The 97,166-nt window shown below is 37.0% G+C and carries 72 protein-coding genes, 2 tRNA genes, 2 pseudogenes, 1 riboswitch and 2 other annotated features; of the genes and pseudogenes, 37 read left to right on the top strand and 39 right to left on the bottom strand.

Translation table 11 applies throughout. The features are described from left to right. Window positions 1-565: 565 nt before the first annotated feature. The 3 genes from manA to KRR19_RS09590 form a co-directional block, all read right to left on the bottom strand. Window positions 566-1,501 carry a mannose-6-phosphate isomerase, class I gene (gene manA, locus KRR19_RS09600; RefSeq protein ID WP_105978258.1) on the bottom strand — a complete coding sequence of 312 codons (936 nt, stop codon included), beginning with the start codon at window positions 1,499-1,501 and terminating at the stop codon, window positions 566-568. A 13-nt stretch (window positions 1,502-1,514) separates the two neighbouring features. After that, window positions 1,515-3,488, bottom strand: a complete 1,974-nt coding sequence (locus KRR19_RS09595) for a PTS fructose transporter subunit IIABC (RefSeq protein ID WP_002480244.1) — start codon at window positions 3,486-3,488, stop codon at window positions 1,515-1,517. A gap of 78 nt (window positions 3,489-3,566) precedes the next feature. After that, window positions 3,567-5,432: a BglG family transcription antiterminator gene (locus KRR19_RS09590; RefSeq protein ID WP_216733604.1), complete on the bottom strand. Its 1,866-nt coding sequence runs from the start codon at window positions 5,430-5,432 to the stop codon at window positions 3,567-3,569. Window positions 5,433-5,607: 175 nt separating this feature from the next. On the opposite strand from KRR19_RS09590, the gene KRR19_RS09585 reads away from it, so the two are divergent. The 3 genes from KRR19_RS09585 (at window position 5,608) to adhP (ending at window position 8,170) form a co-directional block, all read left to right on the top strand. Next, window positions 5,608-6,117: a YagU family protein gene (locus KRR19_RS09585; protein ID WP_002480246.1), complete on the top strand. Its 510-nt coding sequence runs from the start codon at window positions 5,608-5,610 to the stop codon at window positions 6,115-6,117. 142 nt (window positions 6,118-6,259) lie between these two features. Next, window positions 6,260-7,054: a D-alanyl-D-alanine carboxypeptidase family protein gene (locus KRR19_RS09580; protein ID WP_002480247.1), complete on the top strand. Its 795-nt coding sequence runs from the start codon at window positions 6,260-6,262 to the stop codon at window positions 7,052-7,054. A gap of 105 nt (window positions 7,055-7,159) precedes the next feature. Next, window positions 7,160-8,170 (top strand): alcohol dehydrogenase AdhP, encoded by a 1,011-nt coding sequence (gene adhP / locus KRR19_RS09575; protein WP_002480248.1) that lies wholly within the window; start codon window positions 7,160-7,162, stop codon window positions 8,168-8,170. A 136-nt stretch (window positions 8,171-8,306) separates the two neighbouring features. On the opposite strand, the gene KRR19_RS09570 is transcribed toward adhP, so the two are convergent. Together KRR19_RS09570 and KRR19_RS09565 are read right to left on the bottom strand one after the other, a co-directional pair. After that, window positions 8,307-8,828 (bottom strand): DUF805 domain-containing protein, encoded by a 522-nt coding sequence (locus tag KRR19_RS09570; RefSeq protein ID WP_002480249.1) that lies wholly within the window; start codon window positions 8,826-8,828, stop codon window positions 8,307-8,309. 192 nt (window positions 8,829-9,020) lie between these two features. Further along, window positions 9,021-11,858, bottom strand: coding sequence for a YhgE/Pip domain-containing protein (locus tag KRR19_RS09565; RefSeq protein ID WP_070724619.1), 2,838 nt, complete (start codon window positions 11,856-11,858; stop codon window positions 9,021-9,023). A gap of 218 nt (window positions 11,859-12,076) precedes the next feature. Here KRR19_RS09565 and KRR19_RS09560 point away from each other — a divergent pair, with 218 nt between their 5' ends. Then, the gene (locus KRR19_RS09560; RefSeq protein WP_002480251.1) at window positions 12,077-14,278 is read left to right on the top strand and encodes an amidase domain-containing protein; all 2,202 of its coding nucleotides are present in this window, start codon (window positions 12,077-12,079) and stop codon (window positions 14,276-14,278) included. Between the two features lie 79 nt (window positions 14,279-14,357). Here KRR19_RS09560 and KRR19_RS09555 read toward each other — a convergent pair whose 3' ends face one another. Then, window positions 14,358-16,313, bottom strand: a complete 1,956-nt coding sequence (locus KRR19_RS09555; RefSeq protein ID WP_002480252.1) for an LPXTG cell wall anchor domain-containing protein — start codon at window positions 16,311-16,313, stop codon at window positions 14,358-14,360. 143 nt (window positions 16,314-16,456) lie between these two features. Continuing rightward, on the bottom strand, window positions 16,457-17,233 hold the full coding sequence (locus KRR19_RS09550) for an HNH endonuclease (protein ID WP_002480253.1): 777 nt from the start codon (window positions 17,231-17,233) through the stop codon (window positions 16,457-16,459). A 180-nt stretch (window positions 17,234-17,413) separates the two neighbouring features. Between KRR19_RS09550 and KRR19_RS09545 the strand changes: the two genes are divergently transcribed. Next, entirely contained in the window at window positions 17,414-18,151 is a 738-nt protein-coding gene (locus KRR19_RS09545) for an NAD-dependent protein deacylase (RefSeq protein WP_002480254.1), read from the top strand. Between the two features lie 116 nt (window positions 18,152-18,267). Here KRR19_RS09545 and KRR19_RS09540 read toward each other — a convergent pair whose 3' ends face one another. Continuing rightward, window positions 18,268-18,948 carry a type 1 glutamine amidotransferase domain-containing protein gene (locus KRR19_RS09540; RefSeq protein ID WP_002480255.1) on the bottom strand — a complete coding sequence of 227 codons (681 nt, stop codon included), beginning with the start codon at window positions 18,946-18,948 and terminating at the stop codon, window positions 18,268-18,270. A 344-nt stretch (window positions 18,949-19,292) separates the two neighbouring features. Here KRR19_RS09540 and KRR19_RS09535 point away from each other — a divergent pair, with 344 nt between their 5' ends. Both KRR19_RS09535 and KRR19_RS09530 read left to right on the top strand, forming a co-directional pair. Continuing rightward, window positions 19,293-20,246, top strand: a complete 954-nt coding sequence (locus KRR19_RS09535; RefSeq protein ID WP_002480256.1) for an LLM class oxidoreductase — start codon at window positions 19,293-19,295, stop codon at window positions 20,244-20,246. A 4-nt stretch (window positions 20,247-20,250) separates the two neighbouring features. Further along, complete coding sequence (locus KRR19_RS09530; protein ID WP_002480257.1) at window positions 20,251-20,490, top strand: DUF896 domain-containing protein; 240 nt, start codon at window positions 20,251-20,253, stop codon at window positions 20,488-20,490. 86 nt (window positions 20,491-20,576) lie between these two features. On the opposite strand, the gene KRR19_RS09525 is transcribed toward KRR19_RS09530, so the two are convergent. Continuing rightward, complete coding sequence (locus KRR19_RS09525) at window positions 20,577-21,158, bottom strand: histidine phosphatase family protein (RefSeq protein WP_002480258.1); 582 nt, start codon at window positions 21,156-21,158, stop codon at window positions 20,577-20,579. 295 nt (window positions 21,159-21,453) lie between these two features. On the opposite strand from KRR19_RS09525, the gene KRR19_RS09520 reads away from it, so the two are divergent. From KRR19_RS09520 to KRR19_RS12245, 7 genes are all read left to right on the top strand, one after another. Next, window positions 21,454-22,410, top strand: a complete 957-nt coding sequence (locus tag KRR19_RS09520) for an NAD(P)-dependent oxidoreductase (RefSeq protein ID WP_002480259.1) — start codon at window positions 21,454-21,456, stop codon at window positions 22,408-22,410. A 12-nt stretch (window positions 22,411-22,422) separates the two neighbouring features. Beyond that, the gene (locus tag KRR19_RS09515) at window positions 22,423-22,782 is read left to right on the top strand and encodes a cupin domain-containing protein (protein ID WP_002480260.1); all 360 of its coding nucleotides are present in this window, start codon (window positions 22,423-22,425) and stop codon (window positions 22,780-22,782) included. A 187-nt stretch (window positions 22,783-22,969) separates the two neighbouring features. Further along, window positions 22,970-23,593 (top strand): LysE family translocator, encoded by a 624-nt coding sequence (locus KRR19_RS09510; RefSeq protein ID WP_002480261.1) that lies wholly within the window; start codon window positions 22,970-22,972, stop codon window positions 23,591-23,593. Window positions 23,594-23,825: 232 nt separating this feature from the next. Beyond that, on the top strand, window positions 23,826-24,350 hold the full coding sequence (locus KRR19_RS09505) for a VOC family protein (protein ID WP_002480262.1): 525 nt from the start codon (window positions 23,826-23,828) through the stop codon (window positions 24,348-24,350). A gap of 124 nt (window positions 24,351-24,474) precedes the next feature. Beyond that, window positions 24,475-25,215, top strand: a complete 741-nt coding sequence (locus KRR19_RS09500; protein WP_070684455.1) for an SDR family NAD(P)-dependent oxidoreductase — start codon at window positions 24,475-24,477, stop codon at window positions 25,213-25,215. A gap of 206 nt (window positions 25,216-25,421) precedes the next feature. Continuing rightward, window positions 25,422-26,663 (top strand): quaternary amine ABC transporter ATP-binding protein, encoded by a 1,242-nt coding sequence (locus KRR19_RS09495; protein ID WP_002480264.1) that lies wholly within the window; start codon window positions 25,422-25,424, stop codon window positions 26,661-26,663. Next, on the top strand, window positions 26,656-28,377 hold the full coding sequence (locus tag KRR19_RS12245; protein WP_002480265.1) for an ABC transporter permease/substrate binding protein: 1,722 nt from the start codon (window positions 26,656-26,658) through the stop codon (window positions 28,375-28,377). The genes KRR19_RS09495 and KRR19_RS12245 overlap by 8 nt, the downstream gene beginning before the upstream one ends. A 369-nt stretch (window positions 28,378-28,746) precedes the next feature. On the opposite strand, the gene KRR19_RS09480 is transcribed toward KRR19_RS12245, so the two are convergent. Then, window positions 28,747-29,961, bottom strand: coding sequence for a PDDEXK-like family protein (locus KRR19_RS09480; RefSeq protein ID WP_002480266.1), 1,215 nt, complete (start codon window positions 29,959-29,961; stop codon window positions 28,747-28,749). A 334-nt stretch (window positions 29,962-30,295) separates the two neighbouring features. On the opposite strand from KRR19_RS09480, the gene KRR19_RS09475 reads away from it, so the two are divergent. The 3 genes from KRR19_RS09475 to KRR19_RS09465 all read left to right on the top strand — a co-directional run bounded on the left by KRR19_RS09475 (window position 30,296) and on the right by KRR19_RS09465 (window position 33,611). After that, complete coding sequence (locus tag KRR19_RS09475) at window positions 30,296-30,847, top strand: hypothetical protein (protein ID WP_002480267.1); 552 nt, start codon at window positions 30,296-30,298, stop codon at window positions 30,845-30,847. 24 nt (window positions 30,848-30,871) lie between these two features. Then, window positions 30,872-31,444, top strand: coding sequence for a hypothetical protein (locus KRR19_RS12240; protein WP_002480268.1), 573 nt, complete (start codon window positions 30,872-30,874; stop codon window positions 31,442-31,444). Window positions 31,445-31,610: 166 nt separating this feature from the next. Further along, window positions 31,611-33,611, top strand: a complete 2,001-nt coding sequence (locus KRR19_RS09465; protein ID WP_002480269.1) for a CocE/NonD family hydrolase — start codon at window positions 31,611-31,613, stop codon at window positions 33,609-33,611. A gap of 81 nt (window positions 33,612-33,692) precedes the next feature. Here KRR19_RS09465 and KRR19_RS09460 read toward each other — a convergent pair whose 3' ends face one another. The 12 genes and pseudogenes from KRR19_RS09460 to KRR19_RS09405 all read right to left on the bottom strand — a co-directional run bounded on the left by KRR19_RS09460 (window position 33,693) and on the right by KRR19_RS09405 (window position 46,177). Further along, window positions 33,693-34,886, bottom strand: coding sequence for an FAD/NAD(P)-binding oxidoreductase (locus tag KRR19_RS09460; RefSeq protein ID WP_070684456.1), 1,194 nt, complete (start codon window positions 34,884-34,886; stop codon window positions 33,693-33,695). Between the two features lie 359 nt (window positions 34,887-35,245). Then, entirely contained in the window at window positions 35,246-36,922 is a 1,677-nt protein-coding gene (locus KRR19_RS09455; protein ID WP_002480271.1) for a trypsin-like serine peptidase, read from the bottom strand. 319 nt (window positions 36,923-37,241) lie between these two features. Next, window positions 37,242-37,517: pseudogene (locus KRR19_RS09450) on the bottom strand (MMPL family transporter); the annotation flags it as partial. A 74-nt stretch (window positions 37,518-37,591) separates the two neighbouring features. Beyond that, window positions 37,592-38,743, bottom strand: a complete 1,152-nt coding sequence (locus KRR19_RS09445) for an AlbA family DNA-binding domain-containing protein (RefSeq protein ID WP_242543446.1) — start codon at window positions 38,741-38,743, stop codon at window positions 37,592-37,594. Between the two features lie 226 nt (window positions 38,744-38,969). Next, on the bottom strand, window positions 38,970-39,449 hold the full coding sequence (rlmH, locus tag KRR19_RS09440; RefSeq protein ID WP_002480274.1) for a 23S rRNA (pseudouridine(1915)-N(3))-methyltransferase RlmH: 480 nt from the start codon (window positions 39,447-39,449) through the stop codon (window positions 38,970-38,972). A 458-nt stretch (window positions 39,450-39,907) separates the two neighbouring features. After that, window positions 39,908-40,708 carry an MBL fold metallo-hydrolase gene (locus KRR19_RS09435; protein WP_031262349.1) on the bottom strand — a complete coding sequence of 267 codons (801 nt, stop codon included), beginning with the start codon at window positions 40,706-40,708 and terminating at the stop codon, window positions 39,908-39,910. Window positions 40,709-41,003: 295 nt separating this feature from the next. Continuing rightward, window positions 41,004-41,792, bottom strand: coding sequence for a two-component system regulatory protein YycI (locus tag KRR19_RS09430; protein WP_216733603.1), 789 nt, complete (start codon window positions 41,790-41,792; stop codon window positions 41,004-41,006). Further along, on the bottom strand, window positions 41,789-43,123 hold the full coding sequence (locus KRR19_RS09425; RefSeq protein WP_002480277.1) for a YycH family regulatory protein: 1,335 nt from the start codon (window positions 43,121-43,123) through the stop codon (window positions 41,789-41,791). Before KRR19_RS09425 ends, KRR19_RS09430 begins: the two co-directional genes overlap by 4 nt. Further along, window positions 43,113-44,942, bottom strand: a complete 1,830-nt coding sequence (gene walK, locus KRR19_RS09420) for a cell wall metabolism sensor histidine kinase WalK (protein WP_216733602.1) — start codon at window positions 44,940-44,942, stop codon at window positions 43,113-43,115. Before walK ends, KRR19_RS09425 begins: the two co-directional genes overlap by 11 nt. Window positions 44,943-44,953: 11 nt before the next feature. Beyond that, window positions 44,954-45,652, bottom strand: a complete 699-nt coding sequence (yycF, locus tag KRR19_RS09415; protein WP_002480279.1) for a response regulator YycF — start codon at window positions 45,650-45,652, stop codon at window positions 44,954-44,956. Window positions 45,653-46,025: 373 nt separating this feature from the next. Continuing rightward, window positions 46,026-46,098, bottom strand: a tRNA-Asp gene (locus KRR19_RS09410). Window positions 46,099-46,102: 4 nt separating this feature from the next. After that, window positions 46,103-46,177: transfer RNA gene (locus KRR19_RS09405), tRNA-Glu, on the bottom strand. A gap of 107 nt (window positions 46,178-46,284) precedes the next feature. On the opposite strand from KRR19_RS09405, the gene KRR19_RS09400 reads away from it, so the two are divergent. Beyond that, window positions 46,285-47,178, top strand: coding sequence for a YitT family protein (locus KRR19_RS09400; RefSeq protein WP_002480280.1), 894 nt, complete (start codon window positions 46,285-46,287; stop codon window positions 47,176-47,178). Between the two features lie 111 nt (window positions 47,179-47,289). Here KRR19_RS09400 and KRR19_RS09395 read toward each other — a convergent pair whose 3' ends face one another. From KRR19_RS09395 to KRR19_RS09375, 5 genes are all read right to left on the bottom strand, one after another. Further along, window positions 47,290-48,576, bottom strand: coding sequence for an adenylosuccinate synthase (locus tag KRR19_RS09395; RefSeq protein WP_002480281.1), 1,287 nt, complete (start codon window positions 48,574-48,576; stop codon window positions 47,290-47,292). A gap of 381 nt (window positions 48,577-48,957) precedes the next feature. Then, window positions 48,958-50,355: a replicative DNA helicase gene (dnaB, locus tag KRR19_RS09390; RefSeq protein WP_002480282.1), complete on the bottom strand. Its 1,398-nt coding sequence runs from the start codon at window positions 50,353-50,355 to the stop codon at window positions 48,958-48,960. A gap of 31 nt (window positions 50,356-50,386) precedes the next feature. Continuing rightward, window positions 50,387-50,836, bottom strand: a complete 450-nt coding sequence (gene rplI, locus KRR19_RS09385) for a 50S ribosomal protein L9 (protein ID WP_002480283.1) — start codon at window positions 50,834-50,836, stop codon at window positions 50,387-50,389. Next, window positions 50,833-52,800: a DHH family phosphoesterase gene (locus KRR19_RS09380; RefSeq protein ID WP_002480284.1), complete on the bottom strand. Its 1,968-nt coding sequence runs from the start codon at window positions 52,798-52,800 to the stop codon at window positions 50,833-50,835. Before KRR19_RS09380 ends, rplI begins: the two co-directional genes overlap by 4 nt. Window positions 52,801-52,814: 14 nt before the next feature. Beyond that, on the bottom strand, window positions 52,815-53,741 hold the full coding sequence (locus tag KRR19_RS09375; protein ID WP_172954256.1) for a DUF2232 domain-containing protein: 927 nt from the start codon (window positions 53,739-53,741) through the stop codon (window positions 52,815-52,817). A 216-nt stretch (window positions 53,742-53,957) separates the two neighbouring features. Here KRR19_RS09375 and KRR19_RS09370 point away from each other — a divergent pair, with 216 nt between their 5' ends. Beyond that, entirely contained in the window at window positions 53,958-54,149 is a 192-nt protein-coding gene (locus KRR19_RS09370; RefSeq protein WP_002480286.1) for a hypothetical protein, read from the top strand. A gap of 137 nt (window positions 54,150-54,286) precedes the next feature. Further along, window positions 54,287-54,517: a hypothetical protein gene (locus tag KRR19_RS09365; protein ID WP_002480287.1), complete on the top strand. Its 231-nt coding sequence runs from the start codon at window positions 54,287-54,289 to the stop codon at window positions 54,515-54,517. Between the two features lie 278 nt (window positions 54,518-54,795). Here KRR19_RS09365 and serS read toward each other — a convergent pair whose 3' ends face one another. Next, window positions 54,796-56,082 carry a serine--tRNA ligase gene (gene serS / locus KRR19_RS09360; RefSeq protein WP_216733601.1) on the bottom strand — a complete coding sequence of 429 codons (1,287 nt, stop codon included), beginning with the start codon at window positions 56,080-56,082 and terminating at the stop codon, window positions 54,796-54,798. 100 nt (window positions 56,083-56,182) lie between these two features. Then, window positions 56,183-56,392: a binding site (T-box leader), on the bottom strand. An 84-nt stretch (window positions 56,393-56,476) separates the two neighbouring features. Beyond that, entirely contained in the window at window positions 56,477-57,991 is a 1,515-nt protein-coding gene (hutH, locus tag KRR19_RS09355) for a histidine ammonia-lyase (RefSeq protein WP_002480289.1), read from the bottom strand. Window positions 57,992-58,426: 435 nt separating this feature from the next. Between hutH and KRR19_RS09350 the strand changes: the two genes are divergently transcribed. Beyond that, window positions 58,427-59,251, top strand: coding sequence for an NAD(P)H-hydrate dehydratase (locus KRR19_RS09350; RefSeq protein ID WP_023014869.1), 825 nt, complete (start codon window positions 58,427-58,429; stop codon window positions 59,249-59,251). An 85-nt stretch (window positions 59,252-59,336) separates the two neighbouring features. Here KRR19_RS09350 and gyrA read toward each other — a convergent pair whose 3' ends face one another. The 6 genes from gyrA to dnaA form a co-directional block, all read right to left on the bottom strand. Further along, entirely contained in the window at window positions 59,337-62,021 is a 2,685-nt protein-coding gene (gene gyrA, locus KRR19_RS09345) for a DNA gyrase subunit A (protein WP_002480291.1), read from the bottom strand. Between the two features lie 61 nt (window positions 62,022-62,082). After that, window positions 62,083-64,011, bottom strand: a complete 1,929-nt coding sequence (gyrB, locus tag KRR19_RS09340) for a DNA topoisomerase (ATP-hydrolyzing) subunit B (RefSeq protein WP_031262353.1) — start codon at window positions 64,009-64,011, stop codon at window positions 62,083-62,085. A gap of 12 nt (window positions 64,012-64,023) precedes the next feature. Next, entirely contained in the window at window positions 64,024-65,136 is a 1,113-nt protein-coding gene (gene recF, locus KRR19_RS09335) for a DNA replication/repair protein RecF (protein ID WP_002480293.1), read from the bottom strand. Then, window positions 65,133-65,342, bottom strand: a complete 210-nt coding sequence (gene yaaA, locus KRR19_RS09330; RefSeq protein ID WP_199790672.1) for a S4 domain-containing protein YaaA — start codon at window positions 65,340-65,342, stop codon at window positions 65,133-65,135. The genes recF and yaaA overlap by 4 nt, the downstream gene beginning before the upstream one ends. A 368-nt stretch (window positions 65,343-65,710) precedes the next feature. After that, complete coding sequence (gene dnaN, locus KRR19_RS09325; protein WP_002480295.1) at window positions 65,711-66,847, bottom strand: DNA polymerase III subunit beta; 1,137 nt, start codon at window positions 66,845-66,847, stop codon at window positions 65,711-65,713. Window positions 66,848-67,104: 257 nt separating this feature from the next. After that, window positions 67,105-68,469 (bottom strand): chromosomal replication initiator protein DnaA, encoded by a 1,365-nt coding sequence (dnaA, locus tag KRR19_RS09320; RefSeq protein ID WP_002480296.1) that lies wholly within the window; start codon window positions 68,467-68,469, stop codon window positions 67,105-67,107. 644 nt (window positions 68,470-69,113) lie between these two features. Between dnaA and rpmH the strand changes: the two genes are divergently transcribed. The 9 genes from rpmH (at window position 69,114) to KRR19_RS09275 (ending at window position 78,480) form a co-directional block, all read left to right on the top strand. Then, window positions 69,114-69,251: a 50S ribosomal protein L34 gene (gene rpmH / locus KRR19_RS09315; protein WP_000240855.1), complete on the top strand. Its 138-nt coding sequence runs from the start codon at window positions 69,114-69,116 to the stop codon at window positions 69,249-69,251. Window positions 69,252-69,393: 142 nt separating this feature from the next. After that, window positions 69,394-69,747: a ribonuclease P protein component gene (rnpA, locus tag KRR19_RS09310; RefSeq protein ID WP_023014874.1), complete on the top strand. Its 354-nt coding sequence runs from the start codon at window positions 69,394-69,396 to the stop codon at window positions 69,745-69,747. Between the two features lie 133 nt (window positions 69,748-69,880). Then, on the top strand, window positions 69,881-71,260 hold the full coding sequence (gene mnmE / locus KRR19_RS09305; protein ID WP_096754688.1) for a tRNA uridine-5-carboxymethylaminomethyl(34) synthesis GTPase MnmE: 1,380 nt from the start codon (window positions 69,881-69,883) through the stop codon (window positions 71,258-71,260). A gap of 15 nt (window positions 71,261-71,275) precedes the next feature. Further along, window positions 71,276-73,150 carry a tRNA uridine-5-carboxymethylaminomethyl(34) synthesis enzyme MnmG gene (gene mnmG / locus KRR19_RS09300; protein ID WP_002480299.1) on the top strand — a complete coding sequence of 625 codons (1,875 nt, stop codon included), beginning with the start codon at window positions 71,276-71,278 and terminating at the stop codon, window positions 73,148-73,150. Then, window positions 73,151-73,873 carry a 16S rRNA (guanine(527)-N(7))-methyltransferase RsmG gene (gene rsmG / locus KRR19_RS09295; RefSeq protein WP_002480300.1) on the top strand — a complete coding sequence of 241 codons (723 nt, stop codon included), beginning with the start codon at window positions 73,151-73,153 and terminating at the stop codon, window positions 73,871-73,873. A 46-nt stretch (window positions 73,874-73,919) separates the two neighbouring features. Then, a complete protein-coding gene (gene noc, locus KRR19_RS09290; RefSeq protein WP_002480301.1) occupies window positions 73,920-74,762 on the top strand; it encodes a nucleoid occlusion protein in 843 nt (280 codons plus the stop codon). A gap of 123 nt (window positions 74,763-74,885) precedes the next feature. Beyond that, window positions 74,886-75,881 (top strand): hypothetical protein, encoded by a 996-nt coding sequence (locus KRR19_RS09285; protein ID WP_002480302.1) that lies wholly within the window; start codon window positions 74,886-74,888, stop codon window positions 75,879-75,881. Window positions 75,882-76,119: 238 nt separating this feature from the next. Continuing rightward, on the top strand, window positions 76,120-77,028 hold the full coding sequence (locus KRR19_RS09280) for a hypothetical protein (protein ID WP_002480303.1): 909 nt from the start codon (window positions 76,120-76,122) through the stop codon (window positions 77,026-77,028). A 97-nt stretch (window positions 77,029-77,125) separates the two neighbouring features. Continuing rightward, window positions 77,126-77,237: riboswitch (SAM riboswitch) on the top strand. An 82-nt stretch (window positions 77,238-77,319) separates the two neighbouring features. Then, window positions 77,320-78,480, top strand: coding sequence for an aminotransferase class I/II-fold pyridoxal phosphate-dependent enzyme (locus tag KRR19_RS09275; protein ID WP_002480304.1), 1,161 nt, complete (start codon window positions 77,320-77,322; stop codon window positions 78,478-78,480). A 594-nt stretch (window positions 78,481-79,074) separates the two neighbouring features. Here the strand turns inward: KRR19_RS09275 and KRR19_RS09270 are convergent. From KRR19_RS09270 to KRR19_RS09255, 4 genes and pseudogenes are all read right to left on the bottom strand, one after another. Further along, complete coding sequence (locus KRR19_RS09270; protein ID WP_037556254.1) at window positions 79,075-79,824, bottom strand: cyclase family protein; 750 nt, start codon at window positions 79,822-79,824, stop codon at window positions 79,075-79,077. Between the two features lie 102 nt (window positions 79,825-79,926). After that, window positions 79,927-82,170, bottom strand: a complete 2,244-nt coding sequence (metE, locus tag KRR19_RS09265; protein WP_207021274.1) for a 5-methyltetrahydropteroyltriglutamate--homocysteine S-methyltransferase — start codon at window positions 82,168-82,170, stop codon at window positions 79,927-79,929. Then, window positions 82,167-84,008 carry a bifunctional homocysteine S-methyltransferase/methylenetetrahydrofolate reductase gene (locus KRR19_RS09260; RefSeq protein ID WP_002480307.1) on the bottom strand — a complete coding sequence of 614 codons (1,842 nt, stop codon included), beginning with the start codon at window positions 84,006-84,008 and terminating at the stop codon, window positions 82,167-82,169. The genes metE and KRR19_RS09260 overlap by 4 nt, the downstream gene beginning before the upstream one ends. Further along, window positions 83,962-85,045: pseudogene (locus tag KRR19_RS09255) on the bottom strand (trans-sulfuration enzyme family protein). The gene KRR19_RS09260 and the pseudogene KRR19_RS09255 overlap by 47 nt, the downstream one beginning before the upstream one ends. Before the next feature lie 119 nt (window positions 85,046-85,164). Continuing rightward, window positions 85,165-85,510 (bottom strand) — a binding site (T-box leader). A 333-nt stretch (window positions 85,511-85,843) separates the two neighbouring features. Here KRR19_RS09255 and KRR19_RS09250 point away from each other — a divergent pair. The 7 genes from KRR19_RS09250 to KRR19_RS09220 form a co-directional block, all read left to right on the top strand. Next, window positions 85,844-86,656 (top strand): ParB/RepB/Spo0J family partition protein, encoded by an 813-nt coding sequence (locus KRR19_RS09250; RefSeq protein WP_002480309.1) that lies wholly within the window; start codon window positions 85,844-85,846, stop codon window positions 86,654-86,656. Window positions 86,657-86,739: 83 nt separating this feature from the next. After that, on the top strand, window positions 86,740-87,606 hold the full coding sequence (locus KRR19_RS09245) for a mechanosensitive ion channel family protein (protein WP_031262363.1): 867 nt from the start codon (window positions 86,740-86,742) through the stop codon (window positions 87,604-87,606). Window positions 87,607-87,635: 29 nt separating this feature from the next. Further along, window positions 87,636-87,848 carry a DUF951 domain-containing protein gene (locus tag KRR19_RS09240; protein ID WP_002480311.1) on the top strand — a complete coding sequence of 71 codons (213 nt, stop codon included), beginning with the start codon at window positions 87,636-87,638 and terminating at the stop codon, window positions 87,846-87,848. Further along, window positions 87,848-88,945 (top strand): redox-regulated ATPase YchF, encoded by a 1,098-nt coding sequence (ychF, locus tag KRR19_RS09235; RefSeq protein ID WP_002480312.1) that lies wholly within the window; start codon window positions 87,848-87,850, stop codon window positions 88,943-88,945. The genes KRR19_RS09240 and ychF overlap by 1 nt, the downstream gene beginning before the upstream one ends. Before the next feature lie 320 nt (window positions 88,946-89,265). Next, window positions 89,266-91,158, top strand: a complete 1,893-nt coding sequence (locus KRR19_RS09230) for an LPXTG cell wall anchor domain-containing protein (RefSeq protein ID WP_002480313.1) — start codon at window positions 89,266-89,268, stop codon at window positions 91,156-91,158. Between the two features lie 111 nt (window positions 91,159-91,269). Beyond that, the gene (locus KRR19_RS09225) at window positions 91,270-91,605 is read left to right on the top strand and encodes an SdpI family protein (RefSeq protein ID WP_002480314.1); all 336 of its coding nucleotides are present in this window, start codon (window positions 91,270-91,272) and stop codon (window positions 91,603-91,605) included. Window positions 91,606-92,022: 417 nt separating this feature from the next. Then, the coding region (locus tag KRR19_RS09220) for an Ig-like domain-containing protein (RefSeq protein ID WP_216733600.1) at window positions 92,023-97,166 on the top strand (5,144 nt) is incomplete at its 3' end.

Below are 97,166 nucleotides of genomic sequence, written 5' to 3'. Positions count from 1 at the left end.
TATTTAGCATACTATCACCTCATTATCTTATTACTATCATTATACAAGAAATGGGGAAAAGGTTATTATGTAAAATGTTAAAAAATAAAAAATGCCGACAAGTCCGTAGGACTTTGTCGACAGTCTGGAGCTAAGTAAGCTGTCACTTACTTAGCTTTTAATAAAGGCTCACAATGGATCTTGTGAAACTCTAACGAACCTAAATGGTTAGTTAACTTCTGTACTTAATTGTCCGTTAGTACAGAAGTTATTTTTTCCATCTTATTGATAGCTCCTTTTAGCAAAAAAGTCACTAAAACGACGGAACATACATTTTCAAAATTCAAATGAATTTCTATTAGCGTAATATCCATACTATCACCTCCCCGATAACTCCATTTAAGGCTCGAGGCGGCTTCACATGCTTCTCTCTATTTCATGCTAGGTTCTTTACCCTTGGATATCATGCCATATTTATCTATAAATTACTTTTATAATTTTTAAATGTAATATTTTTTCTCGCAAAGTAAAAAAAGAGCTAAAACAGCCAAAACTGTCTCAACTCTTCATTAGTTCATACAAATATTTATGAATGACTTACTATAATACTCATATCACCTTTGAATGTGATATCTAAATCTTCTGAAGTTATGACAAAATGTGTACCTTTGTCTATAGTGTTTGATTGGCCATCTACAATTACTTCTCCGCTTCCTTCAATCACAGAGATCAAACAATACTCATACGGCTTTTTGAAAATCAATTCACCCTGAATATCCCATTTCTCTACAGTGAAGAATTCATTTGATACAAATTGTGTAAATGCTTGCCCATCGCGTGTTTCGTGAATTGGTTTTGTATTAGGATTTGTTTGGTTTACATCGATGACTGCCTTACTTTGTTCAAGATGTAATTCACGTGTATTACCATGCTTATCTTTACGGTCATAGTCATAAATACGATACGTTGTATCCGATGATTGTTGTGTTTCTAAAATTAATATCCCTGCGCCAATCGCATGAACAGTACCTGCTGGTACATAATAGAAATCACCAGGTTTTACTTTTTCTTTATGGAATAAACCTTCGAATTCTTTATTATCTATCATACGCTCTAAATCTTCTTGATTATCTACATTAACACCATATATAATTTCTGCATCTTCTTTAGCGTCTAAAATATACCAGCACTCAGTCTTACCATAGCCGCCTTCATGTGCTTTCGCGTATACATCATCTGGATGAACTTGAACAGATAATTTATCATTCGCATCTAAAATTTTTGTTAAAAGTGGAAACTCGTCTTTTTGGTCATTTCCAAACAATGCTCTATCTTCATTCCACACTTGTTCTAACGTTTTACCTTGATGCTCACCATTCTCAATCACATTTGAGCCGTGTGGCAGGGCTGAAATTGCCCAACATTCACCTGTTAAATCATTTGGGATGTCGTAATTAAATTGTTTTAATGCTGTGCCTCCCCAAATACGTTCTTGAAATACTGGTTTTAGAAATAATACCATACGTTATCATCCTTTATATTGCTTTTAGTATGTCGTAAATTGTCTCTTTGTCTTCTGCAGTGATTAATTTTTCACGTGTTTCATCGTCCATAAGAGTCTTAGATAATCGTTGTAATAATTTTAGATGTGTATCATTACTGTTGTTAGGTACGACAATTAAGAACACGATCTTAGGTAATGAGCCATCTAAACTTTCCCACTCAATACCGTTTTTATTTTGTAATACTGCAACTACAGGTTGTTTGACTGCATCTGATTTCGCATGTGGGATGGCTACGTTCATACCGATAGCTGTCGTAGATTCAGATTCACGTTTTAATACAGAGGATTTTACTTGAGCAAAGTCTTCAACATAGTTTTGGTTTTTTAGTTCTGTGATGAGTCGATCAATCACATCATCACGTTTCATTTCACTGTTAGTTAATTCGATTAGGCTTTTATGGAAAACAGTACCTTCTTTTGTTTCTTGTGTTTCGTTTGTATTTGTGTCTGCGTATACCGGTTCTGTTTGTGTTTGAGTTATATTTGTTTGCGGATCTTGTTTATCAGAAAGTTCTGTTGTTACACCTTCTCCTTCAAGTACAGCAGTCGGTGCATTTTTCTTGAATAATAAAACTGTTGCTGTAGTGATTAAACTACCGACAATAACTGCAATGAAGAACCACAACACGTGCTCAATGCCACCCAATACTGCAACAATAGGACCGCCGTGAGCTACTCTGTCTCCTACGCCACCTAAAGCTGCGATAGCTGCTGCCACCATAGCCCCAATCATATTTGCTGGAATGATACGAAGCGGATCTTGTGCAGCGAATGGAATCGCGCCTTCAGTAATACCGAATAGCCCCATTGTGAATGACGCTTTACCCATCTCTTGTTCTGAGTTATTAAATTTACGTTTTTGAATAAATGTCGCTAACCCTAAACCTATTGGAGGCGTACATACCGCAACCGCTACCATACCCATTACTGCATAGTTACCTTCAGCAATTAATGCTGAACCGAATAAGAATGCTACTTTGTTGACTGGACCACCCATATCAAATGCAATCATGGCACCAATAATGAGTGCGAGAACAACAATGTTCGCGCCTTGCATACCTTTTAACCAACCAGTTAATGCTGTAAATACGCCTGAAATTGGCGCACCAATAACAAAGACAAATATTAATCCAACTACTAATGAAGCTAAAATTGGAATAATGATAATCGGCATAATTGGTGCCATAGCTTTAGGCACTTTAACGTTTTTAATCCATTTCGCAACATAACCAGCGATAAAACCAGCAACGATACCGCCTAGGAATCCTGCACCAGCTTCACTGCCATAGAAACTTCCGTCTGCTGCAATAGCACCGCCAATCATACCTGGTACGAGCCCTGGCTTATCAGCAATACTATAAGCGATATAACCTGCTAGTATTGGTACCATAAAGCTAAATGACAATGCTCCGATTTTCTCTATAGATTTCCAAAATGAATCATCTGGAATGACTAAACCTTTAGCTGAAGGTTCACCGCCAAGCGTTAAGGCAATGGCAATCAATAATCCACCAACGACGATGAAAGGCACCATAAAGGACACACCATTCATCAAGTGTTGGTAAATCATTTGTACGCCGCTCTTCTTCTCTTCTTCTTCATAACTGTCATCTTCTGAAGCACCTTCATGATGATAAATACGTGCATCTTTATCAATAATACGTTGTATTAATTCTTTTGGATGATGTATACCTTCTCTGACATTTTCGTTAATTAAACGTTTACCGTTAAAACGTGATAAGTCTACTTGTCTATCTGCCGCAATAATAATACCGTCTGCTTCTTTAATTTCTTTTGCTGTTAATACATTTTCTGCACCTACGCCGCCTTGTGTCTCAACTTTGATATCTACACCCATCTCTTTAGCTGCTTGCTCTAATTTTTCTTGAGCCATATATGTGTGTGCGATACCATTCGGACAAGACGTAATCGCTAATATTTTCATGTGAATCACGCTCCTTAGTTAAAGTGTAAGCGCTAACACCAAGACATAAAAAAAGATAATTACCGTTACTAGTGGCAATTATCCTTTAATCATTTTCATTAGTTTAGTTTTAAATGATTGTGCTTCAAGATATATAAGCTCATCTATAGCTTTTTCATCCAGTTGTGCGATAGTTTGAATTATACGTTTTGTAAGTTGAATATCTTGTTTAGTCGTTGCTAAGAAGAAAGCTAATTTAACTTGGTGCTCTTTCCAATAGAAACCTTTAGTGCTTTTAAAAACAATGACATGAGACTTTAATACTTTCTCAGGGTTGCCATGCGGTATAGCAACTTGATTTCCTATATAGGTTGAAGACATTCTCTCACGTTCTAAAGCACTTTCGATATACCCTTCTAATACAGCATGATTATTACTCAGTATGTCTTGCGCTTTTTCAAATATAGAAGCAGTATTAAATGCTTTTTCACTTTCTGTTTCAACTATAAAGTTCACACCTGAAAACTCATCTGACTTCATAGCTGGTTTTAACTTTTTGGCCATAAATGTTTCTAATTGATGCTTATCATCATCGCTTAAAAGCGGTGACACCTGAAGTAACTCTACATCTTCTGTAAGTTGATCAATAATAATATCATGAGTTGTGATTAGCATATCAATTCCTGTGAAATCATAATGATCGATATCTTCCAATCTAATCGTATCTTTAACTTTAATATGATTACTTAACTTCGAAACTTTTGTAGCAAGTAATTGAGAGATACCAATTCCATAATAACAGGCAATCACCACATTTAAATGATGTTGTTCATTACGATCAATTGAAGATTGAAAATGTATTGTCAGAAAGGCAATCTCATCCTCAGTTAATTCTACACCCGCTTCTTCTGTCATTTGTTGCCCAATATCATAAAGTACGTTAAAAATGAACGGATATAGTGCTTTAATTTCTTTAGTCAGTGGATTGTTAAGGTAAACTTCTTTCATAATTCTTAAATATGTCCGTCCAAAATGGGAATAGAGGTTCTCTTTTAGCACTTGGTCTTGCGTAAAGTGTACGCCTACTCTTTCTTCCATACGTTCAATCATTCGGTTAATATAGCTTTCTATAAATAGTTGTTGCACGCCTAAGTCAAACTTATTAAAGTGATAGCTAATAAAAAATGAGAACAGTTTAGTCACTTGTAAATTTAAAGTGTAGCCTAACTTAAGGTTTATTTCTTCAATAACCTTATTTGAAATTAATAATGCTTCTTCATTTAACCCCCCGTTAATATTCTCTGTAAAGCTTCTCTTCATAATTAAAATCAAATGAATCAATAACTGTTCAACTTGAATATCTGAAGTTTTAATGTCAAAGTCATTGAGATTACGTTTTATAATTTGTGTGATTGTATCTACATGCGCTCTAGGCAACTCGTCTAATATAAGTGACTCTACACGATGATTACGCGTAGAAAGCTGATTTAAATGAAGTGTGGCATTGTTTAGGTTAGTCTGACTTCCTACTACTTCTATACCTTTGCGGGGCTTAACATTGATAGCTACATCAAACTTTTCACACCAGGCATGAATACGTCCAATATAATCAAGTATTTCTTTCTTAGTCAGATGATACGTTTTTTCTAATTGATGTAATGTTAATTGAGTATCATTCATCAATAGTTGATAACCTAAAGTTACTAGTATTTTATGGTCTTTATCAGTATATTCTTCGAGTCGTTTTTCAACTTCTTTAATAGTATATTGCTTAGTGCTGATTTGATAACCTCTTGATTTTACACTTACTATTAAATCTTTCATAAAGTTTGTATTCACTGCTTTAATATCATTTCTCGTGGTACGATTCGATACATTCAAGAAAGTGGCTATGTCGTCAGACGTAAGATACTGTTCTGCATTATTAATAAAAAGTTGTATTAATTTAATCTGTCTTTCAATCATAGAAACCACCTCCTATTTATTATATTTAGTTTAAAGCACTTTAATAAAAATTCCTATCTTTTATATTAAGCACAATTTCTTATCCTGCTAATTGATCTTCAACTTTCTTGAATTTGTTATATTATACACAACCTTAACATGCTAATATAAGATTATTGTTAAGGAGGAGAATTTTATGCATCAAGAAAAAACAAGTTCTACATTTCAATTTATCTACACTGCGGTCATTGCAGGATTATTATCAGGAATTGTCAAATTAGGTTGGGAAGTCATGTTTCCACCTCGTACTCCAGAAAGAAATGCTACTAACCCACCTCAACAGTTATTGCAACAATTTGGATTTTCGCAAGATTTTACACACCAAACCTATCAATTTTCAGAACAAATGTTACCGTGGGTCAGCTTTATCGTTCACTATAGTTTCTCTATTGTGATTGCAATAATTTATATTTATTTAGCTAAAAAACATCCAATTGTTTATGCAGGTTATGGCGCTCTATTCGGCGTCTTTATATGGGTAGCTTTCCATTTATTGATTATGCCTGTTATTCAAACTGTTCCAGCACCTTGGGATCAACCATTTGACGAACATCTATCTGAATTATTTGGTCATGTAGTATGGATGATGACAATTGAATTAGTAAGACGTTATGCAATCTACAAAGATAAGACCTTAAAATCATAATATCATTTAACTTACGACTGTCCTTATTTTGACTAAATATCACTTGTAACAAATTTTCTACAGCTTTTATATACACAACTAATTCTCCTTTGATTGATATACAATAGTAATATATTGATAATTACAACAAAGGAGCATCAGTGTGGAAAAGCCAAAGACAATTCAAATGTTTGTTGAGAAGATGAATGAAAAAGCAGCTAGTATTGGTATGTCTCGTTCTATGTTTAAAAATCCTACGGGTTTAACGGAAAAGTATCAACTATCAACGAGTTATGATCTGTCATTGTTAACACTACATGCGAGTGCGAATGTGGATATTGTGAGAATTTGGAAGAAGAAGCATTATTCATTCTGGGTTAAGGGTCCTAATGCAAGACGTATGGATCTCACAACAAGAGTAGATAATGAAAAACTGAATCAATATTACGATATTTTAGGCGGCAAAACTGGAACTGTGGGCTTTATAAAAAACCTATGTCTTTTAATCTATGATGGTGAGACTGTCTATATCGTAACCTTGCTTAAAGCGAGAGGTAATCGATTCCATCAAGCTAAGTTACTTATTGATTATCTTTTAAATAAAGGTTCTCTAGATGGTGTAGATACAACAGCTTATACAGTTTTAAAATACCCATCATGTAATCCTTATTTATTCACACGTTTCAAACCAGAAATTCTTATTTCTAAAAACGGTAATGCGCGCAATAATCCCGCAAGTCTAACTAAGCTATTGACGTTGTTGACCGCTTTAGATTATCCACTGGATTTAAATAAAAATTTAACTGTTAAGGCTGAAGATATGGCTGAAGATAACCTCAACGACATTAGAGAAGGAGATATTATCAGCTTAGATGATGCCTTACATTTAATATTACTGAGATCTTCAAATATTATGGCTAACATGCTTAGTAGATATGTCTCAGAACATTATCTTTAATGTTTAAATACTTATATAAAAGTTACTAAATTAGCCTTATTTACGATAACCTTATTGCTCTCAATATTAATATAATAGTATTGATTAAGTAAGGAGGTTTTCTAAATGAAAGCAATTGTAGTAGGTAAAGATCATCAACCCCAAGTTACTGAGAGAACATTACGCCCTTTGAAATACGGTGAAGCATTATTAGACATGGAATGTTGTGGTGTGTGTCATACAGACTTACATGTTGCCCATGCTGATTTCGGCGATGTGACTGGCACTATTTTAGGTCATGAAGGTATTGGTATTGTAAAAGAAGTCGCTGAAGGTGTTACAAGCTTAAAAGTAGGAGATCGTGCAAGTGTGGCATGGTTCTTTGAAGGATGCGGCCACTGTGAATATTGTACTACAGGTCGTGAAACACTATGTCGTGAAGTTAAAAACGCTGGTTATTCTGTAGATGGCGGTATGGCACAAGAATGTATCGTTACTGCAGACTATTCTGTTAAAGTTCCAGATGGTTTATCATCAGAAGCTGCCAGCAGTATCACATGTGCAGGTGTCACAACATACAAAGCGATTAAAGAATCAGGCGTACGCGCTGGTGAATGGCTTGTTTTATTCGGTTTAGGTGGACTTGGAAACCTAGCTTTACAATATGCGAAAAAAGTATTTAACGCTAAAGTTATCGCAGTCGATATCAATGACAGTCAACTTGAATTTGCGAAACAATACGATGCAGATGTCACTTTAAACCCTAAAGAAGTGGATGTCGCAAAATACATTCAAGAACATGTAGACGGTGCACATGCGGCAGTTGTTACAGCGGTTGCTAAACAAGCCTTCAACGCAGCTGTTGAATCTGTACGTGCTGGCGGTACTGTAGTCGCAGTCGGCTTACCAACAGAATCAATGGACTTATCAATTCCACGTTTGGTATTAGACGGTATTCGTGTTGTAGGTTCACTCGTAGGTACACGTGAAGACTTAAAAGAAGCTTTCCAATTTGGTGCTGAAGGTCTAGTCGTACCAAAAACACAATTACGTCCAATGGAAGATGTTCAAGATATCTTCAAAGAAATGGAAGAAGGTAAAATCAACGGCCGTATGGTTATTGATTTACGCCATTAATCATAATCTTAAAACACAACTAATTTAAATAACACTTGATTAAAAATAGATAGAAGCTCTGAAGGAAATCTAATTACTGATATCCTTCAGAGCTTCTTAGTTTTTGTTCAATAAATATATTCAAATTAATCGTTTGTTATTCAACTTCTGCATCTTGCGCTAATGGGTTGTTTGAAACAGCTTTACTACTGCCGCCATCACCGTAATTATTCGGTGCTTTGTCCCCTGGCAGTACCAATAAGTAGATGATATAAAGTGTAACTAAACCAGCAACCACAATACCGAAGACACCTGCGAATGCTGTGGCACCTAGTACCCAACCTTCGCTCGCATTCGCTGCCAAGACAACGCCAAAGAAGAAAACAAGTGTTCCAACTGAAGCGATAAAACCGCTGATATATGAAATAATCGCAAATAACATTGTACGGTTTGTATCGTGTAAACGTCTAACCATCACAGTGAAAGATGGGATGATAATCGCAATGCCAAAGATACTACTTAATAAACCTCCTGAAAGTGCCCCTAACACAGTTGAAATTAAAAAGTTAATCCAAAATGGATGCCAATAATCCGCTCGATCTGAACGTCCCTTCACATCTAAAAAGCGAATCCAAAATTGTTTATAGCTTTCAATAATTTGATTCGATTGATTCTCCATCGTATGCCTCCCCTTTATTTGTTAGGGTCATTATACCCACAACCAATTGAATATCTCAAATTAATTTTAAGTAAATAATTTGTTAATTCATATAAAGTGTTGCGTTCTTTAAGATAAACAAAAGTATAAAAAGAGACCTGAAATCAAAGCTGACTTCAAGTCTCCTATTTACTGTGTGTATGTTGTTTTATCTTATTCTAAGACATCACTTTCTTCTGCTTTCTCTGACACTTTTCTCATAATCGGATCTGTGATTGGTTTAAAGATAATACCGATAATAAAGAATGCGATGCCGAAAATCAGAAGAATCACTAGTTTTTTGGTTAAAATTTCAGGCACAAAGCCACCGACCGCTTCTCTCATCACATCAATCGCATACGCAAACGGCAAGTATGGATGAATCGCTTGGAAGAAATGCGGTGTGACCTCAATTGGGAACGTACCGCCCCCACCTGCGATTTGTAGGACTAACAAGATAATCGCTAAGGCTTTACCAGGGTTTCCAAGTAATGATACCAGTGTATAAACAATCGTCACAAAGACGAGTGAAATAATCACAGATAACCCGATAAACCATGCGACATGTTCAACTTGGGCTTTCAAAATCACAATATCTCCAATAGAGACAATCAACGATTGAAGAATACCGATAATATAAAACAGACCAAGTTTTCCTAAGTAAGTTTCTCTAGTAGTAATACCCGGCAAGTCCGCAACATGCTTATTATCTGTCGTCAATAAGCTCACCATCAATAACGCACCAACCCAAATAGACAATGCTGTGTAGAATGGTGTACTTGCTGAACCGTAGTCTTTGACTGGGAAGATATCTTTTTCATGAATCTTAATCGGATTCGCAATGACATCTGCTTGCTTCTTCAAGTCATTTTTCAGTAAATCCACTAACTTATCTACTGCGTCATCATCTTCCACTTCATCAAAGAGCTTATTAGCTTTCGCTAAATCTTTCTCAAGATCCGGCAAGTCGTTTCTGATAAATTCAGCTAACTTATGCAAATCTTCTTTCGCTTGTGGTTGATTTTCATCTAACAATTGCACAATACGGTCATAACGATCAAACAGTGTCGGCAGATTCGCATTAACAGTTGCGGTAGTGTCCGCAAGTTGTTGTTCTAGACCAGGCAAGTCATTTCTCACGAATGATGCAGCACGTTCCACACCTTGCTTAAACTGCGGATAATAACGTTGTGCAGTCGCTACCGCATTTAAGTAACGTTGTTCTAATTGCGGTAAGACACTTTGGATTGTCTCAATACGATCACCTGCGACATTTAAAATAGATTGGCCTTCATCAATCACTTGTTGAATCGTATTCAGCTTAGATTGAACGGTAGAAAGTTTTGCTTCTCCTGTATTCAAGACAGCCATAATGTCTTGTGACACATTGATTAAGCGTTGATTCAAGTCTGATTTAATATAGTTTCTTAAATCACTTAATGCATCATTAACATTCGGAATTTCTTTTAATAATTTTACTGCTTCAGCTTTACCAGAACTACCTTGTTTCAAGGCATCTCTCAATTGATTTTGGAGCTTAATCACATGATTGACTCTGTTATTTGCTGCTTCTAGGGTTTGAATTTCTTTAGATAAGTCAACATGTTCACGATTTTCTAGTTCAGACAAGATATCAATCAGTTGTTGGTTGGTCTTGCTTGTCACTTGCAGACGTTCAATCAAGTTATCTAACGTACTTTCAAATTCTTGAGGTTTGTCAGACGCTAAAATACCATAAGTTACTTCTTCTAGCGCTGCTAAATCTTGTTGGCTCGCTTCTGATTGTTGTTCTGTTTGTTGAGAAAGTGATAAGAGTGCTTTTGATAATGAAGACTCCATCGCATTCGCATCATTTGGATTAATCGTATCCGTGTTATTTGAATCCTCACCATTAGTACTCATTTGTGAAGTACGTATTCCAGAGAAACGTCCATTATTTGTTGTACTTTGCGGTGCAGTTTGTGCTCTTTCGTTTAATTCATTTTGCACATTTTGATCGACTTCTTGTGCATTATCAATCACTTGTTGGTAACTGCCTACACGTTGTTTTACCGCTGATAAGTAACCTTGTGCTTCATTTAAACCTTGTTTGCCAGCTGTAACACCATTACTAGCAATGTCTACACCACGATTAATACGTGGGAAAGCTTGCGGTACATCATTTGAAGCAACATCTAAGGCACGCTCTATATTCGGTAAATATTCATTTAACGCTAAGATTAACTTTGCACGTTCATTCAATGCTGGAATGGCTGAATTCACTGCGTTTAATTTATCCTGCGCGTCTAAGATATCTCCTTTATATTGATTTAAACCTCGGAATTTATCTGCGTATTCATCTAATTGATCTTGGTTTTGGTCAAGATACAGAATCTTTTTCGCAAATTCATTAATTTTCGGTACTGAATCATTCGCAGTCTTCACTGCTTTTTGAATTTTATTAATCGTTGGTATTTCTTCCTCAAGTTTCACACCTAAACGATTGGCTTCATCTAACAATGCTTTTGTCACTGTTTCATTAAACTGTTCATTCGCTTTTTGAACAATTGCACTCGTTCCTGCATCTGTCATTTTCGGCGCAATCGCGTTTAATTTCTGGTTCACTTTGTATTCAACGTTCGCTTGTTGCGGGTCTTTTCTCAGTGTGCCAGTAATTTCATGTGTAAACTTGTCTGGTATGTACATTGCGGCGTAATATTTACCCATTTTCAAATCATGGTCTGCTTTTTTCCGACTGACAAACTCCCAGTCAAAGTGGTCATCTTTTTTCAAGTTATCGACAATAGTGTCCCCGACATTGATTTGTTTGCCTCGGACTTTATCGCCATTATCTTCATTGACAACTGCGATTTTAATATTTTTGGTATTACCGTAAGGATCCCAAGTCGCATCTAAGTTGAACCATGCGTAAAAGGACGGCAATATCGCTATTCCGCCTAAAATCACTAAAACGGACGGGTGCTTGATAATTTTCTTTAAATCCATCAGGAACAGCTGTATCGCGTTCTTCATTTGTACACCTCTAAAATTTTTATATCTATTTTGGTTTCACATTAATTTCAAATTACTGTTTGTTTCTCTTGAATAAATTGATATAATGGCCTCATTAGTAGGGTCACTCTTTAAAAGTTAACAACTATCAACAACTAGTCATAATACTGCTTTTAGTGTACCAAGTCAAACATCCATTTGTACACAGTAAACTAATATATTTTAAGAGAGGTATTTCCATGAAGAAACAAAAACTATTGGTCTGTATGCTTTCTACTTCATTGTTAGTTCCATCCTTCCCTTTAAGTGATGTACAAGCAGAAACAACAGATAAAGTCACGGCACCTTCACAGTCTGATGCATCATCTTCAGACCGTGCCTCAAACACTAAACAGGACACACAAGAAAATCAAAAAGAAACATCTAAACCACATAAAGCATCCAAAACGCAATCATCTGATTCAGACACATCTCTAAAATCAGATGAGAAAGATGACGTTGAGTCAGAGTCTGAAACAAATACACAATCAAAAGATACATCTTCAACACCTTCAGATAACACAACACGAAATGAGGTTGAATCAGATTATGACGCACATACATTAGACTTCTTCAAATCTACACCGAAGCGAGATTCATCTAGCCGCTTCGAAAGCCTATTCAACCGTCTCTTCCCAAGTTATTCAAACCGTTCTGAAACTACGGATACCAATCAAGAGACAAGCGACTCTAATGCTAGCAATGAACAAGCTTTAGACAATAAAAATGAAACCTATTATCAAGGTCAGCCACAAACAAAAACACCGCCTGAAGAAACACCAATTGAAACAGACAAACAATCAGAAGACAGTACAACTACATCAAACGAAACAACACCTAAAGAAGATACACCTTCTAACCAAGAACAGTCATCTGACACATCTTCAAATACAACACCTGAAACTTCTCAAGATGACCAAGATATCTTTAATAAACTAGATGAAGCCAGCAACAATGTCACAAACAATAATCAAGAAGAAACTGAACAACCAACAGAAAACAAAGACTCAGCACAACCAAAACAAGCTGATGACGCTAATCAAACGACACAACCTAAAGAAACAGAAACAAATTCAAACAATGAAGATACAGCTGATAATCAAAACACAGCTGATTCAACACAAACAGAATCTAAAGAGGATACAAATGACACATCTTCTAAGGCAGATGACCGTGTCTTAGAATCTATTTTGGATCAATACAGTGAAGACGCGAAACAAAATAAAGCAGATTATGACGCACAAAAACAAAATGACAACAATTCAAATCAATCATCTGAAGATGCATCTAAACAAAAATCGAATCAGAACGACACAAGCAATGCTTCTAACCCACAATTACCTTCAAAAGCACAATTGGAAAATAAGAAAAAACCAGCACAATCTTTTGAAGATGGTCTAAACCGTTCAGATATCAGAACAACTGCGACATTTGAATTATTACCAAATCTCTCAAGCGATAACAGTGAATCTGGTGACATCGCAGTAACTGAAAATAAAGACACACGAGACTTTATTAAAACGATTGCGAAAGATGCCCATGACGTCGGCCAAGATGAAGATATCTATGCCTCTGTGATGATTGCGCAAGCAATTTTAGAATCTGATTCAGGCAACAGTACATTAGCGCGTGCACCGCATTATAACTTGTTCGGAATTAAAGGGGCTTATAAAGGGCATTCCGCAAACTTCAATACATTAGAAGACAGTGGAAGCAGTATGTATCAAATTTCAGCCGCCTTCCGCAGTTACCCAAGTGAAAAAGAATCGCTTGAAGATTATGCAGACTTAATCAAAAACGGCATCGACGGCAATCCAACAATTTATCAACCGACTTGGAAAAGTGAAGCAGCCACGTATCGTGATGCGACAAGACATTTATCACGTACGTATGCGACAGATACACGCTACGCAGATAAATTAAATAGTTTGATCAAGCATTATGATTTAACGCGCTTTGATAAGAAAACAATGCCAGACCTTGCAGACTATCAACCAAGCGATGAAGATCATGAAGGCGACTTCAAACCGTTTGCGGAAACTACAGACAATATGCCTTATCCACACGGTCAATGTACATGGTATGTCTATAATCGTATGCCGCAATTCAACAAAACAATCAGCGGTGATTTAGGTGACGCACGTAATTGGAATAACCGTGCAGAACGTAAAGGTTACCACGTCTCTTCTACACCTAAAGCACATACTGCAGTAGTCTTTGAGGCTGGCCAACAAGGTGCAGACAGTATCTATGGTCATGTTGCTTTCGTAGAAAAAGTAAACAGTGATGGTTCGATTGTGATTTCTGAATCTAACGTTCAAGGTTTAGGTGTGATTTCGTATAGAACAATCGACGCAGAGGATGCTTCAGAATTAAGTTATATTGAAGGACAAGATAAATAATACAAAAGTAACGCTCCATTCAAAGGACCAAAAACTGGTTTTGAATGGAGCGTATTTGTTTTAACTCGATTATAATTGATTAAGATTGTTTCGCTTTACGACGTTTCACAAACCATGTAAGACCGCCGCCAATGATAATTAACGCAACACCTAATGGTAAAGCAGATTTCTTCGCTATTTCACCTGTGGCTGGTAAATCAAAGTTACCTTCGTCATCAAATAGCCCACTTAAGAAATCATCAGATGAACTGCCTAATGATAGCGCGCGACCTTGTGATGGATTCGGAATATCAGGAATACCATCTAATACGCTGCCACCATTCGCTAACTTGTCTAATAGACTCGGTCCACCGAATAAACCAGATTTACCACCTAGTAAGCCTTTATCTAGTAGACTACCGTTAGACTTACCTAGCAAGCTTGGCGTGTCTTTTAACGGATCAAAGATATGACGGATATCTGATTTTAATCGCGTGATATCACGGTCCGCTTGAAGTAAATCGTTAAGCGGTTGATCAAGTCCCGATTTGAGGACACTTAACAATTCAGCTTTCGCATCGTCTTTTTTCGCAATCACATTCGCCAATGCACGTGCTTTCGCATCATTGAATTTTGTGGCTAAAATCGTTTCAATCGCTTGGCGTTTATTATGTGCTTGGTCAATCACGTTGCCGATAATCTCATCCGCTGAAACATCTGAACCGTAGCGTTGTTTTAATAGTTGAACGAGTTCAGCACTATCTGGACGTTTCGCCATAATTTGACGTGCCATATCTCTCGCTTCATTCTTATCAAATTTCGTCGATAACAGTGTTTGAATTAATGCTTCTTTATCATCCGCTTTATCAAACATAGATTGAAGCAAGCTGTCACTTGTGAATGAACCGAGTCCGTCTAATTGACTCAACACTTGGCTCGCAATTTGCGCATCTGTTTTACCTTTTGTATCAATGCGGTCAATAAGTTGTTGTGCACTTTGTTCATCTACAGTGCTGCCGATAATATCTTTAACAGCTTGTTTTTTGTCAGACGCTGATTTTAAATGATCTGAGATAATCGCATCTTGTTGTTTCAGACTGCTTTTTGTTTTCTCAATTTCATTTTTTAACTGCTGTGCTTTATCTTGTGAAATTTCGCTGCGTTCAGCTAATCTATTTTCTAACGTTTGCAGATTCGCTTCTTTATTTTGGACATATTGGTCTAAATCTTGTTTCGTTGTTTCTCGTGCAGTCGTCACACGGTCAATATCTTGTCTAAGCGTACTCAATGCTTGTGAAGCTTGTGTATTCTCTTCGTTCGCTTTAGTTTCCTCATTGTCAGAACGGTCCGCTTCACCATCATTTAGTTTCCCGTTATCAACTTTATGAGAAAGTGCTTCTAAATCTGAGATAAATGCATCAATACTTTGATTGGCTTTTTCCTGATTTAATTGCGCATCTGCCACTTGTGATGAAGGGTTTGAATCACTTGATTGTGCTTGTTGTGAAGCTTGGTTTAAATCTTCACGCACCTTTTCTAATCGATCTGACACAGCAGTATCTTCCGTTCCTTGAGTAGTATTAGGTTCAGGTTGTGCCTCAGAACGATTTGCGTCTTCTTTTAATAGTGAAGCTGATTGTTCATCATTTTGAGTAGATGTATTGGATTGTGTTTTATTGTCTTTCTCTAAATCAGAAGTTGCTTTCTCTTCTTTAAGTTGTGCTTCTTTCTCTTTCACATCTTTTAAGATTGCGTCTATTTGTGATACACGCTCAGCCTTATTGATATCTGTTTTGAATTTAGTTTTGTCACTGTCATTCATTGTTTTAATACGATCGATTTCTTTTTTTGCTGCTTCTATACGCGACTTGAGTGTTGTAGTATTAGAATTTTTTGTAGCTTTGACATCTGTCTGATCTTCCGCAACCACAGTAGGTGCAGACGTTAAGTTATAACTTAATAATGTCGTACTTAACAATACAACAGCACTTGAAAACTTAAATGAATGGCTTAATTTATTTTTATGATTTAAATCAGGGTATCTCTCTTTTTTCATTCACTTCACCTTTCCTCATCACTATACAGTTATTATTATATTAGTTTACACCTATCATTCAAAGAGGAAACTATCAATTGATTTATTTAATCAAATCTACATAGTTAGGAATCAACAACAGAAATAACCCTGCATTATATAATCTATCTAGCTTTGTTGATTAATTGTTTCAATTCATCGATTTCTAAAGGGCTATCTTTCTTTCTATGAATCATTCTATGACAATTTGGACATAGTGGTACTAAATCGGTTTGTGGATTAACATTAACTTCTTTTCTACTGATATACATCGGTTTAATATGATGCACTTCAATAAATCCTTTACCCAATTCTCCATAGTAGTCTTCAAAGTTAAACCCGCATACTTTACATGTCGTACCATGAATTTCTATAGCTTTTCTTCTTAGAGCTTGATCCCTCTCAAATCTAGTACCATAGCTTTCTATGAGTTTACCTTCCTTATACAAGAAATTTTCTAATTCATTTTCTTCAGAAATAACATTTTGTCCATCATCAAAACTATCTAAAATAAATTCTAGCAATTCATCCTTTAAGGATCTCGGTCCTTGAACATTTCCTTTTAATCCATAACCTTGAAGTTCTTTCAATGTTATAGGAGTTTGTATTTTACTTTTTAATAATTTTAATTCCATGTAATTTCCATAATTGACATAGTTTTCAGTATGAATCATAAACTCTTTATCTTCCATGGACTCAGTTGATTTATTTACATTATTAATCACACACATATACATAATCCCTGAATATGGTTTGCTTACGTATATAAATACTTTATCTCCTGGTCGTGCTGACTTCATATTGTTACTTTGTTTCCAATCTACAACCTCTAACTTATTAAATGCACCAATTACATCATATGATTTTACATTACACGGTATAATCCAATATTTATTGCTCATATCGCACCTCCATTTTTTATTTTTTGTTATTATAATTTTCCCATCCTTACATCATACTAATTATATAAATTTGAACTTTACCCTTTTCTATCTAACTTGCTTAAACATCCCCTTAATCTTAGAATTAATATGAGTAGATCAATACACGAGATGTATTGAATAATTAATGGAGTGATCAGTGTGAATGCTAAAATTGAGCAATTAAAAGAGATTATTGACAGTTCGAATAAAATCGTCTTTTTCACAGGTGCAGGTATTTCTGTTGCGAGCGGTATTCCAGATTTCCGTTCTGTCGGCGGTTTATATGAAGCTGTCGCAGAAAAAGGTTTATCTCCGGAATATTTATTAAGTCATGACTACTTACAAGATAATCCTGTAGGCTTTATGGACTTCTGTCATGAGTATTTATTATTTGCGGATAAAAAACCGAATAATGTGCATGAATGGATTGCACAGTTAGAAAAAGAAAATCGTTCACTCGGTGTTATCACACAAAATATTGATGGTTTGCATTCAGATGCAGGCAGTGAAAATGTAGATGAGCTACACGGTACTTTAAACCGCTTCTACAGCATCAACAACCCTAACGATGAGTATTCAAAACCTTACGTCATCGACCATCATTTACGTAACAGTGAACAAGACGGCAGTCCAATCAGACCAGATATCGTCTTATATGGCGAAATGTTAGACCAAATGACAATTATGAGCGCCATCAGCAAAATCAAACAAGCCGATACACTCGTTGTCTTAGGTTCATCACTCGTTGTACAACCTGCCTCTGGTTTAATCTCAAACTTTGAAGGTGAAAATCTTGTCATCATTAATAAAGATGTGACACCTTATGACAGTGACGCAGATTTAGTCATTCATGATGATATGAAACATGTCATCAACGAACTCAATAAAATAGATTAATCCAAAGTGGTTAATCTCATAGTATTAAGCAACCCTCTGAGCATAAACTTCATACTCAGAGGGTTTTGTTTATCTTAATTTAGACGTCCTTAATAACGGACAGTCTTCATTCATTTTTATTTTCCTAAAGCTTTCAGCGTATCTAACGCAACTTGTTGGGCTGATTGAGGGTTTTGACCTGTGATTAATCGACCGTCTGAGACTACAAAGTTTGACCAGTCGTCACCTTTCTCATAGCTTGCGCCTTTATCAATTAAGGCATCTTCTAATAAATAAGGTAAGTTATCTGTAACACCCATTTGTGATTCTTCACTGTTAGAGAAGCCTGCGACTTTCTTACCTTTAATTAAGTTTTGGCCATTATCTTTAATGTTTAATAAACCTGCTGGACCATGACAAACAGCTGTGACATAGCCATCGTTAGAATAAATTTTCTCAGCTAATTCAATGAGACCTTTATCTTTTTCAAAGTCCCATACAACACCATGGCCGCCTGCGTAATAAATCACTTCATAATCATCTGGATTTACTTCTTCTGGTTTCAATGATTCATTTAACTGTGTCATGAATTGATGATCTGTATAATACTTCCAATCTACATCAGACATAAAGTCTTCTTGTAAACTTGCGGGATCAATGGGCACAAAGCCACCTTTAGGACTTACATAATCAATTTCATAACCTGCTTTATAGAACTCGTCCGCAAAGTGTACAACTTCTCCAAGCCAAGCACCTGTTGGACGTGGTAAATCTGGATATTTTGATGTGTTTGTGACTGCTATTAGAATTTTTTTCATTACGCTTCACCTCTCTCTATTTATTCACTGATTTGGAATTGATTAATCATAGCTCACAATTAAAATGTTCACTGCTGATCAGTTTTAACAATGTTGATATTCAGAAATTTAATTTCGTTCACATCGTCATAATTGTTAAAAAACCCCTTAAAAGTTGCACGCTTTATTTTTGTTTTTTATTTTAAAACCGCGTCAAATCAACGTTTTTGACCTTTTTTGACTAAATCGATAAACCGCGTGAGCATAAGGTTTGTGTTAGTTGTGTATACGTTGTAGAATAATTGTAGACAACTTGGTTAGAAGAACTAAAGTTTGTCAGATTAATCAAGTTAGGAGGGATAGACGTGACAACAATCGAACAACACAATGGTTTCAAGCGGACGTTTCAAAAGGGTCATTTAACCTTAGGTTTAAGCATTCCTTTTGATAACTCTGAAAAAATCGCATTGTCGTTTGATCAACAAGCAGAATTAGCGCAGTATGCTGAAGAACTTGGATTTACAAGCCTATTTGTGCGAGATAACCCATTATATAGTCCACACTTAGGTCCAGTAACGACAAACTACGATCCGTTTGTATTTTTAACTTACCTCAGTGCTAAAACGAATAAAATTGCTCTCGGAACAGCTAGTATTGTTGCGACATTACGTCATCCAATTCACGTTGCTAAAGCAGCCGCTACTCTTGACTTGGTGTCAAACGAGAGATTTTTAATGGGACTGGCAACTGGAGACCGTTCTTTCGAGTTTCCAGCTTTCAAAGTCGAGGAGAAGAATTTGCATAATCATTTCAGAGATGCTGTTTCTTCTTTGAATGCACTGTGGCAAGACCACTCTCCAAACATTTCAAACTCAATCTTTGAGCTATATGAGGATTCTGGTCTGCAAGTTTTACCAAAACATCACCATATCCCGATTTTTGCGACGGGAAATGCGAAACAAGATTTAGACTGGATTAAAGAAAATATGGATGGTTGGATGTTTTATCCACAAGAATTCCAAATGCAGAAAGCTTTACTACAAGCTTGGCATGATAATGATGTATTCAAACCATTCATGCATCCACTCGCATTAGATTTATCAAAAGATCCAAATGAAAAAATCAAACCCATTAAGGGTGGCTATAGATTAGGCAGAAATACTTTAATCAATGTATTAAAAGCATATGAACGTATCGGTACAAACCATATCATGTTGAAATTAGTCACACATGAAAGAACGTACCAAGATATTATGAAAGAATTGGGAGATTATGTGATTCCACATTTCCCACCAAACGAAATCAAGGAGGAACAATAATAATATGAAAATTTTAGATAGAATTAATGAACTTGCTAATAAAGAAAAAGAAATGGTATTGAGCACTTCAGAAAAACAAGAACAACATGAATTAAGACAAGAATACCTTAAAATGATTCGTGGCCAAGTTGTGAGCACATTCTCAACATTGAAAGTTGTAGATCCACTTGGCGAAGACGTAACACCAGATAAAATTTATGAATTACGCGAAGAAATGGGTACTTTAGACTTAAAACCTGAATAAAAATTTTAAAATAGATGAATAGCAAACCTAAAATAGTAAAGGGTTGGACACTTCTGATGGAGTCGTCCAACCCTTTTTTCTTTGGATTAAGCAGGATGAATTGCTTCTATAAATGTAAAAGTTTCATCCTCATATTCAAATTTTAAAATACAACAATTCGTTATCTTTATTTGTTTTACCGCTTCTATCGGCAAACAATAATGCGCAAATAAGAATAAGATATCACCATGACTCGCTGCTACTACATTACGATGCGTCGTCTCTTTTAATACGCGATGTAATGTCTTCACAGTACGTGTTTGAACTTCTTCCATCGTTTCTCCGCCATAAGCCGCAAAGAATGAACCAAAATCAACTACGCCATTTTGATGTGGCGGATTCAATAATTCCGGCTCTCCTTCAAACAATCCATAATTCCATTCTTTAATCCCTTTTAATCTTGTATAGGTTTCATTTGGAAATAAAATTTCTAACGTGTCAGAGGCACGTTCTTGTGTAGAAGAGAATAATTCATAATCTGTCAGGTTTAATTGATCGAAATACAGCTTCGCTTGTGCAGCTTGTTGTTTCCCTAGTTCTGTTAACGGTGAATCTGAAGCACCTTGAATCTGATGTTTCTTATTAAATAACGTTTGTCCGTGTCTGATTAAATACAAAGTCTTTTTCATGTTGTCTGCTCCTCATTTTAGTCATTTCATGATCAGTATGTCTTTGTTTGTACTAAAAATGATTGATGTTCCCTTTCATCATATCGAATCTATGACATAGTGAGTGCTATACTTTTTTACGATTTTGATACATCTTTTAGTGGTTTCATCTGATTATGTAGCACTTTTGTTCATTTCGCACAAAATAGAGGTGTGAGTTTAGCACTTTATGCACTTCTAATATTCTGATTCCATGATAAGCTATAGATAAAGATTGTGAAAGTTTTCACAAAGTAATTAAAAGGAGCGATTGAATATGACAAAAGTATTAGTAGCAGGTGCGATTCCAGAGGCGGGATTAAATCAACTTAAAGAACATTTTGAAGTAGATATGTACACTGGGGACAAATTAATCACTGAAGATGAATTGATTGAACGTATTAAAGATGCCGAAGGCTTAATCAGTTTATTATCTACAAATGTAAGTGAAAAAGTTATTGAAGCTGCACCGAACTTAAAAATTATCGCAAACTATGGTGCGGGGTTCAACAACATTGATATTCAAGCAGCTAGAGCACGTGGTATCGATGTTACTAATACCCCGATTGCTTCAACTAACGCAACAGCTGACCTGACAATGGGTATTTTATTAGCGGTAGCACGCCGCATCCCTGAAGGCGATCAGTTATGCCGCACAAAAGGCTTCAACGGCTGGTCTCCACTCTTCTTCCGCGGACGTGAAGTCTCAGGCAAAACTATCGGTATCATCGGACTAGGTGAAATCGGTTCAGCAGTTGCTCGCCGCGCAAAAGGTTTCGATATGGATATTCTTTATTCTGGTCCATCTCGACATGAAGAGAAAGAACAAGAACTTGGTGCACGCTATGTATCACAAGATGAACTGTTGAAAGAAGCTGACTTCGTCGCAATCAACTGTTCTTATAACGAAAGCATGCGTCACATGATTGATTATAACGAAATTAAAAAAATGAAACCAACAGCGTACTTGATTAACGCATCTAGAGGTCCAATCGTATATGAAGCTGAATTAGTTAAAGCTTTACAAGATGGTTTAATCGAAGGTGCCGCATTAGACGTCTTCGAATTCGAACCAGAAATTACTGAAGAACTAAAATCTATGGATAACGTGGTCATTACACCACATATCGGAAATGCGACATTTGAAGCACGTGATATGATGGCTGAAATTGCCGCAGGTAACGTTGTCAAAGCGCTCACAGGTGACACACCGGATTATATTGTAAATAAATAGGAGTGATAATCAATGGTCGACACACACCAACGCTTTTTTAACATGAAAGATCTACCACGCTTCTCTGAGGAAGCAGCACAAAAGACAGTCTTTTATCAATCTGAACATTCAGCTGGTGCCGTTTGGTGCATGAAACCAGGTCAATCTCTACAATGTCATACCCACCAAAACGCAGATGATGTATGGATTGTGACACAAGGCGAAGGCACATTCTATACAAACGGCGGTCAGGAAAGAACTATCAAAGCGGGCGACATCATTGTATCATTACCTGGCGAAGCACATGGTATGACGAATACAGGAGACGAAGACTTTATCATGCTTGGTTTCGCAACACCGATGCCATTAGACTTTATTCCATACGAACACTAAGTAAACCAACCAAAACTACTATCTTAAAATAAACCATAACCTAACCCAACTTGAGATGAATGATATTACTACCCATAATGTCATTCATCTTTTTTTATGTTCTGACACGATTTTAAATTTCCGGTCTCATAGCGTGATAAGTCATGCTAAGATAGAGGCATTACAATTTTAAAGGGAGTGCTCGATTATGGATTCATTGATCAGTTTCATTTTAATTTCATTGCTGATTATCGTTATTCCTGGCCCTGATTTCTTCATCGTGGCTACGAATACAATGAAAGGCAGTACTAGAAATGGCGTAATGGCTGCATTAGGTATTTCTTCTGCACATGTCGTCTACTCTGCGATTGCTGCACTTGGTTTAATCTTTATCTTAACGAGCTCATATTATGCGTTCATCACGATTAAGTTTCTTGGTGCCGTTTATATTGCTTACTTAGGTTTGAAAACTATCTTAAACGCACGTAAGGCAAGCCATATTACTACATCATCAACTTACCCTATCAGACACATCAGTTTGTTTAAATCGTTTAGACAAGGATTTATGAGCACGATTTTAAACCCTAAAGCGATTCTCTTTTACATATCTATCTTGCCGCAGTTTGTGACTAAAAGCGAAGGTTCATTAAAAATTATCGCCCTATCGGCACTCTTTATCGCACTGGTCTTTATTTGGTTTTTCATATGCAGTTTCTTATTCACACATATCAAGAAACTCTTCAATCAACCTACTTTCAAAATGGTATTTGACTATATCGTCGGTGTCATCTTAATCGGACTGGCAATCAGTATTTTAAAATTTGAACGTTAATTTACACGCAGGTTATTTAAAATGACCTGCGTTTTATGATTTGAAAAGCTTTATAAATCATTAATCACTATAAATATTTATGATTATGTTAATATGGATGATGAACGTCAACTAATAATTTTGCAAACATACTTTTACTGTCATTTATATATTTATTGAATACTTTAAGCATAATAGACACAAGTCAGGTAATACTACAAATAGAGAGATAGATTAAGAAAGAAGTGATTAAATGGCGATTACAAGAGGGATTAATCATATCGGGTTAACTGTGCCGGATATTGAAGCGGCAACACGGTTTTTCAAAGAAGCTTTAGACGGTAAGGTGGCTTACGATAGTCAAACAGAAATGGATCAACCTCGTGGCGGTAATGATGTAGAACGTTTCTTAGACCTTGAGTCAGGCGCTAAAATCATTAAAAAGCGTATGATGGTTTTCGGTAATGGCCCGAATATTGAAATGTTTGAGTTTGTCCATGCGCATCAACAAGCACCCGCTGCGCTTCAAGATATTGGGTTTACGCATCTTTCTTTTTATGTCGACGATTTTGAAGAAGCACTCGAGCGTATGGTAGAAGCAGGTGGCGAACCTGTTTCTGAACCGCATGAGAATACACGCTATGAAGATTCTGTCGGAAACGAAACTATTTATATTAAAGCACCATGGGGCAGCTTAATCGAGCTTCAAACCATCCCAAACGGTTACTATTATCCTGAAGATAGTGAAGCTGAAGTCTTTATTCCTAAAGAAGATTAAATTATGAAATTAAGATATCTGAATCGTGACACATAGAATATATCAGCTAAGCTGTTTTGATGATATTAAGTCGGTCATATCTTAAGATAGATATACTGTATATTTTAAAGAAAGGTGATTTACTTTGGGTAAATTAGATAATAAAGTCGCAATTATTACTGGGGGGTCTTCAGGTATTGGAGAAGCGGTCGCAAAACGATTCGCAGCTGAAGGCGCTAAAGTTGTGATTGTGAATCGTCATAAAGAGAAAGGCGAAAAAGTGCTCAAAGCGATTGAAGACAATGGCGGCACAGGTCTAGCGTTAGGCGTAGACGTAACGTCTAAAGATTCGGTGGAAGAAGCGGTTAAAACAATCAAAGATCACTTCGGCACAATTGATATCTTATACAATGGTGCTGGTGTTCATGATGGTTATAAAGATGCTTTAGAAACAGACGAAGACACATTTGATTTGTTAATGGGTGTAAACGTGAAAGGTGCTTACCTCTTCACACACGCTGTATTACCTACATTCTTAGACAATAATAGCGGTGTCATCATCAATGTAGGTTCACAAGGTTCATCTATGGCAGGTGTCGGCGGCAGTACGTATGTCACTACAAAACACGCAATTGCCGGTTTCACTAAACAACTAGCCTATGACTTCGGTCACAAAGGTATCCGCGCAAATCTCTTATCACCAGGATTTATCGAAACTCCTATGACAGAGGGTGTTGATGAACAACGTACGAAAGAGATTCCAGCTCAACGTGCAGGTAAACCAGAAGACCTCGCATCAGCTGCAGTCTTCCTTGCTTCTGATGAAGCAGCTTATGTCCAAGGCGCTGAACTTAATGTAGATGGCGGTTGGACTGTAGGAAGATAAAATAATGAATTAAGAAAATAAGCTTTAAAAGCACTGTATAACTGATTTAATCAGCCTTATACAGTGCTTTCTTACTATATAAGCAAAAAAATGCAAGTATATTATTGTTTATTTTTATTTATTTGTACCACTAAGAAAGTTGTTTCATCTAATTAATATGATAACATTAAATAAGAAAATGATTTTTAAAATGGAGGAGATTAACTTTGAGCAGAGTTCGTGTAAGGAACTTGACCAAAGTCTTTGGCAGAAATAGCCAAAAGGCACTTAAAATGGTTAAAAACGGAGATTCCAAGCAAGAAATTTTGGAAAAAACAGGAGCGACCGTTGGTGTATACGATGCAAGCTTTGATGTAGAGGACGGAGAAATATTTGTGATTATGGGACTCTCCGGTAGTGGTAAGTCTACATTAGTCCGCTTGATTAATCGTTTGATTGAACCTACTTCAGGAAGCGTGTACATAAATGAAGATGATGTATCAAAGATGTCTAAAAATGAGTTGCGCGAAGTACGTCGAACTAAAGTTAATATGGTTTTCCAAAATTTTGGTTTATTCCCAAAACGTACTGTATTAGAAAATGCAGAATATGGATTAGAAATACGTGGTGTAGAAAAAGAAGCACGCCGTAAACAAGCTGAAAAAGCTCTAGAAGATACTGGATTACTTTCATTTAAAGATCAATATCCTAATCAACTTTCTGGCGGAATGCAGCAACGTGTAGGTCTAGCACGCGCACTCGCAAATGATTCTGAAATTTTATTAATGGATGAAGCCTTCTCAGCACTTGATCCTCTTATCCGTCGAGATATGCAAAATGATTTACTCGAACTACAACGAAAAGTAAAGAAAATTATTATCTTTATTACCCATGATTTGAATGAAGCTTTACGCATTGGTGACCGTATTGCTTTAATGCGCGATGGAAAAATTATGCAAATTGGTACGGGCGAAGAAATTTTAACGAATCCTGCTAATGATTTCGTTAAAGAATTTACGGAAGATGTTGACCGTTCTAAAGTACTGACTGCAGAAAATATTATGGAACCACCACTTACGATTAATGTCGAAACAGAAGGCCCTAACGTAGCCTTGCAACGTATGCGTCAAGAAGAAGTCAGCATGCTGCTAGCCATTGATCGTAACCGTAAACTAAAAGGTAGTATCTCTGCTGAAAGTGCATTAGAAGCCAGAGAGAAAGGTCTATCTTTAAAGGATGTTACGAATGATAACGTTCAAAAAATTAATAAAGACATGTTCGTTAGCGATATTTTCAATATTATTTATAACTCCCCTGCACCGCTTGCAGTAGTAAGTAAAGAGAATGAACGTGTGATTGGTGTCGTGGTCAGAGGTAGTGTTATTGGGGCAATGAGCACTAAAAATATCACTGTGGGAACAGATACTTCTTCTGATTCTGAGAAAGAAGAGGTGAATGCAGATGCTTAACTTTTCAATGAAACAATTACCTTTTGCAGAATGGATTGACGCTATCGTAGATTGGCTGACTGATCATCTGTCAGGTTTATTTACAGTATTAAGGATTGCTGGAGAAGCAGTGATGAACTTCATGACTATGATTCTAACAGCTATTCCTCCTTTTGTTATGATGGCTATCTTAGTCATCGCAGCTTTCTTTGTATTCAAACGTAAGTGGGGCTTTGCCGCATTCACTTTAGTCGGCTTACTGTTTATTTATAACCAAGATATGTGGACCGATTTAATGAACACAATCACTTTGGTCATTATTTCCAGTTTAGTCGCTGTTATTATCGGAGTACCTTTAGGTATCCTGATGTCTAAAAGTGATACAGTAGAAAAAATTATCAAACCTATATTAGACCTTATGCAGACAATGCCTGGGTTTGTATACCTCATCCCTGCTGTCGCATTCTTTGGTATCGGTATGGTACCAGGGGTTTTCGCATCTGTTATCTTCGCATTGCCACCAACGGTCAGAATGACGAACTTAGGGATTCGTTCTATCTCTACAGAGTTAGTGGAAACATCTAATTCATTCGGTTCTACTGCTTGGCAAAGATTATTTAAACTTGATTTACCTATGGCAAAAGAAAACATATTCGCAGGTATTAACCAAACGATTATGTTAACACTTTCTATGGTAGTTATTGCTTCTATGATTGGGACACCTGGACTTGGGCAAGGTGTTTTAGCTGCTGTACAACGTTCAGAAGTCGGTAACGGTTTTGTGTTCGGTATTGGAATTGTAGTCCTTGCTATTATTATCGACCGCTTCACTCAAGCTTTAAATCGTCCTAAAAACACTAGAATGAGTAACAAGAAAAAATGGATTATCACAGGCATTATTGCACTTATTGCTTTAATTGTTATTTTGCTTTCTATTTTCTTCTCACCAACTAAATCTTCAAACAAAGGTACAATCACGTTAGCTTATGCGCAACAAGATGATCAAATTGTTTCAACAAACGTGATGAAACAAGTGCTAGAAGAAGAAGGTTACACAGTTAATACAACATCTTTAGATATCCCTGTGGTTTGGGAAGCTGTAGCTAAAGGAGAAGCGGATGCTATGACTGGACCATGGCTTCCTGTCACACATGAAGCACAATATAAAGAATTCAAAGACGATTTAGATGACTTAGGGCCACATATTGACGGTAAAGCTAAGCTTGGACTTGTCGTTCCTTCATACATGGATGTAGACTCTATAGAAGATTTAGACAATCAAGCTAAGAAAAAAATAACAGGTATAGAACCAGGTGCCGGGATTGTTAAGGCCACAGACAAAACAATCAAATCATACCCTAACTTAAAAGGTTGGGAACAAGTCATCTCTTCTACAGGTGCAATGAACGCACAATTAAAACGAGCTGTTCAAAATAAAGATGAAATCGTGATTACAGGTTGGAGTCCATACTGGATTTTCCAACGTTACGACTTAAAATATCTAGATGATCCAAAAGGAACTATGGGTAGAGCTGAAAGCATCCATACGATGACACGTAAAGGATTAAAAAAAGATATGCCAGAAGCCTATAAAATCCTAGACAATTTCAAATGGGATGTAAAAGATATGGAATCTATTATGTTAGAAATTGAAGATGGTAAAGATCCAGAAAAAGCAACAAGCGAATGGATTGAAAACAATCGAGATAAAGTAGACAAATGGAAAGAGAAATAAGATTGTATAGTCATAAACTTTAAAGCTATACACATAATAAAACTCTGCAGCATCACTGACTTAACCAGTGTACTGCAGAGTTTTTTCTTTCAAAATATCAATATCTCAAAAAATAATAAATACCAAATGCTACAAGATAAATAACTAAGAATATCACAAAGTTCAACACTATCTTTACAGGCCATGATTTTGAGCCAAAACATTGATTAGTTATTGTAGAGCTAATCAACGTTGCGAAGAATACGGTAATACCTATAAAGATTATTAGTGAAATGTCTTCCATATACAGAGAACACCTTTCTTGTTTCCCTTAATAATTATCCTAATTTAACTTTAACATAATATAAGAAGATAATATTATGATGGTTTTCAAACATTATCGACTGTGGCTTTCTCATTATTCATATAGCCTTCTATTAACTTCTCTTCTAATTTATTTAAATCGCTCTTAAGAAACTTATCGAACGCTTGTTTAACTTTTTCTAGCACTTCTTCATGACTCATTACGCCTTCATTAGAATGTGTATAAAAATTCTTAGAGTAAATTGTGTGATGTTTACGTGTTAATTTTTTTCTGAAGACTTTAAATACCTTACTATGTTGAAGTGCAATATTAAGCATATCTGTCCTTACTTCATTTTCTCCTGGACCAATCAATAAAGTAACCCCTGTGAAATGACTATTATTCTTAATCTCAAACAGAAGGATTCTACCACTATCAGTCCAAGGGATTTCAGTATTATTTTTAGGCATAATACGTTCTAAATTTTTAGTTGTAAATCTGATATAACCTTTGCTACTTTGATCTAAGATTAAGTTTTCATGTTCAGGTATATATGTCTGCAACATTTTAGAGATTTCACTTAATGTATCTGGTTTATATTCATAGATTAAATCCAATGCTCTCTTATGTTTGGCATAAATCTCACCACAAATTTTTTCTAATGCTTCGTCTCCCACGATATGCCTCCTTAAAATATCAATATACTGTTCAATAAAATCTACTGCTTGTGGATGCATCATTGCTTTTTTATTCACCATAGTTTCATCGATACATTCAATGATTTGGTTATAAGAGATATTGGACCATACCTCAACATTACTAGCTTCTTCACCATGCGGTGTTAAGAATATAAATAATTTCTCATAACCGCTATAGGATTGTTCCACCTTATCTTGATACTTCTTCAATTGATGCTTAGATTCTTTACTCCGTATCTTGTTTTCAATCACAATAAGCGTTTGATTTTGTTCTGACACGACTAATAAATCAATGTTATTCCACTCTCGTAACACTTTCGCATCGTCAAAGTCATTTAATAATAACTTAAAGATTGTTTGTTGATCTTTTTTGGATTCTGAGCATTCAATATAAGCTCGAATTAAACTTTTAATAAAGGCATCATCAAGCCCATGAATCTCATTTGGATTCAATAACCAAGCCAACATATTACTGTGACGTATTTCGGTGTTCACAACACCAAGTATTTCAAACAAATTAAACTGGTTGGAATACTTTTCAATTTCTTTTAAAGAATCAATGTCTTTCAGAAATTCCATTAATGCTTGTTCATCATTATTCATTCAGCTGCTCCTTGATGTTTTCTTTATCTATATTTAAAGCTTCCTTTAGTTAGCTATGCCATTTATAAGCACAACTTCTAATTTATTCATTTATTATATCATCAATACTTTCAATTTAAGTATCGCTTTTCCTAAGTTATTTAAGCGGATTTATCCACTTATTTCCATACATCTTAATAAAGAGAAACATCTACTTTATTAGTTATTTCAATTTAGCAACTCTAACTTTATTACATAAAACTAAAAGGTTCTCTATTTATTAAAAAAGTTCTATGAAAGGTTTGTTAAATAGATTATTCTATTAATAACAACGTTAAAGATGGGAGATAGTGTATTGAAAAAGATTTTTGTTAGTTTAGGAATTATAGCACTTGTAGCTGCATTAGGCATTGCGATTGTCTTTGCGTATGGCAGTTATAAAGATTTGGAACTGAAAAAAGAAGAAACTAAAATAGCTGAAGAAAAAGAGAAAAAAGCAAAAGAGAAACAAAAGAAAAAAGAACAAGAAGACGACGAAAATAACACTGAAGCAGTGAATAGTGAAGAAAGTAATACACGAGAAGCATATGACCAAACACAAAACGATACTACCGCTTCCCAAGCACCTCAAGCACCTGTAAAAGAAACTCAACCTGCGCAAGATCAAAACAATGATAGCCAAGCATCTTCTAAAAACACATCAGACAGCTCTTACGACGCAGATGCTGAGTATGCAAAACAAAAAGAAATGTATGAAAAAGCTGCCAGAGGAGAAATTCCTGAGCCAGGTGCACAACTTTCTGGTGATAATTCAAAATTAATGGAACGTGATCCAAGCACACTGACAAATGATGAACTTAACCAACGACAAAGAAGATTAGAAGCTATGGAAGCTGAAGGACAATAAAGTCATTAAGGAGAACTCTAACAAATGAATAAGATTTTAGTAATTTTATCCGTCGTATTAGTACTTGGAATCATAGGTGCTGTGGGTTTCTTTGGATACAATAAATATCAAGAAGTCGAATTAGAGAAAAAGAAATTAGAAGCACAATTAAAAGAAGACGAAGAAAATGAGGATAGCGTAAATGCTGAATCAGAAACTGAGTCTAATAATACTGAGAACATAGGTCAGTCAGGTGAAACAACAAGTAATCAACAAGAAGTACAAGCTACTGACGGAAGTGAAACTGTTAAAATTAGTGGCGGTTCAGGTAGTGGTACTGCTAATAAAGAAGAATTCTCTGATTTACAAGTGAACAGAGATAATGTCTTCGATTATCTAATCGCTGCCATTAATCAAAGTGAAGGCGGAGACGCTTCAAAAATTAAGTTTCAACAACCAGAACTAATTATGCAAGATGGCGGAATGTGGAAAATTCCTGCGAATAATAAATCAGGACATGGCTCTTATACTTTCATAGTTAATCAAAATGGTACAGTAGAATTTTGGGATGGCATGATGAATGATAAGTTCGATGAAATACATGTGACTTTACCTTAATAAACGAGGATTGAGTGTGATTGCTCAATCCTTTTTTATTTTACCTTCCTTTATTACAACTAATGCATAAGTTTGACGTTATAAACTCTATGACTGAGAATAGATATGATTCAAAAGTGATAAAGAGATTGTTTTAAATGGCTAAAATAAGGAGGATTCATAATAAATGGGCGTTTTTGATGTAGATTATAATAAGATTAACATTTTGAAAGATATGCCTTATAAGGTCGAAATCACACATCATACATGGATTACCATGTCAGATGGCACAAAACTTTCAGCTAAAATTTGGTCACCTGTTATGGAAGGTGTGAATAAAGGAACGGTATTAGAATATTTACCATACAGAAAAGATGATTTCACTGCTTTAAGAGATGAAATTAGGCATAAATACTTCGCAGGACATGGTTATACTGCAATCAGAGTAGATATTAGAGGGACTGGAGATTCAGAAGGTATCATTGAGGATGAGTATCCAAAAATCGAACAAGATGATGGTGTAGAAGTCATTGAATGGATTGCGAAACAACCTTGGTCTAATGGTTCTGTCGCGATGATTGGTAAATCATGGGGCGGTTTCAATGGTTTGCAGATTGCCGCAAGACAACCCGAAGCCTTAAAGACTATCATCACATTATGTTCGACAGATGACAGGTACGCAGATGATGTTCATTATCGCGGCGGCACAATGATGGCTTCAGACATGTTGTGGTGGGCGTCTACGATGTTTGCGTATAATGCTCGTCCTCCATTCCCTAAATTTGTCGGTGATAGATGGTATGATATGTGGCTAGATAGATTAGAAAATACACCGCCATTTGTAGAAAAATGGGTAGAACATCAAACAAGAGACAGTTACTGGAAACATGGTTCAGTCAATGAGAATTACTCTGATATTCAAATTCCAGTTCTTACAATGAGCGGTTGGGCAGATGCATATCCAAACGCTGTCTTTCGTTTAATGAATAACTTAAATGTACCTAAAAAGGCCATTGTCGGTCCTTGGGCACACGAGTTCCCTGATCTTGCGATACCTGGCCCTCAAATAGGTTATCTTCAAGAAGTATTAGAATGGTTAGATAAATGGATGGGCTCAACTAAAGATACAACACATCAAGATGAATTCTTAGTATATCTTCAAGATTCAGTAGAACCTCAAACCTCTTATTCATACCGTGATGGTAAATGGTTAGATTTACTACAAGAACAAGTGAATCATCAAGATATCTTACATGATTTAGAAGGCTCAGTCAGATTATTAAACCGCCAACATCACGGCCTTTATTCAGGCGTCTTTTGTCCATTTGGTCAAGAAGGCGATCTACCGGATGATCAAACAATTGATAATGCTTTGGCTACAACAGTACTACTTAATCATCTCGATAACGATATCAATATCATTGGCATGCCTATCGCAAAATTACGTGTGAAATCAGATAAACCACAAGCCAATATTCATGTCAGATTGTCAGATGTACATCCTAACGGTAAGAAGACTTTAATTACAAGAGGACAGTTCAACATCAATCATCATAAGAGTCATGAGTTCCCTGAAGCCTTACCTATTGATGAATATGTAGATGTTGAGTTCCCATTAGATGTAATCGGTTATCATTTACCGAAAGGACATCAACTAGAAGTTTCAATGGCACCAACATATTGGCCTCAAGTTTGGCCTTCTGCAGAAATTGCAAACTTAGATGTTGATTTAACAAACTCAAAAATCGAAGTGCCTTATGTGAATGACTTCAAAGCAGTTACTTTAAATTATCCACATTCAGAAACAGCCGAACCACTAGAAAAAGAAGTTATCAGAGAAGGCAGCAGAACAAGAAATATTATTAAAGCATTAACAGAAGACAAGTGGGTGTTAGCCGATTACTCAGATGAGGGCTTAAGAAACCTACCACATTTAAACATTACGTATGGTACAGAAAACTATAATGACTTTGTGATTGTAGAAGATGATCCATTATCTGCTTATGTTAAATGTACATGGGATGTCATTGTTAAAGATGATGATATCGATACAAGAGTTGAAACAATCAGTGAGATGTGGTGTGATGAAACATACTTCTATCTCTACAATAAAGTCATTGCTTATAACAACGATGAACACTGCTTTGAAAAAGAATGGCACAAAAAGTATAAACGTAACTTTGTATAAAGTTAAGAGGGTGAGACAAGACGTCCCACCCTCTTTTTCTGGTTTAATATAAAAGGTTCGACATGAACTTTTCACAACTGCTTACATTAAGCCTTTTAACATACCATACCAGTACATTCTTGGTAGTATATCTTTCTTCAAGATATACATACTTCTACGTTCTTTGGCTTGGTTAAATGGCATCGTTTCTCTTGGTTTTTTATTATAATCAAACTCAGCTAACATCATCGTATTATAACTTGTCACGATTGGACATGATGTATAACCATCATAATGATGTGTCAGCATTTCTTGATTCATCACTTGTAGTAAGTTATTCACAACAACTGGTGCTTGTTTTCTAATTGCGGCACCTGTTTTAGATGTTGGTGAGTTAGAAGCGTCACCTAACGAGAAGACATTGTTGTACGTCTTGTGCTGCATTGTCGTAGGGTCAATATCTACCCAGCCTTCATCATCTGCTAGTGCACTGTTTTTAACGACATCTAAAGGTCCCATGGGCGGTGTGACATGTAACATCTCATAATCTAATGTTTTAGTCTCACCTGTTTGTAAGTTTTCAAAAGTTGCTTTTCTTTGTTCGCCATCAATTGCGATTAAGTGGTGTTGATAATCTACATTAATGCCTCTTTCTTCAACAATACGTTCTAAAGGCTTTTTATATTTATCCACTTCGAACATCGCAGGTTTTGCGGTCTCAAAGATAACATTCGCTTGATTGCGCATATTATGTTTTCTGAAGTAATCCTCAGCTAAAAACATAATTTTCATAGGTGCCCCACCACATTTAACCGCTGTATTCGGATGGGTGAATATCGCATTTCCGCCTTTAAAATTAGACAATTGATTCCATGTTTCTTTCGCATATTGTGGTGCATAGTTAGAGCACACACCATTTTTGCCGATATTTTCTTTAAGTCCTTTCACATCAGACCAATTCACTTGTAAGCCTGGACATACCACTAAATAGTCATAACTGACTCGTTTCTCATTATCTAGTTGGATGCGATTCTCTTTTGGATTAAATTGCTGAACAGCTTGTTTAATCCAATCAACACCCTTAGGAAGTACTTGTTTCATACTTTTACGTGTGGATTCTAATTTTGATGCCCCTGCGCCTACTAACGTCCATAAAGGTTGATAATAATGATCTGACGCAGGATCAACAATTGCGATTTGTCCTTTTAAATCTTTTCTCTGTCTTAAAAGTCGCGCTGCCACTGTGATACCAGCTGTACCACCACCTATAATGACCACTTTATAATGTTGAGCCATCTTTACCACGTTCCTTTATTTTATGATTGATGACTGTTCTAGATTATCTTCTCAAAAATACCTCTAGGGGTATATTAAAAGATACATCGATATAAGTCAAATGCCCCTAAGGGTATTTATTTGTATATCAATGATGTATAAATAATAGTTCCATTTAATCCCCTTAAAAATAATCCTATTATATATTTTACCCTCACAGTTACACGAAACACTTAATAGACCCCGTATTTTTCATAAATTCTTTGTTTATAGTAAAAACTACATAACTGGCATCATTAAAAATAAAAAAACGACTATTCATTATTAAAACAATCGCTAATATTGTCTAATAAGTGAATAGTCGTTTATGACAAAACTCTTTATTTAATGTTCTTGATAACTTCCTGACGTAGTTTACCTCTTAATTCTGCCATCGTATTCAGGTTATACTTTTGATATTCTCCAGAAGCAATTCTGAAAGCATGTACACCTAATACTTCATTTTTACTATTTAATACTGCCCCACCTGAAGAACCAGGTTCAGCCATCATCTGATAATAACCAATAGGATTCACATTACGTGCCATCATAGAGTATTTACCAGTTGAATGATACATCGTACCCATTGGATCATTTTTAAATTTTCCAGCTGGTAAACCATAATGATACATATGGATAGGTGTATTCGCTTTGATTTTCGTAATTGAGGCTTCTGGTGCGATTTTACGTACGGTCATATATTGAGATAAATCTTCTTTCGTATACAACAAAGCAACGTCTCCATATTGAAGCATCTTAACACCTGTAACGGTAACAGTACGCGCTACTTTCGAACCTTCTCGCAATAAATCTATTCTCAAGTTTTGTACTTTTGAAGGTGTCATCGGTTTACGTGCTTGTGAATCGTTGACCACATGATTCGCAGTTAGAATTGTGTGTTTTCCAATTGCGGCACCTGTGCCATAAGTCAATTTCTTAGTCGTTGGATTGTAGTTAAATATCGTCGCAATATTAGCTGCTTTAGCTGTTGTATGATTAATCGTTACCCCTTTATTACCAGAGGCTTTCATAATTTTTAATGCATCATTAATACCTGAGGCATAGGTAGTCTGCCCGAAGTCTCGAACATTCTCACTACCAGGTATCCCTTTTGGCCAAAGTTTTGGTGCTTGGTTATAATAATTGCTTACCGGAGCTTTCGGCTTAGGCGCAACCTTCGGTACTGGCTTTGGAGCTGCTTTAGGTTTCGTTGTGACTACTACTGTTTTCTTTTTAACAGGTGCTTTCTTTACTGTTGTAGATAACAATTGAACTTTTTTCTTTGGCACTGCTGATGCTTTCTTCTTAGAAACAACCGGTGTCTTCTTCTTACTTACTGTTTTTGTTTTTGTTTTTATTTTTGCTTTTGACTTCGCTTTCACTACTTTAGATTTTAACACCACTTTAGATTTCTTAGTTACAGGTGCTTTTTTAGCAACTTTTTTAACAGCTGGTTTAGTTTTTTTAGCTGAGCTTGATAAATGTTGTGGTTTAATCCCTTTCGGACTCGTAAAAGTTGTTTTAGCCTTTGGTTGTTTAACGTTTGAAGATACTGCTTTTATTGGTTTAACTGGTTGCGTTTTAACTGGAGCTGCTTTTTTAATACTTTTAACTGGTGGCAATACTTTAGTATTCTGTTTTGTGATCACATTAGATGTTTTTTGAAGTGGTTTATTAGGTACAATCGGAGGTGTTTGTACCGCTTCAGTTGATACAACTTGAGGTTGTTTTAACTCTGTCTGTTGCTTTGACATTACTGGAGAATGTGTAGCTTCAACGCTATTTTGTGTAGAAAGTTGTGGCTCATTCTGTGAGTGGTTTGTAACCTGTTCTTCGCTTCCTATAGCCGCTTCTTTATCAGTTGTAACAGCTGATCTCTGATCAACTTGTCTCTCGACCTCTTGGTTCGTTTCTGATGCATATGCGCTATTATTTTGAAGCACTAATACGCAACCTATCAACATTAGAATTAATAAAAAACTGTATACATATTTACCCATTGAGAATCCTTGATTCATAAGACCTCATCCCCTTATTTCTATCTATGAAATGGGCACACCCTTATTCCTCATAAGCATATCCTTTTTAACTAGGTATAGCAATATATTTTTAAAGTTTTAATTGACTATTTTTAGTAGTTAAAATAAGTCAGCGATATCGGATATAATTAAAAAATTCGATTGAGAAATAACCGTTAGGTTATCTCGTCAACCGAATTTATGAGGTTTCTATTCATTATTATGAAATAGTAATTGAGTCATTATTTTATTTATAACGTCACTGCTTTGTCTCATGTCCTTTTTGATCTACCACGTAGTCTTGACGTGGCATCATTGATTCTAAGGCATGTTCTTCTATATCTACTTTTGGAAGGATACGTTTCAACCATTTTGGTAAGTACCATGATGCTTTACCAAAGAGTACTGTAAGTGCTGGAATAATCTTTAATCTAACAACAAATTCATCAAACAATACACCAAACGCTAACGCAATACCCATTGTTTTAATCATGACATCTTCTTGCATTACGAATGCCATAAATACACTGAACATAATAAGTGCAGCTGCGATGATAACTGGACCACTTTCTTTAATACCTGCTTTGATTGAATGCAAAACTTAAACTTGGGCATATATAACTACCTCCTAAATTATGATATATTTACCATCATTAAATAGGATTTCAATTAAAGTTTTCTATATTTTTCAAGTTCATTTTTCAAAATTATCATTGTTTTAATTTTGGTAATGATATCATCCTTCTCCATATCATCTAAATGATAAATAGAATGAACTTTTTTAGTATTGTTTTTAATACTTTGTTTAATCCAATAAAAGTTATCTTTTACATAGTCTTCAAACCATTCCCGTTCTTTTTCAGTTTCGAAAATTAAAATACATTCTAAAAACTTATCTCTGGCACTGGTTTGTTCCATTACTTCTCTATCATACATAAAAAAATGAAGATTGTACAAAATGCTCCCTTTAATAAAATATCGGTAATCAAGAGTATCATATGGAGTACAATTTGAACTGATTGCACCAAATTCTGGTACAGGTGTTAGATATTGACCTGAATCTAATGCTATACACTGTGAACCAAAAAGAACAGTACTATTATATCTGCACTCATAATATGTATAAACTGAATTGTTGCTTGTTTGCAAATATGCATAAAATGGAGGAATTAATTTTTCATAGTTTTGTTCTTCTTCAATAACACTGTTAGAGCAGACTATATACTCTGGTGAGTTATTATAAAAATAACCTTCATTATTATCTATCCATTCATCAGGTAATAAAAGATATTTTTTCAATTTTTCTATTGGTGACGGATACAAACCAAAATGAATTTTCCATAATAATTCAGTATCTAAAGGGTTAGCTGTTTTATCAATATCTGTATTCTTATCTCCTGTGCGTGTATAAATACTCCCAGCATTTATAATTCTTTTTTTCCCGTTGTTATCCTCATAAGATTTACTTAAATAATACGGGGCATAACCTTTTGGATTAATTATAATTACATCAATTTCTTTATCGCAATAGGTAATAGTTAAAAGCTTGATATGAGGATATCGCTCTCCTGCAAATTCTTTTCCTCTAATAAACGATATGAGTTGTTCTTGGTTTCGTCTATTAGGATCATCTTTTACTCCCTTTACATATCCATTATCTGCAATACCAATAATCAAATATGCTTCTCGATTTTCTAAATTATTAGATAAACATATAATATCATGTAAAAGATTAACTGTGTTACTCGTATATGATGCTTTAAAATCCCAATACTCTCCTTCTCTATTACTTTGTATTAAATTCAAAATCTCTTTTTCCAACAATAATATTCTCCTTACTTTATTGAGTCTCAAATTCTTGTTTACAAGAACGTTAGTTCTTATTCGTTAACACTTACTCTAAAATATATATTTAAGTAAAAAATTAAGAAAAGGTATTGAAGGTGTATTGTTACGTAACAAAGGAAACACTTAGTTTTGAGATGACTTCTAAATAAAACCAATAATTATTATTAAAAGTTAACTTTTAATAATAAGCTTGTTTTCATCACTTATGATAAGCTTCCCCGCGCATGATCTTGAATGCTCTATATACTTGTTCAAGTAAGATGACACGCATCATTTGGTGAGGGAAAGTCATTTTGCTGAAGGATAAGGCGTAGTTGCTTCTATCTAAGACGTCTTGATGCAGGCCGTTTGATCCTCCGATAATGAAAGTAAAGTCGCTTTGACCCTGAACCATACGTTGTTGAAGATTTTTGGCTAATCCCTCTGATGTTAACATGTTACCTTTAATCTCTAATGTAATGACTGTGGATTGTGGTTTTACTTTCGCTAACAGACGTTGTCCTTCTTTTTGTTTCACTTGTTCTATTTCTTTATCGCTCATATTTTCTGGTGCTTTTTCATCAGGAACTTCGATGATATCTATCTTTGTATAAGCACCTAAACGTTTTTGGTATTCTGCAATGGCTTGTTTCCAGTATTTTTCTTTTAATTTGCCTACAGCAAGTACAGTTATCTTCATCACATTCTCCTTATATCTGAATAGTTATTCGAGTTATCCACAGGTTATCCACCTATTCACAGCTTACTGTCTTAATAAGTGGCTTATGTATATAAATTCACTGCTATTCTTGTGTATTTTACCCACATTTCTGTGGTTAACTTGTAGATATGTGGATAACTCTGTTAATAATGTGGGTATTTCTCTGTGGATTGTGCACAAATGTGGGTAACTTATCCTCATTTTGTGCATAACTTTGAGGTCAGTCTTACATAGTTATTCACAGTTTTACGCTTTCTTTACACAAAATTGTGAATAACTACCCTACGTGCACACTACCTTAGAAATTATACATTTTCTCCCTAAGTTTTATCTACACTTTTTCCGTTTTTTGTGATGACTTTTGCGTGTTTTTTTACTTTTCTTCGTAAAAAAACAGCCAATGAAGTGGTTCGCTTCATTGGCTGTCTCAAACTTATTTATATTGTATAAATCGGTGTAGGTTCTGCTTTATCTGTATCGCATAGTAGAACTTCTTTATTTGTATCAATATCATGATGATTTAAGACTTGTCCTACACTCATACGCGCTAAGTCTTTCATATTGTTATCTTGTGATAAGTGAGAAAGATAAATACGTTTCGTGTTGCCTGTAATGACATCACACATTGCCATTGCCGCATCTTCATTTGAGACGTGCCCCATATCACCTAAGATACGTTGTTTAGTTTTCCAAGGGTAACGACACATGCGCAACATATCTACATCATGGTTACTTTCAAACATGAAGGCATCACTGCCTCTGATCATACCTTTCATACGGTCTGAAACATAGCCTGTGTCTGTAATCATCGTAAATTTCTTATAGTTATTATGGAAAATATAGAATTGCGGATCAATCGCATCATGTGACACATTGAATGATTCAATATCAAATCCAGCTAATGAGTGTGTTTCATATGGATTGAAAATGAATTTTTGATCCATTGGAATCTTGCTGTCTTTCTTTTCTATCGCTTGCCAAGTTTTTTCGTTGGCATAAATCGGTAATTTATATTTACGCGCAAGCACACCTAATCCTTTAATATGGTCAATGTGTTCATGCGTGACTAAAATCCCATTTAAATCTTGAATATTTTTATCAATCTTACTGAAGAGTTCTTCCATCTTCTTGCCAGTTAATCCAGCATCAACGAGCAGGCTTCCTTTATCACTTTCTACATAAGTGGCATTGCCTGTACTACCACTCGCAAGTACGCTCATACGTATCAAGCGATTCACCCTTTCTAAGTTTCTAACTGTTTCTATTTATTTTGGACATCCGAATACATTTTAATTATTATCTCAAATTATGAGCTGTTTGTTAAAGATACGGCTTGGTCATACTGCCGTTTGAGTGGCCGAACAGTGCCGTCCCTCATCTTTTTTAATTTTTACTTATCTATTGTACACCTAATTGATACAGCTGCCCACCATATCATCTGAAATTGTTTCACACATTGAACATCCTATGTATAAGAGGAGTACCATCAGATTGATCTCATGATACTCCTCTTTGCTTATTTTATATTGTTAGTTATCTCACTATAATCTTCGGATTTTTTGAAGTCGCTTCAACATAGTACGTTTTCGTTTTGGTACTGCCAGCGTGATTAACTTTAATCTCCCAACTTGCTTGGAGAACTTGAACATTGGTTTCTCTCACTACTGAGTAATATCCTAAACGAATATTAGTGACTGCGTCATTACGTTTTAAATAACGGTTGAAGTATAAAGCTTCAATCGCATTACGCGCACTGATGACATGTTGTGCTTCGTTATTTTCACCTTTTGAAGTACTGAGCTCATGGAGCGCTGTTTGGCGATAACTGCTCGCTTCTTCGTCATCATTAATTTTAAACTTCAACATCGCTTTATCATTGTTCATAATCGGTAAACCATTAAAGGTTTGTTCGAACGTTTCTTCGTTATCATCTGTACTAAATAATTGGTAATCTTCACCTTTATAAATATTTTTCTTCATGTACATTTTAAGGCTGGTTACTTGATCATTGCTGACGCTGATCGGTGGGCTGATGTTACCTTGTGCGATTTTACCATCATCTTCTGTTTTAACTTCGTCTTTTGATTTCGCGTAATTCGTGAAATCTTTAGAACGGCCTGTGACTAGTTGAACTTTCAATCCTCTGACATCTGGTAATTCTTTAGGAATACTGATTTCTTCTTGTCTGAAGTTGACTTCATTATTCCCTTCAGCATAATTAATGTAAGATTTATTGATTTTATTCACATACATCACAGCTAACATAATATTGATGATGAGGAACACGAAAATGAAGAGTGTCTTTGCGTACTTCCAATTCATGACTTAAGCCCTCCATTCTCGTAAGCATACCATTCACCATCATACTGCACATACCACTGTGGTACATACTCACTATTACGCTGAACTTCCATGTCATCTTCTTCTCGATCTTTCATCGTATAACCAATCGTGATATTCGTTATTTTCTTAAAGTCGATGGATGGATTATTCGCTAAGTTAGAACGTACTGTTTCTGCGCCAGGGAGTTTTTCCTTTTCTTCACCGCTATCAATGGTGATATTGCTTTTTAATAAAGAGCGTCCATAACTGAAAATACCTTTCTCACCCCAAGCCACTTGGATGGTACTTAAGTTATTTTCGTTAAATACAGGTACACCATTTAAAAACATTTGATAAGTTAACTCACCAGACTCATCATCCGTATCAAAGAGGCGGAAATCATCTGTAAAACCACCATGTGCGTTAATAAAGTCGAATGTACTAGGAATAGTTTCTAACATATTCTTAGATTTTGATTCATCTTCAGATAAGTTCATATAACGATAGAGTTCATTTTTAGAATCATATGTTGCGACACCTGTATTATTGTTGTAAGTCGTATTACCGCTTTTCGTACTACGCACCACTACAGAATCATTAAAGAGTATAGAATTCATCGTTTCCACACTAATGTGATTAAAAATCGTACGGTACGTTTTTAAATGTTGCGGCTTTTCAGGCGCAAAGATATGCGTTGCTGCATCAATTGTATTTCTATTCGTAATAATATCTGCGAATGGTATTAAATTCGGTTTGATTTTACCTAATAAGTCATTAACCTTGTTGCTTGGAATAGATGTTGTCATACGCATCACACGGTGATGATCACTGCTGATGGCGTAAATGACTGCTGTATCCTTTTGCTCTGCATCAATCAATAAACGATTGAACTCATACTTATTTGAGACCTTCGCATCCATATTCAAGACTTGACCCAAATACATAGATAAAGGCATATCATACGCAAAGTCTAACACCAAGAAGTTATCGCTGAGTTCTGGAATAAATAGGTTATGCGCATGATAGACTTCATGAGCATCTTCAACCTCTTGATTCTTTAATACCTTCACAATATTACGGTTAATCGTACGGGTTTCTAAAGCACCTGTGAACTTATCATCATTCGAATACACCACTTGATACGGTGAAATAACACTCGCCATAGGTTCTGAATTCGCTTTGCCGATGGTATTCTGATTTGTTTTCTTATTATCTTGGCTTTCAAGATTCGCAAGGTCTGGTGAGAAATTCCACATTAAATATGTCAGCACAATACTCATTAAGACTAAAAGTGTGAGAATCACGGATTTTGCTGCTTCTTTATGCCTCATCCCAATCACCATCTTCTATAACTTCACACGGTAATGTGATGAAGATTGAGGTACCTTGTCCCTCGACACTATTTGCCCAAATACGTCCGTTATGTGCTTCCACAATTTCTTTTGAAATCGCAAGACCTAAACCTGTACCGCCCATCTTACGTGTACGTGCTTTATCTACACGGAAGAAACGATCAAAGATTTTATCCACTTTATTAATCGGAATACCAATACCATTATCTTTAATACGAATCGTCATGCGGTTATACAATGGATTCGGTTTCACGTGAAACTCAACACGCTTGCTGCCACGTGAGTATTTCATCGCATTCGTAATGACGTTATCAAACACTTGCGTCATCTTATCCGGATCAATTTCCGCAAAGATTGTTTCATCAGGAATGTCACGCACAAACGTTACATCTTTTGAAGCCATCTCATGACGGTTGATGATTTTATTAATGAACATATTAAAGTCCACAATTTCTTTAGTGATTTGTTCTGTATCATTATCCATACGTGATAAATTCAATAAGTCATTCACCAAGCGAATCATACGTACCGTTTCTTCTCTTGTTACAGATAAGAACTGCGGCGCAATTTCAGGATCTTGCCAAGCGCCTTCTTCTAGAGCTTCTAAATAACTGTTCATCGAAGTTAATGGCGTACGCAACTCATGTGAAACATTCGCAACGAATTCACGACGTTCTTGTTCTACTTGTTGTTGTTCTGTTACATCATGTAACACCGCAATGTAACCTGTCACAAAGCCTGTGTCTTGTACAATTGTACTGAAGCTGACACGCGCAATAATACCTTCCGCTTCATTAATATCTAACAAGAAGCTATTATTATTTTCCTGCATCTCATCTAACGCGAATTCATCTTCTAAATCTAAGACACCCAGCATGTTGTAACCCATAACATCTTCTTTAGACATACCTAACATCTTTAATGCCATATCGTTCACAATACGCACACGTCCACGTCTGTCCGTCGCAATGACCCCATCACTCATATGTGTGATAACTGAGTCCAAACGACGTTTCTCACTTTCCGTATTCGCTTGTGCTTCTTGTACACGTTTTGACAAGTTGTTGAAGGCTAATGCCAATTCACCGATTTCATCATTACCATAGATTTTTACACGTTGTGTATAATTACCTTTCGACATTTCAACCGTTTGGTTACGCATATCCGTAATCGGTTTAGTAATCGTACGCGCAATGAAGAATCCGAGTAATCCTGTGATAAATAAAGAAATCGCAGTACCTACAATGAAGATTTGGTTAAAGTTGTTTAATTGATCATAAACACTGTCGATATCCTCTTCAATATAAATATCACCGATGACACCTTTAGACGACTTCACAGGCAAGTTATAAATCCATACACGCTGTTTACCTTTACCATAGTCTTTCAACATTGTATGGTCATTCGCCTGTCCTAATGAAAGTGCCTTTTGAATAGAGGTATCATTGGCTTTTTGATTAATGATACTGTTAGAAGATTGTTTCGTCGACGCGACTATAATTTGATCTTTATCAATATAGTTGATTTGTTCAATTTCTTGGCGGTTCGCATATTCATTAAGTAATTCTTGAATCTCTTTTTGCGTATTGACTGATTTGTCTTCTTCATTGACCTTCTCCACGTTGATCTCAATTTGTTTCGCATACTGCGAAATATTATTTTTAAATGTCTGTGTTAATTCACGTTCTAAGTTATTGGTAAAATATAAACCAATAATCTGCATCCCAATAATAATTAACAAGACATAAACAATCACGAGCTTCGTGTGAAGGGACTGAAATTGTTTAAGCCATTTCATATACTATGGCCTCAGTCGTGCTGCTGCAAGAAGTATCCGACACCGCGGCGTGTCACGATATATTCTGGATGTGACGGATCATCTTCGATTTTTTCTCTTAAACGACGGATTGTAACATCGACCGTACGTACGTCACCGAAGTAATCATAGCCCCATACCGTTTGCAGTAAGTGTTCACGTGTCATGACTTGTCCCATATGGTTCGCTAAATAATGGAACAATTCAAATTCACGGTGTGTCAATTCAATATCTTTGCCGCGTTTCTTAATAGAATACGCATCTGGGTAGATGACAATATCTTTAATTTTAATTTCGTTCGGTGCATTATTTGCTTCTTGCGGTTGTGTATATTGACGACGTAAGTTCGCTTTCACACGTGCAATCAATTCACGTGTGCTGAAAGGTTTCGTCACATAGTCATCCGCACCTAGTTCTAAACCAAGCACCTTATCAATTTCTGAGTCTTTTGCCGTCAACATAATAATCGGCATTTCATATTTCTTACGTACTTCACGGCAGACTTCCATACCATCTCTGCCTGGAAGCATAATATCTAAGAGTACGATGTCTGGTTCTTCTTCATAAATTAAGTCAATCGCATCATTTCCGTCATATGCACAAAAGACTTCATAACCCTCTTTTTTCAAGTTAAATTCTAGAATATCAGCAATAGGTTTTTCATCGTCTACTACAACTACTTTTCTCGCCATAATCCTAAACCTCATTTCTAATCATAATCGTACATGAATAATTTTATTTAGACATAAGTATCTACTATATAATTTACCATTTCTAGCACGCCAATTCTATTTTTCATACCAAATTAATTCTATTATTGACTATCTATTTTTTCGGGTAAAAGACATTATGTGAAGGTATTGTAAATTTTATGTGGATTGCAGAAATGGGGATGTCTAAAAAAGAGGATTCATGCATGTTTATGCTATTGTAACATTTCATTACATTTTATACCTTGATTTTGTTTTTTAATAGCACGTTATCTAATTATAAAACTAACTATCTTAAACATAAAACAAGAAAAAGACAAAATAAAAATGCCCACCCTATTGGATGAGCATTGTACGGTCTCGACGGGAATCGAACCCGCGATCTCCTGCGTGACAGGCAGGCGTGTTAACCGCTACACTACGAGACCTAAATGGTGACTCCTACGGGACTCGAACCCGTGTTACCGCCGTGAAAGGGCGGTGTCTTAACCGCTTGACCAAGGAGCCGTTTTTCAAGCACAAGATAGATTATAGCACAGCTCTTTAAAAAAACACAAGCAATTTTTAAAGTTTTTTTGTATAATTTTTACATAACCCATTTTAGGAGGCAAATTATGAATCAATCCACGCACTCTGGGGGTCATACAAAGAAAGAGAAAAAACTGTCTCTCACACAAATTATTATACGTATCCTTTTCTTAACGATAGGTTCAATGCTTACGGCAGTAGGACTTGAACTCTTCTTAGTTCCAAATAAATTGTTAGATGGCGGGATCGTCGGTGTTTCGATTATCTTATCTCATCTAACAGGTTTATCACTCGGTGTGTTTATCTTTATTCTTAACTTACCGTTTTTCTTCTTAGGTTATAAACAGATTGGTAAAACATTTGCGGTATCTACGCTTTATGCGATTACTGTCTTATCTATCGGAACTATGTTGCTCCATGATATCCCTGCAGTCGTTAGAGAACCTTTACTTATCACCATCTTCGGTGGTGCCATTGTCGGTATCGGTGTCGGTTTAGTCATCCGAGCCGGCGGTAGTATGGATGGAACAGAAATTATGTCCATTCTCGTGCATAACCGTTTGCCATTTTCAGTCGGTGAAATCGTGATGATCTTCAACTTCTTTATTTTCGCAGTCGCTGGTTTTGTATTCACATGGGAAAGTGCCATGTACAGTGTTGTCGCTTATTTCATCGCTTTTAAAATGATTGATTTAATTTTAATCGGTTTAGATGAATCAAAAGCGGTCTGGATTATCAGTGATGAGTATAAAGAAATTGGAGAAGCGATTAACGACCGTTTAGGGCGTGGTGTGACGTACTTACACGCAGAGGGTGCCTATACAGGCGATCCGCGTAAAGTCGTCTTCACGGTCATCACACGTGTTGAGGAAGCGAAATTAAAAGAAGTCGTTATTCAAATCGATCCGAACGCCTTCTTATCCTTCGGTAATGTTTCTGAAGTACGTGGCGGACATCACCGTAAGAAAAAAATTCATTAAACTTCATCATAAGCTTTATGAATACAAAAAATGCAATGCAGGTTCATACCCGCATTGCATTTTTCTATATCATTGATTTTAAGTTGCTGTAATTACACTTGTTATTTTAAATTATGACCATAAAGGTTTTAACATATTTGTTTGTGTACGGTCTGGACCTACAGAGAAGATTGAGATACCTACGTTACATAACTCAGAAATACGTTCTAAGTAACGACGTGCGTTATCTGGTAATTCTTCTAATGATTGTACGCCCGTAATATCTTCAGACCAACCTGGTAATTCTTCGTAAATTGGTTTACAACGGTTCAACGCGTTTAAGTTTGCTGGGTATTCAGTGATTTCTTCACCATCTAACTCATACGCAACACAGATTTTAACTGTATCTAAACCAGTTAAAACGTCGATTGAGTTGATAGATAAGTCAGTAATACCACTTACACGACGTGAATGACGTAATACCACTGAGTCGAACCAGCCGACACGACGTGGGCGTCCTGTAGTTGTACCATATTCACGACCTACTTCACGGATATGATGACCATCTTCATCGAATAGTTCAGTAGGGAATGGACCATCACCTACACGTGACGTATACGCTTTACATACACCGATAACTTTAGATACTGATGTTGGTCCGATACCGCCGCCGACAGTAACGTTACCAGCAATCGGGTTACTTGATGTAACGAATGGGTATGTACCATGGTCAATGTCTAACATAACCCCTTGTGCACCTTCGAATAATACACGTTCATTAGCTACAAGTGCATCATCTAATAATTTAGGTGTGTCTGTTACATATTCTTTTAAGCGTTGACCAGCTGCATAGTATTCTTCGAAGATATCTTCGAAAGCTGGTGCTTCTTCATTAAACATACCTTTAAAGTATGCTGCTTTGTGTTCAAGATTTGCTTTTAATAAGCGTTCGAATGTTTCTTTGTCTAATAAATCCGCCATACGGATACCGATTCTTTGTGCTTTATCAACGTATGCTGGGCCGATACCTTTCTTAGTCGTACCGATTTTGTTATCACCACGAAGACGTTCTTCATACTCATCTTGTAATAAGTGGTAAGGCAAAATAACCTGTGCACGATTTGAAATACGCAAATTATTTGTTGGAATGCCGCGTTCATTTAATGCGTCCAACTCTTTTAATAATGCAACCGGATCAACTACAACACCGTTACCGATAACAGATAGTTTATCTTGATAGAAAATGCCTGATGGCACTAAGTGTAATTTATAAGTTTCTCCGCCGAATTTGATTGTATGTCCTGCGTTATTTCCGCCTGAAAAACGTGCAATAACGTCCGCTTGTTCTGCTAAAAAGTCTGTGATTTTACCTTTACCTTCGTCTCCCCATTGTGTCCCAACAACTACGATTGATGACATAAGAGCACCTCCAAGTTATTCTCAATTAACCATTCAATATTCTATCAATTGTAAGCGTGTAATGCAAATAGAAAACGAACATTAAATATTACAGATTTTTGGCAGTTCAGTGAACACTCAAACATCCGAAAAAGTAATATAAACCCTTTAATACCAATGTTTTATACCGTTTATTACACTTTATATTACACATACTTATTGACAAAATAACCCTTTTAAATCGACTTAAAACCGTACATTCAAACCTAATACTAGTTTATTGTACGTAAAAATATTTTTAAATTCGTTTCTATTTCGCCTTATTTTTCTAATTTCCCATTAAAAAAAGACCAAAACGCGCGTTTGGTCTTTTAAATTCATCTATAATTTCATTTTTAATTTTTACATCATATCTGCATGTGCATAATCAATGTCCGTGAATTTGTTGTATTGCTTCATGAAGTGCAATTTAACAGTTCCTGTCGGGCCGTTACGCTGCTTCGCAATAATGACTTCAATTTCACCATTATCATCATTTGTGACAGGTTCCATGCCGCCATCGTCATCTTCTTCACCGTCTTCACGATTATAGTAATCATCACGATATAAGAAAGCAACGATATCCGCATCTTGCTCGATAGAACCTGATTCACGGATGTCACTCATCATTGGGCGTTTATCTTGTCGTTGTTCAACACCACGAGATAACTGACTCAGTGCAATAACCGGACATTCTAATTCACGTGCAATCGCTTTTAACGTTCTTGAGATTTCAGATACTTCTTGTTGACGGTTATCAGACATACGAGAACCGCTTCCCATAATCAACTGTAAGTAGTCGATCACAATCATATCTAAACCATGCTCTTGTTTGAGTCGACGACACTTAGAACGTAAATCTGTAATTCTGATACCCGGTGTATCATCAATAAAGATTTTCGTTTTAGATAACTTACCGACTGCCACTGTGAAACGATTCCAGTCTTCATCTGTCATCGTCCCAGTACGTAAACGGTTCGAGTCTACATTTCCTGAACTACAAATCATACGTGTTGCTAATTGGTCTGCACCCATCTCTAGCGAGAAGATACCGACCGTATAATTACTTTCATGGGTCGCAACTTTTTGCGCAATATTCAATGCGAAGGCAGTCTTACCTACCGAAGGACGTGCAGCTAAAATGATTAAATCATTTCGGTTAAAGCCTGCAGTCATTTGATCTAAGTCACGATAACCTGTCGGGATACCTGGCGTTTGACCACTGTTTTGGTCTAACTCTTCAGCATTCTCATAAACTTGTCCTAAGACGTCTCTGATATCTTTAAACCCTTCAGATTCTCTCGTAGATGCGAGTTCTAAAATCTTACGCTCTGCATCACTTAAAATGTCATCTAAATCAAGTTCTGAATCATAACCGTCTTTCGCGATTTGATCTGCGACACGAATCAAATTACGTTTCGCAGCTAATTTATAAACAATCTCGCGATAGTACTCAATATTTCTTGTCGTCGGCACATTGCTTGCGAGCTCCGCAAGATATTGCGGGCCACCCGCTTCACTCAATGTCCCTTCAGATGTCAGCTGGTCCATTAAGGTTACGACATCTATTTCACTATTTTCCTCAAAGAGGTGCATCATCGCACGGAAGATGTGTTGGTGAGCGCCTCTATAAAAGGACTCAGGAAGTAAGACTCCCTGAGTTTCCCCCATGAGCTGTGGATCAATAATAATGGCACCTAAGACAGATTGCTCAGCTTCGTTGTTATGCGGCATCTGGTTTTGTTCATACATTCCATCCATTTTTTGATTACACCTCTAATTATTTCATTGCTTATTTTTGTTCAACAGTGTGAACACGGATTGTACCATCGACTTTTTTGTCTAATTTTACTGGTACATTTGTATAACCTAAGGCATGGATACCGTTAGGTAAGTCCATTTTACGTTTATCAATTTTGATATCGTGTTGCTTTTGTAAGGCTTGTGCAATTTGTTTTGTGCTGACAGAACCGAATAATTTGCCGCCTTCACCTGATTTAGCTGTGACTTCTACTTCGATGTCTTCAAGACGTTTTGCTAATGCTTTCGCATCTTCGATTTCTTGTTCTCTTTCTTCTTCAGCACGTTTGTTTTTAAGTTCTAATTGTTTCAAGTTACCTGGTGTTGCTTCTACTGCAACATTTTTCTTGAATAAGAAGTTTTGTGCGTAGCCTACAGGTACGTCTTTAACTTCGCCTTTCTTACCTTTACCTTTAACATCTTGTGTGAAAATTACTTTCATTGTCCTTCACTCCTACTAATTTGTTCATCTATTGCTTGTTGTAATTGTTCTACTGCTTCATCTACTGTTACACCTTTAATTTGCGTGGCAGCATTTGTTAAATGTCCACCGCCGCCTAAAGCTTCCATTGTCAGTTGGACGTTGATAGAGCCGAGTGAACGGGCTGAAATACCCACTAAGTCATCTTCTCGTCTAGCCACTACATAAGAGGCCTCTACACCATCTAAACTTAACAATTCGTCTGCAGCTTGTGCAACTGTAACAGGGTGATAGATTTTATCATTAGATCCGTGTGCCACCGCAATACCATTGCTTTGCAGTTTCACAGTACGGATAAGTTCTGAACGATTAATGTACGTATCAATATCATCTTTTAAGAAGTGCTGCGTCAAGATCGTATCTGCACCATGTGCTCTTAAGTAACTTGCCGCATCAAAGGTTCTTGAACCTGTACGTAATGTGAAGTTACGCGTATCGACAATAATACCTGCATACATAATCGTTGATTCTAATCTTGTCAGACGTTGTTCTGTCGGTTGGTATTCAAGGAGTTCCGTCACAAGCTCAGCTGTAGAGCTGGCATAAGGTTCCATATATACCAATAATGGATGAGAGATAAAGCTTTCACCACGACGGTGATGGTCGATCACGACTTTACGGTTTGCTTTATTTAAAATGTTCTCATCTAATACCATTTCTGGTTTATGTGTATCAACAACAACTAATGTCGTTTTCGATGTCATAATATCCCACGCATCATCTGATGTGATGAAACGTTCTTTTAATTCTGGTTTCTTATCAATTTCATCCATCACACGACGTAATGTCGGATCGATATCTTCTTCATTTAACACAACATAAGCATCTAAGTTATTCATCATCGCAAAGCGTGAAACACCGATAGCTGCACCGATTGCGTCTAAGTCAGGACGTTTATGTCCCATAATGATAACTTTGTCGCCTTCCATCAAGATATCTTTTAAAGCATGTGAGATAACACGCGCACGTACACGTGTACGTTTTTCCATCGGGTCAGTCTTACCACCATAGAATCTTACATTACCATTGATATGTTTGATTGCGACTTGGTCACCACCACGGCCAAGGGCTAAGTCTAAACCTGATTGTGATAATTCCCCTAAGTCAATCAAGTTCTCTGAACCTTCACCGACACCAATACTTAATGTCAATTGTGCGCGGTAACCTACACTCTTTTCACGTAGGTTTCGCAACAAGTCGAAATTTGATTCTTCTAATTGGTCAAGAATACGACGGTTTAAATACGCTACGAATTGGTCTGAACTATAACGCTTGAAATAGATATCATACTCAGAAGCCCAACGACTGATGACACGTGTGACCATAGAGTTGATTTCAGAACGTTGTGTATCGTTCATATTTTGTGTGATTTCATCGTAGTTATCAAGGAATAAGGTTGCGATAACCGGTTTCGATTCCTCATATAATTCATACGTGTGTACTTCTTCGGTAATATCAAAGAAATATAAGACGTGTTCATCTTCTGAATAACGCACACGATAATGATAATTGCCATCTGTAATTTCAATCTCTTGCGTCTTCTCTAATTGTTTCAGAATGTTCGGGTACACTTCATTTATCGGATCTGAGATAACATTACGATCCAATCGTTCAGACATGAAATGGTTCATCCATTCTACATCTTCATTCTCATCAAGAACAATGATGCCAATTGGCAAACTTTTAATCGCGATACTATTGCCAGCTGATATCTGTCCGCTTAAATCATCTACATATTGATCTAATCGTATGAATGCATTACGAAACGCAAATGCACTGATAATAATCATCACAAGTAAGACTGCAGTTGCGATACCAGCAATCAATTGGTTAAAGATAAACCAAACAACAACTAATGCGATTGCAGTTAATACCATAAGCAAGAAAGGAATAAACAGTGCTTTCTTCGTAGATTGACGATTCATTCTGTCACCTCAAATCATTTTTTAATAAATCGTTTTAAATTGAATGTAATATCTACAACACCCAGTAAGCCGATAATCGGTATCACAGGTGTCAGTAAAAATCCTATAACCATTAATAAAATGCCCACACCTACCGGCATACGTTTCGCTTTCGCAAAGTAAGCAATGAAACTTAAACCTTGGATGAACATAATAAATGATAAGATAACTTGCATATTTAAAACGATACTTTGGAATGTGCCAGGTTGCGTTGCGAACATGACACAAAGCAATACTATAAAGTAAATGTATGCGAGTACACGTTTAAACTGCCATGCATATAACGGTTTAAACACTGGGGTTGCTATTTTAAACTTACGTAAAATCGGAAACGATACAATCAAGTTAATGAGTATCATAATAAAAATAACGATAATCGTATAACTAGGTAATTGAACTGCTAATTGTCTAAAACCTTCTTCTAACACACTACGTGAAGAAGCATCTAGTCCACTCATTGCCATTGCTTGATACATTTGATCTTTAAATGGTTTCACAAGCACTTGTGAAAGCGGAAGTTTATCGAAGACTTGAAGCAGCATAAAGCCTGCCAAACTGATGATACTCATATATGTAGTTGCGATATAGAGTATACGTTCTTTCGATGTACGTTCTTTTAATAATTGCCCTACTATCAAACTCAAAATCAAAATGAAGATGATATAACTCAGTACACCCTCACTTCCGAACAGGACAGTTAAAATAACTGTAATCAGTGCGGCAATACCGAAAGACATAATAGACTTATGCCATAGAATAATACCAGGCACCGTTGCAATAAAAAATAAGATGAGTCCGGCAACCGGTATAACATAGGTGACTGCCACAATAATCAGCAATGCCAATGTTGCAAGTAGCGTCGCCTTCAGGTCTATTTTTGCAAACAAATTCGCCACTCCTATACTTTAGTAACTATAAGAATTATTTTAACATAGTTGGCAAGAATCACCTACTTGATATCACTAGCTTGCTACATGTTTTTAACAGCATAGATAAAGTTCAATTTCTTCAGTTGTATCTTATCAACTATACCCAATATTTTATAATGTTTCCCTTCAGAAAAGTGAGGTATATAATAAATAAACTATTTATATTATAACAACTATGGAGGAGATTTTATGGCAGCTGGAAGTATCGTTACATATTCTATTGTAGGTTTGTTATTAATTGCAGCGATGATCATTTTATTTATTGAAACGAAAAAACCTAAGCAAGTAAGAAATCAAAAAATGACGACCATCGCTTTATTACTCACTACCGCATCAACTCTAATCATCTTCATTTTTAGTTTGATTCAATCACTCTCTTAACTAAATAAGAAAGACTTGGACTCTATCCATTTGTTAAATTTTTATTAATTCCCGAAAACGCTATCGTAATATATTGCAAACCACGTTATAATGAGAGTGATAAAAAAAGATTTAAACGAAGAAGGAGTACCAGAAGTATGCAGAAAGTTTTCTTAGCTGGAAGCAGTCTTGCGCTGTTCTTCACAAGCATTTTATGTTTCGTATTGCATGCCTTAATTAAAATGAGCATTACAGGTCTCATCTTTTTAAACGCAGGAAATTTTCTGATTCCACTAGGTTGTGCATTTGTGACACTAAGTATTATGAGTGTCATCGCATTTCTATATGTTGATACCGCTGAGCAATCAGAAACACAAAACCAAGAGTGATAAAGTTAGACTGACGCTTGTCTGAAGTAAGACATCCATTCGTCTACAAACTCTTTAACAGCAACACTTTCAAACTATTCTATTTCAACCGATTATCCTTAGAGGGTAGTCGGTTTTTCTTTGTGTTTCAGGAAATAACAAGACGGGAAATATTAATTTTTCATATAAAAAGAGGACGCTATGTTGGTAAGGCATAGCGTCCATGTGGTAGGTAAATATATATATTGGAACGAGGTTGGATCATCTTAATTCGTTTTCCAACTACTCGATGATCCCATTTATTTTGTTGCAGGGCCGATTTTTTCTTTTCCGCCCATGAACGGTACCAATGCTTTTGGAATCGTAATTGATCCATCAGCGTTTTGGTAATTTTCAACAATTGCTGCAAACGTACGACCTACTGCTAAGCCGCTTCCGTTCAATGTATGAACTAATTCTGGTTTAGCATCTTTGTCGCGTTTGAAACGAATGTTAGCACGACGTGCTTGGAAATCTGTCATGTTAGAGCATGAGCTGATTTCTTTGTAATCTTGATAACTTGGAAGCCAAACTTCTAAGTCATATGTTTTACTTGAACTGAAACCTAAGTCGCCAGTACAAAGAATGACACGACGATATGGTAATTCAAGTTCTTCTAAGATTTCTTCTGCGTCGCTTGTTAACTGTTCTAATGCATCCCAAGAATCTTCAGGTTTTTCAAAACGTACCAACTCAACTTTATCGAATTGGTGTAAACGGATTAAGCCACGTGTGTCACGTCCGGCAGAACCCGCTTCACTTCTGAAGCAAGCTGACTGTCCAGTGAACTTGCCTGGCAATTTATCTGCAGACAAGACTTCTTCGCGGTAGAAGTTAGTTAACGGTACTTCCGCAGTAGGAATCATGTAAAGTCCTTCTTTTTCAATCTTGAATAAGTCTTCTTCGAATTTTGGAAGTTGACCTGTACCATACATAGAATTTGCATTCACAAGTTGTGGTACCATCATTTCAGTATAGCCGTGCTGTGTTGTATGTTTTGTTAACATGTAGTTCATTAATGCACGTTCTAACTGTGCACCTTCATTTGTTAAGAAGACGAAACGCGCACCAGATACACGTGCAGCACGTTCGAAATCTGCCATACCTAATTCTTCAACTAAATCCCAATGTGCTTTCGCTTCGAAGTCGAATTCACGAGGCGTACCCCATTTTTTCACTTCGATGTTTTCTTCATCAGTTTCGCCTTCTGGCACATCATCATGCATGATATTAGGGATTGTAGATAATTTATAATGTAAGTCATCATCCACTTCGTTTAACTCAGTATCGATATCTTTGATTTTATCGCCAAGTTCTCTCATTTGTTTAATGACATCATCCGCATTTTCTTGATTGCGTTTTTTCTCAGCGATTTCACCGCTTACTCGGTTACGTTCAGCTTTCATTTCTTCTGCTTTACCGATTAACTCACGGCGTTTACCATCAAGTTCTAATACTTTGTCCACGATTTGTGGGTCCATTCCGCGTAATCTTACTTTCTCTTTCAAGCGATCCGTTTCGTTTCTAAACAATTTAATATCTAACATGTGTCAGTCATCCTTTCAAAATAAGTGTCGGGGTATTTAAATTCAAATTAATAATATAATTAGAGCAGCTGAAAAAAGAATAAAAAAATACCACGCCCCTACAAGGGACGTGGTATTACGTGTTGCCACCCTATTTAACAGTATGTATCAAATTAATTGATGCACACTGCACTCTCTCTAAAATAACGGTTAAACCGGTTGTTCTCTCAAATGCAGGTAGATTCGTCACGTAGTCTTAATTGCTTATTCACACCAACCATAAGCTCTCTGGAATTAATAACTAGGATTACTTATCCTGCGAACAATATCTTATGAACTTAACTTCACTATAGCAAATAGTTATTTAAATTGCAACTCAAATATAAAATTTTTCTGAATTCAAGAAAAATTCATGTTATTTGCATTCTGCATCAGTATACGCTGCTTGCTGTAAATAACGCGATACTTGCATGATATCATGATGGAATTGACGGTCTTCTGTAATGGATGGCGTAATATTTCTTAACGTCTCATATTTCTCAAGTGAGCGTGGCGATAATTGATCAATACCTTTTAATTCTACCGCTTGCAGCGCAATAATTAATTCAATCGATAACACTCTACGCGCATTATCCACAATTTGATAGCCATGTCTTGAACCAATTGTACCCATAGAGACATGATCTTCTTGGTTCGCAGATGAAGGAATAGAATCCACACTCGCAGGATGCGCCAATGTTTTATTTTCTGATACTAAACTCGCTGCCGCATACTGCATAATCATCGCACCACTTTGTAAGCCTGGTTCAGGGCTTAAGAAAGCAGGTAAACCACCATTTAATTGTGGATTTACTAAACGTTCTAAACGACGTTCTGCGATATTCGCAAGTTCACTTACCGCAATTTTCAAGAAGTCTAACGCATATGCAACAGGTTGACCATGGAAGTTGCCGCCTGAAATAACTAATGTTTCATCACCTTCATGGAAGATTAACGGATTATCATTCGCCGCATTCATTTCACGTTCTAATTGTTGTTTCACAAATTTCAATGTTTCAAAGCTTGCGCCATGAACTTGTGGAATACAACGTAACGTATACGCATCTTGAACTCTGATTTCACCTTGTGTCGTTGTTAACTGAGAGTCTTCTAACCAATACAACATACGATCTGCGACTGCACTTTGTTCAGGGAAGTTACGTGCATCATGAACTTCAGGTCGATAAGCATCTGTAATACCGTTTAACGCTTGATGTGTTAGTGAGGCAATCCATTCTGATTGATAAGCTAGAGCTTCCGCTTCAATCCAACTAATCACACCTTGTGCTGTCATTGCTTGTGTCCCGTTAATCAATGCTAAACCTTCTTTGGCAGATAATGCTAAAGGTTCACGTCCTAATTCATGTAACACATCAGCACTGTCTTTCTCTTCTTGTTGATAAAAGACTTTGCCTTCACCAATTAAAGCTAACGCAAGATGAGATAGAGGTGCTAAATCACCTGAAGCGCCTAAAGAACCTTGTTGTGGAATAATTGGAATAATACGTTCATTAATAAAATAAACTAATTGATCGACTAAATCAGTCGTAACACCTGAATGACCTTTCAACATTGTATTCAAACGTAAAATCATCATCACAAGTGCAACATCATGAGAAAACGGATCACCTGTACCGCAAGCATGTGAACGAATCAAGTTCACTTGAAGTTGATTATATTGCTGTGGATCGATTAAGACATCACTAAACAAGCCGAAGCCTGTTGTAATTCCGTAAATCGTTACTTTATTTTTAATAATATCTTCTACAATGGCACGACTTTGTTTAACGCGTTCCATCGCATCAGATGAGATTGTTACCTTATCTTGCTGGTGTAAAAATTTTTTTATATCTTCAATTGTGAGCGATGCTCCGTTTAATTCTAGTGTCAATTGAATTACCCCCTCAGAAAATAAATGTATACAATTATCCCAAGTATACGCTTACATTTTTAGAAGGACAATAGATTCTGCCAAAGCCGTAGCGTGTTAATACGTCACTAGTTTAGCACGCTAAATTTAAATAACAGTTTTCTATCCAGCCAGACAATATGAGTTAAACAAAGGTAATCTTCACCCGTTCATCCTTACGCGCACAAGACTTTACAAAACGTTCAATAAGTCTTCGCAAGGAAAGTGTTGACTTACCTAAACGATAGGTATAAGATGTTGTAATGCATTGAGAAACAATCAACATTACAGGTATGAAAGGCTCACTCCAATGACAGGGGTGTGCTTAAATTTTATAAATAATCAAATACATCGAAAACCTAAAGCTCCATTGTATGAAGCTTAAGTGTAAAATGAATGGGTTATGGAGGGATTATGGTGGAAATTTTAACAGATGTTACGATTCCAAAACGAAAAGATGAGACGCACAAAGGAGATTACGGCAGAATCTTATTAATTGGCGGAAACGCAAATTTAGGCGGCGCAATTATTATGGCTGCACGTGCATGTGTGTATAGCGGAAGCGGTTTGATTACAGTTGCGACACATCCGACGAATCATGCAGCATTACACTCACGCTGTCCTGAAGCGATGGTTGTGGACATTAATGATACGAAGATGTTAACGAAACTCATTGAAACATCAGACAGTATTTTAATCGGCCCTGGACTTGGTTTAGACTTTAAAGGCAATAATGCGATGACATTCTTGCTTCAAAATATCCAACCGCATCAGAACCTGATTATTGATGGTGATGCGATTACAATTATGAGTAAATTAAAAGTAGAAGTACCTAAGTGTCAAAATGTTGTGTTCACACCACACCAAATGGAATGGGAAAGATTAAGCGGCATTCCAATTGAGGAACAAACTTATGAACGTAACCGTGAAGCTGTAGATCAAATACACTCTGCAGTTGTCTTAAAACAACATGGTACAGAAATCTATTTAAAAGATAACACGTACAAATTAGAGATTGGTACACCAGCTATGGCTACTGGCGGTATGGGTGATACATTATCAGGTATTATCACAAGTTTTATCGGTCAGTTTGACGACTTTGATTACGCGGTTAAAACTGCGACATATGTGCATAGTTATATTGGCGAACACTTATCTAAAGAAATGTACGTTGTTCCGCCATCAAACTTAATCGCAGAAATCCCATATGCGATGAAGCGTTTAGAAGAAAAAGAAAATTAAACTTAATCTATTAAGAGTAATAAAAAAGCTTTCTGCTTAACCTAGTGGTTTTGCAGAAAGCTTTTATTTTATCTATTCACTTAAATTATTCTTCTTCGTTATCTTCATCTTCTGAATCTGCGTTTTCAATATCTTCGTTCACGCGATCCATGAAGTCTTGTCTTAATTCAGTGCGTTCACCGTCTTCTTCTACAGTTTCATCTAATTCTTCTGTATGAATTGTACGGTCATCATCTTCTGATTCGACGACTTGTTCATTGATTGTTGGTGTTGGACCATTTTCACCTGGTTCTGTTTCATCTTCAGAAGTACCTTCTAATTCATCTTCTGGTTCTTCTTGAACTTTCGCAACCGTAGAAACAAATTGTTCATCACTCAAGCGGATTAATCTTACCCCTTGTGCTGAACGTCCGTTTTGTGAAATGTCGCCGACATCGATACGTATAATGACACCATGGTTTGTGACAATCATTAAGTCCTCTTCGCCTGTTACTGTTGTGATGCAGACGATATCACCATTTTTCTCAGTAATCGTAGCTGTTTTGATACCTTTACCGCCACGGTTAGACACACGGTATTCTTCAAGTGGTGTACGTTTACCGTAACCATTTTCAGTGACTACTAATACTTCATCTTCACTATCGCCATTTGCGACTGCGAGTCCGATGACTTCATCACCTTCACGTAAAGTGATACCTTTTACGCCGGCAGCTGTTCGGCCAAGTGGACGTAAGAGCGATTCTTTGAAGCGGATAAGTGATGCACGTGATGTACCAAGTAAGACATCTTTTGAGCCATCTGTAAGACGTACTGCTACGAGTTCATCTTCATCTCTGAAGTTGATCGCAATCTTACCGTTTCTATTGATGTGTGAGAAGTTGCTTAGAGATGAACGTTTCACGATACCGTGTTTCGTTGCGAAGATTAAGAAGGCATCTTCTTTCTCTAAATCTTTCACCGCAATCATCGTACTGATGACTTCATCATTTTCAAGCTCAATTGCGTTGATAACTGGAATACCTTTAGACTGACGTGAGAGTTCCGGCACCTCGTACCCTTTAAGTTTGTAGACACGTCCTTGGTTCGTAAAGAACAATACATGGTCGTGGGTACTCAATGTGACAATTTGACTCACGAAGTCTTCTTCTAATGTATTCATACCTTGCACACCGCGACCGCCACGATTTTGTGCACGGTACGTAGAAACAGGTAAACGTTTGATGTAGTTATTATGACTTAATGTGATTACAATTTGTTCTTCTGGAATTAAGTCTTCATCTTCAATATGGTCTAAACCGCCAAGTTGAATTTCAGTACGACGTTCATCACCATATCGTTCTCGGACTTCGATTAATTCGTCACGAACAAGTTGTAATAATTTTTCTTCGTCAGCAAGAATCGCTCTTAATTCTTCAATGTACGCAATCAAGTCGTTATATTCAGATTCAATTTTATCTCTTTCTAAACCTGTTAAACGTCTTAAACGCATATCTAAGATAGCTTGTGCTTGACGCTCAGATAATTTGAAGCGTTCTTGTAAACGTTCCATTGCTACTTTATCTGTATCAGATTCACGGATTGTTGTGATGATTTCATCAATATGATCTAACGCAATACGTAAACCTTCTAAGATATGTGCACGGTCTTCAGCTTTTTTCAAGTTGTATTCCGTACGTCTACGCACGACTACTTTTTGATGTTCTAAGTATTCGACTAATGCTTCTTTTAAATTAATTAATTTCGGTCTGCCATTGATTAAGGCAATCATGTTCACACCGAATGAAGTTTGAAGTGGTGTTTGTTTGTATAAGTTATTTAAAATAACACTCGCATTCGCATCTTTACGGACATCGATTACGACACGTACGCCAGTACGTAAACTTGTTTCATCACGTAAGTCTGTAATACCATCGATTTTCTTGTCACGTACTAATTCTGCGATTTTCTCAATCATACGCGCTTTGTTGACTTGGAACGGAATTTCAGTCACAACGATACGTTGACGACCGCCGCCGCGTTCTTCAATTTCAGCACGTGCACGCATTTGAATAGATCCACGTCCTGTTTCATAAGCACGACGGATACCGCTCTTACCTAAAATTAAACCAGCAGTCGGGAAGTCCGGTCCAGTAATGTCTTCCATCAATTCTGCGATTGTGATATCAGGATTATGACTTAAACTTAATACACCATTGATGACTTCTGTCATGTTGTGAGGTGGAATATTCGTCGCCATACCTACTGCAATCCCTGCAGCACCGTTCACTAAGAGGTTAGGGAAACGTGCCGGTAAGACTTCCGGCTCTCTTTCCGTACCATCATAGTTATCGATAAAGTTGATTGTGTCTTTATTGATATCTCTTAATAATTCAGTCGCAAGTTTTGTCATACGTGCTTCTGTATAACGCATTGCAGCTGCACCATCGCCATCCATGGAACCGAAGTTACCTTGGCCGTCTACAAGAGGATAACGATAGCTGAAATCCTGAGCCATACGTACCATGGCTTCATAGATAGATGAGTCACCGTGAGGGTGGTATTTACCCATTACGTCACCTACGATACGTGCGGATTTCTTATACGGTTTATCAGGCGTCATCCCTTGTTCGTTCAACCCGTACAAAATACGACGATGTACCGGTTTCAAACCATCTCTGACGTCTGGCAAAGCACGAGATACGATAACACTCATCGCATAGTCTAAGAACGATTCACGCATCTCGTTACTAATATTTCGTTCAATTATTCTTGATTCAGGATATTCAGCCATCAAGATTGCCTCCTTAAGTTATTAATTCCGTAGCTGTTTCGCTGATTCATAGCTTCCAAAATTAGAAATCCAAGTTCGCGTAAACCGCATTTTCTTCGATGAATTGACGACGGTTTTCTACAACATCGCCCATTAACATTTCGAAAGTTAAATCCGCTTCAATCGCATCTTCTAATGTCACTTGTAACATTGAACGATGCTCTGGATTCATTGTTGTTTCCCATAATTGATCTGCATCCATTTCACCTAAACCTTTATAACGGGCAATAGACCATTTCGGTGTCGGTTTCAATTCAGATTTCAATTTCTCTAATTCACGTTCGTTAAAGACATAGTATTTCTGTTTACCTTGTGTCAATTTGAATAAAGGCGGTTGTGCAATGTATACATAACCCGCTTCAATCAACGGACGCATGAAGCGATAGAAGAATGTCAATAACAGTGTTCTGATATGCGCACCATCCACATCGGCATCTGTCATGATGACGATTTTGTGATAACGTGCTTTCGAAATATCGAATTCTTCTCCGATACCGGTACCGAATGCAGTAATCATAGAACGGATTTCATTATTATTTAAGATTCTGTCTAAACGTGATTTTTCAACGTTCAAGATCTTACCACGTAGCGGTAAAATCGCTTGTGTTCTTGAATCACGACCAAGTTTTGTAGACCCCCCGGCAGAGTCACCTTCGACGATGAAGATTTCACTCTCTTCAGGGTTTTTACTTGAACAGTCAGCTAATTTACCTGGTAAGCTTGAAACTTCTAATGCTGATTTTCTACGAGTTACTTCACGTGCTTTTTTAGCTGCGATACGTGCACGAGAAGCCATCATACCTTTTTCGACAATAATACGAGCAACTTGTGGATGTTCTAACAAGAAACGCTCCATATCCTCTGTGAAGAGTCTGTCTACGATTTGACGAACTTCAGAGTTGCCGAGTTTCGTTTTTGTTTGTCCTTCGAATTGAGGGTTGCTGTGCTTAATTGAGACAACCGCTGTTAAACCTTCACGTGTATCTTCACCAGATAAACGCTCTTTATCATCTTTCATAATGCCTTGTTGAATACCATAACTGTTCAATACACGTGTTAACGCACGTTTAAAGCCGTCTTCATGTGTACCGCCTTCGTAAGTATGGATATTGTTCGCATAAGATAATAAGTTTGTTGAGAAACCGCTGTTGTATTGCAATGCAATTTCTACTTCCACGTCATCTTTACGGTCATGTAAGTAAACTGGCTCATCAAATAAAGGCTCTTTATTCTCGTTGATCAACTCAACGTAAGATTTAATACCGCCTTCATAGTGATATGAGTCTTCTTTTACTTCTTCACCGCGTTCATCACGTAAAGTAAGCTGAATGCCTTTGTTTAAGAAAGCCAACTCACGAATACGTTTTTGAAGCAATTCATACTGATACGTTGTTGTTTCAGTAAAGATTTCAGGGTCAGCTTTAAAGCGGATTTCAGTTCCTGTATGTTCTGTTTCGCCAACCACTTTTAAATCATATTGAGGAACCCCGCGTTTATACGCTTGGTTATAAATTTTATTATTACGGTGTACAAACACTTCTAATGTTTCAGAAAGTGCGTTAACAACTGAAGATCCTACACCATGCAGACCGCCTGATACTTTGTATCCGCCACCGCCGAATTTACCGCCGGCATGCAATACAGTTAAGATAACCTCAACTGCTGGACGGCCCATTTTTTCTTGAATATCAACTGGAATACCACGGCCGTTATCTGTTACACGAATCCAGTTATCTTTCTCGATAATGACTTCGATTGTATCAGCATAGCCAGCCAATGCTTCGTCAATACTATTATCTACAATTTCCCATACAAGATGGTGCAGACCTCTTTCTGAAGTCGATCCGATATACATACCTGGACGTTTACGAACGGCTTCAAGTCCTTCTAATACCTGTATTTGTCCAGCACCATAATCTTCCGTGTTGTTCACATCTGACAATGCTTCCACCTTCACTTTCTATCACTTGATAATTTCACCTTGATTGATTCGGTAAAGTTTTGCATGTTTCATAATTTCATGATCAATACCTTCTACAGACGTTGTAGTCACAAATGTCTGCACCTTATCTTGAATTGTACTCAGCAGGTGAGTCTGACGAGAGTCATCTAATTCACTCAGCACATCATCAAGCAATAAGATAGGGTATTCGCCGACTTCTTTGTTAATCAGTTCAATCTCAGCCAGCTTAATTGATAATGCAGATGTCCGCTGTTGACCTTGTGAGCCATAAGTCTGAGCATCCATCCCATTAACGTTAAAACCTAAATCATCACGGTGCGGACCATAAAGGGCCACGCCGCGTTCTATTTCTCTGTCCATATTGTCAGCCATCAATTGCTGCACTTCTTCAAACAAAGCCGCTTCATCCTCAGTATCAGACAACTTCAAGCTCGGACGATATTTAACCTCTAAGCTTTCTCTGTTATCTGTAATGCTGGCATGAATCGGTTGTGCAAGCACTTCTAATTCCTCGATAAAGTGCGCACGCTTCAAAGTGACTTTAAGCGCATACTCCGCAAACTGCTGATTTAATACCTCAAGCATTGTGCGGTCTGTTTTCTGCTTAATCTGAAGCTGTTTTAAGTAATTGTTCTTTTGTTTCAAAATCCGTTGATATTGAGACAAATCATTCAGGTAAACCGCAGACATCTGACCTAGCTCCATATCAATAAAGCGGCGTCTGACTTGCGGTGATCCTTTGACAATATTCAGGTCCTCTGGGGCAAAAAGAACAACATTCAAGTGTCCGATATATTGTGTCAGACGATGTTGTTCTAAATGATTTACTTTAACCTTTTTGCCTTTTTTAGTTATAAACATGGTCAATGGCATCTTCCCATGTCGATAACTCAGCTCACCTTCTATTTTAGCATACTCAGCCCCAAAGCGTATGAGCTCTTTATCATTTGAAGTTCGATGGCTTTTCGCTAATGCAAGTGTGTAAATGGATTCTAATAAATTAGTTTTGCCTTGCGCATTTTCACCAATCAAAATATTCACATCTGGATGGCAATCCAATGCGACTTCTTCATAATTGCGATAATTTTCAAGTTGGAGTGCATTTAATTTCATTGGTCACCTTGATGAGCAATTACAAAAGAACCCACTTCAGGTATTTCAATTTGATCGCCATCTTCGAGTTTTTTACCACGACGTGTTTCACGCTCACCGTTTAAGAAAACTTCGAAATCTTTTAAAAACCATTTTGCCTGTCCACCTGATTCAATAATGCCTTCAGTTTTCAGGAATTGTCCTAAAGTAATGTCACCTTCAACCATGATTTTTTCAGTCAACACACTCACTCCATTTCTTTATAAGGTCATTAATATATTATACCTTTTTTCGTAATAAATTTCATGTTTGAGCGGTTGAAATCTAGCGTTTTCTCATCATTTTTTCACGTTAATCTCAGATTTTGAATTTTTCAGCTTCTTTAACACTCATTTTTCGCATTTTAAAAGGTGACATTGAACATTTTAAGCGCATCGATATTTTTATCCTAAATAATTTTAAAATGCATTCAGCGACATCTGAGACACTTTAAAATGAATTTCACGTTGTTATTTTGAATCTGCCATAAAAAAACGGAAACCCTGCAAAGAGGATTTCCGTTTTTTAAAGTGAATGTCACCTTTTGTTTTTGAGATTAGTATGTTCTGATCGGCAAGATTAATTGCACAACTGAATCGTCATCTTTTGGTTTTAATGTGAATGGTTTCATCGTACCGAAGAATTCAACTTCTACTTCGTCATTATCGATTGCTTTTAAAGCGTCCATCATGTACTTAGAGTTGAATGAGATTTTCAAGCTGCTTCCTTCAACACTGTTTGCATCAACATCTTCGTTTACCGTACCGATTTCTGGTGATGTAGAAGAAAGTTCAACTTCTTGATTGCCAGTGCTTAATTTGATTACGTTATTGCCACCTTCACGTGCAAGTAATGAGGCACGATCAATCGCGTGATAGAAATCACTGTTGCTCATTTCAATTTTTGTTTCGTAGTTCTCTGGGAACAAACGAGATGTATCTGGATAATGTCCTTCAAGCAATCTTGAAATGAAATTGATGTTGCCGACTTTAAATAACACTTGGTTAGATGCGAAGAAGATATTAATGTCATCTTCTGAATCAGTGACAATTTTATTAAGTTCAGCTAAAGCTTTACCTGGAATGATGACATTTTTATTATCAATGTCTTCGTCTTCTAGTTTAAGTTTACGAACTGCTAAACGGTGTGAGTCTGTTGCAGTGCATATTAATTCATTATCTTGAATCAACCAGTTCACACCAGTTAAAACTGGCCGTGTTTCTGAGGTGGACACTGCGAAGTTTGTTTGTGCAATCACGTTTTTAAGTACTTTAATTGGTAATTGAATTGCGTCATCTTGAGAAACTTGAGGTAATAATGGATATTGATCTGGGTCTAAGCCGCTCAAGTTGAACTCTGAATGACCTGAAGTAATCAATGTTTGGAATTGCTCATTTGTTGATAACTTCACATCTTTGCCTGGTAATTTTTTAATAATATCTACAAAGAAACGACCAGGAAGTACAACGGATCCTGTTTCAGCAATCGTTACAATCTCTTCTCCGTCAACTTCTTTAGGTATTGAAATTTCAATTGAAATCTCAGAATCTGAACCTGTTAAAATAATGCCTTCTTCTTTTGCATCGATTTTGATACCCGTTAAGATCGGCAATGTTGTTCTTGGTGAAATGGCTTTTAATGTGTCATTTAATTGATTTATGAAATAGTCTCTTTTAATCGTGAATTCCATCATAAATTTTAAACTCCTTCCAGTCGTTTATAACTTAATTATATAGGTTTTAAAACCGTAGTAATAGTAGTAGGGGCTGTGGATAAGTGGATAACCGAGTTAAAACCTTGTCACACAAAGTTATACACATGTGGATAAACTGTGTATGGTGTGTACAACTTTTACACATTGTCCACAATGACGATTTAGTCCACTGTATTATAACAGCTCCGATTTCTCACTTATTTTTACCCGAATTGCTAGTAAAATTATTTAAATGTTTACTGATTTCGAATTTCTTTCTCCAAATTTTCAACTTCTTGTTTGAAAATCGGATCTTTTTCCATATCTACCCGAATTGTTCTATGAGCATGAATCACAGTTGTATGATCACGTCCCCCGAACTCTTCTCCGATTTTAGGAAGGGAGAAATCTGTAAGTTCGCGTGATAGATACATCGCGATTTGACGCGGATAGGCAATGGATTTCGTACGTTTTTTCGCAATGAAATCTTCTTGGCGCACATTGTAATATTGACCGACTACTTTTTGAATATCTTGAATTGTGATTTTCTTAGATTTCGGTGTTTGAATAATATCTTTTAGTGCTTCAGCAGTCAGTTCAGTCGTAATTGGTTCACCTTGTAATCTTGAATAGGCGATGACACGTGTTAATGCACCTTCTAATTCACGAATGTTCGACTGAATTTGATTTGCGATATAGGTTAAAGATTCTAATGGAATATCCACATCTTCTTCCTCTAATTTTTTCTGCAGAATAGCCATTCTTGTTTCATAATCTGGCGGTGTGATATCAACGATCAAGCCCCATTCGAAGCGTGAACGCAGGCGATCTTCTAATTTCGAAATTTCCTTTGGTGGTCGGTCACTTGAAATCACAATTTGTTTTTCTGCTTGGTGTAAGTCATTGAAAGTATGGAAGAATTCTTCTTGTGTTTGTTCTTTGTTTTGAATGAATTGAATATCATCAATCAATAGAACATCAATGTTTCTGTATTTTTCACGGAATTGTTCCGTTTCGTTATCACGAATAGATTTAATAAATTCATTCGTGAATTTTTCACTTGATGTGTAGATAACTTTCGCATCTTTATTATTTTGTAGAACATAATGACCGATAGCATGCATCAAGTGAGTTTTGCCTAAACCTACGCCTCCGTAGATGAAGAGTGGGTTGTAAGCTTTTGCGGGTGCTTCCGCGACTGCAAGACTTGCAGCATGAGGGAAGCGGTTCCCAGGTCCGATAACAAAAGTTTCGAATGTGTTGTGTGCGTTAAATTGATCTTCGCTGCTGCTTAGGAAACCAGGAGTTTCCGTTTCTTTTTCTGGTTGCTTGTCTTTTTGATCGTCTTTAAGTTTTTTATCAGCTGTTAAATCGCTTTGAATGACAAATCGAGGTTTAAGCGGCGTTCCAATCGCTTTTTCGAATAAATTTTCTACAATATCCATGTATTGCTTCTTTAGAAAATTTTGAATGAAGTTATCTTCGACTAAAATAATCGCTTCAGAATCTTCGATGTCGATCAGCTTTGTTTTTGGAGGCTCAAACCAAGTTGAGTAACTGACTTCTGCCAATTCGCTTTTAGCTAATTCAAGAACTTTTTCCCAAATTTCTTCTTTTGACATATAAACTCCATCTTTCTTTAAAATTTTTTTGACTTATACACAAAATCACACCCCGTGGATAACTTTCCACACAGGCTGTTAATAATTATCCACAAGTTAATCACAATCGGTGGATAACTTTATTTAATTTTGCTTTATACACAGAAAAAATGTTGATAATTGTAAGTTGTAAACCGTTTGTTTATCAAACCTCACAAGACTTATCCACACAATTATACTTATTAACAAATCTACCTGTCAAACTCTTGTGGATATGTGGTTTTTATGTGCAAACGTCTGTGTATAGTAACATAATTATCCACAGAATGTCACTGTTCATCTGTGAATAAGTGGATAACTTTTTGAATATATCTCACTTAAAATGTACTTGCTTTATAAGGTTGAATTTGTTATATTTTAGTAGTTGCTTGAATTATGACTAAGATATTGATAATTGAACTAAGTAAGGTAAGCCTTTTGATATAGATGCTTAACCTTTCGCAGACACCGTAGAAATACTTCGGTGATACTTGGTAGAAGGCTGTAATATCTCGGTTATATTAGATGAGGCTGTAGATGCAGATCTTTTCCAAGACTCTCATCACATTGTTAAGATGAGAAAGCGACTATAAATGAAGATAGATTCGATATGGAGGTGTTTTTACATGGTAAAACGTACTTATCAACCAAATAAACGTAAACACAGTAAAGTTCATGGTTTCAGAAAACGCATGAGCACTAAAAATGGCCGTAAAGTATTAGCGCGTCGTCGTCGCAAAGGCCGTAAAGTTTTATCAGCATAAGATCACTGACCTATCAGTGGTCTTTTTTTTGCTTTCATGCAGGTAAAAAAGATACACGGGTTGGAAAATACAGTTCTGATTCTTTACACTAGAACTTAATGATAGGGTAGGGGAGCAGCAAGAATAGAAAAATAAGTGAGTGATGGAAGTGGAAAAAGCATATCGCATTAAAAGAAATAGCGATTTTCAAACGATTTATAGAAGAGGAAAGTCATTCGCAAATCGCCAATTTGTCGTTTATGTCATGCCAGATAAAAATTTGACTCATTTTCAATTAGGAATCAGTGTTTCTAAAAAACTCGGCAATGCAGTGACACGCAATCGTATTAAAAGAGCAATCAGAGAAAACTTTAAAGTACATAAAGAAGATATGATTGCGAAAAAGATTATTGTTATTGCAAGACAACCTGCAAAAGATATGACTGTACTGGAAATTCAAAAAAGTTTAGAGCATGTACTTAAAATTGCAAAACTATTCAATAAGAGAATAAAGTAGACTAACCGAAGTCTTATATCAGACAAACGTAAGTATAACCTCCATAGAATTCGAACACATATGTGGCAATTTACAATAAAAGTCATTACAATTATAGAGTTAGAAATTTAAGTAGAGGAGGCGAAGCAGCATGTTGGATTTAGATACAATTACCAGTATTTCTACTCCGATGGGAGAGGGTGCGATTGGTATTGTCCGTTTATCAGGAAGTCGTGCAATCGAAATCACTGATAAACTCTATAAAGGAAAGAAACCATTAGCTGAAGTAGATTCGCATACAATTAATTATGGACATATTGTCGATCCTGATACGAATGAAGTAGTAGAAGAAGTAATGGTATCCGTGCTGCGTGCACCAAAAACATTTACAAGAGAAGATATCGTAGAAATTAACTGTCACGGCGGAATCTTAACGATTAATCGTGTATTAGAACTTACAATGACGGCTGGTGCTAGAATGGCTGAACCTGGGGAGTATACAAAACGTGCATTCTTAAATGGCCGTATTGACTTATCTCAAGCTGAAGCAGTCATGGATTTTATTCGTTCTAAGACAGACCGAGCGTCTAAAGTTGCGATGAATCAGATTGAAGGACGTTTAAGTGATATGATCAAGCGTCAACGTCAATCTATTTTAGAAATCCTAGCACAGGTTGAAGTGAATATTGATTACCCAGAATATGACGATGTAGAAGATGCGACAACTGAATTCTTATTAGAGAAATCAGAAGAAATCAAATCAGAAATCGATCGTCTTTTAGCAACAGGTACACAGGGTAAAATCATGAGAGAAGGACTTTCGACAGTTATAGTCGGTAAGCCTAACGTCGGTAAGTCTTCTATGTTGAATAACTTAATTCAAGATAATAAAGCGATTGTGACAGAAGTTGCGGGTACTACGCGGGATGTCTTGGAAGAATACGTCAATGTGCGTGGTGTACCACTTCGTCTCGTCGACACAGCAGGCATCCGTGAGACTGAGGACATTGTAGAAAAAATCGGTGTGGAACGTTCACGCAAAGCTTTAAGTGAAGCAGATTTAATCTTATTTGTCTTAAACTACAATGAAGCATTAACAGAAGAAGATGTTAAATTATATGAAGTCATCAAGAATGAAGATGCGATTGTGATTGTGAATAAAACAGATTTAGAACAACATCTTGATTTAGATGAAGTTCGTGATATGGTCGGAGATATGCCAGTCATTGAAACATCTATGTTAAAACAAGAAGGCATTGATCAATTAGAAGAACAAATTCGTGACTTGTTCTTCGGCGGTGAAGTTCAAAACCAAGATATGACTTACGTTTCAAACTCAAGACATATTTCATTGCTGAAACAAGCACGTCACTCGATACAAGATGCAATAGATGCAGCAGAAGCTGGTATTCCTATGGATATGGTTCAAATTGATTTAACTAGAACTTGGGAGATTTTAGGAGAGATTATCGGTGCTTCTGCAAGCGACGAATTGATTGACCAGTTATTCAGTCAGTTCTGTCTCGGAAAATAAAAAGGAGGACAAAGTATGGCTTTGGATTATGATGTAATTGTCATCGGTGCTGGGCATGCCGGTATTGAAGCAGGACTTGCTTCTGCACGACGCGGCGCCAACACATTGATGCTGACAATTAATTTAGATAACGTTGGTTTTATGCCATGTAACCCATCAGTAGGGGGACCAGCTAAAGGGATTGTTGTTCGTGAAATCGACGCACTCGGCGGTCAAATGGCTAAAACAATCGATAGAACGCATATTCAAATGCGTATGTTGAATACAGGTAAAGGACCTGCAGTACGTGCATTACGTGCACAAGCAGATAAAGCTTTATACCAACGTGAAATGAAGCGTGTATTAGAAGATGAAGAAAACTTGCATATCATGCAAGGAATGGTAGATGAATTAATTATTGAAGATGACGAAATTAAAGGTGTGCGTACGAATATTGGTACAGAATACCGTTCAAAAGCCGTTATCGTCACAACAGGTACATTCTTACGCGGTGAAATTATTTTAGGTAACTTGAAATATTCAAGTGGCCCTAACCACCAATTACCATCTATTACACTAGCGGATAACTTACGTGAACTTGGTTTTGAAGTCGTACGTTTCAAAACAGGTACACCGCCACGTGTAAACTCAAAAACGATTGATTATGATAAAACAGAAATTCAACCAGGTGACGATGTAGGACGTGCATTCAGTTTCGATACAACTGAATATATCTTAGATCAATTACCATGCTGGTTAACTTATACAAATGATAAGACACACCAAGTGATCGATGACAACTTACATCTGTCAGCGATGTACTCAGGTATGATTAAAGGTAAAGGCCCACGTTACTGTCCATCTATTGAAGATAAATACGTGCGTTTCCATGATAAACCACGTCACCAATTATTCTTAGAACCAGAAGGTCGTGACACGAACGAAGTATATGTTCAAGGTCTTTCAACAAGCTTGCCAGAACATGTACAACGTGAAATGCTTCAAACGATTCCTGGCTTAGAAAAAGCAGATATGATGCGTGCGGGTTATGCGATTGAATATGATGCATTAGTACCGACACAATTATGGCCGACACTTGAAACTAAGAAAATCAAAAACTTATACACTGCAGGTCAAATTAACGGAACTTCAGGTTATGAAGAAGCGGCTGGCCAAGGTTTAATGGCGGGTATTAATGCGGCAGGACGTGTATTAGGCACAGGCGAAAAAGTATTAAGCCGTTCTGATGCTTATATCGGTGTCTTAATTGATGACTTGATTACAAAAGGTACGAATGAACCTTACCGTCTATTAACATCACGTGCAGAATATCGTTTATTGTTACGTCACGATAATGCAGACCTACGTTTGACTGACCTAGGTCATGAATTAGGCTTGATTTCAGAAGAACGTTACGCGCGTTTCAATGAAAAACGTGATCAAATCCAAGCTGAAATTGATCGTTTATCTAACATTCGTATTAAACCGAATGAACACACACAATCTGTGATTAAATCACGTAACGGTTCTCCATTAAAAGACGGTATCTTAGCGATTGAATTACTACGTCGTCCAGAAATGGATTACCAAGCAATCCTTGATATCTTAGAAGAAGAACATCAAATTCCAGCTGACGTTGAAGAACAAGTTGAAATTCAAACGAAATATGAAGGTTATATCAATAAATCATTACAACAAGTAGAAAAAGTAAAACGTATGGAACAGAAGAAAATTCCACACGACTTGGACTATAGTAAAATTGACAGCTTAGCAAGTGAAGCACGTGAAAAATTAGCAGAAGTTAAACCATTAAACATTGCACAAGCATCACGTATTTCAGGCGTTAACCCTGCTGATATTTCAATTTTACTGATTTATCTAGAACAAGGTAAGCTTGAAAGGGTGAAATAAATGAGTGTTGAATGGTTGGCTGACAAGCTAGAAACACACGGCATTACATTGAACGACCAACAAAAACAACAGTTTCAAACTTATTATGAAATGCTTGTAGAGTGGAATGAAAAAATGAACTTAACAAGCATTACAGATGAATCAGAAGTATATTTGAAACACTTCTATGATTCAATTACAGCCGCATTTTATGTGGATATGACAAAAGAACTCAGTATCTGTGATGTAGGTGCTGGTGCTGGGTTCCCAAGTATCCCATTAAAAATTGTCTTTCCACAGCTGAAAGTGACAATTGTAGATTCGTTGAATAAACGTATCCAATTCCTAAATCATCTTGCCGATGCTTTAGGGTTACAAGGTGTCAGCTTTGTACATGAACGTGCAGAGAACTTTGGGAATACCCGTGGAGACAACCGGGAGTCTTATGACATTGTGACAGCACGTGCAGTTGCACGTCTGACAGTGTTAAGTGAGTTATGCTTGCCGTTAGTGAAAACAGGCGGTCATTTCGTAGCGATGAAATCTTCTAAAGGTGAAGAAGAGTTAGAAGAAGCACGCTTTGCGATTGGGGTCTTCGGCGGCAGAGTTGAAGCGGTCGAAACTTTTGAATTGCCTGAAGATGCAGGTGAGCGTCAAATTATCATCATTGAAAAGCGTAGTAAAACCCCTAAAAAGTATCCGAGAAAAGCCGGAACACCTAACAAATCTCCTTTACTAAAATAAAAATAAATATTAGTATATAATTATATTTAGAGGGAGAGATTGCGGAATGAAAAAGCCTTTTTCTAAACTATTCGGTTTAACAAATAAAGATGAAGAAATGACAGGCGCTACTGAAGATGAACGCAATAATCATGTTGAATCAATTCAAATTGAAAAGATTGTGCCGAACCGCTATCAACCAAGACAAGTCTTTGATCAAAGTAAGATTAATGAACTTGCGGAATCCATTCAAGAACATGGATTGCTACAACCGATTGTGGTACGACCGATTGAAGAAGGAATGTATGAAATCATAGCTGGGGAACGTCGCTTCAGAGCTATGAGCAGTATTCATATGGCTTATGCAGATGTGATTATTCGTGATATGACGGATGAAGAAACAGCAGTCGTCGCTTTAATAGAAAATATTCAACGTGAGAATTTATCAGCAGTTGAAGAAGCAGAAGCCTATCAGAAACTGTTAGAGCTTGGAGACACAACACAAAGTGAATTAGCACAAAGTGTCGGTAAAAGCCAAAGCTTTATCGCAAACAAACTGCGTTTACTGAAACTTGCTCCTAAAGTGCTTACGAAACTTTCAGAAGGCAAGATTACAGAACGTCACGCACGTGCTTTGTTAAGTTTATCTCACGAAAAACAAGAAGAAATGGTCCAAATTATTATTGATCAACACTTGAACGTGAAACAAACAGAAGCGAGAGTCAAAGCCAAAGTAGGACCTGAAAAAGTTAAAGCTGTGCCGCTTCAATTCGCCAAAGATTTGACGAAAGCACGCGAAACTCTACAAAACAGCTTTGAAACTATCGAACAAAGTGGAATCCGTGTCGAACAAAAAGAACGCGACCACGATGATTATTTAGAAATTAAAATCAGAGTATATAAACGTTAACAACCATTCGCCTCGTTGCGAGTGGTTTTTTTATTTTCTTAAATAAAAAGTGAACAACTAATAGCTTTTTGTATATAATAGAAAAGGATGAGATATTGAAAGTGAAGGAGAATTAAGACATCTATGAAATTACAGCATTTATTTACTTCAGCAGTAGTTTTAACCCTTTTATTAGCTGGATGCAGTCACAATGAAAAACAAAATGATTCTGCAAAGCAAGAAGCAAAAAGTAAAACGGATAATAAAAAAAGTGAACACAAATCAACTTCCAAAAAAGAAAATGAAGCAAACAAAGATGCGCAACAAATAGAGAAGACAGTCAGCCAATTAACAATTAATGAGAAAATAGCTTTAGCAATGTTTTTGCCACAAGAAAAAACAAACTATATGATATCAGCTGATGAGTTATTGAATCATTCATATATAAGATATACGCATGGTGTAGATCTTGGTAAGATGTTAGGCGATAAGGCAACAAAACAATCTATTCAAGAGTATCATTTAAATAAAATGTTACCTGAAAGAATTACAGATGTGCCACAAAACGTAAAATTTTATGAACCTGAAGAAACTAAGCAAAACTTTGCTGAGCTATTTGGTTTTACAGGAAACCAGATTATTATTGCAGGTAGTCAAAGTCCTAAGACTTATGATGAAATTTTAAAAGAACGTGGAACTCATATCTATAACTTAGAAGATTTATACAAACAATATGGTCATAATCCAAACTTTAAAAAGGTCGTAAGTTTGGTTAAAGTAAGCGAATCAGTGAGGAATCCAGAGAGTGATAATGCATCTTCTTCTAAAGAAACAGATAATGCTACTTCAAATAATAAACAAAGAAGAAAGTTAAGTCCTGGTGATGTATATACACCAGATGGTAACATGAATAGTCAAGTTGCAATACACAAGGTAGAAGAATATATAGGACATAAACTAGATCCACGAAAATATGAATTTAATGGGCCTCCTAAAAGACATTTCGTTGATGATTACACATTGGATCATACATGGACTGTTAATTTTAGAAATTTAGAAACACATACACAGTATAATTATTCAGTTGATAAAGATGGAAAAGTAGAAAAACTAGATAACTTTGGTACGCCACCAGAGTAGTACTTGGTTCTGCAGTATAATACTGCAGAACTTTTGTATTTGGTAGGGTCGGCTACTTATGGTAAAAAATCCTCTTTATTTAAACTTTTAAATTAAAATTGTCAGAGTGTCTTTTGAAAGAGTAATAAATAATCATACTTAACTCGATCACTTTCTTTTAATTTAGGACAATATGTGTCCCGTTTCTTCTATATAATGAAATTATATATTCAAATATACAAAGAGGAGCAAGCTATCTATGAAATTTAAACATGTATTGACTACCGCTGCAGCACTTTCAATATTATTGGCAGGTTGCGGCTCAAATGAAAAACAAGAAGATACGCAAAAACACGAAGAAAAAGAAAAAACAAATCATCAAAAAGCAGAGAAAAAAGAAAATACACAGCATGAACAAACAACAAAACATGAAAAATCACATACTCATAAACAAACGACAGAACAAGCTGTCAGCCAACTGACACCACAAGAAAAGGTCGCTTTGGCGTTATACGCACCTAAATCAGCTGAATTTACAGTGACAGCAAATGAATTATTAAACCACAGCTATGTCCAAAACACGAATGGCGGTTCGCGACAACGAGAAATTCAACAATTAACACTTTATACAGGTAGTTCTGAAATCGTAACTAATAAACCTCAAAATATGGTGATTTATGGCACAACTAACTCTAAAGGTCCATTTGCGGCAGTTATTGGTGTGAGTGATACACAAGTGCTGGTATCAGGGACACAAGGTATCAATCCATATCAACAGTTAGCAAACATGGGAGCAGTTTATAATCTTAAAGATCTATATAAACAATACAAAGATGAACCGAACTTTAAACAAGTAGCAAATTTAATCCGAATCACAAATCAAGATGCACAATCAGCAGCACAAGAAAGTAATAGTAATTCTAGCTCTGAAAGTCACTCATCTTCTTCTGAAGGTAAAGTCACACGTGCAAATGTGATTGATAAAGTAGAAGCATATGAAGGCCACAAACTAGATACAAGCACGTATACGTATAAAGAACCTGAACAAAAGAGTGATGGAAGCTGGGGCTTCTCATTTGTGGATAAATCGGGTGATTTAGCAGGTTCATATATTGTGCATACTGATGGATCAGTTGAGAAATTTGATTCCAAAGGTCAACCTGAATAAAGAATATTGACTCTACGGCTTTTATTGAGCTGTAGAGTTTTTCATTTCAACTTAAATTGATAAATGTCAGAATTTTTAGTACAATAGAAGTCATTAAAACTTATCTAGAGAAGTAGAGGGAATTGGCCCGATGACGCTTCAGCAACAGAAGATTCAACCATTGAATCTGACTGTGCTACATCCAACAAGTATAACTTGAAAGATAGGTGCCATATACATAGAAAGCTATATGTCGCTTATAGGTGATATATAGCTTTTTTAATAGGCGCATCAAACAAAGGGGGAACTTAAATGGTGATTTCAAGAAGATTAGCGAAGATACCAGATAGTTATTTCGGAAAAACAATGGGGAGAAAGATAGAACATGGTCCGCTTCCTCTCATCAATATGGCAGTAGGCATCCCAGATGGGGAAACGCCTAAAGGAATTGTCGATGAATTTGCGAACGCATTACGTGTGCCTGAAAACCAAAAATACGGTGCGTTTCATGGTAAAGAAAGCTTTAAACAAGCAATTGTTGATTTCTATAAACGACAATATAATGTTGAGTTAGATAAAGATGATGAAGTCTGTATTTTATATGGCACAAAGAATGGATTAGTCGGTTTGCCGAACTGTATCGTTAACCCTGAAGATTATGTCTTATTGCCAGACCCAGGTTATACAGATTACCTAGCAGGGGTGTTGTTCGCAGATGCGAAACCTTATGCGTTAGAATTAGAACCGCCATATTATCAACCTGACTTTGATAAAGTACCGAAGGAAGTCTTAAGTCAGACTAAATTGATTTATTTAACGTATCCAAATAACCCAACTGGATCAACTGTTACACAAGATGTCTTTGATGATGTTGTTCAAAAGTTCAGAGGTACACAAACGAAAATTGTACATGATTTTGCCTATGCAGCGTTCGGTTTTGACCATAAAAATCCGAGTATTTTACAGACAGCTGGAGGCAAAGAAGTCGCAATCGAGGTGTATTCACTTTCTAAAGGCTATAATATGTCTGGCTATCGTGTCGGTTTCGCAGTCGGCAACAAAGATATGATTCAAGCTTTGAAGAAATATCATACACATCACCATGCGGGTATGTTTGGTGCGCTTCAAGATGCGGCGACATTTGCGCTTAACAACTATGATTATTTCTTAGATAAACAAAGTGAAGTCTTTAAAGCACGTCGCGATCGTTTCACTGCGATTTTAGATGAAGGAAACATCCCTTATGAACCGATGACAGGTGGCATCTTCTTATGGTTGGAAGCACCAAAAGGATATGACGGAGAACAATTTGTGGAATTCTTACTTCAAGATCAATCTATTTTAGTGGCGCCAGGTATTCCATTTGGTGAAAATGGACGTCATTATGTTCGTGTATCACTTGCGTTAGAGGATGAGCAATTAGATGAAGCAGCGAAGCGGTTGAAATCACTTAGTGCGATGTACAAAGAATAATCTTTTATTTAAGTAGTGAATAAAATCCCTCATAACGTTGTTATAGAGACGTTTATACGTAAATTATTGATTGTAAGAAGTTTCAAAAGGTATTATGATATTACTGTAATAAAAACACTCAGGAACTCTGGAAAGTAGCTGAGTGTAAAAATGTTAGGCGTATGGTCTAAGCCATATTCTACCTAGGCTTATGAGATAGTCGGTTGTGCTCTAACACAATCGGCTATTATTTATTATCTTTTTAAACAAAAATGAAGCACTGAATATAAAGTTTTTTGTTCACGGGGTGGTGGGACATGTACTTTATATTCAGTGCTTTTTTATAAGTAGTAAAAAGGAGTATAGTGATTACCCATTATCGGGAGAGTGGGTAATCGGAATTTACTTACTATTTTGTATCGGGTTCAAAATAGTAACGTTTATGAAAAGAATTGTTCTTATCGGGTTAAGAACAGTGGCGATTCATTGCCCCAATTCCTGTGGACCCAGGGCAATGTAGCCAACTTTTATTGTATTTATTCATAACTTTTAAAGGAGTTTCGTTTTTTAAGATTTAATAATGGCTGCATGTCATGGATGATCGCGGGTCCATGATTATGCGTTTGGCTTAATCGCAAATGCGCGGACCGGGAATCCTGGCGCATCTGCTGGTTTTGGACATATTGTATAAATCACTGCGCCTCGTTCTGGGAGGCGGTCTAAATTCGTTAGGAGCTCAATTTGGTACGTGTCTTGTCCGAGTACATAACGTTCACCGATTAAGTCGCCGTGTTTTGCGACATCGACTGAAGCGTCTGTATCGAATGTTTCATGACCGACTGAACGTACACCGCGTTCTTCAAGTAAGAATTGTAATGCATCGAGTGACCATCCGGGTGCGTGAGGGTTACCTTCAGCATCTTTATTCTCAAATTGCTCCACATTCGGCCAACGGTGTGACCAATCACTGCGGAATGCGACGAACGTATCAGGTTCGATTCGGCCATGTTGTGCTTCCCACTCAAGTAAATGATCGCGAGTTAAACGGAAATCGGGGTTTTCCGCAACTTCTTTAGAGTAATCAAGTACGATAAGCGGTAACACTAATTCTTTCAAATCTAATTCATGTAAATATCTTCTGTTTTCGACAAAGTGGATGGGGGCATCGATATGTGTGCCATATTGTGTGGCAATACTCCATCTTTGTACAAAATAACCATCTTCTGCAACGGTACTGATTGTATCAATATATGCAGCTTCTAATGCGCTGAAATGTGGGCTGTCTGTGTCAAAGGTATGGGTTAAATCGACCCATTCACTTTCTTTTAGACTTTTCAGCTGATCCCATAAAGGATAACTCATTATAAACACCTCATGACTGCTTAAAATTGTAGGGCTGATATAAGTGTATTTACGAGTGAGTTTTAAGACTGCGGGCTCACTCGTAAATCACTCATGACAAGTGAATTAAGCTGTTTCTTGTCCTTCTTTGTTTCTTAATTTTTTAACTGCTGAAACTAATACTGTTAATGCTTCTTTTACTTGATCTTCGTTACGTGTTTTCAAACCGCAGTCTGGGTTAACCCAGAATAATGAACGGTCGATTTCTTGTAAACCACGGTTGATTGCGACTGTGATTTCTTCTTCAGTCGGGATACGTGGACTGTGGATATCATATACACCTAATCCGATACCTAAATCATACGTTACATCCTCGAAGTCTTTGATTAAAGCACCATGGCTGCGTGATGTTTCGATTGAGATAACATCTGCATCCAAGTCGTGGATAGTATGGATGATTTCGCCGAATTGAGAATAGCACATATGCGTATGGATTTGCGTCGCATCTGACACTGAAGATGTTGCTAAGCGGAATGAACGTAACGCTTGTTTCAAGTATTCTTCATGGTATTCAGAGCGTAATGGTAAACCTTCACGTAATGCTGGTTCATCTACTTGGATAATTTTAATGCCTGCATCTTCTAATGCTAAAACTTCTTCATTGATAGCTAAAGCGATTTGGTCTTGTACTTCATGACGTGGGATGTCTACACGTTCGAATGACCAGTTTAAGATAGTTACAGGACCAGTCAACATACCTTTTACAGGGTGGTCAGTTAAGCTTTGCGCATAAGCTGTTTCTTCCACTGTGATTGGTTTAGTCCATTTAACATCTCCATAGATAACTGGTGGTTTAACAGCACGAGATCCGTATGATTGAACCCAACCGTATTTTGTAACTAAGAAGCCTTGTAAACGTTCACCGAAGAACTCAACCATGTCATTACGTTCGAACTCACCATGTACAAATACATCTAAGCCGATATCTTCTTGGATTTGAATCCAGCGTGCGATTTCATCGCGTAAGAATTGGTTATATTCTTCATCACTGATACGTTGGTTTTTCCAGTCAGCACGTTTTTTACGAACTTCTTTCGTTTGTGGGAATGAACCGATTGTTGTTGTTGGTAATTCTGGTAATTTTAAGCGTGCATCTTGAATTTTCTTACGTTCAGGGAATGCTGATTCACGTTGTGTACGTACGCTGTCAAAGTCATATTCAAGGTTTTTGAAAGCTTGGTTTTGGAAGCGTTCGTAAGCTGCTTTTAATTTGTCATATTTTTCACTGTCACCGTTATTGATGACACGTTTTAATGCGTCTAATTCGTCTAATTTTTCAGTTGCAAAGCTTAAACCTTCTTCAATTGATTCATCTAGTTCTTCATCATCTAATGAAACAGGAACATGTAGTAATGAAGATGATGGTTGGATAACTAACTCATCTGTATAGTTTTCTAAAGTTTCAATCAATTCTTTTTTCGCTTCGATATCTGCAGCCCATACGTTACGGCCATCGATAATACCTGCGTATAATGCTTTGTCTTTAGATAATTTGCCTGCTTTGATTTGTTCAAGGTTTTTACCGCCATCATGTACGAAGTCTAAACCGAAACCTTTAACAGGTAAACTGTTCACAAAGTCTAAGTCTACATGTTCGAAATAAGTTTGAATGACTAATTTATCAGCTAATCCTGCTTTGTCGAAGTATTCATAGACGTGACGTGTAATGTCTTGTAATTGTTCTGCATCGTCAGTTACTAATACAGGTTCGTCGATTTGAATGTATTCAGCACCTGCATCAACGAGTGATTGTAAAACTTCTTTATATAATGGAAGCAATGCTTCAACTTTTTCTTCAAATGTTTGATCTCCGCCGCGTGATAATTGAACGAATGTTACAGGACCTAAGATCACTGGGTGTGCATTCACGTTTAATTGTTTAGCGAATTCGAAACGTTCTAATAAGACGTTACGGTTTAATTTAGGTTCTACGTTGTCCCATTCAGGTACGATATAGTGGTAGTTTGTGTTGAACCATTTAATTAAGGCACTTGCGACATTTTCTTTTGTACCACGTGCGATATTGAATAATAAATCATCGTTGACTTCTTGACCTTGGAAACGTTCTGGAATGATGTTGAATAATAATGAAACGTCTAATACATGATCATATAATGAGAAGTCACCAACAGGTACACTGTCAATGCTGTAGTGTTTTTGTAATAATAAATTTTCTTTGTGTAAGTCGTTTAACGTTGTTGTTAATTCATCATAGTTTGTTTTACCTGCCCAGTAACTTTCGATTGCTTTCTTCCATTCTCTCTTGCGTCCTAAACGTGGGAATCCGATATTAGCTGTTGTAATTGTCATATTATTGCCTCCTGATTTTTTTCAGTTTGTTTTTTAAAGTAATGTGTAAGTTCGAGTGAAAAGTCTACTTGTTCAAATGGTGTAATGATATAAAGCCCATTAAAGTGTTTGATTATTTCATCTATCAAGTTGCGACAGATACGTAAGCTCAGTTCTTTGGTTTTTTGTTTATCATCTTTAACCGCTTCGAACTGATCTAATATTTCATCTGGCAATGAAATGCCAGGGACTTCATTGTGTAAGAATGTTGCATTTCTATAACTTGTTATTGGCATGATACCGATAAAGAATGGGGTATCAAGATGTGCTGTCTTTTCAGCAATTTCTTGAATACGCTCGACAGTGTAGACAGGCTGTGTAATGAAGTAACTCATACCGCAGTCTACTTTTTTGTCTAAGCGTTTCACCGCTGCTTCCATCTTGCGGACGTTCGGGTTGAACGCACCGGCAATATTGAAGTTCGTTTTCGTTTTCAATGCGCCGCCGTCAATATTAAGTCCTTGGTTGAAACGAACAGCGAGTTCAGTTAAACCTCTTGAATTTACATCATAAACATTCGTCGCACCTGGCAGATGCCCCACCTTAGATGGGTCACCTGTAATCGCGAGTATCTCGTTAATACCAAGCAGTGATAAGCCGAGTAAGTGAGATTGTAAACCGATTAAGTTCCTGTCTCTGCAGGTAATGTGGACCAGCGGTTCAATGTTGTAATTCTGCTTAATAATACTAGCTGCTGCGATGTTGCTAACGCGTACCGTTGCGAGTGAGTTATCTGCAAGTGTGATAGCGTCGACTTTCGCTTTGTCTAGTTTTGTGACATTCGCAAAGAATTTCGTTGTATCTAAGTGCTTTGGTGTATCTAGTTCAACGATGACTGTCGGACCAGCTTTGACTTTAGTCGTTAAGTTATTCTTTTTGACCGGAATAGAAGGGTAATTACTTTTTCTTCTGATCGGAATAACTTTCTTTTCTAAAGTTGGTTTTAATCCTTCAACCGCTTGCTTGATGAAGCGGATATGTTCAGGTGTAGTACCGCAACAACCGCCGATTAAGTGTACGCCTTCTTTCACTAACGTTTCAGCTATCTTACCGAAGTAAGAAGCGTTGTCGCTGTAGTGAATCGTAGAATCTTCAAAGTCTAAGAGACTAGCGTTCGGGTAACATGAGAGAATCGCATGTTGCGGAATCTCAATATGTGTGAAAGATTGTTGCATATGGTGCGGACCGTGATGGCAATTCAAGCCGATAACGTCTGCGCCTTCTGCTTCAACTTGTTTAAGTGCTTCGTTAATTTCTGTTCCATCTTGCAAGTAGTTGGTGCTTGAAGCAGTTAACTGTGCGATAACTGGAATATTGTACTTTTTCTTCGTCGCTCTGATTACCTGCAAGAGTTCGTTTAAATCGTAATAAGTTTCAAAGAGGAGTGCGTCAACACCCTCGTCAATCAGTGTTTCAATTTGAATATCTGTGTGATACAAAATCGTCGATAGCGACAAGTCATTTTGTTTCACGCCTTTAAAACCTCCGACAGTTCCTAAAATAAACGTGTCTTCATTGGCTGCTTGTTTCGCTATTCTGACACCGGCACGTGTGATGTCTCTTACTTGGTGTTCTAATCCGAAAGCTTGAAGCTTTTCGAAGTTGGCACCGTAAGTATTGGTTTGAATGACATCCGCACCAGCTTCAATGTAAGATCGATGAATTTGTTCGATTTTCTTTGGATGTGTAAGATTATATGCTTCAGGGCAAGTATCGATCCCTTCAGAGTAGAGAATCGTTCCTATTGCACCGTCAGCTACTAATACGTTCTTGCTCAAAGTTTGTAGAAACCGGCTCATAGTATGCTTCCTCCAATGCTGCTTCAAAATCTGCAATCAACTCGTCTGGGTCTTCTAAGCCCACACTCAGTCTCAAGAGATCGAACGTAATTCCGCGTTCGTTACGCACATCTTCTGGAACAGAAGCATGTGACATTGTGGCTGGATGAGAGACGATAGTTTGAATACCGCCTAGGCTGACTGCGATTTGCGGTATTTTTAATGCTTTCGCAAATGTCGGTACCTTTTCTGCTTCGCTTAATCTGAAGCCAAGTACTGCACCGCCATTTTCAGCTTGGCGTTGATTGATTCCATCGTACATAAAGCGTTTTAAGATGCTTTGTCAGTGTCCAGCTGTCTTGAGCTGATAATCCGCTTCCTAAAGTGTTTTGTAAGAATTGTAATGATTCTGCAACTTCCGCGTTGTTTGTTACAACTGCCCCTGCAATTAAGTCACTGTGGCCGCTTAAAAATTTAGTGGCACTATGAATCACAATGTCAGCACCTAAATGCAATGGCTTTTGTGATAGGGGTGTTAAGAATGTATTGTCGACTGAAACAAGGATATTATGTTTCTTTGCGACATCCGCAATGGCTTGAATATCTGTCACTTTAAATAATGGATTTGACGGTGTTTCCAGATGAATTAGTTTCGTATTTTCCTGAATCGCTTGTTCAACTGCTAATGGATTTGTCGTATCTACTGCTGTGACTTCGATATTGAATCCTGGTAAAACATGTTCGCATAAGCGGTATGTCCCACCGTAAACATCATTCGGAATAATTAAGTGATCTCCTGATTTCAGTAAGAAGAAAACTGCTGAAATTGCTCCGATTCCTGAGTTATAAGCGATACCGTACTCGGCATCTTCAAGTGCTGCAAGCTTTTCTTCTAACAATGCTCGGTTTGGGTGGCCTGATCTTGCGTAATCGTAAGGGACCTCTGAACCAATCAATGCTGTCGGGAAAGTCGATGAGTCATAAAGTGGCGGGTTGGCTGCTAAAATGTGCGGGAATTGATGATACTTAATTAAATTTGTTTCTGATGATAGTGACATACATATACACTCCTTTAGTTATTGAGATTGCTTTTGGCTGCGGAAGTTCTGGAACTAAGGAGGGAAGCTGACCACGAAAAAAAAGCTTCCGTCCTTTAAACCCGAAAAAAGATTCGGATGTAAAGGACGAAAGCTTGAGCTTCGCGGTACCACCTTAATTCGCTGCTTTATTGCTAAAGCAACCTCTTCCAGTACGCTAAATCTGTTCATGGCAGCTACTGAAGGTCGGTTCCGTTATATGTATCAGCTGTTGCTGTAAATAACAATAACGTGTGCGTCATTCCAGTACGCCATTATGCAAAAATGTTAATACTGTAGCGCTATAACGGGCGCCCCCGTTGATGCCTCATATCGACACCACCACTCCAAGGCCATTTTCAAACTTTCTTTCTGTGCTTCCTTTCAGCGGACAGAAGCTCTCTGTGTCAGCAGTGTAAGTTCTACTTTCCTTATTATCGTGTTTCAAGACGATATTCAATTGTTTCTCTTTCGTGTTGAAAGGTTTGTTTTTTGTTGATGACCACATTGTATATTGGTTCTGTTTTGTTTGTCAACAGAATTTTCAGAATAGTAGGTTTTTACTGACAATTAAAAACGAGAGAAACATAAGCGTATCAAGGGTTGGACGTTGCTGAAAAATTTTTAAAATTTTTTTGAATCAAGCCATTTTTCAGCCGTTATTTTTCAATTTGAGAATGAAAATTCCTTTATTGCGTTCATGATTTTCCTTACAATAAGAGAGGAGCAAAAATTAAAAATGTAACACTATTTTAGTGACGAAAGTGAGGTGACTGGAACGTGCGTGACATAACAAATGAGAACGATGGACATGTAGAATATATCGATTTAGATGCAATTCGGCCAAACCCTTATCAGCCTAGAAAACATTTTGATCAGGAAAAATTAGCAGATCTCGCAGCTTCTATTCGTGAACATGGCGTCTTACAACCGATTATCTTACGCAAAACGGTGCAAGGTTACCATATTGTCGTAGGTGAACGCCGTTTCAGAGCCTCTCATTTAGCAGGCTTGAACTCAGTACCAGCGATAGTCAAAGAGATGTCTGATGCTGAGATGATGGAACTCGCCATTATAGAGAACCTGCAGCGGGAAGATTTGAATGCGATTGAAGAAGCGGAAAGTTATCGTAAGCTGATGGATGATTTACATATCACACAAAAAGAGGTGGCTGAACGTTTAGGTAAATCCCGTCCTTATATCGCGAATATGTTGCGATTGTTGAATTTACCGTCTGCTGTCGCCGAGTGGGTAAAAGACGGCAAATTATCAGGTGCGCATGGTCGCACATTATTAATACTAAAAGACGAAACCAAAATGAAACAAATCGCTAAACAAGTCATGAAAGAAGCGTGGAGTGTGCGTTATTTAGAACAATACATTGCAGAGCTGACTTCACCTACTTCAGAAGATGATGCTAAGAAAAAGACAAAGAAACCGCGCATGATTGAACGGCAGGAACGCTTGCTTAAAGAGCGCTTTGGTACCAATGTAGCCATCACAACTAAGCGAAATAAAGGACAAATCACTTTTGAATTCAAATCAGAAGAAGAATTTAAGCGTTTGATTCAACAATTACACAGTGAAACATAAGAAATTATGTTGTATTCATGGTAAAATATATAATTGTTGTGAAATGACAGGAGGACGATCTTTTGAATACGTTTTGGAATACAATGCAAGGTGTTTTCAACTCACTCGTTGAGCCGTTTACAAAGCCTGAAACGTACGCAATGATACTCAACAAGCTCATCATGATTGTCATCTACGTAGTCGTTGCGATGATTATTATCAACTTAGTCAATAAGTCGATTGATCAGTTCTTTAAACTACAAAACCGCAATGCACATGGTAGAAAACGATCTCATACATTAAGTGCGATGTTGAAGAATATTGTGCGTTATGTCGTATGGTTTATTGTATTAACAACGATATTAGGTAAATTCGGAATTAGTGTCACAGGATTATTAGCCGGAGCTGGTGTAGTCGGTTTAGCAATCGGCTTTGGTGCACAAACTATTGTTAAAGACATCATCACAGGGTTCTTTATTATATTTGAGAATCAATTTGATGTGGGAGATTATGTTAAAATCAACTTGAACGGTGCACCTATCACAGAAGGTACAGTTCAATCTATCGGTATCCGCTCAACACGTATACATGCGTATACAGGAGAGTTGACCGTGTTGCCGAACAGTGTAATGTCAGAGATTACCAACTTCTCAATCAGTAACGGTAAAGCATTGATAGAAGTACCGATTGCGATGGAAGAGAATGTCGATAAGGTAGAAAGTAAGCTGAAAGACTTCTTAGAATCCTTACATTCCAATTACTTTATCTTTGTCTCAAAACCTGAAATTCTCGGTATCGAGGATTTAACAGGTAATGCTTATATCATGAAAATAGCGGCAGAAACAACACCGAATAATACTGTGCCAGGCGCTCGTATCTTACGTAAAGAGGTTGCGAATTTCTTGAATCAAGAAGGAATTAAATCACCAACCCCTATTATGATGCAGTTTAATGGACAAAAATCTCAGTAATAAGAATTCATAATGATGGAGGATTGTAAATGGCAGCTCAGTATGGTCTGAATGACATTGTGGAGATGAAAAAGGCGCATGCTTGCGGCGCAAACCGATTTAAAATAATTCGTATGGGTGCAGATATCAGAATTAAATGCGAACATTGCAATCGAAGTATTATGATGCCTCGTACAGAGTTTAATAAAAAATTAAAGAAAATACTTGTATCACATGATACACAAGAGAAGGAGAATGACTAATGGCTTTAACAGCTGGTATCGTAGGCTTACCAAACGTCGGAAAGTCTACATTATTTAACGCAATTACAAAAGCGGGTGCACTTGCGGCGAACTACCCGTTCGCTACAATTGACCCGAACGTCGGGATTGTAGAAGTTCCGGATTCACGTTTAGATGCTTTAGCAGATATCGTTAATCCTAAAAAAGTACTTCCTACAACATTCGAATTCACTGATATTGCAGGGATTGTTAAAGGTGCTTCAAAAGGTGAAGGTCTAGGAAACAAATTCTTATCTCATATCCGTGAAGTAGATGCAATCTGCCAAGTAGTTCGTGCATTCGATGATGATAACGTGACACACGTATCTGGTCGTGTAGATCCACTAGATGATATCGAAGTTATCAATATGGAATTAGTACTTGCAGATTTAGAATCTGTAGATAAACGATTACCACGTCTTGAAAAAATGGCACGTCAAAAAGATAAAGATGCGTTGAATGAAGTACGCATTTTAGAACGTATTAAAGAAGCATTAGAAAACGGCGAACCGATTCGCAGCTTAGAGTTCAATGAAGAAGATGCGAAATATGTGAAACAAGCACAATTATTAACATCAAAACCAATGATTTATATCGCAAACGTTGGTGAAGATGAAGTGAATGAAGCGGACAACGAAAAAGTTCAAACAATTAAAGAATACGCTGACAAAGAAGGTTCAGAAGTTATTGTCATCAGTGCGAAAATTGAAGAAGAAATTGCGACATTAGATGACGAAGATAAAGACATGTTCTTAGAAGATTTAGGTATCGAAGAACCTGGCTTGAACCGTTTAATCCGCAGCACATATAACTTGTTAGGTCTTGCGACATACTTCACAGCAGGTGTACAAGAAGTACGTGCTTGGACATTCAAAAAAGGTATGACTGCCCCACAATGTGCGGGTATCATCCACACTGACTTTGAACGCGGCTTCATCCGTGCAGAAGTAACAAGCTATGACGACTATGTTGAAAATAACGGTGAACAAGGTGCGAAAGAAGCAGGTAAAATGCGTTTAGAAGGTAAAGAATACATCATGCAAGACGGCGATGTTGTTCACTTCAGATTCAACGTATAATTAAGTAAATAAACAACTAACTAAAAACACGCGCTTAACAAAGCATATGATCATGCTGAGTTGAGGGCGTGTTTTTTGCGCTAAACTAATCTTTCACGCTTTTAGTAAGAAAGCTGGATGGTTACTCCTATGTAATTTATTTGGCTAATAATAATGTATGGTTGATTGATGAATAGATACAAAAATAACATTTTATAGTATTTTCTTTAAAATAAGCGCTTTCATTAAGCAAATATGGTATATTACAAAATGATGATACATTCATATTGTTAGCAATAAAACATTTTATGAAGTTTATTTAGGTCATAGGAGGAAACAGCATGAAAAAACAATTAGAAAATCACTCAACACTGGAACACAAAAGGTACTTGAAACCACTCTTGTTAACAGGAGGGTTATTATTAACAAGTGCTTATTTCACTCATGATGCTTCAGCTGCTGAAACGCAAGATGCAACACCAAAAGCAAGTGTGACTGACACAAATAAAACAGCTGAAACGACAGCTGTAGCAGAGACAACTACCACACCAGCCACACCTGAAACACCAAAGGCAACAACTGCTGCCACAACAAATCAACAACCTGCAACCACTACTGTTACGCAAACACAAACAACATCAACACCAAGTCCTACTACACCACCTCAAACTTTAGAGCAACCTAAGCCTGAGGGTAGTCAAACGTTATGGGATAATCCAGATGGTGAAAACTACTATCGTATCCCTGCTATTGCGAGTACAGGCGATGGCCATGTTGTAGCAGTATCAGATTATAGATACAATGACGCCTGGGATTTAGGTCATCATCGCATTGATTTGTTAGTAAAACATTCTACAGATAATGGAGAAACATGGGGACCTGAAACAAATATCACTAAACAATATAGTTCAGAAACAGTGGGTTATGGCGATGCGGCAATGGTCGCTGACAGAGACTCTAATAAAGTCGTTATTTTGAGCGCATATGGTGACAAAGGTTACTGGCATAAAGTCCCTGAATATGTTTCTACACGCCAAGATCCGCTTAGAATCGCAAGACTAGTATCTAATGATGGTGGTTATACTTTTGAAAAGCCGCAAGATATCACACAAAATATCTATGGATTAAATGATAAATGGACACGTCTTTTTGCGGCTTCAGGAAGAATTATGCAGTCTAGATATGTGAAAACAGGTGATTATTATAGAATCTATACTTCAATTTTAGAAGGACAACCAGATGGTAATAATAACTATGTATTATATAGTGATGATTTAGGGGAACATTGGAATATTCTTGGCGATGCACATTCTCCAGTTCCAAATGGTGACGAAGCGAAAGTTGAAGAACTGCCTAATGGTAATGTGGCAATCTTCTCGAGAACTGCAGCTGGTCGTATCGTAAATGTCTTTACGTATGACAAGAAAGATAAACAATTTGCGACAGGAACATGGGAAGCACAACCTGAAAAGATTACATTAGGTAACGGTGGATCTACAAATGGTGAAACGCTTGTTGTGTATGCAAAAAACTTAAAAACAAATCAATACACACACCTTTTACTACAATCTTTACCAACGATTGATAAAAGTAGAAAAGGCGTAGGTATTTATTATAAAGCTTTAAGTGCTAGTGATAAAACAGCTAAAGATGTCACAAGTGGATGGGATCCTAACCACTTCTACCTAATCCAAAAGGGTGAAAGTGCTTATTCTACAATGACAGTACTTAAAAATGGAAACATCGGCTTCTTATATGAGGATAAAATTTTCAATTTAGGTTATGACATCCAATATTTAACGTTGAATCTTAAAACTATTACTAATGGTTTGTATGAAATGGCCTATACAGGTTTAGGAACTCAACAGACACCATTTGTGATTGAAAATAAAGCACAACAAAACGCAAAAGAAACTGTCTTTAAAAATGAAAATGTACAATGGTTAGATACAACAAAAGTACTTCCAAAAGAAGAAGCGCGTGTTGTCAAAGAGAAAGAAATCACAATGTCTCAAACTTCATACTCTAAAGAGAATAAAGCAACTTCAAATCAAAATATCAACCAACCAAACACTACATCTGAAAAGAACGCAGCAAAATCTGAACAAAAAGCTAAAAAAGCAAACGAACTCCCAAATACTGGTGAAGAAACAAAACGAAACTTGTTCGTAGGGTTATTAGCACTCGTAACCGGTCTTGTATTTGTTAAAGTCAGAAGAAGAAATAAAAACTAAATGAACGTTCAAAAGGCTCCTTTCAATTTGATGAGAGGAGTCATTTGTATAATAGAATAGAATCAATGTAAAACATCTACTGAAATAGAATACAGAGAGGGCGTTTTAAGTATGGTGTTATTTCCTAGCAGTATTTTTCTATGGATACTAGGAAAATTATTTCGACAAGTACCGCCAGATGATATTAATCATTTTTGGGGATTTCGAACAAGAAAGTCTAAGAAAAATAAAGAGAATTGGATGCTGGCTCAAAAAGAGTATAGTGAGCAGTCTACAAAGGTGTTTATGTATACGGTGTTCGCTTCATTCTTTTGGCTATTGGCTGACATTGCATTCTTATTTTTAGACAATGATATATTCTTGATTAGCTCAGTACTGCTTCAATCTATCGTATTATTAGCGTTAATATTGATGTTGTATATCAACGTTAATAACAAATTAGAATAAATAATTCTCAAAACACGCGCTTAACAAAGCATATGATTATGCTGAGTTGAGGGCGTGTTTTTGTATGTATTAATATCAAGCATATTATATCAAGCGATAAAGGGATTTCTGTTTTGAAAATAGAACAATATCCTAAGTTTTTCATGTTTTATGTTGTACATTTTCAAAGAAATATAAGTCTAGTAAGATGAGTTCTTTTACTATGTTTAAACTGATATGAGAATTGATAGTTATTTTAATTGATTTTGTTTTATGTTGAAAACGCGTTAAACACAAGTGCTTTGAAAAGTGTGTCGGAAGTTATCTCTTTTAAAAGGTTTTAAAATTTTTAGTAAAACTTGTGTAAATCAATAAGTTTTTTTACATCTTCCAAAAAATTAATGATAGAATTGTGTAGAACAATTACACACGAAAGAAGTGAAACATTTAATGCCTAGAAAACAGCAACACGATGTATTATTCGATAAAGAATTACGAAATAAATACCACATTAGAAAATTTAGCGCAGGGATTGCTTCAGTTCTATTTGGAACACTAGTTTATACATCCCTGGATCAACAAGCACAAGCTGCAGAAAACACTGATACCGCTGTTGTAAATCCTACAACACAACCAGAAACAAACGGTGACACTGCAACTGCGGAGTCAACAAAAACACAAACAAATGAAACCGTTTCTACGTCAACAAATGAAACAGTGAATGATTCTCCTACTCCACAAGACACTACGATTCAACAACCTTCTGTTGATAATCAAACAAGCGAAACAGCAACAAAACCTGAACCTGTAACAGCACCAGAAGTATCACAACCTACAAAAACAGATACAACGCAAACTGATGCGCCGAAAGTTGATACACAAAAAGCAACAGAGCCATCGACAGATGCGCCAAAAGAAGCTGCGACTACTGAAGTTAAAGCTACTACTGTTACGCCATCAGAACCTGCTGTTCAACCTGCAGATGCTGAAGTTGCGACAAGAGCTGCCGCTACTACCGATACAACAACGACAGAAGCACCTGCTCAACCAATTACGAATACAAGTGCACCAGCACCCGCTGCGAACGCACATCCTGTTGAAAAAATCCAAGGAATTAATGAGCAAGTTTATGCGAAAGAGATTCCTGTATATGAAAAATCAGAAGCTGCAAGAACAGCAAGAATGCAACGTGGTATTTATCAAGCAAGAGAAAGCTTAGGTTTGATTGTACCGCAAAATAAAAAGCTCTATATCAGACAAGCACAAGGCAGTAATGAAGAAGATTTACGTGTAGATTTGATGACTAACGATAGACAAACAGTTCGTAATGCGACAGTTTCTAGAGATGGAAGCTGGACACAAATCTCTACAACTATGGATAGCGGTGCCTTCGTACGTATTCCAACAGGTTTAACTAAAAAACCAGTTGTAGAATACTATGTTGAAGGTGATGCTGGCGTCACACTGCCTACTTACCGTAAAGGTGGAGATAAAGCAGCATTCGATGCAGATTGGGCTGCTCGTAATACAAGCTATGGTTATGTAGATGGTGATAAAATTGCTTTCTTAGTACCGAATGTAGACCGTGAACGCATCGCAAACTTAGGTAAAAACCCAGGCCAATGGGGCTTTATGAACTTAGATGACATGATCGGTTATTATGAGGATGTTATTAATCATTATGATAAATGGGTTGGCTTAAATGATGACATTAATTCTGTCCACTATAATGTCGGCCAAAAATACTTTACGATTGCGGATGCTCATGGGCCAGGTCTTGCTTATTACTCAACAAACAATATGGGATCTAATAACCCATCTATGTCAGGTTATCTTGAAAGAGGTTGGTTAGCACTGCATGAAGTCGGTCATGGCTATGATGGCGCAATGACGTATGATCCTAAAATGAATTTAATTGAAATTGAAAACAACATTTTAGCTAACCAATATCAAACGACTATCATGGGTGTCAAAGACGGTTGGGCTTATGAAGGCAGACAAGAAAGCATGCAGAAAGATTTCCATGAGCGCGTAATGGATGGAAGAATGAATTTCTATAATGCAGGTTTCCGTGGCAGTCTTGATTTCATGACAAAAATGGTGCGTTTAACGGGCATTGAAGGCTTTGCGGATATGTGGAAAGGTATTCGTCAAGAAGAAGCGGATATGGGCAAAGCAGGTAAACCATTTGAACAAGATGTACCGAGATGGATTACAACGTATTGGTTAGCTGATAACGGCATTAATGGCACAGCCTACTTTGATTTATACAAAGTGAAAATGCCACAAGCTTTAAAAGATGATTTAGACACTTACAACAATACATTCACATACCCATTAGCAGCATTGATTACTAATCCTGAGGAACAACAACGTATTAAAGATAAATTAGGTTTATCTACGATTTATGAACTTGTAAAATCATCAGATTTAGCTGATACGGCGATTCATGAAGATGCACAAGTGAATGTGAATTTAAATGGACAAGTCTTACCAGATAACGTCAAAGTAAGCTTGATGGAAGGCACACAAGAAATTGCGAGTGCAGAAGTTGTAGATGGTAAAGCTGCATTCTCTAATTTACGTGCAGGTGTTTATAAAATTGTCGCACCTCTTTCAACAACAGACGCATTACCTGAAAGTGAATATCTCGTAGTTAGAGAAGGCGGTAATAATCAAGCAACGCTTGATTATCCTAAAAAAGATGATATCCAAAACAACATTACACAAACCATCTCACTAAGAGGATTAGGCAACTGGGAAATGGCTACAGTCAACTATAATCCAGATACTAAACAAGTAACGTATAAACAAAATCCAGGACAACCACATTTATACTTCACTGATGAATATGCACATGTAACTATTCAAAAAGCAGATGGTACGACAGTATTAGATAGAACATTAGTTGGTAACAAAAGTCTTGCATCAGAACTGCAAACTTTCGATTTAGAATATGGCGATAAAGTTATCGTTCGCCATCGTGAACCAGCGGCTCGTCGTGTGTTAGTCAGAAATGAAAACAAAGATAATGTAGCGATTTCTAGACAAAATGCTGAAAAAGAAACATTAACTTATACACTGACTGATAAAGGATTTATTGTAGATGGTGAAACACAAGCGGATGCAAACCGTCGTTATGATGAAGAGATTAGAAAAGATGTAACACACGTAGCAGAAGAAATTAAAAATCATCCTGAAAGAGATTATCGCAGAGAACTATTTAATGTCTTCACAGGTGTTGAATATGCTGATCCTGCGATTAAGGAAGAATTGCTACAAATCTTAACCCCATTAGTTGCGGTTTATCAAGTTGATACACCAACTGTGGACAAGGTAGAAGCAGGTGCGACAAGCATCAGCGGTAAAGGTGAGCCAGAAAGCACAATTACACTTACTTTTGCGAATGGCAAAAAAGCAGAAGTAGAAGTTGATAAAGATGGGCAGTGGACAACACAATTACCAGAAGGAACATCTTTAGAACATAACGATGTTACACAAGTATATGCAACAGGTAAACACGGTACAGTATCTGAACCGATTTCTGTCAAAGCTTTAGATACAGTAGCACCTAAAGCACCAGTGATTAACGCAATTGAAGCTGGTAGTCAGACAGTAACTGGAACAAGCGAACCATTAAGTAAAGTTACGTTAACGTTGCCAAACGGTACAACAAAAGTAGTCGACGCAGACGATAAAGGCGTTTGGACAACTACATTAGAAACACCGTTAGTACATGACGCAGTAATCAAAGCAGTAGCGTCAGACGTGGCAGGTAATAAATCACCAGAAGCGGCACAAACTGTGAAAGATACAATAGCACCAGTCGTTCCGACAATTGATACGATTGAAGCGGGAGATAAAAAAGTAAGTGGCACAAGCGAACCATTGAGCACAGTGACATTGACGTTGCCGGATGGTAAAACAACAGAAGTTAAGACAGATGCAGAAGGCAAATGGACAACAGAATTAGTTGAACTACTAGCACATGATGCAGTAGTCAAAGCAGTAGCTTCAGACGTAGCGAACAACAAATCACCAGAAGCGACACAAACTGTCAAAGATACAGTAGTTCCAGTTTCTCCAGAAATTAAAGCAATCGAAGCGGGAGACAAAGTGGTAAGCGGTACAAGTGAACCATTAAGCAAAGTTACGTTAACATTGCCGGATGGTAAAACAACAGAAGTGAAAGCAGATGCAGACGGCAAGTGGACAACAGAATTAGTTGAACCATTAACACATGACGCAGTGATCAAAGCAGTTGCGTCAGATGTGGCGAACAATAAATCAGCAGAAGCGACGCAAACTGTGAAAGATACAGTAGTTCCAGCCATTCCGACAATCGATACGATTGAAGCGGGAGCTAAAGTAGTAAACGGAACAAGCGAGCCATTAAGCACAGTGACATTGACGTTGCCAGACGGTAAAACAACAGAAGTGAAAGCAGATGCAGACGGCAAGTGGACAGCGGAATTGGCAGAATCGTTAGCACATGACGCAGTGATCAAAGCAGTTGCGTCAGATGTGGCGAACAACAAGTCAGCAGAAGCGACACAAACGGTAAAAGATACTGTAGCTCCAGTTGCTCCAGAAATTAAAGCAATCGAAGCGGGAGCTAAAGTAGTAAGCGGAACAAGCGAACCATTGAGCACGGTAACTTTAACATTACCGAACGGCAAAACTGCAGAAGTTAAGACGGACGATAAAGGTGTTTGGACAACTACACTAGAAACTCCATTAGCACATAATGAAGTTATTAAAGCAGTAACATCAGACGTAGCGAACAACAAATCACCAGAAGCAACACAAACTGTCAAAGATACTGTGGCGCCGAAAGCACCTATTGTGAATGAAATTAAATCTACTGATCAAGCTATAGGTGGTTCGGCAGAGCCTAATTCAAATGTGTTTGTAGTATTAACTAATGGTAAGATTTTAGAAACTAAAGCAGATGCAGAAGGTAATTGGAATGTTGAATTACTAGATGGACAATCTCTTATAGGTAATGAAACTGTGAAAGTATATGCTAAAGATTTAGCGGAAAATCAATCTGATACAGTTGAAAGTGAAATTGTGTTGGTTGAAGTGCCAGCCGAGCCGGAGGTAGAAACACCAGCAGAACCAGCACCAGACGTAACACCAGAAGTACCGGTGGAAGAAGCAACACCGACAGAGCCGGAAGTGCCAGTCGAAAAAGTACCTGAAGTACCGGCTGAACCGGAACCAGAAACACCAACAGAACAAGCACCGGTGGAAGAAACAACACCAACAGAGCCGGAAATTCCAGTCGAAGAAGTGCCAGAAGTACCAGCCGAGCCGGAGGTAGAAACACCAGCAGAACCAGCACCGGAGGTAACACCAGAAGTACCGGTGGAAGAAACAACACCAACAGAGCCGGAAGTGCCAGTCGAAGAAGTACCTGAAGTACCGGCTGAACCGGAACCAGAAACACCAACAGAACCAGCACCGGAGGTAACACCAGAAGTACCGGTGGAAGAAACAACACCAACAGAGCCGGAAGTGCCAGTCGAAGAAGTACCTGAAGTACCGGCTGAACCGGAACCAGAAACACCAACAGAACC

Source organism: Staphylococcus sp. CWZ226, assembly GCF_018986355.1.
In the GTDB taxonomy this organism is placed as follows: Bacteria; Bacillota; Bacilli; order Staphylococcales; family Staphylococcaceae; genus Staphylococcus; species Staphylococcus simulans.
The sequence above is the reverse complement of the archived record's forward strand: the minus strand, read 5'-3'. Positions and strand labels throughout refer to the sequence as shown.

What these genes read in the sequence shown, in the direction of transcription:
- manA (WP_105978258.1), bottom strand. Translation starts at nt 1,501, where the DNA reads ATGGTATTATTTCTAAAACCAGTATTTCAAGAACGTATTTGGGGAGGC.
- KRR19_RS09595 (WP_002480244.1), bottom strand. Translation starts at nt 3,488, where the DNA reads ATGAAAATATTAGCGATTACGTCTTGTCCGAATGGTATCGCACACACA.
- KRR19_RS09590 (WP_216733604.1), bottom strand. Translation starts at nt 5,432, where the DNA reads ATGATTGAAAGACAGATTAAATTAATACAACTTTTTATTAATAATGCA.
- KRR19_RS09585 (WP_002480246.1), top strand. Translation starts at nt 5,608, where the DNA reads ATGCATCAAGAAAAAACAAGTTCTACATTTCAATTTATCTACACTGCG.
- adhP (WP_002480248.1), top strand. Translation starts at nt 7,160, where the DNA reads ATGAAAGCAATTGTAGTAGGTAAAGATCATCAACCCCAAGTTACTGAG.
- KRR19_RS09570 (WP_002480249.1), bottom strand. Translation starts at nt 8,828, where the DNA reads ATGGAGAATCAATCGAATCAAATTATTGAAAGCTATAAACAATTTTGG.
- KRR19_RS09565 (WP_070724619.1), bottom strand. Translation starts at nt 11,858, where the DNA reads ATGAAGAACGCGATACAGCTGTTCCTGATGGATTTAAAGAAAATTATC.
- KRR19_RS09560 (WP_002480251.1), top strand. Translation starts at nt 12,077, where the DNA reads ATGAAGAAACAAAAACTATTGGTCTGTATGCTTTCTACTTCATTGTTA.
- KRR19_RS09555 (WP_002480252.1), bottom strand. Translation starts at nt 16,313, where the DNA reads ATGAAAAAAGAGAGATACCCTGATTTAAATCATAAAAATAAATTAAGC.
- KRR19_RS09550 (WP_002480253.1), bottom strand. Translation starts at nt 17,233, where the DNA reads ATGAGCAATAAATATTGGATTATACCGTGTAATGTAAAATCATATGAT.
- KRR19_RS09540 (WP_002480255.1), bottom strand. Translation starts at nt 18,948, where the DNA reads ATGAAAAAAATTCTAATAGCAGTCACAAACACATCAAAATATCCAGAT.
- KRR19_RS09530 (WP_002480257.1), top strand. Translation starts at nt 20,251, where the DNA reads ATGAAAATTTTAGATAGAATTAATGAACTTGCTAATAAAGAAAAAGAA.
- KRR19_RS09525 (WP_002480258.1), bottom strand. Translation starts at nt 21,158, where the DNA reads ATGAAAAAGACTTTGTATTTAATCAGACACGGACAAACGTTATTTAAT.
- KRR19_RS09520 (WP_002480259.1), top strand. Translation starts at nt 21,454, where the DNA reads ATGACAAAAGTATTAGTAGCAGGTGCGATTCCAGAGGCGGGATTAAAT.
- KRR19_RS09515 (WP_002480260.1), top strand. Translation starts at nt 22,423, where the DNA reads ATGGTCGACACACACCAACGCTTTTTTAACATGAAAGATCTACCACGC.
- KRR19_RS09510 (WP_002480261.1), top strand. Translation starts at nt 22,970, where the DNA reads ATGGATTCATTGATCAGTTTCATTTTAATTTCATTGCTGATTATCGTT.
- KRR19_RS09505 (WP_002480262.1), top strand. Translation starts at nt 23,826, where the DNA reads ATGGCGATTACAAGAGGGATTAATCATATCGGGTTAACTGTGCCGGAT.
- KRR19_RS12245 (WP_002480265.1), top strand. Translation starts at nt 26,656, where the DNA reads ATGCTTAACTTTTCAATGAAACAATTACCTTTTGCAGAATGGATTGAC.
- KRR19_RS09480 (WP_002480266.1), bottom strand. Translation starts at nt 29,961, where the DNA reads ATGAATAATGATGAACAAGCATTAATGGAATTTCTGAAAGACATTGAT.
- KRR19_RS12240 (WP_002480268.1), top strand. Translation starts at nt 30,872, where the DNA reads ATGAATAAGATTTTAGTAATTTTATCCGTCGTATTAGTACTTGGAATC.
- KRR19_RS09465 (WP_002480269.1), top strand. Translation starts at nt 31,611, where the DNA reads ATGGGCGTTTTTGATGTAGATTATAATAAGATTAACATTTTGAAAGAT.
- KRR19_RS09460 (WP_070684456.1), bottom strand. Translation starts at nt 34,886, where the DNA reads ATGGCTCAACATTATAAAGTGGTCATTATAGGTGGTGGTACAGCTGGT.
- KRR19_RS09455 (WP_002480271.1), bottom strand. Translation starts at nt 36,922, where the DNA reads ATGAATCAAGGATTCTCAATGGGTAAATATGTATACAGTTTTTTATTA.
- rlmH (WP_002480274.1), bottom strand. Translation starts at nt 39,449, where the DNA reads ATGAAGATAACTGTACTTGCTGTAGGCAAATTAAAAGAAAAATACTGG.
- KRR19_RS09430 (WP_216733603.1), bottom strand. Translation starts at nt 41,792, where the DNA reads ATGAATTGGAAGTACGCAAAGACACTCTTCATTTTCGTGTTCCTCATC.
- KRR19_RS09425 (WP_002480277.1), bottom strand. Translation starts at nt 43,123, where the DNA reads ATGAGGCATAAAGAAGCAGCAAAATCCGTGATTCTCACACTTTTAGTC.
- walK (WP_216733602.1), bottom strand. Translation starts at nt 44,942, where the DNA reads ATGAAATGGCTTAAACAATTTCAGTCCCTTCACACGAAGCTCGTGATT.
- yycF (WP_002480279.1), bottom strand. Translation starts at nt 45,652, where the DNA reads ATGGCGAGAAAAGTAGTTGTAGTAGACGATGAAAAACCTATTGCTGAT.
- KRR19_RS09400 (WP_002480280.1), top strand. Translation starts at nt 46,285, where the DNA reads ATGAATCAATCCACGCACTCTGGGGGTCATACAAAGAAAGAGAAAAAA.
- KRR19_RS09395 (WP_002480281.1), bottom strand. Translation starts at nt 48,576, where the DNA reads ATGTCATCAATCGTAGTTGTTGGGACACAATGGGGAGACGAAGGTAAA.
- dnaB (WP_002480282.1), bottom strand. Translation starts at nt 50,355, where the DNA reads ATGGATGGAATGTATGAACAAAACCAGATGCCGCATAACAACGAAGCT.
- rplI (WP_002480283.1), bottom strand. Translation starts at nt 50,836, where the DNA reads ATGAAAGTAATTTTCACACAAGATGTTAAAGGTAAAGGTAAGAAAGGC.
- KRR19_RS09380 (WP_002480284.1), bottom strand. Translation starts at nt 52,800, where the DNA reads ATGAATCGTCAATCTACGAAGAAAGCACTGTTTATTCCTTTCTTGCTT.
- KRR19_RS09370 (WP_002480286.1), top strand. Translation starts at nt 53,958, where the DNA reads ATGGCAGCTGGAAGTATCGTTACATATTCTATTGTAGGTTTGTTATTA.
- KRR19_RS09365 (WP_002480287.1), top strand. Translation starts at nt 54,287, where the DNA reads ATGCAGAAAGTTTTCTTAGCTGGAAGCAGTCTTGCGCTGTTCTTCACA.
- serS (WP_216733601.1), bottom strand. Translation starts at nt 56,082, where the DNA reads ATGTTAGATATTAAATTGTTTAGAAACGAAACGGATCGCTTGAAAGAG.
- gyrA (WP_002480291.1), bottom strand. Translation starts at nt 62,021, where the DNA reads ATGGCTGAATATCCTGAATCAAGAATAATTGAACGAAATATTAGTAAC.
- recF (WP_002480293.1), bottom strand. Translation starts at nt 65,136, where the DNA reads ATGAAATTAAATGCACTCCAACTTGAAAATTATCGCAATTATGAAGAA.
- yaaA (WP_199790672.1), bottom strand. Translation starts at nt 65,342, where the DNA reads ATGGTTGAAGGTGACATTACTTTAGGACAATTCCTGAAAACTGAAGGC.
- dnaN (WP_002480295.1), bottom strand. Translation starts at nt 66,847, where the DNA reads ATGATGGAATTCACGATTAAAAGAGACTATTTCATAAATCAATTAAAT.
- dnaA (WP_002480296.1), bottom strand. Translation starts at nt 68,469, where the DNA reads ATGTCAAAAGAAGAAATTTGGGAAAAAGTTCTTGAATTAGCTAAAAGC.
- rpmH (WP_000240855.1), top strand. Translation starts at nt 69,114, where the DNA reads ATGGTAAAACGTACTTATCAACCAAATAAACGTAAACACAGTAAAGTT.
- rnpA (WP_023014874.1), top strand. Translation starts at nt 69,394, where the DNA reads ATGGAAGTGGAAAAAGCATATCGCATTAAAAGAAATAGCGATTTTCAA.
- mnmG (WP_002480299.1), top strand. Translation starts at nt 71,276, where the DNA reads ATGGCTTTGGATTATGATGTAATTGTCATCGGTGCTGGGCATGCCGGT.
- rsmG (WP_002480300.1), top strand. Translation starts at nt 73,151, where the DNA reads ATGAGTGTTGAATGGTTGGCTGACAAGCTAGAAACACACGGCATTACA.
- noc (WP_002480301.1), top strand. Translation starts at nt 73,920, where the DNA reads ATGAAAAAGCCTTTTTCTAAACTATTCGGTTTAACAAATAAAGATGAA.
- KRR19_RS09285 (WP_002480302.1), top strand. Translation starts at nt 74,886, where the DNA reads ATGAAATTACAGCATTTATTTACTTCAGCAGTAGTTTTAACCCTTTTA.
- KRR19_RS09280 (WP_002480303.1), top strand. Translation starts at nt 76,120, where the DNA reads ATGAAATTTAAACATGTATTGACTACCGCTGCAGCACTTTCAATATTA.
- KRR19_RS09275 (WP_002480304.1), top strand. Translation starts at nt 77,320, where the DNA reads ATGGTGATTTCAAGAAGATTAGCGAAGATACCAGATAGTTATTTCGGA.
- metE (WP_207021274.1), bottom strand. Translation starts at nt 82,170, where the DNA reads ATGACAATTACAACAGCTAATATCGGATTCCCACGTTTAGGACGCAAG.
- KRR19_RS09260 (WP_002480307.1), bottom strand. Translation starts at nt 84,008, where the DNA reads ATGAGCCGGTTTCTACAAACTTTGAGCAAGAACGTATTAGTAGCTGAC.
- KRR19_RS09245 (WP_031262363.1), top strand. Translation starts at nt 86,740, where the DNA reads ATGCAAGGTGTTTTCAACTCACTCGTTGAGCCGTTTACAAAGCCTGAA.
- KRR19_RS09240 (WP_002480311.1), top strand. Translation starts at nt 87,636, where the DNA reads ATGGCAGCTCAGTATGGTCTGAATGACATTGTGGAGATGAAAAAGGCG.
- ychF (WP_002480312.1), top strand. Translation starts at nt 87,848, where the DNA reads ATGGCTTTAACAGCTGGTATCGTAGGCTTACCAAACGTCGGAAAGTCT.
- KRR19_RS09230 (WP_002480313.1), top strand. Translation starts at nt 89,266, where the DNA reads ATGAAAAAACAATTAGAAAATCACTCAACACTGGAACACAAAAGGTAC.
- KRR19_RS09225 (WP_002480314.1), top strand. Translation starts at nt 91,270, where the DNA reads ATGGTGTTATTTCCTAGCAGTATTTTTCTATGGATACTAGGAAAATTA.